Genomic DNA, 112999 nt, shown 5'->3' on the forward strand with positions numbered 1-112999 from the left:
CTTGCGCGACTGCCGGCGTGAGCGGATGCGCAGGCGCCGCAGCGCCGCCTTCAATGGCCGTGGCGCCGCGATCTTCTCGCCACTGGACAGCGTGGCCGCGCTGGTCACGCCCAGGTCGACGCCGGTGACGGCGTCACCTGTGCGAGGCCGCCGGGCCAGGTGGTCCGGCACGTCGACCTGAACCGCCAGGTACCAGTGACCGGCTTCGCGCGAGACACTCGCGCCCATGATCTTGCCGGCCCAGCGCAGCGCTTCGCACAGCGCGACGCGGCCCACCTTCGGCAGCACGGCGCTGCGTCCCTCGAGGCGGAACTTGTCATTTGCGATGTAAAAACTCTCGGCCGAGCGACCCTTTTTCTTGAAGCGCGGCGCGTGCGCCGGCTGGCCGGCGCGGCGCTGCTCGACGTAACGGCTCCACGCCTTTGCGAGGTTGGCGAACGGCTGGGCGTGCGCGTCGCGGTGGATCGTGCGCAGCCACGGCTTGCCGTCGGCGTCGAGCCAGTCGGGATCCGAATATTTGATGCGATTGAACACCTTCTTGAGCTCCATCGCGTTTGGCCGCAGGCCGCGGGCCGCCTGACGGTTCCACTCGGCGAGGGCCCAGTTCCAGACCCGGCGGGCGGTGCCGGCCGCGCGCGCAAAATAGTCGCGCTGGGGCGCTGTCGCGTCAATCCTGATCCGGTGTGCCAGCAGCATGGCTGCTCTCCGGGGGCGCGCGCAGCTGGCGGCGGTAGTTGTGCAGGCCGCACGGCCTGCTTGAAAAGCAATGCACGTCGCGGCGCCGGGCGTTGGTGGTGCGGACGGCCGGGACAAACCGGTCGTGGCGCTCGCACCGCTGCAGCGAATTGACCGTGATTCCCAGCAGCTTGGCAGCCCCGCCTGTGCCCATTGTGTTTTCCATGATCACGATTGGACACGCTCACTCATGTTTAGTTCGACTTGAGTCGTATTCGGTGTCGATGACGCCAGCTTACGCCGATGTGCGCCGGTCGGGGCGACTCTTCACTTCGACCCGGTGCACGCCCGGGATGGCGCGCAGGCGGTCGAGCAATGCGTTGAATTCCGACTCGGACAGGCGCGAGAACGCGATGAGGACGTCATCGAGGTTTCCCGTTTCCTCGCTCTGCTGGACGATGAACGTGCCGATGCGGTTCGTCACCGGACCGAGTTCCTTCTCCAGCACGGGCAGCGTGAGCCGGCCCCGCTCGGCCGACAGCACCAGTTCGCGTTTTTGCCTGGACGAGAAATAGCGTTGTTCCAGCGGTTTCATCGCGGCCAGGATGAACAGGATGATGGCCGTGCCCGCCACCGCCGCCACGTACAGGCCACCGCCCACCGCCAGGCCGACGGCCGCCACCGACCACAGGCTGGCCGCCGTCGTCAGGCCGCGCACGACGTCGCCGCGCAGCAGGATCGATCCCGCGCCCAGGAAGCCGATGCCGGACACCACCTGGGCCGCCACGCGCGACGGGTCGAGTGAAATATGCTCGTGGTTCAATACGTCGTTGAAGCCATAGGCCGAAACGATCATGATCAGGCAGGAACTGACGCAGACCAGCATGTGGGTCCGCAACCCCGCTGCCCAGGACAGGCGCTCGCGCTCGAACCCGATGGCCCCGCCCAGCAGGGCCGCAAGGCACAGGCGCGCGACGAGTTCGGCTTCCGGCAGCATGATGGATGTGTTGATGAGCTCCAAAAAGCCATCTTAGCACCGGGCCCGGCTGGCCGGCGCACACTGTCACGGCAGGCAGTGCGCGGCAATGCCCGGACCGCCGGGACCGGCGTTTGCGATGTCGGCGGGCGGATAGCCATTGCCCAGTGCCAGTGTCTGTCCGCCTTCGTAGCGCAGGCGTAACTGGTCGCCGGAATAGTCGGGCAGCGCGCGCGGCACGTAGATGGCGAAGCGGTAATGCAGCTGGGCGTAATAGCCGTGCCGGAAGACCTGGCTCGAAGGCCCGCGCTGGAGTTCGGCCGCGATCGCATCCGCGAGGACGCCGGTGTCGAAGCGGCTGTTGATGTCGGCCGTGTCTTCCAGCCGCAGCGTGTAGGGCCGCAGTGGCCCGTAGCGCTGGTCGCCGTATTGCACGCGCAGGCGGTCGGCGTCGAAATAAAAACTCGGAATGTTGGCACCCGTGACGTCCAGGGCGCACAGCAGGAACACGGCCCAGAATCCGTGCGAATCCAGCGGCAGCACGAACTGGACGGGCGCGCGGTTCGGCAGCGCGACGGGATTGGAGAAATCGATCCGGTGGACGTTGGCGACGTGCTGGTAATGCAACACGACGGTGTTGCGCAGGCCGGTGTCCACGCTGCTGCAGCCTGCTGCCGTCAGCAGGCCCGCAACGAGCACATACTTGATCAGCTTGCGCATCGCCCTCTCCTTTGCCGGCATCAAGCTTGGGCCGAACAGGACCTCGGCGTTTGCGGGAAGTCAGCGGTGCGCGGGGAACGTCAGGCGTAGCGACGTATGCAGTTTGTTGGCGTTACGCGTGGGCGGGGGCCGCCCACCCTACGATTTCAACGATTTTTGTAGCAGCGCATGTAAGGAGGCAAAATCCGGCTCGCCCAGGTAGCGCTTGAGGATCTTGCCATCCTTGCCGATGACGAAGGTGGTCGGCGTCATGTTGACGTCACCAAACTGCTTGGCCAGGTCGCCGCCGGAATCGAGGGCCACCTTGAACGGCAGCTTGCGCGTCTCGGCGTAGTTCAAGACATAGTTCGGCGGATCGTAGCTCATCGCCACGGCGACGAATTCCAGGCCGTCCTGCTTGAACTTGTTGTACGTCTCGACCATCTGCGGCATTTCTTTCACGCAGGTGGCGCACGACGTTGCCCAGAAATTGACCATGACGACCTTGCCGCGCAAGTCCTGCGAGCTGATCTTCTGGCCGGCGATGGTGATGAACGTGACGTCGGGCGCCTGCTGCTGCTGGCTGAACGTGGCGTAACCGATCCCGGCGATCGCCAGCACGGCCGCGCCGATGGCGGCCGGCTTGATCCAGGTGCGTTGTGAGGTGGTCATGGTCTCATCCCCATCATCCGGTGTGTTACGACGTGCCCCGCGGCTCGGGTTGCTGCTGTTGCGGTGGCGACATCGAGCGCAGGTCTTCTTCGCTGATGTACTCGAACATTTTAACCACGCGCATGACGCCCGACACGCCCTGGGCAACATCGGCGGCGATATTGCCTTCGCGCTGGGTCACGAGACCCATCAGGTACACGGTGCCGCCTTCCGTCACGACCTGGAACGAGGTGGCCGACACGGTCTTCTTGTCCGCGAGGCTGAGCTTGACCTTGCTGGTGATGAGGGCATCGCTGGCGCGCGACGTGTAGCTGGACGGGCCGGCGATCTGCAGTTCGTTGATGACGTTATCGACATTGGTGATGCCGCGCACTTCGTTCTCGACCGCACGCTTCATCGCCTCGTCCTTCACCTCGCCGGTCAGCAGCACCTTGCGGTTGTAGCTGTTGATGTTGACGTGGCCGGCATCGCCGACGATGTTGCCCATCCGGGCAGCGGCTTTCAGTTCGATGCCCTTGTCCTCGGTCTGCGCGCCCAGCGTGCGGCGGTCGGCCGTCGCGACGGCACCGCCGACGGCGCCGGCAGCCACGACGGCGACGCAGCCTTGCAGGGACGACAGCAGGGCCACGCACAGCACGGCCTTCGACAGGGGACGCAGCACGGCGTCGGCGTTAATTTGCATCTTCTTCTCCGAACAGGGCGACGTCGAGACCGTCGCAGATACTGTGGATCGCGACCAGGTGCACTTCCTGGATGCGGGCGGTGCGGGAATGCGGCACGTTGATGTGGACGTCGGCGTCGGTCAGCATTTGCGCGATCTTGCCGCCGTCCTTGCCGGTCAGGGCGACGACGCGCATCTCGCGTTCCAGCGCGGCCTCGACGGCGGCCAGCACGTTGCCCGAATTGCCCGACGTGGAAATCGCCAGCAGGATGTCGCCGGCCTGGCCGAACGCCTGTACCTGCTTGCTGAAGATTTCGTTGAAACTGTAGTCGTTGCCGACGGCCGTGATGATCGACGTATCGGTGGTGAGCGCGATCGCCGGCAGCGGGAAGCGCTCGCGCTCGAAGCGGCCGACCAGTTCGGCGGCGAAGTGCTGCGAGTCGCCGGCCGAGCCGCCGTTGCCGCAAGAGAGGATTTTGTTGCCGTTGGAAAGCGCATTGAACATCAGCTCAATCGCTTGAGAAATCGGTTGTGCAAGGAGATTCGCCGACTTCATCTTGAGTTCGGCGCTTTCCTGGAAGTGGGCGAGGATGCGTTGAGTATTCATGGTCAAAGATTATAGTGCAGTGGCAATGCCCGGCGATCAAGGCCAGCAAAAAATGCTTACACTTCCAGGCCTTTCAAAACCGTCGCGAGCGGCAGCAGGTTTTTAAACGCTTGTCTCAACGGCGTTCCTTATCCATTCGACATGGTTGCCATCGATGGCGACGACGTCGATGCGGCAGGGCGGCAGGCGATTGAAGCGTTGTAGATAAAACTGGGCAGCGCGGATGATGCGGCGGATTTTCGCCGGACTGATGCTTTCCGCCGCGCTGACCGGGGCCCCGGCCGCGCGCTGGCGCACTTCGACGAACACGAGCGTGGCACCGTCGCGCAGGATCAGGTCGATTTCTCCCAGCTTGCACTGGAAATTCGCTTCCACCAGCACGAGGCCGTGGCGTTCGAGATGGGCCAGGGCCACGTTTTCCCACGCGCGTCCCTGCTCCTGCTTGCGCGACAGCCGGGTCGGCCACATGTCAGCGGCCCTTGACGGGGTCGAATGCGCCGCCGCGGACGACGACGGCCGCCTCGACCCGCTGCAGCTGCAATTGCCCGCCGGGGCCGGCGACCACGTCGAGCCGACCCGTGACGCCATCGATGTTGAACGGCGCGCCGTCCCGCAGTGCCAGTTCGCGCGCGACGCGGAAGGCGTCGATGCCGAGGGCATATAAACGGTCCATGTCGAGCGGCTGTTCCGTATCCAGCGGGCGCGGGTAGACCATCACGGCCGGGTGGTCGGGCAGCACGATCCACGGCAGGTCGAGGAGGCGTACGCCGTCGAGGCCCGGCGCATCCGGCACCGTCGACCGCCCCGGATTCGCCGGGCCGCCGCCATAGCAGGGGATCGCGGCGGCCAGCGCGCGCACGGGGCGCAGCGCCGCGCTGTCGAGTGCGGCGAACAGCAGGTCGGGCGGGTCGATCTCCAGTTTCTGCTTCAGTTCCCCGATGGCCGCCTTGCCTCCTTCGCCGGACGGCACCGCGAAGCGCTGGTTCGTGTGGCCCAGCTGGGCCCAGCGCGCCTCGAACGCGCCGGCCGCCCGCTGCGCCCAGGCCGCGCCGCCCGTAAGGATCAGCGCGCGGCCGTGCGGATGCTCGCGCGCGGCCCATTCCGCCACCTGGCGCGCCTCGTCCTCGATCGACAGCCCTGCCACGAGCATCCCGCGCGGCACACTCGTCCGGCCTTCCGGCACGCTCAGCACGACGGTCGGCCGCGGGACGGCATCGCTGTCGGCCAGTGCCGCCACGGCGGAACGCGCGAGCGGACCGACGATGATGTCGCTGGCCACCGCCGCGCGCGCGTACGCGTCGAGCACGTCGCGCGGCGCATCGCCCGTCGAGACGACCTCGGCCTTGAAGCCGGTGCCGTCCCGTTCCATGCTCGCCATGAAGCCGGCGCGAACCGCCTCGGCGGCCGTTGCCAGCGTGCTGGATCGCATCGGCAGCAGCAGGGCGATGCGGATGGGCGGGCTTGATGCCGGCGGCGGCGGCGCCGGTTCGTTCGGTGGCGGCCGGGCAGGGCGCGGCTGGATGGCGGGATCCAGCATCGCGAGAAGGGGCGCGTGCGCACTTGTGTTAGTGTCCACGGACGCGCACAATCGCTGCGGCCCGGCACATGGCGTGCCGGCAAGAGCGTGGCCACCGACACTCATCATGATGAGCAGCCAGGCCAGCCGGGCGCACAGTGCCTCGAGAATCTTCATCCGTATCCCCAACATGACAGAAACCCAGTCCAGCCAGATCGCCCAACTGCCCGTCATGGGCGAGGCCGCCCAGCAGTCCTATCCTACCGCAACGCTTTACGTGGTGGCCACACCCATCGGCAACGTCACCGACATCACGCTGCGCGCGCTGCACGTGCTGCTGCTGGCCGACGTCGTCGCCTGCGAGGACACGCGCAAGACCGGCGCATTGCTCACGCGCTTCGGCCTGAACAAGCCGATGATCGCCGCGCACCAGCACAACGAACGCGAGGTCGCCGAGAAGATCGCCACGCGCCTGCGCGCGGGCGAGCGCGTGGCGCTCGTGTCGGATGCGGGCACGCCGGCCGTGTCCGACCCGGGCGCGCGCATCGTCGACGCGGTGCGCGACGCCGGCCTGCACGTCGTGCCCGTGCCCGGCCCGTCGGCGGCCATCGCGGCGCTGTCGGCGAGTGGCCTCGTGAACGACCGCTTCTATTTTGTCGGCTTCCTGCCCGCGAAGACGAAGCAGCGCGAAGCGGAACTGGCCACGCTCAAGGCCGTGCCGGCGACGCTCGTGTTCTATGAGGCACCGCATCGCATCACGGACTGTGTGGAATCTCTCGTCGCCGCATTCGAGCCGACGCGCCAGGTGGTCTTTGCACGCGAGCTGACGAAATTGTTCGAGGAAATCCACCGCTGCCCGCTGAGCGAGGCACTCGCGTGGGTGAAGGCCGACGCGAACCGCGAGCGCGGCGAATTCGTCGTGCTGGTCGAAGGTGCGCAGACGGAGGACGATGAAGGCGACGCCGAAGCGGAGCGCGTGCTGCGCATCCTGCTGGAAGAGTGTTCGGTGAAACAGGCGGCCGCGCTGGCGGCGCAGATTACCGGAAAGAAGAAGAACGCGTTGTACGAGCGGGCGTTGCAGATCAAGGGCTAACAAACGTCGTTCCCGAGAAAGCGGGAACCCATGCGGACTATCCGAAGTCAGACTTCAAAGATGCCGCAGTAATTTCAACGTCACGGCTTTGGTGGTTCAGTATGGATTCCCGCCTGCGCGGGAATGACGTGCCTGGTTTAGCGATGCTGTCACTTGTGCGGTTCGCCTACCATTTACACCCACTATCCTTCTTGTCCATCGCCAGGAAGATCGGCGCCAGCAAGCCCCCGGGCACGCCATCCTTGCAATCCGGCCGCTTGGCCTGCTTGATCGCCCGTTCGAACTTGCTTTCCGTTTGCAGCGCCGGTTTCGGCAGGCGTTCGAGCGCCGTGCCCACCTTGTCCGGATCGGGTTCGTTGGCCAGCTTCGTGGCCATGCCGCGCGCCAGGCTGCGCGCCGCGTCGATGTCGAAATGCCGCGTCGTCGTCGCGGGTTCCGGTTGCGGCGCGGGCGTGTCCGGTGCCGGTTTCACGGCATAGGTTTCCTCGGTCGACTGGCGTTTTTCCACCGGCACGGCGATCACAGGGCGGGTTTTCCTTGCGGGCGGCTGCGCGCGCGGGATCGGTTTCGGCGGCTCCTCGGCCGGTTTCACTTGCACGGGCGGTGGCGGTGGCGCGGCTTGCAGGCGGATCGTGAGCCGTTCCGGCGGCGTGGCGGGCAAGGTCGTGGCAGGCTGGCGATAGAACGCGAGCAGCAGCGCGTGCGCGAGTACCGACAGCGCAATGCCGGCCGCGACGCGGTTGACCTGTTTGCGGTCGGGGAGGGCGCCGTCGATGTTGTCGATTGCAAACGTCACGTCTTCACCTGTACGGAAAACCACGGATTCACGGGCTTTCCTTGACCTGGACAGTACCCGGACGGTATGATGGCTGTCTTCGGAGTGTAGCGCAGCCCGGTAGCGCATCTGGTTTGGGACCAGAGGGTCCAAGGTTCGAATCCTTGTACTCCGACCAGTATAGCAAGAGGCCGACGAGAGATCGTCGGCCTTTTTCATTTGTTACAAGGTTCTCTTCGCCAACAATGCATTGCCGGCCCGGCTCGCGCCCTTGCGGCCGAGATGCTGCGAAATGAACGCGCCCGCCTCCACGACGACATCGAGGGCTATGCCCGTCTCGATCCCCAGCCCGTTCAGCATGTAGACCACGTCCTCGGTCGCCACGTTGCCCGTCGCGCCCTTCGCATACGGGCAGCCGCCCAGGCCCGACACGGACGAGTGGAAGATCGTGACGCCCAGTTCCAGGCTGGCATAGATGTTGGCGAGCGCCTGGCCGTAGGTGTCGTGGAAGTGGCCGGAGATGCGGTCCAGCGCGAAGGCGCGCGCCGCCGTCTCCATCACGGCCTGTGTCTTGCGCGGGGTCGAGACGCCGATCGTGTCGGCGATGTCGATCTCGTCGCAGCCCAGGTCGCGCATGCGGCCCACGACGTCCGCGACCGCATCCAGCGGCACTTCTCCCTGGTACGGGCAGCCGAACGCGCAGCTGATGCTGCCGCGCAGGCGCAGGCCGTTGTCCTTCGCCGCCTTGGCGACAGGCTCGAAGCGCGCGATGGATTCCGCGATCGAGCAGTTGATGTTCCGCTGCGAGAACGCTTCCGACGCGGAACCGAAGATCACGACTTCGTCGGCCTGCGCCGCCAGCGCTGCCTCGAAGCCCTGCATGTTCGGCGTCAGCGCGGAATACAGCGTGCCGGGACGGCGCGCGATGCCGGCCATGACCTCGGCACTCGTCGCCATCTGCGGCACCCACTTGGGCGAGACGAACGACGCCGCCTCGATATTGGCGAAACCGGCGCGCGACAGGCGGTCGACCAGTTCGATCTTGACCGCGGCGGACACCGCTTCCTTTTCGTTCTGCAGCCCGTCGCGCGGGCCGACTTCGACGATCTTGACGTGCTTCGGCAGTTGGTTGTGCATGGTGGTTTCCTAATAGCCGCGGGCGCGGTCGACGATGTCGTCGATGGCCTCGCCCCGTTCCAGCTTGCCGATCTTGGCGGCGATCTGGCGTACGGCTTCTTCGCGCAGGGTGAGCGCGGAGATGTGCGGCGTGATGGTGATGCGCGGTTCGTTCCAGAACGGATGCGGGGCCGGCAGCGGTTCGTTGCGGAACACGTCCAGCGTGGCGCCCGCGATGTGGCCGGCGCGGATCAGCGCCAGCAGGTCCGGCTCGGCCAGCAGCGCGCCGCGCGCCACGTTGATCACGTAGGCGCCTTCGGGCAGTTGCGACAGGTGCGCGCGGTCGAGCAGGTTCGTCGTCTCGGGCGTGAGCGGCAGCATGCAGACGAGGACCTGCGTGCCGGACAGGAAGTCGCCCAGTTCGTCCATGCCGGCAAAGCATGGCACGCCCGGCACGTCCTTCGGCGACCGGCTCCAGCCGCGCACGGGAAAGCCGAGCTGGCGCAAGGTGCGCAGCACGGGCATCCCGAGCTTGCCGAGGCCCAGTACGCCGACCGTGAAGTCGGCCTTGCGGCGGCGCGTTTCCAGCGGGTTCCAGATGCCCTGGCGCGCCTGCTGTTCGTAGTCGTCGAAGCGGCGGAAGTAGCGCAAGGTTGCATACGCGACGTACTCCGCCATCTGCTCGGCCATGCCCGCATCGCCGAGGCGGACGATGGGGACGTGCGGCAGCGCGTCGCCGAACTTCAGCAGCGCGTCCACGCCGGCACCCATCAGGAAGATCGCCTTGACGTGGGCCAGCTGGTCGAGCAGCTGCGGCGTCGGCGCCCACACGACGGCGTAGTCGCAAGGCGGTTGCGACGCCAGCGACATGTTCTCGCGCCACACGACGGTCTCCGCGTGTGGCAATGCATCGGCAAAATCACGGGCCCACGGTTCGATGACGCCGTCGCCCCGGTACAGCAGTATCCGCATGTCTTGTCTCCTGATAATTGTTATGGATTGCGTTTGCTGTCTCGTTGGTCGTTGGTACATGGTGGGCACGGGGTGCCCACCCTACGGTCGTGCTGCCGTAGGGTGGGCGGCCTCCGCCCACCAAAACGTCACGCTGCCGCTTTAAACGCCAGCAGCGGTGCCCCATCCGCGACCTGGTCGCCGACCTGGTACAGCACTTCCTCGACCAGGCCGTCGCTCGGTGCGGCAATCGTGTGTTCCATCTTCATCGCTTCCATGATCACGAGCGGCTCGCCCTTCTTGACGAGCTGTCCGCTGGACGCGATCACGGCCACCACCTTGCCCGGCATCGGCGCCGTGAGGCGGCCGTCCGCCGTCTCGTGCTCGCCGGCATGCGCGAGCGGGTCGTGCCAATCCAGCACGTGGTGCAGGCCGCCCGTGAACACGTGCAGCGTTTCGCCGTCGCGCCGCACCGTGCCCTGGATGGCCTGGCCGTCCAGGCGGATCGCGTAGCGGCCGTCATGCTGCGAGACAAGCGCCAGCGGATGGGCCTTGCCGTCCGCTTCGAGCGTCCAGCCATGCGCATGATAGGCCATGTCGATGGCATAGACCTTGGCCTGGGTCGTGGCCGCGTACTCGTCGCCGAACGCCAGCCGGCGGCGATACGTGCCGTTCATGCGCCAGCCGTGGGTGCTGGTCCACGGGTCGGCCGGGTTGCCGTTCGTCGATGTTTCCGCCGCGACGAGGGCCACGGCCGCCAGCGCCAGCGCGGACAACGGCGCCGGTCCCGCCGGCGGGAACAGCGTCGCCGTGTTTCGCTCGATTAGGCCCGTGTCCAGGTCGGCGTGCGCAAAGGCATCGCCTTCGACGAGGCGTTTCAGGAAGGCGATATTGGTCGCGAGGCCGACGATGTGGAATTCGGACAGCGCCCGCGCCATGCGCGCCAGCGCCTGCGCGCGGTCCGCGCCCCACACGATCAGCTTCGCGATCATCGGATCGTAGAACGGAGAGATGGCATCGCCCGCGCGCACGCCGGAATCGATGCGCACGTCGCCCAGTTCGAACGCGACGTGGCCTGGGGTGTCCATGCAGAGGAGTGTCCCAATCGAGGGCAGGAAGCCCTTTTCCGGATTCTCCGCGTACACGCGCGCCTCGATCGCGTGGCCGTGGATCGCGAGCTCATGCTGCTGCTTCGGCAGCGGCTGGCCGGCGGCCACGCGCAGCTGCCATTCGACGAGGTCCGTCCCCGTGATCATCTCGGTGACGGGGTGCTCGACCTGCAGGCGCGTGTTCATCTCCATGAAGTAGAACGAGCCGTCCTGGTTGGCGATGAATTCGACGGTGCCCGCGCCCACATAGCCCACGGCACGTGCCGCCGCGACGGCTGCTTCGCCCATCGCGGCGCGGCGCTCGGGCGGCATGCCAGGCGCCGGCGCTTCTTCCAGCACCTTCTGGTGACGCCGCTGCACGGAGCAGTCGCGCTCGTGCAGATAGACGCAGTTGCCGTGCGTGTCCGCGAACACCTGGATCTCGATGTGGCGCGGGCGCGTAAGGTATTTTTCGACGAGCACCTTGTCGTCGCCGAACGACGAAATGGCTTCGCGCTTGCACGACGCGAGCGCGGCCTGGAAATCCTCCGACCGTTCGACGACGCGCATGCCCTTGCCGCCGCCGCCCGCGCTGGCTTTCAGCAGCACCGGGTAGCCGATGCGGTTCGCTTCCGATTGCAGCAGTTCCGGGTCCTGCGCATCGCCGTGGTAGCCCGGCACGAGCGGCACGCCCGCGCCTTCCATCAACTGCTTGGCGGCGGATTTCGATCCCATCGCGCGCATCGACGATCCCGGCGGGCCGATGAACACGAGACCCGCTGCCGCGCAGGCTTCCGCGAATTCGGCGTTCTCGGACAGGAAGCCGTAGCCCGGGTGGATCGCCTGCGCGCCGGTGGCCAGCGCCGCGGCGATGATCTTGTCGCCGCGCAGATAGCTGTCCCTGGCGGCGGCGGGGCCGAGCAGGATCGCTTCATCGCAGACCGCCACGTGTTTCGCGCCGGCGTCGGCCTCCGAATAGACGGCAACGGTCTTGATGCCGAGGCGGCGCGCGGTGGCGGCGACCCGGCAGGCGATTTCGCCACGGTTGGCGATGAGGATCTTCGTGAACATGGTGTCTCGTCTGTTTTATGTGTTGTGGGATCGGCTTGTGGCCGGATTACGTTCGATAAAACCTGGCTCGTGGCCGACAGCGTTTGCGGGGGGTGGGCACGGGGTGCCCACCCTACGAATTCGGCGCGTACGTAGGGTAGGCACCCCCCGTGCCCACGCGGAAGCTTCAGCAACCGCAGCTTTCCTTCTGCACCGATTCCAGCATCGCCGAGCGCGTTTTCAGGCCCAGCTTTTCCAGCAGCTTGCGGTCGTCGTCCGCTTCCGGATTGTCCGTGGTGAGCAGCTTGTCGCCGTAGAAGATCGAGTTCGCACCGGACATGAAGCACATCGCCTGCACGGCTTCGCCCAGCTCGCGCCGGCCGGCCGACAGACGCACGCGCGCCTTCGGCATCGTGATGCGCGCGACGGCGATCGTGCGCACGAATTCGATCGGGTCCAGCGGCGGCAGCCCGTGCATCGGCGTGCCTTCCACCTGCACCAGGTGGTTGATGGGCACCGATTCCGGATACGGGTTCATGTTGGCCAGCTGCGCGATCAGGCCCGCGCGCTGGGCACGCGTCTCGCCCATGCCCACGATGCCGCCGCAGCAGATCTTCAAACCGGCCGTGCGGACGCGGCCCAGCGTGTCGAGGCGGTCGCGGTATTCGCGCGTGGAGATCACGTCGCCGTAGAAGTCCGGCGAGGTGTCGATGTTGTGGTTGTAGTAGTCCAGGCCCGCCTGCTTCAGTTGCTCGGCCTGGCCTTCTTCCAGCATGCCGAGGGTCGCGCAGGTTTCCATGCCCAGCGCTTTCACGCCGCGCACCATGGCTTCCACTTTCTCCATGTCGCGCTCTTTCGGGCTGCGCCACGCGGCGCCCATGCAGAAACGGGTCGCGCCCTTGGCCTTCGCTTCACGCGCGGCGTCCAGCACGGTGTCGAGGTCGAGGATCTTCTTCGCCTCGACGCCGGTGTCGTAGCGCGCGGCCTGCGGGCAGTAGCCGCAGTCTTCCTCGCAGCCGCCGGTCTTGATCGACAGCAGGGTCGCGAGTTCGACGTCGCCGTCGGGGAAGTTGGCGCGGTGCGCCTGCTGCGCGCGGAACATCAGTTCCGGCAGCGGCAGTTCGAACAGCGCGAGCACGTCGGCGAGCGGCCAGGTGGCATCTTTCGGCAGGGAGGCCGGCGTGACCGGCGGGTGGAGAGTAACGACTTGGGTCATTTCGGATTCCTTGTTTTGGTCAGGCTCGCTTGGCCGGCCATCCGGGCAGGCTCGCGAGTTCGAGGTAAGTGGAGGCCTTGGCGGCCGTCGGTTCGTCCAGGCGCGGCACGTGGCCGAGCAGCGGGGCGGGCAGGCGGCGTTCGAGCTCCGCGATGTTGTCGATCGCGAAGCGCATGTCCGGGTCCACCTGGTTGGCGACCCAGCCCGCGAGCACGAGGCCGCGCGCGACGATCGCCTCGGCCGTCAGTAAAGCATGATTGATGCAGCCCAGGCGCATGCCGACGACGAGAACGACGGGCAGCCCCAATTGTACGGCCAGATCGGCGCTGTCGAAGTCTTCCGAGAACGGCACGCAGAAACCGCCCACGCCTTCGACGACGGTCGCGTCGGACGCGCCCAGGATTTCGGCATACGCCGTCAGGATGGGCACCGGTTCGATGGTCACGCCTTCCAGCGCGGCCGCGATGTGCGGGGCGCACGGTTCGCGCAGCATGTAGGGCGTCGTGATCGACTGCGGCAGCTGCACGTTGCCGGCCGCGCGCAGCATGGCCGCGTCGTCGTTGTGCAGTTCGCCGTCGCGTTCCTCGGCACCGGCCGCGATGGGCTTCATGCCGCACGCACGCACGCCATGGCGCACGAGTTTATGGAGGATGGCGCTGGAGATCAGCGTCTTGCCGATCTCCGTGTCGGTGCCCGTCACGAAGCAGGCGAAGCGCGTCGGCACGCCTTCCGCGGCCAGTGGCGCGGGGACGGCGATCGGCATCGCGGCCGGTTCGGCCATGCCGACGGATTGTTCGGGCTCGTTCAGACTCATGCCGAGGTCCTTTCCAGCTGGTTGAGCGCAGTAATCAACTGCGCGACGTCTTGTTCGGTATGCGCGGCGGACAGCGTGACGCGCAGGCGCGCCGTCCCCACCGCCACGGTCGGCGGACGGATCGCCGGCACCCACAGCCCCTGCTCGTGCAGGCGGGCCGCGGCGGCCATCGCCTCGTCGTTGGCGCCGATGATGATGGGCTGGATCGCCGTCGTCGAGACGGGGCGCTGCCAGCGCTCCAGGCGCAGGCCGGCGTCCAGTTGCGCGATGCGCGCACGCAGGCCGGCGCGGCGTTGTTCGCCTTCATCGCCCTCGATGATATCCACGCTCGCGAGCAGCGCGTGCGCGAGCGCGGGCGCGGCGGCCGTCGTGTAGATGTACGGGCGCGCGCGCTGGATCATCAGCTCGATCACGTCTTCGTGCGCGGCGATGAACGCGCCGCCGACGCCAGCCGCCTTGCCCAGCGTGCCGATGTAGACGAGGTGCGGCGAACGCAGGCCAAAATGCTCCAGCGCGCCGCGGCCGTTATCTCCCAGCACGCCGAAGCCGTGCGCATCGTCGACGACGAGCCACGCGCCGTGGCGCTCGCACAGCGCGAGCAGTTGCGGCAGCGGGGCGAGATCGCCGTCCATGCTGAACACGCTGTCCGTCACGACGATTTTAACGGACGCTGCGCTCGCCGCCAGTTTCTCTCCCAGCACGGCCACGTCACCGTGCGGGTACACGGTCACGCCCGCGCGCGCGAGGCGGGCGCCGTCGATCAGCGAGGCGTGGTTCAGCGCTTCCGAAAAGATCATCGCATCGGGCGTGCTGCCGAGCCCCGTCAGCACGGCGAGGTTCGCCATGTAGCCGGTGCAGAAATACAGCGCGCGCGCGGATTCCAGATGCGGCGCTTCGAACGCGGCGAGTCGCTCTTCCAGCAGCGCGTGCGCGCGGCTGTGGCCCGATACGAGGTGCGACGCGCCGCTGCCGGCGCCATACAGGCGCGCGCCCTCGCGCAGCGCTTCCACGACGCGCGGGTGCGCGGCGAGGCCCAGGTAATCGTTGCTGCAGAACGCGAGCATGTCCCGGCCGTCGACGACCTGGCGCGGCGCGCAGGGCGTCTCCGCCGTGCGCCGGTGGCGGGTCAGGCTGCGGCTTGCCAGCTCGTCCAGTTGGGCGCGGACGTTGTCGATCAGGTTCGTCATCATTCCGCGATCACTTCTTCGAACACCTTGCGCGTGCGCGCGGCGAGGCCCACGATTTCTTCTTCGTCCAGCACGTACGGCGGCATCAGGTACACGGTGCGGCCGATGGGACGCAATAAAAGCTCGTTTTCCACGGCGCTCGTGAAGAAGCGGCGCGCGAAGGTCGACGCGCGCTGCGTGTCCGGCTCGACCGCATCGAACGCGAGGATCATGCCGCGCTGGCGGAAGTTCGTCACGCGCTTGTGGTCCAGCAGCGGCGCCAGTTCCAGCATCAGGCGCGTGGCCGTTTCGCGGTTCTTGTTCAACACATCGTCGTCCTGGAAGATCTGCAGCGTGGCCAGCGCGGCGCGGCAGGCCAGTGCGTTGCCCGTGTACGAGTGCGAGTGCAGGAAGCCGCGCGTGATGTCCTCGCTGTAGAACGCCTCATAGACCTTGTCGGTGGTGAGGACGAGCGACAGCGGCAGATAGCCGCCGCTGATGCCCTTCGACAGGCACATGAAGTCCGGCCAGATCGCCGCCTGTTCGCATGCGAAGAACGTGCCGGTGCGGCCGCAGCCGACCGCGATTTCGTCGGCGATCAGGTGCACGTGGTACTTGTCGCACAGCTCGCGCAGGCGCTGCAAATACAGCGGATCGTGCATCGCCATGCCGGTCGCGCACTGCACGAGCGGTTCGACGATGATGGCGGCGATGTGGTCGGCCCGTTCCGCGAACAGCGCCTCGACATCCTTCGCCGCACGCAGCGCGACGTCCTGCGCGGACTCGCCGTCGACGGCGTTGCGCGCATCGGGCGACGACACGGTCCGCGCGGCGCGCAGCAGCGGGCCGTACGCATCCTTGAACAGCGCGACGTCCGTCACGCCCAGTGCGCCGACGGTCTCGCCGTGGTAGGAGCCCTGCAGGCAGACGAATTCCTGCTTGTCCACATAGCCCGCGTTGCGCCAGTAATGGAAGCTCATTTTCAGCGCGATCTCGACGGCCGATGCGCCATCGGATGCGTAGAACGCGTGACCCAGCTGCTGGCCCGTCAGTGCGGCCAGTTGTTCGGACAGCTCGATCACCGGTTCATGCGTAAAGCCTGCGAGCATCGCGTGTTCCAGCTTGTCCAGCTGGTCCTTCAACGCGGCGTTGATGCGCGGGTTGGCGTGGCCGAACAGGTTGACCCACCACGAACTGATGCCGTCCAGGTAGCGCCGGCCTTCATGGTCGACCAGCCACGGCCCCTTGGCGTGGCTGACGGCGATCAGCGGCACCTCTTCGTGGTGCTGCATTTGCGTGCATGGATGCCAGACGCTGCGCAGGCTGCGCGCGATCCAGTCGGAGGAGGTGGTGGTGGGTTTCAATCTACGTCCTGTTTGGTCTAGCTAGTCCAGCCATGAAGGCCGGCGTTTTTCGAGAAATGAGGCGACGCCCTCGCGCCCTTCGAGCGACGCGCGGATGCCCGCGATGCGGTTCGCCGTGTCTTCCAGCAGCGCTTCCGTGACCGGTTCGCCCGCGATCTCGCGCACGAGCGTCTTCGCTTCGCGCACGGCGTTCGGGCTGTTGTTGGCCAGTGCCTGCACGATGCCGGCCACCTTCGTGTCGAGGTCCGCGGCGGGGACGATCTCGTGCACGAAGCCGATGCGGTGGGCTTCCTTCGCATCGAAGCGTTCGGCGGTGAGGAAGTAACGGCGTGCGGCCTGCTCGCCCATCGCCTTGATCACGTACGGCGAGATCGTCGCCGGGATCAGTCCGAGTTTGACTTCGGACAGGCAGAAATTGGCCGTGTCGACGCTGATGGCGATATCGCACGCGGCCACGAGGCCCATGCCGCCGGCGTAGCAATCGCCCTGGACTTTCGCCACGACGGGCTTCGGGCAGACATAAATGGTGCGCAGCATGTCGGCGAGGCGCATGGCGTCGGCGCGGTTTTCGCTGTCCGAATAACCGGCCATCTTCTTCATCCAGTTCAGGTCCGCGCCGGCGCAGAACGCGGCGCCGGTCGCGCCGAGCACGATGGCGCGCACGAGCTCATTGCGGCCCAGCTCGTCGAACGCGAGGGCCAGCTCCGCGATGCTTTGTTCGTTGAACGCGTTGCGCAGGTCGGGGCGGTTCAGCGTGACGTGGCCGATGCGGTCGGTAATGGTGACGGTGAGGGTCTGGTAGTCCATGTCTCGTCTCCTCACATGCGGAACACGCCGAACTTCGTGTCCGGGATCGGCGCGTTCAGCGCGCTTGACAAGCCCAGGCCCAGCACCATGCGTGTATCGGCCGGGTCGATCACGCCGTCGTCCCACAGGCGCGCGGTGGCGTAATACGGGTGGCCCTGGTGCTCGTACTGTTCCTTGATCGGCTGCTTGAACGCGGCTTCCTCGTCCGCACTCCACTGCCCGCCGCGGGCCTCGATGCCGTCGCGCTTGACGGTCGCCAGCACCGATGCCGCCTGGTCGCCGCCCATCACGGAAATGCGCGCATTGGGCCACATCCACAGGAAGCGCGGCGAGAACGCGCGGCCGCACATGCCGTAGTTGCCGGCGCCGAACGAGCCGCCGATGATCACGGTGAACTTGGGCACCGACGCCGTCGCGACCGCGGTGACCATCTTCGCGCCGTTGCGGGCAATGCCTTCGTTTTCGTATTTGCGGCCGACCATGAAGCCGGTGATGTTCTGCAGGAAGACGAGCGGGATTTTTCTCTGGCAGCACAGCTCGATGAAGTGCGTGCCCTTCAGTGCGGATTCCGAGAACAGGATGCCGTTGTTGGCGATGATCCCGACCTTCATGCCGAAGATGTGGGCGAAGCCGCAGACGAGCGTCGTGCCGTAGCGGGCCTTGAATTCGTCGAACTCGCTACCGTCGACGATGCGCGCGATGACTTCGCGCACGTCGAACGGTTTACGGGTGTCGACAGGAATGACGCCGTACAGCTCTTCCGGCGCGTACTTGGGCTCCGCCGCTTCGCGCAGCGCGCCCTGCTGGGGCTTGGTGCGGTTCAGGTTCGAGACGATCGTGCGCGCGAGCGCCAGCGCGTGCGTGTCGTCCTGCGCGAGGTGGTCGGCCACGCCGGACAAACGCGTGTGCACGTCGCCGCCGCCGAGGTCCTCGGCCGTGACGACTTCACCCGTCGCCGCCTTCACGAGCGGCGGGCCGCCCAGGAAGATCGTGCCCTGTTCCTTGACGATGATGGATTCGTCGCTCATCGCCGGCACGTACGCGCCGCCCGCCGTGCAGGAGCCCATCACGACGGCGATCTGCGGGATGCCTTTCGCGGACAGGTTGGCCTGGTTATAGAAGATGCGGCCGAAGTGGTCGCGGTCGGGGAACACGTCGTCCTGGTTCGGCAGGTTGGCGCCGCCCGAGTCGACGAGGTAGATGCAGGGCAGGTTGTTCTGCTCGGCGATCTCCTGCGCGCGCAGGTGTTTTTTGACCGTCATCGGGTAGTACGTGCCGCCCTTGACGGTGGCGTCGTTACAGACGATCACGCATTCCTGGCCCGCCACGCGGCCGATGCCCGTGATGATGCCGGCGGCGGGCGCCGCATCGTCGTACATGGCGTACGCGGCCATCTGGGAGAATTCGAGGAACGGGGTGCCCGGATCGAGCAGCATCTGCACGCGCTCGCGCGGCAGCAGCTTGCCGCGCGCGACATGCTTGGCGCACGCGGCCTCGCCGCCCCCCTTGGCGACCTGCGCCACCTTGGCGCGCAAGTCGTCGACGAGGGTTTGCATGGCGGCGGCGTTGGCTTTGAAATCTTCGCTGCGCGGGTTGAGTTTCGTGTCGATCTGGGGCATCGGATCCTGTCTCCTGCTGGGTCGCGGCTTGTGGCGCGGTTTTATTCAGGGAAACTGCCGTCCACATAGAACCACCGCATCTTGCCACCCACGGCAGGGTCCGGCTCGCGCAGGAACCGGCTGACTTCATGCAACCGGTGGGCGCGGCCATGGACCTTGAAGCGGGCGACGAATTCGACGGTGTCTTCGTTGGGTTGTTCCGGCAGGTCTGCTTTACGTTGACGTAAACGTAAAGCAGATTTTATCTCAAGTCCGAGCCACTGCACCTTCTGGTTTTGGTCGATGATGGGTTCCGCCGGCAACGTGCTGGGGTGCCAGGTCGCGCGCAGGTAGGCTTCGTCCCGCATGACGAAGGCCGTGTAGCGGGAACGCATCAACGCCTCGGCCGTCGGCGGCAGTTCCGCGCCGGCGATGAAGGGGCCGCAGCAGCGCATGATCGATGGGCCGCCGCAAGGACAGGGGAGAGGCTTCGCAGGAGTAGGCATGGCGGCAATTATCCGCCATTTCCGCGGGCTGGGTGAGCCGCGCTTTTATGCGGGATAACAGCAGATGCGTGGGCGTTAAAGCATCTGTGCAGATCTTTTGCCGAAAATAAATGAACTGCTCATTAAATGGGCGGAGAAATTTTTTGTTTCTTCTTGGCTCCGATGGCTGTTCAACAAGTTTTCCCTGCGATCGGGTCGAAAACTGATGCAAGAATGGCACAATGTGGACGAACGTTTATATATTTACAATGTTCTGATGCTAACCGAGATGCGCCTGTGGACGTCAAGCCAAGTAAATGGATCGCCGTTAAGGTCGCGCGGGCGTGAAAATTTGTGAATATTCGAAAAATATTGTTACTAAAAGACACGTTTCTTTCTGAAAGTATTAAGCGAAAGGGTATCATTGTCGACCATGTGTTAACGCATTGAGCAGGAGTGGGGGCGGATCCGATGAGTGAAATCAATCAGCTGACAGGTGCCTTGTTTGGGAAAATTGGTCAGGAAAGACGGCTGCTGAAGCTGGACACTTCACTTGGATCGGATACCTTGCTGCCACAGCGAGCACATGGGATCGACCGCATCAGCGAAGGATTCGACTACACGGTTGACCTGTGCTCGCTGGAGGCCGACATCGAACTCAAGCAGTTGATCGCTCAAGAAGTCACCCTCTGGATACTGCAGACCGACGCCAGTTATTTACCCGTACATGGATATGTACACACGGCCAAAAAATTGGGCAGTGATGGGGAACTGACTGCGTATCAAATCGGATTTGCGGGCTGCATTCACTTTCTTAAATTCCGCAAGGACGCGCGCATTTGGCAGGACAAAAATGCCGAGGACATCATCGCCGACGTCTTGAATGGCCATCCTCAGTGCCAAGGCCGATTCCGGTTCGAACTGACCCAGCCGCCGCGCCCCCATTCTTATTGCACGCAGTATGAAACCGACTGGCACTTCGTCATGCGCATGATGGAGAGCGAAGGCTGGTATGCGTACGCCGAGCAGGCGTCTGACGGTAGTGGCCACCAATGGGTTATCACCGATTCCGTGGGAAATCTGAAGCCGCGCCAGCCTGAAGAGATGGCCTTCCATCGCGCCGGTCCGACCGACGAAATCGACAAAATTGTTCAGTGGGGCACGACCCGAACGCTGCTGAACAGCCAGCTTTTAACGAAAACCTTCGATTACAAGGCGCCGCGCAACATCAGCGAAACCGGCATGCAGATTCTCCCGGATCAAGGAGGCATTCCATCGCAGTTGGAAGTCTATGAATATACCGGCGCCTATACGAACTCGGGTGTCGAGCATGGGACTGACCAGTCCCGCGTGCGCGTGCAGGAATGGGAGTCGCGCGCCAAGCGGTTTTTCGGCACATCAGGCGTTCGCCATTTGCCGGTGGGGCGCTGGTTCACGCTCACCGACCACCCGGCCCACGATGAGGTCGCCGATGAAGCGCGTCAGTTCGTTGTCCTGAACGTCGAATGGGCTATCGAAAACAATCTGCCTCTCTCGAAAACACAGAAAGCGTTTTCGGGCAGCCTGAAAGGCCAGTTGCTCAAGTTTGCGGCAGATGCGGGGCTGCCTGGCCCCGAGGACGACGGCATTGCAGAAAATAGCCGCACCGGCCACTGTTTCAATCGTTTCGAGGTGCAACGGCGCACCGTCGAATACCGTAGTCCTTTTGCCCACGCCAAGCCGTCGATGCACGCGCAGACGGCGACCGTCGTCGGTCCAGCCGATGAAGAAATTTATACCGATAACCTGAACCGGGTGAAAGTTCGCTTTCACTGGGACCGACTCAATCCCGGTGATGAAAAGGCATCCTGCTGGGTACGTGTCAGTTATCCCAACGCGGGTGAAGGGTGGGGCGCCGTCCACGTTCCGCGCATCGGCCAGGAAGTGATCATTACCTTTCTTGATGGCGACGCAGACCGGCCGATCATCACGGGGCGTATCTATAACGGCGAGCAGACACCGCACTGGCATAGCGACGGTCGCTTGTCCGGCTACAAATCCAAGGAATACAAAGGCGCCGGCTTCAATCAGCTGGTCATGGATGACACATCCGAACAAAACCGGGTTCAGCTGTTCAGTAGCAGCACGAATGCGCAGCTCAGTCTCGGCTATCTGATCGGTCAACAGGGGAACAACCGTGCTGGTTTTTATGGCTCCGGTTTTGCGCTCAATTCGGACGCCTATGGCGCTATTACGGCACAACAGGGCCTGTACATCAGCACGTACGGCCGGCCAGGTCCAAAAGGTTCGCAACTGGACGTCCGCGAGGCGCGCGACCAGCTGAAAGAAGCGCAGGAGCTGACGAAGCATTTGTCGGACGTCGCCGGGAAGTCCAGTGCCGAGGCGCTGCCAGGACAAGAGGCACTCCAGGAATTTGTCGACGCCACCCAGGCGCAGTACAGTGGGCCGGGCCAAGAGGAGGCCAACCGGTTTGCCGATCCTCTGCTGCTGATCGCCTCTCCCGCCGGCATCGGGTTAAGTACGCCTAAAAGCACGCATATCCACAGCAGCGACCAGATGACGATGTCGTCCGGTGCCGACACCAATCTGGCCGTAGGTAAGAGTCTGATCGCCAGCATCAAGGAAAAAATCAGCCTGTTCGCCTACAACGCCGGTATCAAGCTGTTTGCAGCCAAGGGAAAAGTCGAAGTGCAAGCCCAGAACGGCGACATCGACATCATTGCGGAGAAGGTGTTACGGCTGTTGTCGGCCAACGATCGGATCGAAATCTTCGCCAAGAAAGAGGTGGTGATCGGCGCCGACGGCTCCGCGATCAAGATCAATGGTTCGGGAATCACCGACATGACGAGTGGCAAGCGCATCATCCACACGTCCGACCTTTCCGTACCGGGCCCGCAGACGACGGCGTATTCGCTGCCCACACTTCCCAAGGAAGTCTGTCTTGAATGCCTGAAGAAACGCGCGAAGCAGCGTAGCGCGTTCGTGAACAAAGGAGCGCAGCAATGAAGATTGCTCCATTGGAAGTCTCCACTTTCGAATCGAACCTGGCGAGTGCTTTCGATAACCAGAACCTTACCTGCTACGCGATCATCGACAAGGCACAGGACAAGACGCTGCTTGAGAAGTTCGAAAAAGGTGGGATCGGTGTGAGTAGCAAGTGCATGCTGCCGGCAGCGCTGGATTCTGAAGCAGAAGACTATGCGCCGCATCTGCTGGAACTGTCCCCGCTTGCAGCGGATTCGGAAATCTGGCCTTCCATTCTTCGCGCAGGCGCTGAGCATCCAGCAAGCTTTACCTTACTGGCGAGCCGATTTTCCTTCGATACGCTGTGGGACCACCTCGCTGCGTTTACCGAAATCCTGCTGCCCGACGATACCGACATGATCTTCGCGTTCTGGGATCCTGCCGTGCTCGGAACCTTGACCGGACAGGCAAGCGATCTCACTTTGCATGTCCCCGCACCGGTGCTGAGCGAGCGCCAGCGCGCGCGTCTTCTGCAGGGCATCTCGGCGTGGTGGTATTGGGACCGGGACGGAAATCCTCAACAGATTCTGCCGAAGACCAATGCCGAGGCTGCTGCTGCACATCTGGTCAGTTTGCCGCTCAAGCTTACTCAGGTGCAGGTGGACATGCTGGTGGAGGCTGGCGTGCCTGATCAGTTGTTATCTATGGTCAAAGAAAATCAGCCGCAGCTGCTTTTAGATATTCCGTCTTCATCGCATTACATAACGATCAGGAAGCATCTTCTCGAAGCCAGGAAACTTAAGCTATTTGGGATGCGGGACATTTTGAACTACACATGCGCGGCTCTGATTTATAGGGACGCGCTCTACATCGATGCATCCATCGTTGCGGTGTTAGAACAAGTCAAGTCAGGGAAAATCAGTTTTGATGACGCGATGGAAAAATTTCCATAGAAAGAGCGGACTTGAATAAGCAGTACGAGTTATCAGGAATGGCAATAAGACATATTCGTGAGTGACTAAGGAAAATATTGTTATGAAGACCGAAGTGATTCGATCAACTCGTAGGCGCAGTATATTGGGCTTGGCTGGCTTTGGGTTGTTGATACCGCTTTCGGCGTGCGGTCAAGGAGGGAAGATTATGAATAATTATATTGTGTTAAATGTTGAGATGTTCTCAAATCTTGATCGATCCATTGGTGACATAATGTTCAACGGCGAAGATCTTGGAGTTATGAACAAATATGGTGCTACTGGACTAATAACGGGTGTGCGTATTCCTTTTGGCGTTCAGAGTTTAACTTGGATGTTAGATGGCCCTCCAGGTACTCCGCGCAATGGCGAGCACGTAAAAATTAAGAATGAGCTAGTAATTTTACCTGAGCAGATCCCGCCTGGAACTAAGTATTTGGGCCTCCACCTTTATCCAGATTTTACGGCCGAGGTCACGTTTTCTGAATCGTTGCCGGAGAGGACCTCTCGTGGGAAAAAAATAAAGGCGGAAGCCAGAAAATAAAATGGCAAATGGTGACAAACTGATAGCCGCGCAGAGCGCTAATCGCGACGTGGCCAATGCGAAACCTGCTCCTAAGCAAAACTGTGCGGATGTAGTTAATATTAGTATTTTCTTCGATGGCACAGGAAACAACAAATCCGTTGACGAGCCGTTGAAAAAATGGAGTAATCCTGCCCGCTTGTGGCGCTCAGCACAGTATCTCGTCGATGATGACGATACTTCGAACTATGCCATTTATGTTTCTGGCGTCGGCACACCTTTTAATGGTACGGCAACAGATTGGATAGATCAGGAATTAATCGAGTTTCAGGACGGGAGCAAACCAGGAGGTGGGCTGGGTGCTGGTGGAACTCGGCGAATAGATTATGGCGAGGCTAGTGTCAACGACCGTCTGCGTGCGGTACTGATACAAAGCGCTGCGAAGTTAAACCTTTCATTAGCCCCTTACATCGAGAAAGGAAAGCCTGCCAACATTAGGGAGTTGGCTAGCGCGCTCGAGGCACATGGTCTCATTACTATAATCAACCTTTCGATTTTTGGTTTCTCTCGAGGAGCTGCGCTGGCTCGAGCATTCAGTAATGAAATGCTGAGGCAAACTGTACGTGGGCCGGATGGGGTTCGGCGTTATAACGGTGTGCCCATTCGCTTTAATTTCATGGGATTGTTCGACACGGTTGCTTCGTTTGGTGTGCCGTCAAAAAATGTCGATATACCATTCGACGAAAAAAATTTGGTCGTTTCTCCAGTTGTAGAGCGCTGTGTGCACTATATCGCTGGGCAAGAATTGCGTTTTTCCTTTCCCGTTGATCTTATCCGAAAAGAGGGAAAGCTCATGCCAAATTGGGTGGAAAAAGTTTATCCTGGAGCCCACTCTGATGTAGGTGGGGGATACGAGCCTATGGCACAGGGTATCTCAAACAATTATGCTCGCGTACCTATGCGAAATATGATGCGAGAAGCTGTCAAAAGCGGAGTTCGTCTTGTCGACTATGATGACCTCATAGGATTTGGGGAATCTGTGTTCAAAATGGTTTTTGAAATCCATCCGGAAACGCTTGCGGCTTATGAAAAATATGTAGGAGCGATCGGGTCCCATGAAACCGTTGAGCAAGCTGTGACGGCTCATATGAAGGCGCTATATTCTGCATGGGGTACGATGACTCGGCGGAAGATAAAAACACCAGATCTTATGCAGAGGCAAAGTGAGGATGCCGAACATAAAAATTCTGGGCATCCAGGTATAGCTTTCGAAGCTGCACTTCATATGGCCCAAGAGCGAGACGTCAAACCAGGTGATCCCCAACTTGCCCCAGACAGTCCATGTCGAGCAGTTATCATAAAGGGAAAAATATATGGCATTCAGGTGCGTCCCGCAAAATGGCGACTTGATGCTTGGAATGCGACTGCGCCAGAGCCAGTACTCAATTTTATACAACATAACATACATGATTCGAAAGCTGGATTTTTACATGCTTTCGAGCCATTTAGCTATTTTACTGCACGTGGTATGGCGGAATCCTCACGAAACATATTGGCGCGCGGATTAGACTGGATGGATAATGCTATTACTTATGTTAAAAATGGCGTGATTAAAGTATATCAGCGTGCCGAGGGTGTTGTAGTCGAGACTTGGGAGGAGGGTAAGCTGATTGCTACACATACTTATCGGGTTGGCGAGAAGTTTGTCGTCGATACCGTTCGTGCCGGCGTCAATTACACGGTTGAGGTTTATCAGACCAGCAAGCAGGTAATCATTTCAACAGTCAAGCGGGGCCAGCAAATGGTGATCACGTCGATCGACATGGCCAAGAAACAGGCCAGTGCTGCAGCAGATGCGACTCAGAAAAAAGCGGCCGAGTTGGCGGATGCCACCCAGCGGAAGGTTGGGGAGTTTGCCGATGCAACGCAAAAAATCGCCAACGAAGTCGGTAATCAGATACACAACGGCGCGGCGGGAGCAGCCAAAAGCGTGGGACAGGCTGTAGATACGGGCATGCAAGCAGTTGAAGAAGGCTGGCATTCCGTCCGTTCGGCGATTGGTATCTAGAATGGCGTTTGCAATTGTCCGGCTTGGAGACAAGACGACACATGGCGGTGTTGTGATTACCGCATCGCCGGTGCATACGTTGCGCGGTATTGGCATCGCTCGCAAGGGAGACATGGTTTCGTGTCCGCTACCGGGGCACGGGATAAACGAGATCGTAGAAGGTTGTCTTGTGTTCAGTGTCGGTGGCCGCAGCGTGGCGCTGCACGGCCACAAAACCGCGTGCGGCTGCTCGCTGATTGCCAGCGCTATCGATGCAACCCAAGGGTAATGTAGCGTTTTCCGTGCTCCAGTCGGCCAACGTGGCGTCCCGGTATAAATCGCTGAGCATGCCGTGAAAAACAGGTTTCCCTTGGTGATAAATCTATGCTCCTCTACCAAGTCATGTGGTTGGCCGTTCCACTTCTCTGGGGGCTGCTGCTGTTGTCATATTTCAGTCGCAAGGTGTATTACCGGGACCGATCGATGATCTTTGAGGCTTCGATTTCCCTGTTGTCTTCATTGATGCTGTTTTTCGCCTGGTGGCTGATACTTCCGATCCTGGTGCTATTGCCGCTATCGCTCTATTTCGCGTTCCGCTGCTATAGAAAGACCGTCGCACGCTTTCACGGTTTCCCCATTCTTGCGCGTGTCGCGGGCTTGCTACCGATGGCGGTGGCACTTGCGACTTTGCCAGCAATAAATTACTTCTTTGCAGATTCGTATCGGGCATAACCGCCTGCGTTTCGGCATGCTAGCCCAGCATCAACCCATCCAACCCAAACGGCGGCGCCTTCCCGCGCATGAGATCCGCCAGCAAACTCGCCGTCCCACAAGCAAACGTGAACCCAAGCGGCCCGTGCCCCACGTTCAGCCATAGGTTCGAATACGGGGTGGCCCCGATGATCGGCGCACTGTTCGGCGTCGCCGGCCGCAGCCCGGCCCACGGCGTGATCCGCGTATAGTCCGCCGCACGCGGCATCGTTTCCTTCACCTGGCGCGTGAGACTGTCCAGCCGATGAGCGTTCAGGCTCAGGTCTTCACCGACCATGTCGACCATCGCCGCCACCCGAAGTTTGTCGCCAATGCGTGCATACAGCACCTTGCGTTCGAAGTCGGTGACGCTGATCTCGGGCGCCACGTCGTCCTGGCGGATCGGCGCCGTCAGGCTGTAGCCCTTCAGCGGGTAGATCGGCAACGACAGACCCGCCGATTCCCCAAGCATGCGGCTCTGCATGCCGGCCGCCAGCACGTACGCGTCGGCCGACAGCACCCCGGCCGACGTCTGCACGCCGGCGATCCGGCCGCCGCCAGTGACGAAGCGCAAAGCCTCGCCATGCACGAAGCCCGAGAAGCGCGGATGTGCGCCGATGCGTTCAGCCAGCGCCACGCAGAACGCGTAGCAGTCGGCCACCGCTTCGCCACTGTTGTAGATGCCGCCCGCGAGCTTGTTTTCCATCGCGGCCAGCGCGGGTTCGTGCGCCACGCATTCGGAAGCATCCCACACGGCGCCGGCATTCGGCTTCGCGGCCGCCGCGTCGAACGCGGCGCGCGTGCGGTAGACGACCAGCTTGCCCGCGTCGCGCCATTCGAATGCGTCCAGCGGCACGACCGGTTCCAGAGATGCCATCGCGCGGCGCGACAGCTCGCCCAGTTGCAACAGCTTGTTCGTCGTCTTGCGGTTCAGGTCGGCACGGCAGTTGGCGAGGAAGGCGGCCAGCCAGCGCCACTGGTGCGCGTCGAATTGCGGGCGGAAGCGCAGCGGGCCATGTTCCTGGAACAGCCACTTCAGGGCCTTCAGCGGCACGCCCGCGTCCGCCAGCGGCGACACGTAGCGGTAGCTCAGTTGCCCGCCATTGCTGTAGCTCGTGCCCGTGCCCACGCCCGGTGCGCGTTCCAGCAGCGTGACCCGGTAGCCGGCTTCGAGAAGCCACCACGCCGAGGTCAGGCCGACGACGCCGCCGCCGATGACGATTACTTGTTGCATCCGTGCACGCTTTTGATCATGGACATGCGAAGAAGCTTAGGGGCTGGCCCTGCGCTCGGCTAATGAATGTAGAGCGGCCGGGCATAACCGGGGTTCATGTTACCGCGTGTTGATATAACGCCGTCAGGATGCGCTCCTGGAACCGCGCCAGCGACGAATACTTGCCCTTGTTGGCGGGCGCGAACGGATCCGTCGACGTGCCGCCCACCAGCACGATCATCCCGTTCCGGCGCTTCGGATCGAATGCGAACACGGACATCAGCCCATACGCATCGCCCAGGTGCCCGACGGCCGGGAAGCCGCCGCCCTCGACCAGCCGGCTCCCCGTTTCGTCCGGGAACTGTTCATTGCCGAGACCCCAGCAGTGAAACAGCCCGTCCGATGTGTCGCCGTTGCGGCCGTCATACGTCCATTGCCGGCTGAACATCAGCGACAGCGTGGCTGGCTTCAACAGCTGCGGGCCTTGCCCCATCAGCATGCGCATCACGACCCCCATGTCGCGCGCGCTGATGCGCAGGCCGCCGGTCGGACTGAACGGCGTCGCGTTCGTGCCGATGACATAACGGTCGACGGCAACAGGCGGTTTGACGCTGTAGTCGTCGGCCTGGGCGATCCATGGGCCGGCCGGATCCCACACCTCCGTGTCGACCGTGCGCTTGCGGTACAGCGTGGCCAGATTGGCCAGCACATTTGGCGGCAGTTCTGAGGGGAGATAGCCCGCCTGCAAGCCCAGCGGCTCGATCAGCAGGCGCCGCATCAGGCGATCGAAGCGTTCGCCGGTCACGCGTTCCATCACCGTACCGATCACGCCCCACCCGAGGTTGCAGTACGTGAAGTAGGCGCCCGGACCCGCGTTGGCCGCGAACATCCGGGCGTCGATGACATCCTTCAGCGCGACGTCCGTACCCCACGAATAGCCGGCATCGTCGCGCAATGAGGACGTGTGCGTGAGCAGGTGGCGCAGGGAAATTGACTGGTCAGGGAAATGCGGATTGCGCAACGTAAAACCGAGGTAGCCGGAAACGTCGGCGTCGAGGTCGACCTTGCCGCTCTCATACAGACGCATCAGCCCGAGCGTCGTCATCATCTTCGAGATCGACGCGATGCGGAACAGCGTATCCGGCCCGACGGGCTTGTCCGGCAGACCATCGTGTCCGATGAAGCGCCGGCCGAATTGATACGAATAGCTGACCTGCCCGGCACGGACCGTCAGCACGGACAGGCTCGCCAGCTCGCAGGCCGGATCCGCGGCGATGGCGGCGAGTTCCCTGTCCAGCCGGCGGGGCGGCGCGGCCAGCAACGGTCCGGCCGCCCCCAGCAACGCCATGCCCAGCATATTCCGTCGCGCTCTGTTCATCGTCATCCCCATATGATGGCCATGCAGGCGAGAATACGGACTGATCCCGCGCCGGGCAAATACAGCGATGTCAATCCCGCATAACTTTTCGGAATGACAACGGCCGATCCTTTCATGACAGCCCCGGCGGCATCGGTATTACACTGGTCATGTCCGCACATCCAGGTCGAACAACAACGCGATGCTGAACACCGAAACCCCCGCCCCGCAACACGCGTCCCTCGATCAATATCCCACCGCCGAGCTGGTCAACGTGCTCGTCGACGACCAGTTCAAGGCCGTCGAGGCCGTACGTGCCGCCGCGCCGCGCATCGCCGCGGCCGTCACCGCCGCGCTGCCCCGGATGGAGCGGGGCGGGCGTCTCGTCTACGTGGGCGCCGGGACGTCCGGCCGGCTGGGCGTGCTGGACAGCGTCGAGCTGTACCCGACGTTCTCCTGGCCGCACGACCGGGCCGTCGCGCTGCTGGCCGGCGGGACGGATGCGATGTTCGTCGCCGTCGAAGGTGCCGAGGACGATGTGGACCAGGGCGCGACCGATATCCGCAACGCGAACGTGGGGCCGGACGACGTCGTGCTGGCCATCGCCGCATCGGGCGCGACGCCGTACGTGCTGGGCGCCCTGCGGGCCGCGCGGGCCGCCGGGGCGCTGACGATCGGTTTCGCGAACAATCCGGAGGCGCCCGTCGCCGGCGAAGCCGAGATCGGCGTCACCCTGGACACGGGGCCGGAAGCCATCTCCGGCAGCACGCGTTTAAAAGCGGGCACGTCGCAGAAGATCGCGCTGAATACCTTCTCAAGCGCTTTGATGGTGCGTTTGAACAAGGTTTATGGCAACCTGATGGTAGACTTGAAGGCGACCAATGCCAAGCTGGTCCGCCGTGCCATCCGCCTGACGTCGTTCGCGACCGGGGCCGACGAGGCGGCGGCCCGCGCGGTGCTGGCGCAGTGCGACTTCCATGTCAAGGTCGCGATCGTGGCCTTGTCCAAGAACATCCCTGTCGAGCAGGCGCGTGCCCTGCTGGAGAGCGCGCGCGGCAGCGTGCGCGCCGCCCTGGCCGGCTGACGCGGCGCGGGGGCCCCAGCAACGCCCGCCGGCCGACGACGAAAGAACATGCAGACTACGCAATCCAAGAACCCGTGGCTGTGGGTGCCCTCGTTGTATTTCGGCCAGGCCATCCCCTACATCGTCGCCAACAGCCTGTCCGTCATCATGTACAAGGACATGGGGCTGTCCAACACCGACATCGCCTTTTATACGAGCCTGCTGTACCTGCCCTGGGTGATCAAGCCGCTGTGGTCGCCGGTGGTCGACCTGTTCGGCACCAAGCGCGGCTGGACGGTGTCTCTGCAACTGGTGCTGGCCGCCGCGCTGGGGGCCGTCGGCGGGACACTCCACTTGCCGTCGTTCTTCATGATCAGCCTGGCGGTCATGTGGGTGATGGCCTTCGCGTCCGCCACGCACGACATTTCCGCCGACGGCTTTTATATGCTGGGCCTGCGCCAGCAGCAGCAGGCCGCCTATGTCGGCGTGCGCTCCACGTTTTATCGGCTTGCGACGCTGGCCGCGCAGGGACCGCTCGTGATCCTGGCCGGCCATCTCTCGACATCGTTGGGCGACGTGCACCAGGCGTGGAGCATCGTGTTCTTCGTGCTGTGCGGGCTGTTCTTCGCCTTGTGCGCGTGGCACCAGGCCGTGCTGCCGCGACCCGACACCGACCACCGGGCGACCGAGGGCAAGGAGGGAATCACTAAGCCCCTTGCCAGCTTCTTCGCCACCTTCGCCAGCTTTTTCCGCAAGCGCGACATCTGGCTGATCCTCGGTTTTATTTTGACGTTCCGCCTGGGCGAGTCGCAGCTGCTGAAGCTCGTGGCGCCATTTTTGAAAGATCCGGTCAGCGCGGGCGGGCTGGGTCTCACGACCGAGCAGTACGGCACCGCCTACGGCACCATCGGCATCATCGCGCTGACCATCGGCGGCCTGTTCGGCGGTTACCTGATCTCGCGCCTGGGCCTGAAACGCTGCCTGTGGCTGATGGTCCTGGCCGTGCACCTGCCCGACCTCGTGTTCGTGTACCTGTCGTCCGCGCAGCCGCAGAATTTCGGCGTCATCTGCGGCTTCCTCGCGATCGAGCAGTTCGGTTACGGCTTCGGTTTCACCGCCATGATGATGTACATGATCATGGTGTCGGAAGGCCCGTACAAGACGGCCCATTACGCGATCTGCACGGGCCTGATGGCGCTCGGCATGATGGTGCCCGGCATGTGGAGCGGCAAGCTGCAGGAGATGATCGGCTACCAGCATTTCTTCGTCTGGACGTGCCTCGCGACGATCCCCGCCTTCGCGATGGCGGCATTGGTAAAAATCGATCCGGAGTTCGGGAAGAAGTGAACAATAACCGCCTCGTGTCGCTCGACGCCTTCCGCGGTTTTACCATTGCCGCGATGGTGCTGGTCAATAATCCGGGCGACTGGGGCCATCTGTACGGACCGCTGGAACACGCCAGGTGGAACGGCTGGACTTTTACGGACTGCATCTTCCCGTTCTTCCTGTTCATCGGCGGCGTGGCAATGGCCTTGTCGCTGGGACGCCTCGCCGCGGCCGGTGCCGACAGGCCCCGTTTGCTCGCCAAGCTGGCGAAGCGCGCGCTGCTGATCTTCCTGATCGGCTTCCTGCTGAACTTCATGCCGTATTTCAATATCGACAAAGTGCGCATCCCCGGCGTGTTGCAGCGGATTGCGCTGTGCACGTTGCTGGCCGCGCCCATCGTCGTGTATTGCGGCTGGCGCGCGCAACTGGCCGTCATCGCGGGCGTGCTGGCGCTGTACAGCGTGCTGATGCTGTACGTGCCCGTGCCCGGCATCGGCGCCGGCGTGCTGGAGCCCGGGCAGGACTTCGGCGCGTGGGTCGACCGCACGCTGCTGGGCAATCACCTGTGGGTGCAATCGAAAACGTGGGATCCCGAAGGCATCGTGTCCACGTTGCCCGCGCTGTGCAGCCAGCTGTTCGGCGTGCTGGCCGGCCGCTGGCTCGCGTCGAGCGTGGACCGCACGCGGCAGGTGGTCGGACTGGTGGTCGCCGGCATCGCGTGCGTCGCGATTGGGATGTTTCTCGATATCATTCTCATGCCGATCAACAAGAGCCTGTGGACACCGTCGTACTGCTTCCTGATGACCGGCTTGGCCTGCCTGGCATTTTCCGCATTCTATTGGCCGCTGGACGTGAGCCCCTCTTCCCGCGTACGTACGCTGGCGGCGCGCTGGACTCTTCCGTTCATTATCTACGGCATGAACGCATTGTTCATCTTTGCGTTTTCCGGATTTGTCGCGAAAATGCTGGGCTATGTAAAATTCGCGCAGCCGGACGGCAGCCCGCATACGCTGGGGCAGGTGTTGTACGCGCCCATCGCCGCGTTGCCGGTCGGTGCCGTCAATACGTCGCTGCTGCATGCCGTGTTGTTCGATGCGTGCATGTTCCTCGTCGCGTGGGGCATGTGGCGCAAACGGTGGTTCGTCAAAGTCTAGGAGTTGGTGTTGCAACCTGATCAAAAACGACGCGCATTCGCGTTCGCGGGAGTCGCCGGTGCGCTGGCGATGGGCGGCCTCATGTCGGGCTGCAGTTCGACGCCTCCGCTGGTGAGCAACGTCCCCGCCGGCGACGAGCCGCCGCCCGCCCCGCGTGAATTCCGGGCCGCCTGGGTGTCGACCGTCGCCAACATCGACTGGCCCAGCAAGCCGAACCTCTCCGCCGACAGGCAGCAGGCCGAAGCCATCGCCATCCTCGACCGCGCCAAGGCGCTGAACCTGAATGCCATCGTGCTGCAGGTGCGCCCATCCGCAGACGCCATCTATCCGTCCAGGCTGGAACCGTGGTCGGAATACCTGACGGGCCTGCAGGGCCAGGCGCCGCAGCCATGGTACGACCCGCTGAAATTCTGGGTCACGCAGGCGCACGCGCGCGGGCTCGAGCTGCACGCGTGGTTCAACCCGTACCGCGCCCGCCACAACGGCGCCCGCTCGCCGGCCGCGCCGAACCACATCACGCGCACGAATCCGTCCGCCGTCAAGACCTACGGCAAATACCAGTGGATGGATCCGGGCGAGGAAGCCGCCGTCAAGCAGACGCTGGACGTCGTGCTGGACGTCGTGCGCCGCTACGACATCGACGGCGTCCACATCGACGATTATTTTTATCCGTACCCGATCGAGGCCCCGACGGCGACCGGTGCGGAAGGCGCGGCGCTGGAAGGCCGCACCGCGAAGGCTGAGCTGGATTTTCCCGACGAACCCGCGTGGCAGCGCTACGTGGCCGGCGGCGGGCGGCTCGATCGCGCGTCGTGGCGGCGCCAGAACGTCAACCGCCTGATCGAGGCGATGTACGAGGGCATCCACCGCGAGAAGAGCTGGGTGCGCTTCGGCATCAGCCCGTTCGGCCTGGGTCGGCCGGACCGGCGGCCGCGCGGCATCGTCGGCTTTTCGCAGTACGACAAGCTGTATGCGGACGCCGAGACGTGGCTTCAAAATGGCTGGCTCGATTATTTCTCGCCGCAGCTGTACTGGGGCATCCGCCAGCCGGGCCAGGCGTACGACGTGCTGCTCGATTACTGGCTGACGCAGAACCCGAAAGGCCGTCACGTGTGGCCGGGCCTGTTCACGAGCCGCGTCGGCGCGCCGACGAAGGAGTATCCACCGCAGGAAATCCTCGACCAGATCGACCACACGCGGGCGCGTCCGAACGCGAACGGCCACTTGCACTTCAGCATGGCGCCGCTGATGGAAAACCGCAAGGGCATCAGCGACCAGCTGCGCACCGTGTCGTATCCTGGTCCCGCACTCGTGCCCGCGACGCCGTGGCTCGGCAACGAAGCGCCCGGCGCGCCGTCCGTCGCGGCCGTGCGCAAGGGCCCGTCCGTGTATTTGAAACTCGTGGCCGGCAAGGCCAATGCGATGTACGCGATCTGGTCGCGCTTCGGCAACCAGTGGCGCTTCGCCGTGGCGCCCGCATCGCGCGTGGACTGGGCCGTGCCCGACGATGCGAAGCTGGGCGCGGCGGATGCCATCGTCGTCAGTGCCGTCGACCGTCTCGGCAACGAAAGCCCCAGGATCGAAGCCTGGCGCAAGGCATAACCTTGGGTCATGCATTGCACGCCACCATTCATTCGCCCGTTGAGCGCCTGACGGCGTACACTGGCGGGTGATCATGATCGATTCGCAACCCGAACCTATACCGCCGAGCCCGGCTGGCAGCCTGGGGCTCGGCATCGACGCCGGCGGCACCGAGACGCGTTGGGCTCTTGCAGCGCCCGGCGGCGCCATCGTGGCCGAGGGCCGCGTCGCCGGCCTGTCGGCACTGCAGATGGGCACGCCGCACGGCCGCGACGCCGTCCGCGCCACCTTCGCCGAACTGGCAACGCAAGCTCTCGTGCACGGCGTGCCGGGCCGGGTGGAAGCGGGCCTGACGGGCTTCGGCGGCGACAGCGAACTGCTGCAGCGCTGGCTCGCGGAAGAACTGCATCTCGACCCGGGCCGCATCCACTTCTGCAGCGACATGGAAATTGCCTACCGCGCCAGCTTCGCGCCGGGCGAAGGCTATCTCGTGTACGCGGGCACGGGCTCCATCGGCGCTTTCGTCGACGCGCACGGCCAGTTCCACCGCGCGGGCGGACGCGGCGTCGTGCTGGACGATGGCGGCGGCGGCTTCTGGATCGCGAAGGAGGCGCTGCGCCACATCTGGCGCCTCGAAGACGAGCGGCCCGGCAGCTGGGAACAATCGCCGCTGGCGCAAGCCGTGTTCGACTACGTCGGCGGCGCCGACTGGGCATATTCGCGCCAGTTCATCTATGGCCAGGAACGGGGCGCCGTCGGCAAGCTGGCGCTCGCGGTGGCGGCGACGGCCGATAAGGATCCCGTCGCGGCCGACATCCTGCGCGCGGCCGGCCGCGAACTCGCGCGCCTCGCGCTGGCGCTGACGGGGCGCTTCGGACCGCGTCCGGTCGCCGTGTCCGGGCGGGCGGCGGAGCTGCATCCGCTGATCGTCGACACGATGCGGACAAGCGTGCCCGGCATCGCCTTGACGCAGACACCGGGCCAGGCCCATCACGCGGCGGCGCGCATGGCGCTCGCCGCCGATCCATCCAACACCACGACATCGACATGAAGACACTCGTCGCGACCCTGCTCCTCGCCCTGCTGGCCGGCTGCGCCACGCCGCCGCCCACCGGACCGCAATACGACCACACGTACACGGCCCGCGGCCAGAGCAGCCGCGCGCGCTTCCTCGTGCTGCACTACACCGTCAGCAACCGTGCGGATTCGATCAAGATCCTGACCCAGCAGGAAGTCAGCGCGCATTACCTCGTCACGGACGATCCCGTCCCCGTCATCTACAACCTCGTCGACGAAAAGAACGCGGCCTGGCATGCCGGTAACTCGAGCTGGAAGAATTTCACGCAGCTGAACAACAGCTCGATCGGCATCGAGATCGTCAACCCGGGCTGGCAGGACACGCCGGGTGGCCGCGTCTACGCGCCGTTCCCGCAAGCGCAGATCGACGCGCTGATCCCGCTCGTGCGCGACATCGTCACGCGCCACCACATCGCGCCGGAAAACGTGCTGGGCCACTCCGACATCGCCCCGCTGCGCAAGCAGGACCCGGGCCCGATGTTCCCCTGGCGCCAGCTGGCGGCTGCGGGCCTCGTCGCGTGGCCGGATGCGAACCGCGTCGCGATGCTCGTGCCGATCTTCCAGGTCCAGCTGCCGGACATCGCCTGGTACCAGAAGAAACTGGCGACGTGGGGCTATGGCCTCGTCCAGTCGGGCGTGCTCGACGAGCAGACGCGCACCGTACTGTCGGCATTCCAGATGAAATACCGTCCGGCCAACATCGACGGCAATCCGGACGTCGAGACGGCCGCGCTGCTGGAAGCGCTGACGAACCCGACCGGTCCGTTGCCGCAGCCGTTGCCGGCGCCGGTCATCACGGCGCCTGTCATCATTCCGGATGCGACGCCGATGCCGCCGCAGCCTCCTGTCCCGCCTGAGCCGCCGGTGCCGCCTGCACCGCCTGAGCCGCCGCAGCCGCCGGTGCCGCCGGTGCCGCCGGTGCCGCCTGCACCGCCTGAGCCGCCGCAGCCGCCGGTGCCGCCGGTGCCGCCGGCGCCGCCGGTCCCCGTGCAGCAGTGACCGGGAACTGAGCGATGCGCCTGCGCCATATCGAAGTCTTCCACGCCATCATGCAGGTCGGTACCATCAGCGGCGCCGCGCAGGTCCTGCACATCTCGCAGCCGGCCGTGACGAAAGTCCTGCAGCACGCCGAACTGCAACTGGGCATGCCGCTGTTCGAGCGCGTGCGCGGCAAGCTGATTCCGAAGCCGGAGGCGCACCGCCTGTTCGCCGAGACGGAAAAGCTGAACCGCGACCTGCAAGGTATCCGCCGCCTGGCCGCGAGCCTGAAAAACCGCGCCGAGGAAACCGTGCGGCTCGTCTCCACGCCGACGATCGCCGTTTCCGTGCTGCCCGCCGCGCTGACCGTGTGGCGCCGCGACTTCGCGCAGACCCGCTGCGAACTTGCGACGTTCCACACGAACGAGATCGTGAACGCGTTGCGCCTCGGCGAGGCCGACCTGGCGCTGTCGCTGCAGGACCCGCGCCACCCCGGCATCGAAGCGGAGCCGATCGCGCAGGGCGCGCTGATGGTGATGGCGCCGGCCGGCACGTGGACCGCCGCGGAGTGCGCGCAACCGATCACGCCGTCCGGCCTCAGCGGCGAGTTGATCGGCCTGGCCGACCGCGACCCGCTCGGCGAAATGGTCGTGGCCGCATGCGAGGCGCAGGACGTGCACCCGGTGTTTCGCACCGTCGTGCAGACGTACCAGATCGCGAGATCTCTCGTCGAGGCGGGTGCGGGCACGGCGGTGCTCGATCCGTTCACGGCCGCGTCCGCAGCACCGGGCAAGGTGCAGTGCCGCCCGTGGGCGCCGACGATCCCCGTCCAGCTGTACCTGCTGACGGCCAGCCACGCGCCGCTGTCGCACGGCGCGCGCGAACTGGCCATGTGCATCGGCGCCACGGCGCGCAATTTGTTGGGTCAAGGATGTGCATGAATACCATCGCCAGCGAGCACATCGCCGGCCACCCCGAGTTCCGCCATCTGTCGACCATCGCCGGCATCGCCGTCGACCTGCGCTACGCGACCCCGGACAATTTCGTCGGCCGCGATTTGTACTCTCCCTACGATTGCGCCTGGCTGCACCGCGACGCGGCGTTTGCGCTGGAGCGCGTCGTCGCGTGGCTGAAGGCCCGACGTCCCGGCTGCACGCCGCTCGTCCTCGATGCGCTGCGTCCGCAGCGCGTGCAGCAGCAACTGTGGGATGCGCTGGCCGGTACCGATCTGCAGATGTATCTCGCGCATCCGCAGCGGGGTTCGATCCACTCGTTCGGGATGGCGCTGGACATCACGATCCTCGATGAGCGGGGCCGCGAGCTCGACATGGGCACGGGCTTCGACGACATGACGGAACTGTCCCATCCCGCGCTGGAAGCCCGCTTCCTGGCCAGCGGTGAACTGTCGGCGGAGCAGGTGGCCAACCGGCAATTGCTGCGCGACGCCATGTGCCAGGCCGGTTTCGTCGGCATCAACACGGAGTGGTGGCATTTCGATTGCGGCGACCGCAACCTCGTGCGCCAGACTTTCCGCCGCGTGCTCTGACCCCGTCGCACGGTGCTGTCGCGCCACGCTGACGGCACCCGTGCACGCTTGAGCAAGCTCATTCTCCTGAATTTCTCCGCCGGGACAATCAGTCCACTGACCCACGCCCACGCGAAGGAGAAAGAGATGAAGAGCTCGTTGTTGTCCGGTTTTATCCTGCTGATCATGACCGCGCTGGCCGGTTGCGGCACCGACGCCGGCAGCCGGTTCGCCGCGCGCGACACGACGGTCGAGTACTACCGCGTATTCGACATCAAGACCGACGCCGCACGCGAGGCCGTGGCCGGGGCGGCCACCGCAGGCCTCAACCGCAATGTGAAGGAAGCCTCCATCGCGACGCCGGCCGCGGAGGCCACCGAGCTGCCGGGCCACTTCAGGATGGCCGACCCGACGAGCGCGGCGCCCGGCACCGCCGTCGACAAGAGCCCGAGCTGCGAAGGCGCCGCCTGGACCGCGAAGGCCGCCCCGCAAATACGCGGCGGCGACAACATGAACATGGTCGCCTGCCTGTTCCCGTACAAGAACGGCTACCACCTCGACATGTACGCCGTGTTCACGAAGCCCGAAGGCGGCTGGCTGTCGTGGCCGCGCCGGGTCGGCGGCATGATGCTCGGCACACCGGAAAAATTCACCGAGACCACGATGCTGGACATCGTGCGCTCGATCCGCGCGAACACGAAGGCGCAAGTGTCGCTGGTGGAAGCGAAACCCAATCTGCCGGGAACGCCGTGGCTGGAGGGTGGTGACGCGCCGCTCGCCGCAGCCGGACAGGTCAGCAAGCCGTAGGGTGGGCGGCTATACCCGGTGGCGGGCACCGCGTTGGCGTCACCGCCGCCCACGCGGTGATACGCGACGGCGGCTCCGTCGAGACCGCGAGCGGCACCATTCACGCGACGGCGGCTCCGTCGAGACCGCGAGCGGCACCATTACGGTGTAGCGGTACCGTTCGCAACACCCGTCGCCGACGGTGTCCCATCCAGCCGCGCGACCCAATCGACGAGCGCATCGAGCACGGCCCGGCCGCGCCCGTTGCCGACCCGGTCGCTGTTGACGAAGGCGACGAGCACACACTGCCTGCCGTCCGCATCCGGCACGTAGCCGGCCAGCGCGACGACATTGGACAGCGTGCCCGTCTTCAGGCGCGCGCGGCTGGCGGCGGGGCTGTCGTGCAGGCGGCGGCGCATCGTGCCGTCCACGGCCGCGATCGGCATGCTGGCCTGGAGTTCCGGCGCCCAGTTGCTGCGCAGGCCCGCTTGCAGCAGGCCCGCCATCTGGATGGGCGTGATGCGTTCGATGCGCGACAGGCCCGAGCCGTTTTCCACGACGAAGCCGGTGTCGTCGATGCCGTGCGTGCGCATCCAGGCGCGCACGACGGCCTCGCTGCGGGCAAGCGTCGTCAGGGTCGTGCCGGATGTGTTGGGCTGCGGATGGCTGCCCAGCACGGGGTCCGGTTCGAGCGCGCCCAGGCTCAGGAAGAGCAGGCGGGCGAGGGTGTTGTCGGAGGGCTTGTTGATGTCGCGGATGACTTCCGGCAGCGGGCGCGACACGTGTTCGGCCAACAGGCGCGCACCCGGCGGCGTGGCGCCCTCGACGGCCGTGCCCGTGATGGTGCCGCCCAGCGTCTTCCACTGGCGGCGCACGAGGCGGGCGACGTATTCCTGGCGGTCGATCACGTTGATCGACTCGCTGGCCACGCAGTTTTTCGGGAAGGTGCCGTGCAGCACGACCTTGATGCCGCCGCCCGGACGCGGCACGGCATCCGGCAGCTTCCACCCGTGTTCCCAGGTGGCGCAGTCGGCATCGATGAGCTTCATGTCCGTGTCGACGGTGACGCCGTCGAGCTCGGGTTGCATCGCGACGCGCACGCGCGTGGCCGGTTTGCCGTCCGGGCGCGGCGTCGAGCGGATGTCCAGTTGCAGCATGTTGCGGTTGACGAACAGCGCGTCCGGGATGGCGTTGTAATAGGCCTCCGGCGATTCGTCGAACGGCGGCACGCCGACGTCCGCGCGGGCCGGATTGAACAGCGTGCGGTCGACGACCAGGTTGCCGTCGATCCGGCGGATGCCCTGGTAGCGCAGGGCGCGCAGCATGGTCGTCAACGTCTCGGTGGACAGGTCGACGTCGGCGCCGCCGCGCAGCACCAGGTCGCCATGCAGCACGCCGCCCTTGACCTCGCCCGTCGTGCGCATTTCGGTGCGGCCGCGGAACACGGGGCCCAGTTGCTCGAGGGCGACCAGGGTCGTGACGAGTTTCATCGTCGATGCAGGGTGCAGCGGATGGTCGGCCAGGTGCGACAGCACCGTCTTGTCGCCGCGCAGGACGAGCGCGCTCACGGCATCCTCGGGAATCCCCGCCGTGCGCAGGGCGTCCGTGACGGGGATCGGCAGCGGCGTCGTCATCGACGCCGGCGGTGACGGTTGCAGCTGGGCCGCGGCCGGCATGCCGATGCCCAGCAGCGCGGCGGAGAGAAGAGTCAGTGCGTGACGACGAAGCATGCCTGTCCTTTTTGTTGTTGCTATAGCCATTATCCGAAGAACACGTAAGCCACGGAGATGGCCGCGATGATGCCGGCAAAGTCGGCGATCAGCCCGCAGGAAATCGCATAGCGCGTCTTGCGTACGCCGACGGAGCCGAAGTACAGCGCGACGATGTAGAACGTGGTATCCGCCGAGCCCTGGAAGATGCACGCGAGGCGGCCGACGAACGAATCGACACCATACGTCTTCATGGCGTCGATCATCAGCGCGCGCGACCCGCTGCCGGAAAGCGGCTTCATCAGTGCGGTGGGCAGCGCGGGGGTGAACGCGGTGTCGAGGCCGGCCATGCGGATGAGCCATTCCAGGCCCTGCACGACGAAGCCGAGCACGCCGGCATTGCGGATCACGGAGATGGCGACGAGCATGCCGACGAGGTAGGGGATGATCGTGAGCGACGTCTGGATGCCGCCCTTGGCGCCCTCGATGAACGCCTCGTACACGTTCACGCGCCGAATCATCGCGCCGACGATGAACACGACGATGATGGAGAACAGGATCAAATTGCTCGCGACCTTGGAGACGGTCTCGATTTCCGGCTTCGTCAGGTATTGCGTGAAATACCAGATCAGCGTGGCGATGGCGGCCGTCATGCCGCCCAGCCAGCCCAGCACGACGCCGTTCAGCAGATTGATGCGCTGGCGGATCGACACGGCGATGATGCCGGCGACCGTGGCGACATAGGTCGCGATCATGCATGGGATGAAGATGTCGGACGGGTCTTTCGCACCGAGGATCGCGCGCTGCGCCATGATCGCGAGCGGGATCAGGGTGAGGCCCGACGTGTGCAGCACGAGGAACATGATCTGCGCGTTGCTGGCCGTGTCCTTGTTCGGATTCAGCGTCTGCAGGCTTTCCATCGCCTTCAGGCCGAACGGCGTCGCGGCATTGTCCAGGCCGAGCAGGTTCGCGGAAAAATTCATCACCATGTGGCCCGTGGCCGGGTGGTCCTTCGGCACTTCCGGGAAGATGCGCGAAAAGAAGGGAGAAATGATGTTCGCCAGCCAGCCGACGGCGCCGGCCTTCTCGCCGATGTTCATGATGCCGAGCCATAAGGTCATCACGCCGGCCAGCGGCAGGGCGATGTCCATCACGCCCATCTTGGCCGCGTCGAAGGTGCCGTCGATGATGCGCTTGAAAATCTCGGTATCCCCGAGAAAGATCCATTGGGCCAAAGCCGCGACGAAGCCGACGAGGAAGAAGCCGATCCAAATGTAATTTAATGCCATGGTGTCGTAGATGCAGGCAATGCCGGGCCGCGTAGGCCTGAGCTCGATTGTGCAGCGGAGAGTATAGGCGCTGAGCAAGCTGCACTGATGAAAGTATGGGCCGGGGATATGTAAAAAAGTTATGCGCCGCTGGGAAGCTTGGCGTTCTGTCATCACGTACTGTATTGCTTGCGCCCAAGGCCTGAGCCTATGATACGCAACGCTTCCAGGATCCCGCCATGCCGACTCGCCGCACCATCCTCGCTTCCCTGCTGTTCACCGCGCTCGCCCCATTCGCCGCCGCGCAAGGCCCGGCACCCAAGGTCATGCACATGTTCCTGTCGACGAGCGAGACGGGCATGGACCCGGCCGTCGCCTCCGACATCGCCACGTTGTCCCTGCTGGAAAACCTGTTCGATCCGCTGCTGCGCTACGACTACCTCGCGCGCCCCGTCAAACTGCAGGGCAATGGCGCGAAGGACCTGCCCGAGATCTCGGCCGACGGCCTGACGTACACCTTCCACATCCGCCCCGGCATGCGGTTCACGCCCGACCCGGCCTTCAAAGGTCCGCCGCGCGAGGTGACGGCGGCCGACTACGTCTACAGCATCCAGCGCCTGTATGACCCGACGTTGAAATCGCCGTGGTCGTTCATGTTCGAGGGAAAACTGCTGGGCGACGCGGCGTGGAAGGACCGCTTCAGCTACGCGACGAGCATCCCCGGCCTGCAGGCCGTCGACCGGTACACGCTGCGCATCCGTCTTTCCGAGCCGGATAACAATTTCCTGTTTTACCTTGCCACGCCGGCGACCGGTGTCGTCGCGCGCGAAGTGATCGAGGCGTATCCGGGCCAGGCCGGCAATCACCCTGTCGGCACGGGGCCGTTCATGCTGGGGGACTGGAAGCGCAGCGACCGGATCGTCCTCGTGGCGAATCCGACGTCGACGTCCGTGTTTCACTCCAGCGTGGCAACGGACCCGGCGGCCGATCCCGGCGACCGCGCCATCGCGCGTGCGCTCGAAGGGCAAAAGCTGCCGCGCGTGGACAAGGTCGACATCAAGATCGCGGAAGAATTCCAGGGCCGCATGCTGGGCTTCCTGAACGGCGAATATGACTACCTGGAGCAGGTGCCGGAATCGATGACGGACATGGTCATCAAAAACGGCAAGCTGAAACCCGAGCTCACCGCGCGCGGCATGCAGCTGTATCGCTTCCCCGTGCTGCAGACCTACTACATGTGGATGAACATGGAGGATCCGGTGCTGGGGGGCTATTCGAAGGAAAGGGTGGCGCTGCGCCGTGCGATCTCGCTCAGCTACAACAGCGCCGAGGACATCGCGCTGCTGAAACAAGGGTTCGCGATCAAGGCCGAATCGCCGCTGCCGCCCGGCGTGCTGGGCTATGACCCGAACTACCGCAGCCCCGTCCCGTACGATCCGGCGATGGCGAATGCCTTACTCGATCGCTTCGGCTACGACAAGCGCGACTCCGACGGGTTCAGACGGCAGCCGAAGCCGAACGGCGGCGGCACCGAGCCATTGACGCTGCAGATGAGCAGCGAAGCCACGGTCGGCGGCCGCCTGCGCGACGAACTGTGGCGCAAATGCCTGAATGCCGTCGGCCTGCGCGTCGTGTTCAAGTCCGATAAAAAGACGGAGATCATCAAGGCGTCGCGCCTCGGCAAGGTGCAGATGTTCGAGAGTAACTGGATCGCCGACTTCCCCGACGGCGACAATTTTTACCAGCTGCTGTACGGCCCCAACGCCGGCCGCGCCAACTACGCCCGTTTCAACCTGCCCGCCTACAACGAACGCTACGAGCAGGCGCACGCGCTCAAGGATGGTCCCGAGCGCCAGAAGCTGTATTTCGAGATGAACCAGCTGATCCACGCCTATAACCCGTGGGTGCCGCTGACGCATGTACTCTCGGCAGATATCCGACAACCGTGGCTCAAAAACTACAAACGCCACCCCGTCGAATTCACGCAATGGCGTTATCTGGATGTCGATGTTGCGGAAAGGACACGTGCTGCAAGAGGGAAGTGATACTTTTTGCTAGATTGACTGTGTGAAATATTCCCTGCAGTTATAGTCAGCGCCGGAATTTTCATTGGCTGGGCGCGCGTCAGTGCGCTTACCTTTGAATCAACAATTCATGCCAACGTCATCGTGCATCAAGGAGAGCCACGTGAAGTTAAAGAAGCTAGCGACCATGATCGCCGTGATCGGTACCGCAGCCCCGGCCGTCGCGCAGCAAGCGCAAACGGACAAGCCGATCGCGCGCGTCGAGATCACGGGTTCCAGCATCAAGCGCATCGCCACCGAAGGCGCGCTGCCGGTGCAGACGATCACGATGGACCAGCTGGACAAGCAGGGCGTCACGAACGCGGAACAGCTGATGCGCCTGATTTCGGCCAACGGCACGGGCGCGGACAATATGACTTCAGGTAATAACGTGTTCGGTGCGGATGCCGACCGCGTCAGCGGCGGCGGCTCGTTCGCATCGCTGCGCGGCCTGGGCCCGACCGGCACCCTCGTGCTGATCAACGGCCGCCGCATTTCCGGCTACGGCCTGTCCGGCAAGGCGGTCGACCTGAACACGATCCCGCTGGCGGCCGTCGCCCGTATCGAAGTGCTGAAGGATGGTGCGTCCGCGATCTATGGCACGGACGCCGTCGGCGGCGTCATCAACTTCATCCTCAAGACGAATTTCGAAGGCCTGCAGGCGAATGCCACCGGCAACTGGACGGAGCACGGCGGCGGCGCCACCCGCCGGCTGCAGGTCGTGGCCGGTCACGGCAACCTGGACACCGACCGCTTCAACGTCATGGTGGCCGTCGGCTACGACCGGAACAACGAACTCGATTCGCACCAGCGCTCGTTCGCCAACGGCTACCAGCCGGCGCGCGGCCTGTCGCCGGACACCACCGGCACCCCGGTCGCCAACCAGCTGACGGGCGCCGGCACCGCGCTGGGCTCGAACTTCCAGATGCCGGGCGATCCGAACAAATACCTGCAGGCGGGTCTCCTCTCCCTGCAGGGCAAGTGCGACAGCGTGCAGGGCATGAACCAGTACGCGACGGCGCTGTGGAAGGACGTGACGTCGCCGCTGCGCTCGACCTATTCCTGCGCCTACGACTACGGCGGCGACTACGTGATGCAGTTGCCGACGGAGCGCACGAACGGCGTCGCCCGCGCCACGTTCCAGGTCAACCCGGACCACCGCGTGTTCGCCGAAGCCGTCGCCGCGCATACGAATTCGCTGGCGATCCTGACGCCGGCGCAGATCTCCACGTCGCTCGCGAACGGCAACGCGTATCCGGTGGGGGGGCCGTACTACCAGGACCTGTCGCCGTACATCGCTTCGTTCGACAAGACCAAGCCGATCATCTACAAATGGCGCGCCTGGCCGCTGGGTAACCGCACGCAGAACTACACGACCGACACCGTGCGCCTGATGACGGGCGCCGAGGGTCTCCTGGCCGGCAAGTGGGACTACAAGATCGACTTGTCGCACAGCGAGAGCCACACCAAGACGGACCTCGTCGACGGCTATGCCTACACGAGCGCGCTGTACCAAGTGCTGGGCAGCGGCGTCGTGAACCCGTTCGCCGCGCCGTCGCAGGGCCAGAGCGCCGCCGCGATGCAGGCGCTGGAAGGCACCAAATTCTACGGCCGCCTCCAGCACGGCAAGACGACGCTCACGCAGTTCAACGCCTCCATCTCGGGCGAGATCTGGCAACTGCCGGCCGGCCCGCTGCAGGGCGCGATCGGCACCGACCTGCGCCGCGAGGGCTATGGCTTCGCGCAGGACGTCGACGCGACCAAGATCCTGCTGGCGCCGGGTAACGCGAACCAGGACACGGTCAACCGCAACGTCAAGGCGATCTACACCGAGCTCGTGGTTCCGGTCATGAAGAACCTGGAACTGCAGCTGGCGCTGCGCCGCGACGACTACAGCCTGATCGGCGCAACGACGAATCCGAAGATCGCGTTCAGCTACCGCCCCACGAGCTGGCTGATGCTGCGCGGTTCGGCCAACAAGGGTTTCCTGGCGCCGAGCTTCGCCCAGCTGTATTCGGGCCGCCTGGACCAGGAACTGCCGAACGGCGTGTCCGACCCGGTCGGCTGCGCGTCCCACCAGGGCGACCCGCGCTACTGCGCGATCGAGCGCCTGAACTACTTCAGCGGCGGCAACCCGAACCTGCGTCCGGAGACGTCCAAGCAGGGCACCCTGGGCTTCATCGTCGAGCCGAACGCGAACTTCTCGATGTCAGTTGACTACTGGGCGATCAACGTCAAGGACCGCATCCTGAACCGCACGCCGCAAGTGGTGCTGGCCAATGCGGCTGCGCTGGGCGAGTACATCCACCGCAATGCGGACGGTACCATCGATTACGTCGACGCGGGCTGGATCAACGCGGCCGGCCTCAAGACGCGCGGCGCCGACGTGGGCCTGCGCGGCCGCGGCAACCTGCCGGACGGCTGGCGCTGGAACGCGACCCTCGACGGCACCTGGACGCAGAGCTACCAGTTCGCCGAGTTCGAAGGCCAGCCGTACGTCGAATACGTCGGCAATTTTTATACGCGCGACATTTACCTGCGCTGGAAGCACAACGCCACGTTCAGCGTGAACAAGGGCGCATGGAGCTTCCTGCTCAGTAACCTGTACCGCGACGGCTACAAGGACCAGGTGCCGAACGGCGGCAAGGGCACGCCGCCGGCGGGCTTCAATCCGCACGTCGCCAGCTACACGACGTGGGGCCTGTCCACGACGTACACGGGCTTGAAAAACACGACGATCACCGTCGGCATCCAGAACCTGTTCGACCGCGACCCGCCGTTCACGGCGCACAACGTGGACGAAGTCGTGGGCGCCGGCTGGGATCCGCGCGTGGCCGACCCGCGCGGCCGCTCGCTGAGCTTCGACGTCAAGTACCGCTTCTTCTAACCGGTAGCGCCAGTATCCTTGGCACGACCTGCGGCCCGCGACCATGGAAGCCACAAGCTTCCGCGGCGCGGGCCGTTTTACTTGAACCCACCATGAACGGCAGGCGCAGATTCAACCAGATGATGGCGGCGGCATTGTTGCTGCGCTTCACGTCTCTTCCTGCGCCTGCGTGGTCCGCATCGAAAACCATGACACCACTGATCAAACCACCGCGCCTGCGCCGCGGCGACGTCGTCGGCCTCGTCGCGCCGGGCGGCTACACGAGCGACGCCGCCATCGAGAAGGCGGTCCAGCACATTGAGGCGCTGGGCTTCCGCGTCAAGCTGGGCACGTACCTGCGCGACGTGTGGGGCAATTACGGCGGCACGGTCGCGGCGCGCATCGCCGACCTGCACGCGATGTTCCGCGATTCCGACGTGAAAGCCATCTGGGCGATCCGCGGCGGGTCCGGCTGCATCTCGCTGCTGCGGCACCTGGACTACCGCCTGATCCGCACCCATCCGAAGGTCCTGCTGGGCTACTCCGATATCACCGCGCTGCACCTCGCCATCCACCGCCACGCGGGCCTCGTGACGTTCCACGGCCCGGTCGCATCGAGCACGCCGTCGGCCTATTCGACGGAGCACCTGCTGGCCGTGCTGACGGAGCCGAGAGACGCCTACACGATCCCGATGTCGGCGGAGAACGACCGCCGCGCGCTGGAAGAGCCGTGGTATGCGACGCGCACCGTGCACGAAGGCGTCGCCGAGGGCCCGCTCATCGGGGGCAATCTGTCGCTCGCGAGCGCGCTCGCGGGCACGCCGTACGCGGCGGATTTCACGGGCGGCCTGCTGTTCCTCGAAGAGGTGAACGAGGAGCCGTACCGCATCGACCGCTGGATGACGCAGCTCGACCTCGCCGTCGGTTTTGATAAAGCTGCCGGCGTCATGATCGGCATCTGCGAGAACTGCGGACCGCAGGGCGACGGGCCGTCGCTGACCTTGGACGAGACCCTCGACGTGCACCTGCAGCCGCTGCGCGTGCCGGCGGTGACGGGGTATTCGTTCGGGCATATCCGCAACCAGTTCACGATGCCGGTCGGGATCCGGGGCCGGCTGGATACGGAGGCGCGGACGGTGACGTTGCTGGAGGCAGCCGTTAGCTGAAGCCCGTCGCCCCGCGGAGGCGGGGGCCCAATCTTGTATGCGTTATCGCAGCGCCAGCAACTTGGGTTCCCGCCTTCGCGGGAACGACGTTTCAACGTAGCGGCTCGTGCTTACCACCGCCACGCCTCCTGCAACCGCTCCTTCAGATACTCCACGAACACCCGCACCCTTGGCGCCAGATTCCGCTGGTGCGGATACACCGCATGCAGCGGCGCCGCCGCCATCGCGTGGTTCGGAAGCACACGCCGCAAACGCCCGGCTGCCAGGTCATCCCCCACGTCCCAGATCGATTTCAGCGCGATGCCGCTGCCGGCCAGCGCCAGCTGCTGCGCGGCGCCGCCGTCGTTCGTGAGGAAGGCGGCATCCACGCGCACGGGCGCCGTCTCGTCGCCGTCGAATTTCCAGTCCGTGCGGCGTTGATCGCCGATCACGATGCAGCGGTGGCCCGCCAGTTCGGCCGGCGTGCGCGGTTCGCCGTGGCGCTGCAGGTACGCCGGCGACGCGCACAGCACGCGGTAGTTCGGCGCCAGCGCGCGCGCGACGAGCGAGGATGCTTCCAGCGCGCCGTAGCGGATGCCGAGGTCATGACCGCTGTCCAGCAGGTCGACGACGGCGTCAGTCAGCTCGAGCTGGATGGTCACCTGTGGATGCAGCTCCTGGAACGCGGCCGCGATCGGCGCCAGCCAGCGCCGCCCGAATTCGCCCGGCGCCGTGATGCGCAACAGGCCGTGCACGCCGTCGCGGCGCTGCGCGAGCAGGGCTTCGGCCTGCTCGACTTCGTCCAGGATGCGCAGCACGCGCGCGTGGAACAGCCGACCTTCGTCCGTCAGCGTCTGGCGCCGCGTCGTGCGCTGCAGGAGGCGCGTGCCCAGGCTCGCTTCCAGCAAGGACAGGCGCTTGCTGACGACGGACACGGGCACGTCCAGCTCGCGCGCGGCGGCGGACAGGCTGCCGGCCGAGACGATTCGCGCGAATGCGACGAGGGCAGGGAAGTTGTTGGCGAGCGTGTCCATCTTGCGCTTTTTGGAAACAATGATTTCGTATTCTGCCGCTATTTTTCGATCAGCGTGAAATCTATGATGGGCTCATCGACACCAGGAGCATCACCATGAAAGCTTTTACTATCCTCGCCGCCGTGCTGGTGGCGCTGCCGGCCTGCGCGGACGAACAACTCGTCAGCGCCCGGCAAGTCATCGTCGACCGGTCGCTGCCGCCGGCGCAGCGTGACGCGGACATGCGGGCGGCGCGCCATTACGCCACGTTCTGGCACACTGGCGACGAACGCTTTGCCCGCGCCGCGCTCGCAGCCGATTTCACGGACCGCACGCTGCCGCCGGGCCGCGCGCAAGGCGTGCCGGGGCCGCTGGCCGCCTCCAGGTTCGTGCGCACGGCGATACCCGATCTGCAGGCCGACCTGCTACAACTGATCGTTGCGGGCGACCGCGTCACCGTGCACTATCGCTTCCACGGCCATTTCACGGGACGGTGGGCTGACAGACAGGGGCAGGGGCAAGCGATCGACTTCATTGCCACCGACATCTATCGCATCGCGGACGGGAAGATCGCCGACAACTGGCACATCGAAGACAACCTCACACTGATGCAGCAACTGGGCCTCGTCGCCCGTTGAAAGGGACCATCATGCACATCGATTTGACCGGCAAGACCGCACTCGTTTCCGCCTCCACCGCAGGCATCGGCCTGGCGACCGCCATCGGGCTCGCCGACGCGGGCGCCACCGTCATCCTCAATGGGCGCTCCGTGGATGCGCTCGAACGTGCCCGCGCGGCCGTGCTGGCGCGGGTGCCGGGCGCGCAATTGCGTGGCGTCGCCGCCGACCTTGCGACGGCGGAAGGCGCCGCGGCGCTATTCAACGCCGAGCCGCACGTGGACATCCTCGTCAACAACGCGGGCACGTACGGGCCGCAGGATTTCTTCGAGATCGACGACGCCACGTGGGAGCATTTTTTCCAGCTGAACGTGATGTCGGGCGTGCGCCTCGCGCGGCACTACCTGAAGGGGATGCTGGAACGGGACTGGGGCCGCGTCGTGTTCATCTCGTCGGAATCGGGGCTGAACATCCCGGCCGACATGATTCACTACGGGATGACGAAGACGGCGCAGCTGGCGATATCGCGCGGGCTGGCGAAGCTGGCGGCCGGCAGCGGCGTCACCGTCAACGCGGTGCTGCCGGGGCCGACCCTGTCGGAAGGCGTGCGCGCCATGCTGGAAGGGGCGGCGAAAGAAGCCGATACGTCGGTCGAGCAGGCGGCGACGGACTTCGTGCGCACGCACCGCCCCAGCTCCATCCTGCGCCGCGCGGCGAGCGTGGACGAGGTGGCGAACATGATCGTCTACGTGTGCTCGCCGCAGGCCTCGGCCACGACGGGCGCGGCGCTGCGGGTGGATGGCGGGGTGGTCGACACGATCGCTTAGTCTCGCGCCCCGACCTTTACGCGACCACGTCGTCGATCTGCGTGGCGACTTCGTCGAAGGCGGCGCTGGCGCGGTCCTCGCCCATGTTCACGCCTTCGGCGTAGATGAACTCGACGTCCGTCATGCCCATCAGGCCCAGCACGCCCTTCAGGTACGGCACCTGCGAGTCGCGCTCCGTATCGCGGTAGATGCCGCCTCTGGCCAGGCCCACGTAGACCTTCTTGCCGGTGACAAGGCCTTCCGGACCGTTCGCCGTGTAGCGGAAGGTCTGGCCGGCGCGGGCAACGGCGTCGATCCACGATTTAATTTGCACGGACACGCTGAAGTTATACATCGGCACGCCCAGCACGATCACGTCGGCGTTTTTCAGCTGTGCGATCAGCGCATCGTCCAGCGCCACGCGGGCGCTTTGCTCCGGCGTGCGTTGTTCGGCGGGCGTGAACAGCGCGGACAGCGCGGCTTCGTCCAGCACGGGGTGCGGGTCGCGCGCCAGGTCGCGCAGCTCGACCGTCGCTTCCGGATGACGTGCTTTCAGGCGCGCCGTGATCGCGTCGGCGACGCGGGTGGAGTTCGAACCGTTGACACGGGCGCTACCGTTGATTTGCAGGATGTTCATCGTGTTCTCCAGAAGTGTTGGGTCGATGGAGAACATTCTATTGAGACTCTTCGACGGGATTAAGCCGGGTTTCCGGATATCATTGTTCCATTTATGGGACGGGAGTCTGGGCCATGGTGGATGCAAACGATCTGATCCTGTTCGTGCGGGTCGTCGACGCGGGCAGTTTTTCGCAGGCGGCCGAACGGGCCGACCTGCCGAAGTCGACGCTGTCGCGCCGCCTGACCCTGCTGGAAGAAGCGCTGGGCGAAAAGCTGTTCGTGCGCAGCACGCGGCGCGTGGCGATCACGGCGTTCGGCGAGCGCATCCTGGAGCATGCGCGCCGCCTCGTCGACGAAACGGAAGAAGTCGCGGCGCTGGCCCAGCACCGGCAGGAAACGCCGCGCGGCGAATTGCGCGTGTCGATGCCGGCCGACCTCATCGAATCCGACTTCGCCGCCTTCTGCCAGGCGTTCCAGGCGCGCTATCCGGACGTCCGGCTGCGCATCGACCTGTCCCCGCGCCGCGTGGACCTCCTGAGCGAACGTTTCGACGTGGCCGTGCGCGCCGCCCAGCACCTGCCCGACGATGCGACGCTCGTCGCGCGCAAGCTGTTCGACGTGGGCCAGGGTTTGTTTGCCAGCCCGGATTACCTGGCCGAACACGGCACACCGGCGACGCCCGATGACCTTGTCGAGCATGCCTGTCTTGCCTACACCGGACACGACGGTACGACGCTGCCGTGGGTGCTGGCGCGCGGCGACGAGCGCTGGGAGCAGGTCGTGCAGGGACCGCTGGTATGCAATTCGCCCCGGTTGCAACGCGAAATGGCGTACCGCGGCGCGGGCATCGCCGCGCTGCCGGCCGACGCCGCCCTGCGCGACTGGATCGGCAACGGCCGCCTGCGCCGCGTCCTGCCCGACTGGTCGCTGCCGACGGCCAGCCTCTGGTGCGTGATGCCGGGACGGCGCCTGATGCCGGCGCGCACGCGTGTGTTCGTCGACATGCTGAAGGCGCACATGGATGCCGTCATGAGCGGATAATTTTTGAAAACGCTTGACACATGTGCGTACGCACATAACACTATGACCATGACTGCTTCCGAACGACTCATTGCCTGCAACTGCTTCGCCTCCCGCAAGGCGGCGCGTCTGGTGACGAAGATGTATGAAGACCACCTGTCGCGCGTGAACCTGACGAGCACGCAGTTCTCGATCCTGGTCTACATCGACGAGGTCAAAGAGGGCTCGATGAAGGATCTCGCCGAGGCGATGGTAATGGAGCGTACGAGCGTGATCCGCGCGCTGCAGCCTTTGGCCCGCGACGGCCTCGTGGCCATCGGACCGCATGAGGACGACGCGCGCCGCAACGTCGTGCGCCTCACCGATGCGGGCCGCGCCAGGCTGGCGCAAGCGATGCCCGTGTGGCAGACGGCGCAGGCGGAGTTCGAGAGCAAGTTCGGCGCAGGGCCGGCCGGGGAATTGCGTCAATCGCTGTCGACGCTGGCACCGTAGCAAAACATTTTGCACCGATATGTGCGTATGCTCGCCGCTGATCCGACCCGCGACGCCGTCGAGAAATCGACGGCATGAATCGTAGGGTGGGGTATGTGAGGCCGGGGGCCTCGCATACGAACGTGCCCACGCGGACGCCGGCATGGCGCACACGTCACGCGCGGGCACGGCGAGCCCACCCTACCGGGCTTCGAATACCAAACAGGTCGTCGTCGCATGCGCATACAGCCGGCCCTGCGCATCGACGATCCGCCCTTCTGCCGTCGCGAGCTGGCGGCCGCAATGGAGCACCGTGCCGATCGCGCGCAGCGGCCCGCCGTCGAGCCGCGCGCCGCGCACGAGGTTCACGCTCAGTTCCGCTGTCGTGTAGGCGTATCCCGGTTCGAGCGCGGTCTGCACGGCGCAGCCGACGGCCGAGTCGAGCAGGGTCGCGTACCAGCCACCGTGCACGGTCCCCATCGGATTCAGGTGTTTTGCCTGCGGCGTGCCCTGGAACGTGGCCTTGCCCTTCTCGACCTCGACGAGGAAGAAGTCGAGCGTCTCGGCGATGTGCGCATACGGGAAGCGGCCGTCGAGCAGCGCTTCCATGATGGCCAGGCCCGTCATCCCGCGCGCTTCCTGCGCCGGCACCACGCCGGGACGTCCGCCGCCCTGCTCGATGCGCGCACGCACCGCGCGCAGCTGTTCTTCCCATTGTTGTGCCACCGTCGGCTGCGTCTCCATGCGATCCTCCTGTCGTGTGATTGGGTGTATATGCAAGGCTCCGGTGGATTATGCACGGGTTCCGGCGTCCCCGGGGTTATACTCGCTAGAGGGACGGCACTAACGCCATCCCGGCAATGGAATACCGTACATGACATCGAACGACCCCCTGTGCAACTGCCTCGCCCTGCGCCAGGCGTCGCGTTACATCACCGGCGTGTACGACCAGGTGCTGAGCGAGGCCGGCCTGCGCGTCACGCAGTTCTCCATCCTGTACAAGCTGCTGGGGCTCGGGCCGATGACGGTCAACCAGATGTCCGCCGAACTGGTCATGGACCGCACGACCCTCACCCGCAACCTCAAGCCGCTCGAGCGCGATGCCCTCGTGACGACCGGTCCCAGCGAGCACGACAAGCGTGAGCGCGTGATCGTCCTCACGCCGGCCGGCAAGGCCAAGGTGAAAGCCGTGCTGCCGCTGTGGCGCCGCGCCCAGCAGACCTTCGAACAGAACTTCGGCAGCGAACGCGCACTCGAACTGCGCATGCTGCTGCGCGCCGTCGTCGAGACGGGCATACACGAGCCCGAAGTCAAATAAATCCGCTCGCCGGCAGGCCGCGCGTCATGCGCCTTTCAAAATACGTGTATATACTCCTATTTGCACGATCCCGCCATCCAACCCGAAAGGAGTCATCATGTCTGCCCGCGACATCGTCCTGTGTGCCCCCGTGCGTACCGCCATCGGCGCGTTCAACGGTTCCCTGAAATCCATCCCCGCCGTCGAACTGGGCGCGGCCGCCGTGCGCGCCGCCGTCGAGCGCGCGGGCATCGCTCCGGACGCCATCGACGCCGTCCTGATGGGCAACGTGGTCCAGGCGGGCAACCGCATGAACCCGGCGCGCCAGGCCGCAGTCCACGGCGGCATTCCCGTGAGCGTGCCCGCGATGACGCTGAACCGCGTGTGCGGCTCGGGTGCGCAGGCCATCGCGTCGGCCGCGCACGAGATCCTGGCCGGCGAATCCAGCGTCGTGCTGGCCGGCGGCATGGAAAACATGGACCAGGCGCCGTACCTGATGCCGCAGGCCCGCTGGGGCGCGCGCATGGGCCATGCGCAGATCTACGACAGCCTGCTGCACGACGGCCTGAACGACGCGTTCTCCGCCCAGCACTCGGGCTGGCACACGGAGGATCTCGTGAAGGACGTGGACCTCACCCGCGCCGCGCAGGACCGCTGGGCCGAGCGTTCGCAGCGCCGCTTCTCGGAAGCCCAGGCGGCCGGTGCGTTCAAGGATGAAATCGTGGCGATCGAGATCGCGGGCAAGCGCGGCGTGCAGCTGTTCGACACGGACGAAGCGAACCGCCCGGACACCACCTTGGAGACGCTGGCGAAACTGAAGCCGGCGTTCCGCCCGAACGGCACGATCACGGCCGGTAACGCGCCGGGCCTGAACAGCGGCGCGGCCGCCGTCATCGTCGCCAACCGCGCGACGGCCGAGCGCCTGGGCCTGCAGCCTATCGCGCGCCTCGTCGCCTCGGGCGTGGCGGCCGTGGAGCCGGGCATGTTCGGCCTCGGTCCCGTACCGGCCGTGCAGAAAGCCCTTGCGCGCGCGGGGTGGAACGTCGGCGACGTCGACCGCTACGAAATCAACGAGGCGTTCGCCGCCGTGCCGCTGGCGGTGGCGAGAAAGCTGTCGCTGGCGGAAGACGTCATCAATGTCGAAGGGGGCGCGGTGGCGCACGGTCACCCGATCGGCGCAACGGGGGCCGTGCTGACGGTGCGGCTGCTGCATGCGATGCGGCGCGGGCTGGCGCGGCGTGGCGTCGTCACGCTGTGCATCGGGGGCGGGCAGGGGATTGCGCTGGCGCTGGAGCAGATCGCATGAACACGCGGACGCTAAACAATACGCGAACGTAAAACGACGTCGTCCCCGCGCAGGCGGGGATCCAATTTTCAAGCGTTACGTTGACGCATGCAGAACCTGGGCCCCCGCCCGCGCGGGGGCGACGGATTACGCCGCCACCATCTCCCGCATCCGCTCCACCAGAAACTCCCTGAGCACCCTGACGGCCGGCGACACCTGCCGCCGGTTCGCCAGCACCATGTACAGCGGCTGGTTGTTGCCCTCCCAGTCCGCGCACACGGTATGTAGCGCACCGCTTGCGAGATCGGCCTGCACGTCGATGCGCGAGCGGTAGCACAGCCCCAGGCCAGCCAGTGCCCAGCGCCGCACGATCTCGGAATCGTCGGCCACGCGGTCGCCGCGCACCGTCACCTCGATCTCGGCACCGTCCTTGTAGAAGCGCCAGCGGTCGTTGACCGACTCCTCCAGCATGAAGCACAGGCAGTTGTGCGCGGATAGGTCATGCGGCGACGCCGGCGCGCCGTGCCGCGCCAGATATGCAGGCGACGCGCACAGCACGCGGCGGTTCGTTTCCAGCAGCGGCAGCGCCACCATGCTGGACTCTCTCGGCTTGCCGAAGCGGAGCGCGATGTCGACGGGCTCGCGATAAATATCGGCCAGCCGGTCCGTCAGCTGCAGCCGCAGGCGCACGGCCGGATGCCGTTCCTGGAACGCGTTCAGCCACGGCAGCACGACGTGGCGGCCGAGGTCGGACGGCATCGAGATCTGCAATTGTCCCTCGATCGTGTTTTCTCCCGCACGTACCTCCGCCTCGGCGTCGCGCAGGCCGTCGAGCAGCGGGCGGCAGCGGGCCAGCAGGCGTTCGCCGGCCACCGTCAGGCGCATGCTGCGCGTCGTGCGCACGAACAGCGCCATACCGAGATCCGCCTCCAGCCGCTTCAGGCTCGCGCTGGCGACGGCAGGCGATACATCCAGCACGCGCGCGGCCGCGGAGAGGCCGCCTTGCTCGGCCGTGGTGACGAACAGTTCGAGGTCGCGCAGATTCATTTTTCAAACAAACTTTGAAAGTGATTTCTTGATTGCGCAGTTTATCAAAAAGATCGAAGCGCCCAGAATGACAACCATCGATCACCAAGGAGCCACCATGAAAGCCATTGCCTACCAGGACAACCTGCCCATCGCTCACGCCGATGCCCTCGTCGACATCACCCTGCCGGACCCGGTCGCGGCCGGCCACGACCTGCTCGTCGAGGTGCGGGCCGTGTCCGTGAACCCCGTCGACGTGAAGGTGCGCGCCGGCGCCAAACCGGCCGACGGCGAGTGGAAAGTGCTGGGCTGGGATGCCGCCGGCATCGTGAAGGCCGTCGGGCCGGACGTGACGCTGTTCCGTCCGGGCGACCGCGTCTGGTACGCCGGCTCCATCGCCCGCGCCGGCAGCAACAGCGAGCTGCAACTGGTCGATGAGCGCATCGCCGGCAGGATGCCGCAGTCGCTGGACTTCGGCGCCGCCGCCGCGCTGCCGCTGACGAGCCTCACGGCGTGGGAGCTGCTGTTCGACCGTCTCGACGTGCCGACCGACGAGCGCGGCGAAGGCAAGACGTTATTGGTGATCGGCGCGGCGGGCGGCGTCGGCTCGATCCTCGTGCAGCTGGCGCGCCAGCTGACCCGCCTGACGGTCGTCGGCACGGCATCGCGTGCGGAGACGCGCGACTGGGTGCTGAAGCACGGCGCCCACCACGTGATCGACCACGGCAGGCCGCTCACCGACGAGATCCAGCGTGCGGGCCTGGGCGCGCCGGACTACGTGATCAGCCTCACGCACACGGAGCAGCACTTCGACCAGATCGTCGAGATTATCGCGCCGCAGGGCAAATTCGGGCTGATCGACGACCCGGCCCCGATCGACGTCCGCAAGTTCAAGCGCAAGGCCGTGTCGCTGCACTGGGAACTGATGTTTACGCGCGCGCTGTTCTCGACGCCGGACATGATCCGCCAGCACGAGATTTTGAATCGCGTGGCGGACCTGATCGACGCGGGCACGATCCACTCGACGGCCAACGAGAATTTTGGACGCATCGATGCGGCGAACCTCAAGCGGGCGCACGCGCTGATCGAGTCGAACCGCGCGCAGGGCAAGATCGTGCTGGCGGGATTCTGATTACAAGCGCCGCGTAAATTCCATCGAAATCGGATAGACCATCTCGCACGGCTGCCCGTGGCACACGGCGGGCTTGTAGCGCATGGCCATCGCGGCGCTGGCGATGTAGCGGATCACGTCGTCGTCGAAGCTGCCCACCTTGCGCACCTCCTTCGCCTTGCCGTCCGCGCCGACCAGCACGTGCAGGCGCAGCAGGCCGCGGGCGCCGTACTTGCCGGCGACGGCCACCGCGAGCCGGTTGAATTCGACGGTGCCGTTCAGCGGATACGGCGGATCGTCGCCAGGTTCCAGCGCCGGATAACCATTGCGGACGATATCCTTCTGTTCGGGAGTGAGGCCATCCCAGCCGACGTTGGTCGGCAGCGGCGAGCGCACGTCCGTCTTCGCCAGAAGCGTGCCCGTGTCCGGCTCGGCCTGGTGCTGCTGGAACGTGTTCTCGGGCTTGGGACGGGCCAGCGCCCCGTTGCGGGCGCCAACATCGAGCGTGCCGACGCGGCCGCTGCCCGCATACGTGATGCGGTCGCCATCGACTGGACGGCCGTCGCGGAACTCGCCTTCGACCATGCCGCCGAGCGCGTACGTGAGACGCCCCTGGCCGTTCGGCCGGTCGGCGTGGAATTCGCCCTGGTAGGTATCGCCGTTCGGATAGATCTGCACGCCCTTGCCCTCGCGCCGCATCATCTTGAGGCCGCCTTCGTAGCGCAGCTCGCTGGCAAAGTGCAGGTAACCCTCGCCATCCGGCACGCCGTCGGTCAGCGAGCCGATGTATGTGAATTTGTCGCCTGCCTTCAGCTTCGCTTCGCCGCTGACGGCGCCGTGTGCGAGCGTGCCTTCGATGCGGCGCGTGGTGCCGTCCTTCGTCGTCCATTCGAGCACGCCCTTGCCTTCCGCATAGCCGTTGTTGCAGGGGCCCGTCCAGTGTACGGACTGGTCGTTGGGTGCCGGGAGAAGTTTGCCGACCTGGCAGTCGTCGGCGTGGGCCGCCTGTGCAAGGCAGGCAGCCAGGAGGAGAGGCAGGGCGGTTTTCATTTAGGCAAGAGTTGTTTCAGTAAATACATGCAGCTCTAGCATGCGGATTCGGATCGCATGCTCACCGATTCTCACCGCTGGCGCAGCCTGAGCGACATGTAGCTCAAGTCATGGCCGACCCCCGCGATCCGGAGCATGTCCGCCACGCGCGCGACGGTCGTGAAGCCGGCGCGCGCATACAGTTCGACCGCCGGCCGGTTGTCGGACAGGACCTCGAGATCGATCCACTCGATGTCCGTTTCGGCCCGCGCCCAGGCGGCCGCCGTTTCGAGCAGGCGTCGCCCGAGTCCGCGCCGCCGCCATACGCGGTGCACGCCCATGCCGAGCATGGCGCGGTGCGTCGCGGCCGGTTCGGGGCGGCCGCGCAGGTCGATGTGGCCGGCGATGTCGCCGTAGGCGTCGATGGCGAGCCACAGGCGGCGCCAGCCCGGCTGGCCGGCGGGGATGTCGATACCCTTGATGAATGCGATGCGCAGCCCGGCCGGCAGGCGCGGCTGGCCCGGCGCGATGGGCTGGAACAGCGGCGTGCCGTCGGCGCCGTTGTCGCGCAGGTGGTCGTCCAGGTAGGCGAAGAATGGCGCCAGGTCGGCTTCATTGGCCGGGCGGATCGTCAACGCCTCCGTGTTGTCCATCAATGCGGTCACAAAGCCCTTGCAATCAAAATCTTCTGGATGTCGCTCGTGCCTTCGTAGATCTGGCACACGCGCACGTCGCGGTAGATGCGTTCGACGGGGAAGTCGGCCACGTAGCCGTAGCCGCCGAACACCTGCATCGCCGACGATACCACGCGCTCGGCCATTTCGGATGCGAACAGCTTGGCCATCGCGGCTTCCATCAGGCAGGGCAGGCCCGCATCCTTCATCGCCGCGGCGTGCAGGATCAGCTGGCGCGCGGCCTCGATCTGCATCGCCATCTCGGCCAGGCGGAACTGCACCGCCTGGTGGTCGAAGATCGGAGAACCGAAACTTTCGCGTTCCTTCGCATACGCCAGCGCGGCCTCGAACGCGGCGCGCGCCATGCCCACCGATTGCGACGCGATGCCGATGCGTCCGCCCTCCAGGCCCGACAGCGCGATCTTGTAGCCTTGTCCTTCTTCGCCGATCAGGTTTTCAACCGGGACGCGGCAGTTGTCGAACACGATCTGCGCCGTGTCCGACGAATGCTGGCCCATCTTCTGTTCGATGCCGGCGACGATGTAGCCGGGCGTATCGGTCGGCACCCAGAACGCGCTGATGCCCTTCTTGCCGGCCGCCTTGCTTGTCACGGCCATGACGATCGCGACGTCGCCGTTCTTGCCGCTCGTGATGAACTGCTTGGTGCCGTTCAGGACGTAGTGGTCGCCGTCGCGCACGGCCGTCGTGCGCAGGGCGGCGGCGTCGCTGCCCGTGTGCGGTTCCGTCAGCGCGAAGGCGCCCAGCAAATCGCCCTGCGCGAGCGGGCGCAGCCAGCGTTCCTTCTGCGCCGCGTTCGCGTACGTCATCGCGATCGAGCACACGGGGCAGTTATTGACCGAAATGATGGTGGAGGTGCCGCCATCGCCGGCCGCGATCTCTTCCAGCACCAGCGCCAGCGCGACGTAGTCGAGGCCCGCGCCGCCGTACTGCTCGGGCACGGCCACGCCGAACGCGCCCAGCTGGGCCAGTTCCTTCAGCTCGTCCTTCGGAAAATGGTGCTCGCGGTCCCAGCGTGCCGCATTGGGCGCCAGGCGTTCCTGCGCGAAGGTGCGCAGGGCGTCGCGGATCATCTGGTGTTCTTCGGTCAGTATCATTTTTGGGTGGGGCCTTCCCAAACCTACTGCGCGTTGCCGCTCGCTACGGTTTGGGAAGGCCCTTTAGCATGAGTGGGTGATTAAAAAAATCTCTTACCACGGGATAGGTGTCCCGTCGTAATTGAGGAAGGCGCCGTTCTGCGCCGGCGTCGCGTTGGCCAGGGTGGCGCGTAGCCCGGCCGCGCTCTGCTCGACGGTGAGCGTGGCGCTCGCGCCGCCCATGTCGGTCTGCACCCAGCCCGGATGGAACGTCAGGCACGTCGCGCCCTGCGGGCCGTACGTCAGCGCGGCGTCGGCCAGCACGGAATTCAGCGCGGCCTTGCTGGCGCGGTACAGCGAGCCCTGGTTGCTCGTGCGCGCGCCGATGGAACCCATGCGCGACGAGATCACGGCCACCTTGCCGCGCGTGGCAGTCACCAGCGGCGCGACGATCGGCAGCAGGCGCATCGCGGCCAGCACGTTCGTGTGCATGACGTCGTCGAACTCCTTCTCCGTCGGGAAGCCGGCGTGATCGGGGCCGTACACGCCCGCGACGAGCCAGGCGGCGTCGACCTTTTCGTCGTCCAGCTTCCAGCCCAGGCCACCGATCGATTCGGCATTCGTGACGTCGACCTGGTGCGCTTCCGCGCCCAGCCGGCGCAGCGCATCGCAATCCGCGGGCTTGCGCGCGGTGGCGATGACGCGCCAGCCGTCGGCGCGGTATTGACGGGCCAGTTCGAGGCCGATGCCGCGCGAGGCGCCGATGATGAGGGCTGTGGACATGGGGTCTCCTGAAGGGGCCTCGCAAACCTACTGCGCGTTGCAGGTTCGGCCTGCGATGCTCGCTGTACCGTAAGTACAGCTGCGCTTCTCGGCCAAACCTGCGGCCGCTCGCTACGGTTTTCGAGGCCCCGGTAAGCTAACAGTTGATCGGAAATTCGTTAGCCTAACGTCAAAAGCACAGGTGCGTCGGACGAGAGGCGACGGCAATTTATACCATCTCGATCGCCATCGCGGTCGCTTCGCCGCCGCCGATGCACAGCGACGCCACGCCGCGCTTGCCGCCCGTCTTCTTCAGCGCGCCCAGCAGGGTGACGATGATGCGCGCGCCCGACGCGCCGATCGGGTGGCCCAGCGCGCACGCGCCGCCGTGGACGTTGACCTTGCTGTGCGGGATGTCCAGCTCGTGCATCGCGGCCATCGGCACGGCGGCGAACGCTTCGTTGATCTCGAAGAGGTCGACGTCTTTCGGCGTCCAGCCAGTCTTCTTGAACAGCTTCCGCAGCGAGCCGATCGGCGCGGTCGAGAACTGGTCCGGTTCCTGCGCGTGCGTCGTGTGCGCGACGATGCGGGCGAGCGGCGTCACGCCCAGTTCCTTCGCCGTCGATTCGCGCATCATGACGAGGGCCGCGGCGCCGTCGTTGATCGACGACGAAGACGCCGCCGTGATCACGCCATCCTTCTTGAACGCCGGGCGCAGCGTCGGGATCTTGTCGACCTTCGCCTTGACGGGGCCTTCGTCCTTCTCGACGATCGTTTCGCCCAGGCGGTTCGCGACGGTCACCGGTGCGATCTCCCACTGGAAATCGCCGGACTCGGTGGCGTTCTGCGCGCGCTTGACGGATTCGATCGCGAACGCATCCAGCTGCTCGCGCGAAAAACCGTACCTGGCCACGCACTCCTCGGCGAACGTGCCCATCGAGCGGCCTTCGCCCGTCTTCTCGTTGCGCGAATACGCGTCTTCCAGGCCGTCCATCATCATGTGGTCGAACATGACGCCATGGCCGAGGCGGTAGCCGCCGCGCGCCTTCGGGATCAGGTACGGGGCATTGGTCATCGACTCCATGCCGCCCGCCACGACGACGTCCGCGCTGCCGGCCTTGAGCACGTCGTGCGCGAAGATCGCGGCCTGCATCGCGGAGCCGCACATCTTCGACAGCGTGACGGCGCCGGTCGACAGCGGCAGGCCCGCCTTGATCAGCGCCTGGCGCGCCGGCGCCTGGCCCTGGCCGGCCATCAGGCAGTTGCCGAAGTAGACGTGTTCGACGAGGCTCGCGTCGACGCCGGCGCGCTCGACGGCCGCCTTGATCGCCACGGCGCCCAGGTCGCTCGCGGATTTCGAAGAGAAGTCGCCCTGGAAGGCGCCCATCGGGGTACGGGCGGCGCCGACGATAACGATTGGATCATTCATTGTGTAAGGTCTCCAAGTAATGGGGTTGCGGCGACGGTGTCGCCGGGTTCGTTGGGTCCGCGAGATGGAACCGGATGTGCTGCGGATACGGAAAAATGTCTTCGAGCTCGCCTGCGAGGATGCGGTCCTTGTGAGACTGCCACCAGACGCGCGTCAATAGTGCGGCATGGTGTTTCATGAACGCGGCGCGTATCTTTGGGTTCGCGAGCAGGAAGCGCGCGAATTGTTCGGGAAAGACGTCGTGCTTGCCGATGGGATACCAGGGCTCGGCGGCCATCTCGTCTTCCTCGTTCCGCGGCTGCGGGATGTCGCGGAAGTTGCAATCGGTGAGGTACTCGATCTCGTCGTAGTCGTAGAACACGACGCGGCCATGTCGGGTCACGCCGAAGTTCTTGTACAGCATATCGCCCGGAAAAATATTCGCGGCGACGAGGTCGCGGATCGCATTGCCGTACTCGAACACGCCATGTTCGATGAGGTCGTCGTCGTCGCTGCGCTGTGCACGGTCCAGGTAGATATTCAGTGGCACCATGCGCCGCTCGATGTACAGGTGCTTGATGACGATGTGGTCGCCTTCGATGTCGACGAGCGAAGGGGCGAACCGGCGCAGTTCGGCCAGCAGTTCCTCGTCGAAGCGGGACAGCGGAAAGGCCACGTCCGAGTACTCCAGCGTGTCCGCCATGCGGCCCACGCGGTCGTGGTGTTTCACCAGCAGGTATTTTTCCTTGATGCGGGCCCGCGTCGTCTCTTTCGGCGGCGGATAGAAATCCTTGATCACCTTGAACACGTACGGAAAGGAGGGCAGTTCGAACACGAGCATCACGAGTCCGCGGATGCCGGGCGCGATACGGAAGGCGTCGGAGCTGTGCTTCAGGTGCTGCAGGAAGTCGCGGTAGAACAGCGTCTTGCCCTGCTTTTGCAGGCCGAGGATCGTGTAGATTTCGCTGCGCGGCTTTTTCGGCATCAGGCTGCGCAGGAATTGCACGAACGCCGACGGCACCTCCATGTCGACCATGAAATAGGCGCGCGTGAACGAGAACAGCAGGATCACCTGCTCGGGGTCGGTCAGCACCGCATCGAGGACGAGCCGGCCGGCGCGGTCGTGCAGGATCGGCACGACGAACGGATGCTCGCGGGCGCCGTTGATGACGCGGCCGACGATGTAAGCGGCCTTGTTGCGGAAGAACAGGCTCGACAGCACGTGCAGCTGCTGGTTCGGCTCGCGCTCGTGCAGGCCGAAATGCTCGACCATGCGTGCCTCCACGAGCGCGATGTCGCGGTCGAGGTCGGCGAACGGACAGTCGAGCTGGAAATTCGTCACCATGCGCCGCAACGAGAAGCGCAGGCCGTCCGCCGCCGGGTAGTACACGCGGTAGGTCGGGGCCGGCTCGTCCGTCTCGATGTATTCCGTCGAAACGGCCGGGCGCACGAAGATGAAATCGTTGCGGTAATAGCTGCGGTGCAGGATGTGGCAGCAGACGGAATTGAAGAAGCTCTCCGCCAGTTCCGGGCGCTTGTGGTCCGTCAGCAGGCCGATGTAATGCAGCTTGGTCTCGCGCCAGGTGTCGTCGTCGAGGTCTTCCGGCGCGTATTCGTCTTCCAGCGCATGTACGCATTCCTGCACGCGCTTGTCGTAGAAATCGATGCGCTTGCGCGCGGCCTGCTGGGCCGTCGTCCAGTCGGCACGCTCGAACCAGGTCTTGGCCGTCTTGCTGGCCTGGCGGAACAGCGTGTAGTGGCGGTCGAAGCCGTCCAGGATGGTGCGGGCGATGTCGAAGGCGATCTGGGACGACAGCAGCTTGGGGAAAGTGGCCTGGGTCATCGGGCGGCTCGCGCGGTGGGAACGTTATTGTTATTGTATTACCCGATCCGTCGTTCCCGCCTGGGGGGCGGGAGCGACGTTCGTGGCTTTCGGGCTACGTGGAGTTGTTGTTCAGCCGGCTCTTGCCGATCTTCTTGTTCGCCCGGTCTCCTCTTCTCCACAAACTTACATCGTCTCGCCGAACAGCTCGCGCCCGATCAGCATGCGACGGATTTCGCTCGTACCGGCGCCGATCTCGTACAGCTTGGCGTCGCGCCACAGACGGCCCACCGGATATTCGTTGATATAGCCATTGCCGCCCAGCGTCTGGATCGCCTCGCCGGCCATCCACGTCGCCTTTTCCGCGCTGTACAGGATGGCGCCAGCCGCGTCCTTGCGCAGGGCGCGGACCTGTTCCGGCGACTGTGCACGGTCGCAGGCTTGACCTACCGCATAAACATACGCGCGACAAGCCATCATCGTCGAATACATATCGGCCACTTTGCCCTGCATCAATTGAAACTCACCAATTGCTTGACCGAACTGCTTGCGCTCGTGGATATAAGGCACTACCGCGTCCATACACGCCGACATGATGCCCAGCGGGCCGCCGGAGAGCACGGTGCGTTCGAAATCCAGGCCCGACATCAGCACGTTTACGCCTCTGCCCACGCCGCCCAGCACGTTTTCGACGGGCACTTCGCAATCCTGGAACACCAGCTCGCCCGTGTGCGAACCGCGCATGCCCAGCTTGTCCAGTTTTTGGGCGATCGAGAAACCTTTAAAACCCTTCTCGATGAGGAAGGCGGTCATGCCGCGCGGGCCGGCCTCGATGTCGGTCTTGGCGTAGACGACGAGCGTGTCGGCGTCCGGACCGTTCGTGATCCACATCTTGGTGCCGTTCAGCACGTAGCGGTCGCCCTTCAGCTCGGCGCGCAGCTTCATGCTGACGACGTCGGAGCCGGCGTTCGGCTCGGACATGGCCAATGCACCGACGTGCTCGCCCGAGATCAGCTTCGGCAGGTATTTGCGCATCTGCTCTTCGTTGCCGTTGCGCTTGATCTGGTTCACGCACAGATTCGAGTGGGCACCGTACGACAGGCCCACGGAGGCCGAGGCGCGCGAAATTTCTTCCATGGCGACGATGTGCGCCAGGTACCCCATATTGGCGCCGCCGTATTCCTCGCCGACGGTGATGCCGAGCAGGCCCAGTTCGCCCATCTTTTTCCACAGGTCCATCGGGAACTGGTCGGTGCGGTCGATCTCGGCCGCGCGGGGGGCGATTTCGCTCGCGGCGAACTGTTGTACAGCTTCGCGCAGGGCGGCGATGTCTTCGCCGTGGTCAAAGGTCAAGCCAGGGAGATGCAGCATGTCGTCCTCGTTCTCGTCGTCTAGTGGATGGCTGGTGGCCAGGCTAGATGATAGCGCGGAGTGACGTTAACGTAAACGTCAAGCGACTGCCCGTACTCAGCGGCGGCGCCTGCGCCACATCCTGCGTACCGCCCAGGCCGCGAGCAGGATGATGAACAGCCACGGCAGCAGATATGCGATGCCCGACACGGCGAACGCGATTCCCTGCGACAGGTTGCTGCCGAACTGTTCCAGTGAACGGCGGATCGGCGCCCAGAACGGCCGTTGCCGGTCCGAGCGGATGGACACGTTCAGGATGTCGGTGTCGACGCGCTGGGCGAGCTGGGCGCGCTTGCCGTCCGCCGTTTCATACTTCGACTGGATCTCGGCCAGTTCGCGGTTGACCTTGATCAGTGCGTCGACGTCGTTGCCGGCGCGGTTACGCAAGGCTTCGAGACGGCTGCGATAGTCGTCCAGCATGGCCAGTTCGCGTGCCGTATCCGTGATCGGGCCGGACAGGTCTTCGACGTGCGTCGACTGGCGGGCAAGCTTGGCTTGTTTCCCCATTGCCGCGATCAGTGCCGGGACGACGTCCGGCCTGGCACGGAATTTCAGCGATGCCGCGGCGTCGGGCTCGCTGTCGATGCGCGACTCCAGCAGGGTGCACGCGGCGGCGGCTGCACGGCAGGCGCGCAGGCCGTCCGCATACAGGGTTGCCACCTTGTCCGGTGCAGCGTCGACGTCGACGAAGTGCTCGTAGGCGAGTTGCCGCGCCGCGTTTGCGCGGTCATGTTGTGCGATGGCCGCCTGCTCGCGCATCGGCATCTGCTGCACCTTCGAGCAGCCGGCGAGCGTGGCAAGCAGCAGCGCGAGGGATAGGTAGGAAAAGAAATTACGATGCATGCCTGATTGCTTCCTGGATTGGTTCGTCTGGAACCCCAAGATAGCAAATCGCCCCCCGGAAAAAGACGCGCTTTATATCAGGCTGCGTCCTTCTCGCCGGCATCCTCGTCCAGCAGTATGCCGGCAGCACCCGATTCCGCCAGCAGCCGCCGGCATTCTTCTTCGTGAACAGAAATTTCCGCCAGCGACATCTCGATATCCGCCCGCTGCTGCTCCAGCGTCTCGCGCTGGTGCGCCAGCACGCCCAGGAAACGGTTGATCTGGGCCACGGTGTCCTTCGGCGTCTCGTACATGTCGATGATGCTTTTGATCTCGGACAAGGTCAGGCCCAGGCGCTTGCCGCGCAGCGTCAGTTTCAGCCGGGTGCGGTCGCGCGGCGTGTAGACACGGTTGCGTCCGCCCTGGCCCTCGCGCATCGGGCTCAGCAGCCCCTGGTCTTCGTAGAAGCGGATCGCACGCGCGGTGATGTCGAATTCGCGTGCCAGTTCGGCGATGGTATAGGTGGTGGCCATGGTGTTCTGCGGGTCAAAAGTGGCGCGGTCCGGAATCGCTTAGAATCACAGCCTGCGCCTTCCGTTTACGTTTACGTCAAAGCGTTTGCGGCATTGTAACGCGCCTGCGCCCTGCATCCCTACGAAAGTCCATTGCATGAATCCCCTCGAAGCCCAGCTCAGCTATCCATTCGGCGATGTCATTCCCCCTCTCGGCACGGTCACGGACGTGGCGCCCGGCCTGTCGTGGCTGCGCATGCCGCTGCCGTTCGCCCTCGACCATATCAATCTGTGGCTGCTCGACGATGCTGCGGAAGGCAAGCGCGGCTGGTCCCTCGTCGACTGCGGCGCCGGCACCGATGCGACCCGGGCCGCCTGGGAACAGCTGTTCACGGACGCGATGGAAAACCGGCCGTTGCTGCGCGTGTTCGCCACGCACTGTCACCCCGACCACGTCGGTTTGTCCGGCTGGCTGTGCGACCGGTTCGACGCCCCGTTCTGGATCAGTACGGGCGAGTTCGGCTTCGCGCGCATGATGGCCGCCGCGCTGCCGGGCGTGGACGGCCCGTCGGCGATCCCGCATTTCCAGCGTCACGGCCTCGTCGACCCTGGCATGCTCGAGCAGATGCAGAGCCGCAAGAATTACTACCCGTCGCTCGTGCCGGCCGTGCCGGCGGCATACACCCGCCTGCAGGATGGCCAACGGGTCGTCATTGGCGCGCGGGAATGGCGCCTGATCACCGGTTTCGGTCACTCGCCGGAACACGTCTCCCTGTACGACGAACAAGACCGCATCCTGATCTCGGGCGACATGGTGCTGCCGCGCATTTCGACGAATGTTTCCGTGTTTGCCGTCGAGCCGGAAGGCAATCCACTGCAACTGTACCTGGATTCGCTGGACAAGTTTGCCGACCTGCCCGACGACACCCTCGTCCTGCCCGCGCACGGCAAACCGTTCCGCGGCTTGCACACCCGCATCGCGCAGTTGCGCGCGCACCATGCGGCACGGCTGGACGAAGTCCGCGCCGTCTGCGCCGAGCCGAAATCCGCAGTTGACATTGTCCCGTTGATGTTCAAGCGACAACTCGATGCGCACCAGCTCAGTTTTGCGATCGGCGAGGCCTTGGCCCATCTTCATTATCTTTGGTACAACGGTAACCTCGTGCGTGTAACCGGCGACGATGGCATCGTCCGTTTTAAGTTGACTTAAAACAACATATCAAGGCTAACGGGTGTCGCAAAAATCACGACAATCTAACCGGACTTCTCATCACTTTGTTGACTCTTGGCATCATTTGTCGTGCTAAAAGGAAGAAATGTTCCAATTTTCAGTAAGAAATTGAACGAGCAAACGTTTTCCTTTTCCTGTAGGATATTTTTCACACATATCTCACAGAATGCTGGATACAACGGGAATTGCTGGACAGCACTGTGAGAATTGATCAATACTCACTTGTTTGTTACCTACAGCCTCTCCTGCCGTCACAGACGGTCTGGTCAACGGAGCGACCTAATGACGGCTTTGCATGAACCCTTAGTGCCACCCATGAATTCGACTAACGAACGGGAGAGCTTCAGCGAGCGCCTGCAGCAAGCCCTGAAAAACGCCCATTATTCTCCGGACAGTCCCACCCGGCTCGCGCGGGAATTTAACATTCGCTTCGAGGGCCGTCCGATTACGGTCCACGCGGCACGTAAATGGCTGGTCGGAGAGGCGATCCCGACCCAGGAAAAACTGCGCATGATCGCGCAGTGGCTGGGTGTGCCGGCCGACTGGCTGCGCTTCGGCGGTTCGGAAAATGCCGCCGCCAATGGCGACGGCGCCGACGGCAGCACCCGGTTCGAATCGGCCGACGTCAAGCTGATCGCGGACCTGCAACGCCTGGACGAGCACCACAAGCAGCTGGCGCGCGAATTCATCCGCATGCTCGTGCGCATGAATCACCAGCAGCAGAAATAATCCTTCCTGATCGCCATCAGATTCACGATGGCCGAATCTCATGATGCGGCGTCCGCAACTTCCGGGCGCCGCGTCACGCACTTCTGTACTGCAATTTTTTTCTGCGATTAGTCCGCACAAACCGCCGAGTCTCGCGCATAATCGGTAACGCTAACGGAACGTCGCAACCGTCGAGTTCGCGTTCCTGCCTGGCGCCCGCCAGCGGCACTTCGAAAAACCGTCGGCGGTTTATCGACCTGCCTTAGTGTTATCGGTCATATAAGGATGCAGTCGCCTCATGATTAATAACTACAGCAACACCGCGCAGTTGAAGGATCTCATGACAGCACCGCCGATGACGGCGGCCCAGCACGCAGAAATCATGCGCAAGCGTAACGAGCAGCGCAGAAAAATCGAAGACGCAAGAGAACAGAGACGGGCCGAACGCGACCCGTACGGCGACAACGCCTGATCAGGGCGTCGCGTCGTTCATGCCGCCCCAGCGCGGGGCGAGATCGTTCGTCACGCCCAGCAGGTCCATGACGCGCGCCACCGTGTGGTCGACCATCTCGTCGATCGTGGCGGGGCGGTGATAAAAGCTCGGCAGCGGCGGGAAGACGATGCCGCCCATTTCCGTGACCGCCGTCATGTTGCGCAGGTGCGCCAGGTTGAACGGCGTCTCGCGCACCATCAGGATCAGGCGCCGGCGTTCTTTTAAAACGACGTCAGCGGCGCGCGCGATCAGGTTGTCCGACAAGCCATGCGCGACCGCGGCCAGCGTCTTCATCGAACAGGGCGCGATCACCATGCCGGCCGTCTGGAACGAGCCGCTGGCGATCGAGGCGCCGATCTCGCGGTTGCGGTGCACCACATGGGCGAGCGCTTCCACGTCGCGCCGTTGCAGGCCGACTTCCTGGTGCAGGGTGAGGGTGGCGGCGTCGGAAATGACGAGGTGCGTCTCGACGCCGGGTACGGCGGCCAGCCGCCGCAGCAGCTGCACGCCATAGATCGCGCCGGTCGCGCCGGTGATGGCGACGACGATCCGGCGCGGGCCGGGATCAGCCATTCTTCTTGAGCAGGGCCTGCAGTTCGCCGGACTCGTACATTTCCGTCATGATGTCCGAACCGCCGACGAATTCGCCGTTCACGTACAGCTGCGGAATGGTCGGCCAGTTCGAGTATTCCTTGATGCCCTGGCGGACTTCCGCGTCTTCCAGCACGTTGACGGTGGCGATGTTGTCGACGCCGCAAGCCTTCAGGATTTGGATCGCGCGGCCCGAAAAACCGCATTGCGGGAACTGGGCGGTGCCCTTCATGAACAGCACGACAGGCGTGGCGGTCACGGTCTCTTTGATCCAGGTTTGTACGTCGCTCATTTGGTTCTGCCTTTGGTGAGAATTAGATAGATGACGGCATTTTATAAGAAAACCGGGACGGGCGTCCCGGCCGTCGCTTCAACGCTTCAACTTGGCAAACGCCGCCGCCATCGCGCCGCCGCCTGGCGCCGAACGCTCCTGTTTCTGGTGCTTATTCTGGTGATCCGCCATGCGCTTGCGGTCATCGCGATCCGCACGCTGCTGGGGTTGCGACCCCGCCTGCGGCGCGCTGTCCGACAAACGCATCGTGAGCGCGATGCGCTTGCGCTTGACGTCCACTTCCAGCACTTTCACCTTCACGACCTGGCCCGCCTTGACGACCGTGTGCGGATCCTTTACGAACGTGTTCGACAGCGCCGAGATGTGCACGAGGCCGTCCTGGTGCACGCCGATGTCGACGAATGCGCCGAACGCCGCCACGTTGGTCACGACGCCTTCCAGGATCATGTCCGGACGCAGGTCCGAGATCTCCTCGACGCCTTCCTTGAACGTGGCCGTCGTGAATTCCGGACGCGGATCGCGGCCCGGCTTTTCCAGCTCCTTCAAGATATCGGTCACGGTCGGCACGCCGAATTTGTCATCCGCATACTTCGCCGGATTCAGGCGTTTGACCAGTGCGCTGTCGCCGATCACCGATTTGATGTCCTTCTGGATATCGGCCAGGATCTTCTCGACGACCGGATACGATTCCGGGTGCACGGCCGACGCGTCCAGCGGATTGTCGCCGTTCACGATGCGGAGAAAACCCGCCGCCAGTTCGAACGTCTTGTCGCCCAGGCGCGGCACCTTCTTCAGCGCGGCGCGCGACGCGAACGCGCCTTGCTGGTCGCGGTAGTTGACGATGCTCTGCGCGACGCTGCTCGACAGGCCCGACACGCGCGCGAGCAGCGGCGCCGATGCCGTGTTGACGTCCACGCCGACCGCGTTCACGCAATCCTCGACGACGGCGTCGAGCTGGCGCGCGAGCTGCGTCTGCGACACGTCGTGCTGGTACTGGCCCACGCCGATCGATTTCGGATCGATCTTCACCAGTTCCGCGAGCGGATCCTGCAGGCGGCGCGCGATCGAGACGGCGCCGCGCAGCGACACGTCCAGTTCCGGCAGTTCGCGCGACGCGAATTCCGACGCCGAGTACACCGACGCGCCGGCTTCCGACACGACGATCTTCGTCAGCTTCAGCTCCGGGTTCTGCTTGATCAGGTCCTGCGCGAGTTTATCGGTCTCGCGCGATGCCGTGCCGTTGCCGATCGAGATCAGGGACACGTTGTGCTTCGCGGCGAGCCTGGCCAGCGTGTGCAGCGAACCGTCCCAGTCGTTGCGCGGCGCGTGCGGGTAGATGGTCGACGTGTCGACCACCTTGCCGGTCGCGTCGACGACGGCGACTTTTACGCCCGTGCGCAGGCCCGGGTCGAGGCCCATCGTCGCGCGCGGGCCCGCGGGTGCCGCGAGCAGCAGGTCCTTCAGGTTGCGCGCGAAGACCTGGATCGCATCGCCTTCCGCCTTTTCGCGCAGAAGCCCCATCAGCTCCGTCTCGATGTACATGAAGCTTTTTACACGCCACGTCCAGCGCGCCGTGTCGAGCAGCCATTTGTCGGCCGGACGGCCCGCGCCCTTGATGCCGAAGCGCGCGGCGATGCGGCTTTCGCACGGGTTGTGCGGCGCGTCCCATTTTGGTTTTTCCGGCTCGGAATCGAGGCGCAAGGTCACGTCCAATATACCCTCGCGGCGGCCGCGCATCAGCGCCAGCGCGCGGTGCGACGGCACGGTCGCCAGCGTTTCCGAGTAATCGAAATAGTCGGCGAATTTCTCGCCTTCTTCCTGCTTGCCGTCGACGACCTTCGATTCGACGACGCCGTGTTCCTGCACGTATTCGCGCAGCGATTGCAGCAGTTCCGCGTCTTCCGCGAAGCGCTCCATCAGGATCTGGCGCGCGCCGTCCAGCGCGGCCTTCGTGTCGGCCACGCCGGGGTTCGCGACGCCGTCCGCGTTGGTGAATCCTTCACGCAGGTATTTCGCGGCTTCGGCTTCCGGATCGCGCGCCGGGTCGTCGAGGAGGTCGTCGGCCAGCGGCTTCAGGCCGGCCTCGATCGCGATCTGGGCCTTCGTGCGGCGCTTCTGCTTGTACGGCAGGTACAGGTCTTCCAGCCGCGTCTTGTCTTCCGCGAGCGAGATCGCCTGCAGCAGCTCCGGCGTCATCTTGTTCTGTTCCGTGATGGACGAGATGATCGCGGCGCGGCGGTCTTCCAGTTCGCGCAGGTAGCGCAGGCGTTCTTCCAGCAGGCGCAGCTGGATGTCGTCGAGGCCGCCCGTGGCTTCCTTGCGGTAGCGGGCGATGAAGGGGACGGTCGCGCCTTCGTCGAGCAGGGCGATGGCGGCGGCCACCTGTGCCGGTTTGGCGGACAGTTCTTGAGCGAGGCGTTGTTCGATCGAAGGGAGCATAGATGAGTACGGTGGTCGGTGAATCGAACGACTTGTAACAGTTCGTTCGGAATTTTGCGCATTTTGTGCGATCTTACGTAACACAGCAAGTTCGTTCTGATCGGTACAGACACCAAAGCTCTCGGTGCCTCGACCAATACCAGGGATAAGAATGCACAATGTTCGTAGCACACCGCATCAGGTTGGACCCAAACAACGTACAGGCGACCTACTTTGCGCGCGCGGCCGGCACGGCCCGTTTTGCTTATAACTGGGCGCTGACGGAGTGGCAGAAGAGGTACGAAGCCTGCAAAACCGATCCGACGCTACCTAAGCCGTCCGAAGCGGCGTTGCGGCGCCTGCTCAACAGCATTAAACGCGAACAATTTCCTTGGATGTTGGCGGTCACCAAGAGCGCGCCGCAGATGGCTCTCATGCAGCTCGGACGAGCCTTCGGGAATTTCTTTGCCGGGCGCACTCGTTATCCGCGGTTTCGAAGAAAGGGGCAGGACGACCGCTTCACCTTGACCAACGATCAGATCAGGGTCGATGGCCGGCGAATTCGCATCCCGAAGCTGGGGTGGGTTCGCATGCGCGAGACGTTGCGCTTTATGGGCCGGATCGTCTCCGCTTCAGTCGCGCGTGTCGCCAACCACTGGTATGCCAGCATCACCGTCGAGACCTCCGATCTCCCCGCGCCGCCAGCCGAGAACCAAGGCACGGTCGGGGTGGATCTGGGTGTCAAGGCACTGGTCACCTTGTCGACCGGCGAATCTTTTGAAGGTCCAAAAGCGCTGCGTACCTTACTGATGCGCCTGCGACGACTGTCGCGTGCCCTGTCCCGTAAAGTCAAAGGGTCGCACAATCGCGCCAAGGAGAGGTTGAAACTGGCGGAGCTGCACGCGCGCATCGCCAATATCCGCCGCGAAAGCCTGCACCGGCTGAGCACAAGCATCACGCGCCGCTTTCACACGATCGGTATCGAGAACCTCAACGTCAAGGGCATGCTGGGCAACCGGCATTTGGCGCGAGCCATCGCCGACATGGGTTTTCGTGAGCTGCGTCGCCAGCTCGAGTACAAGGCCGCCTGGCGCGGCGGGCAGATCGTGCTGGCCGATCGCTGGTTCCCAAGCAGCAAGCTGTGCTCAGGCTGTGGATACCGGCTGGGCGAGCTCGGCCTCGATGTGCGTCGCTGGACCTGCCCGGGTTGCGGGGCGTCCCACAACCGCGACGTCAACGCCGCAACCAATCTAAGAAACATGGCGGTAAGTTCTACCGCATCGGCCTGTGGAGAGGAAGGCTCTGGCCCTGCGCGCGAGCGCAAGGTGTAACCGGCCTCGACGAAGCAGGAATCCAACGGCAAAATTAACTATGGTTAGCTTTGCGTAAGTTTGGAAGAACGGATGATACGCAATCGCGCCGTGAAAAAGCGTGCATTTTCCAAGAACGGATGCTGGTACCCTCAGCGTCATGAAAAAATTCTTACCGACCGCGTTTGGCGTCGCGCTGGGCACGCTGGTCTACACGCGCTGGCTGGACAGCGCCCACGTCTTCGACTGGGGGCGTGCCATCTTCGTGGGCGTCGTGTGCGGGATCGGCGCCGCCGTCTGGCCGGACAAGCGTGCCGGCAAGGCCGGCGGCGACGGACGATAGCCGGTCAAGCATCAGATCTGCGCCTGGCCACCATCGACGAACAGCTCGGCGCCGTTGACGAAGCTGGCGTCGTCGGACGCGAGGAATACGGCGGCTTTCGCGATCTCGTCCGGCTCGCCGACGCGGCCCAGCGGGATCTGCGCGGCCAGGTAGTCGACGAGGCCCTGTTGCGCGGCGGCGTCGTTGCCGGCCAGTTCGACGAGGCCGGGGGTGCGGGTGGCGCCCGGGCTGATCGTGTTGACGCGGATGCCGCGGTCCTTCAGGTCCAGGATCCAGTTGCGGGCGAAAGCGCGCACGGCGGCCTTGCTGGCGGCATAGACGCTGAACGCCGGGGTGCCGGAGCTGCCGGCCGTCGAGCCGGTCAGGATCACCGAGGCGCCTTTCGACAGCAGCGGCAGCGCTTTCTGCACGGTGAACAGCGTGCCTTTCACGTTGCGGCCGAAGGTGTCGTCGAACTGTTCTTCCGTGATTTCACCCAGCGGGAGCATCGAGCCGCCGCCGGCATTGGCGTACAGGACGTCCAGGCGGCCGAAGCGGGCGCGGATCTCTTCATACAGGCCATCCAGCGCGGTCAGGTCGCTGGAGTCGACGCGTAATCCGATCGCGTCGTGGCCGATGCTGTTTACCGCGGCGTCCAGTTCGGCCTGGCGGCGGCCGGTGACGATCACCTGCGCGCCTTCGAGGGCGAAGCGTCGGGCGGTGGCCAGGCCGATGCCGCTGGTGGCGCCGGTGACGAGAGCGATTTTGTTGGCGAGTTTGGCAGTCATGATGTTCTCCGTTCGGTTGATGTCGAAGTCGACGGAAACCATCGTACCGAGGTAAACTCCACATTAAAATAGCACTGATCGCAAACTATCTTTGCATTTTTGTCGTGCATACTTCGGAAGGCCGATAGGCACCGGCGCCGGGATGCCGTAACATGTCGGGTTCGATAACTCATCGGTTCCCCGCCGACGACGAACGATGTCCCTGTTGCCCGATTTCGAAGGTCTCGCGATGTTCGCCAAGGTGGCCGAGGAACGCTCGTTCGCCGGCGCCGCGCGTGCGCTCGGGGTGTCGGTGGCGACCGTGTCGCGGGCCGTCGCGCGGCTCGAGGAGCGGCTCGGTGCGCGGCTGTTGAACCGGACGTCGCGCCAGCTGGCGCTGACGGAATTCGGCCGCACCATCGCGGACAGCGCATTGAAGATTTATCGCGAAGCCGAAGAGGCGGAACATGCCGCGCGCGAGATGTCGGCGCGGCCGCGCGGGCTCGTGCGGCTGGCCGTGCCGATGTCGTTCGGGGTGCGCTGGGTCGCGCCGCTGATGCCCGCGTTCTTCCGTGAATACCCCGACGTGCAGATCGACCTGCACCTGTCCGACGCCACCGTCGACCTCGTGGGGCAGGGCTTCGATGCCGCCTTGCGCATCGCCGTGCTGCCCGATTCGTCGCTGGTGGCGCGCAAGCTGTGTCCGGTGGCGCAGGTCATCGTCGCCTCGCCCGAGTATCTGGCAACGCGGGGAACGCCGCGGCATCCGTCCGAACTCGTGGACCATCCTTGCCTCGGCTATACCTATCGCGCGCGCGTCGACGTGTGGCGCTTCACCAACGAGGCCGGGGAGGAAGTCGCCATCAAGCCGGAGGGGCCGCTGCGGGTGACGAATTCGGACGCGCTCCTGCCCACCGTATTGGAGGGCCTGGCGATTGCCGAGTTCCCAGAATTTATTGCGGCAGATCATGTGCGCGCCGGGCGGCTTGTCCCCATACTGGAGGGCTGGCAGATGGCGCGCGGTGGCCTGTACTTTGTCACGCCATCTGCACGCACACGGCCGGCCAAGGTGGAAGCCCTGGCCGAGTTCTTCATGAAGCACCTGAGTGCGCCGGACTGGCGCCTCGTGTCATGACGCACCCGCAAAAAAATGCGTGATGGGGGCTGGCAAAGCGAGGCGCCAGAGTGTAACTTCTACTCTTTTCGTCTCGTAAAGTTTTACCTGCTACGTGCGATCCTTAACAAAGCTGTTCGGGTCGCATGACGGATAATAGGAATTGTTGTTTTTTCAAATTAAAGACTCGTGAGACCCATGCACACAGTTGATTTTCATCGCGACGACACCAGCGACGCACCGCCGGCTCGAGCACCTGCACGCGCTCCGGCCCTGCCCGCACCGGTGTTAAGCTGGCTGCAAAGGGTCGAGGCGGCAGCACATCCCCAGCCGAAGCTGACCGCGGAAGTCACTGACCCCAAGGCCGTCCAGTACAAATTCGTTTATGTCATGGCCCCGACCAGCGGCGGCCGTCACGTCGCGGTCTGCCTGTGCAAGGCGCGCCTGCGTCCGAACGGCGACGTGGCCGCGGCCAGCCCGGTGAGCGAAGTGTTCTCGCTGCTGTCGGCGCCGCCCGCGTACCTCGAAGGCGAGGACGAGGACCTGGTGCGTTTCTTCATCGCCATGCGCAGCGGCTCCAACCAGAGCACGAGCGCGACCGAGCCCAAGGGCAAGGTCGGCGCCATCCTGCTGCAGCAATTGCTCGCGCAAGGGAAACTGTTGTGGGCGAACTCGTGGTCCGACATGACCAATGGCCTGCTGTATCCGCTGCAGGCGGGGCCTGTGCGCAAGGCCAATCTCACGTGGCGCGACGAAGGCCGCGCGGCCAAGCTCGGCTGGTCGGTGGAGCCGGCCAAGGGCGCGACGCATCCCGGCGCCGACCTCGTCGACTACATGCTGCCGACGGATCCGCCGTGGTACATCGACAACCTGTCGTGCGGCCCGCTGGACCTGAACCGCGGCGGCATCGACATCTCGCTGGCCGACCTGCAGGCACTCGTGTCGCAGGCGCCGGCGCTGGCCGGCAACGACAAGAAACGCGTGTCGCAACTGCTGCTGGCGCATGGCCTGCAACAGCTGATGCCGCTGCCGCAGCCGCTCACGCAGCGCATCCGCACCGATGTGAAACCGCAGCCGCACCTGCTGCTGGACGCCATCCCGCAGGCCGAGGGTAACGGCCAGCGCTGGCAGGACTTCGCCGTGCTGTCGTTCGACTACGACGGCCAGCGCATCTCGTTCGACCCGGCCCAGCGCGTCGTGCGCCAGATCGGCGACGTCACCGAAGTCATCGAGCGCGACGAAGTGCTGGAAGCGGCCGCACTGGACACCCTGAACAAGCTGGGCTTCCGCAAGCCGGCCACGCCGCCGCTGTCGGCCCTGTCCGGCGCGCTGCTGCTGGATGGCCAGGCGCACTGGCTGCGCTTTGCCGAAAGCGACCTCGACGCGCTGTCCGACCTCGGGTGGCACGTGCAGAAGTCGCCGAAATACCGTTACGACGTCGTGCCGGTCGAAGAGTGGTATGCCGACATCGACGAGCCGCCCGAGGCCGGCAACGCGTGGTTCGAGCTGGAGCTGGGCATCGTTGTCAACCGCAAGCGCGTGCCGCTGCTGCCCGTGCTGGTGCAACTCATTCGCACGGCGCCGCTGGACTTCAATCCGGACGTGCTGGCCGCGCACGCGGAAGCCGACCAGATGCTGGCGACCCTGCCCGATGGCGTGCGCGTGGCGCTGCCGTGGGGCCGCGTGAAGCCCATCCTGTCGACCCTGGGCGAGCTGTATTTCAACGACAAGATCAAGAACAAGGTTCGCCTGTCGACGCTCGATGCGGCGCGCCTGGAAGAACTCGCCAAAGGCACCGAACTGACCTGGACGGGCGGCGAGCGCCTGCGCGAAACGGGCCGCAAGCTGAGCCAGTTCGGCAAGGTCAAAAAAGTCGATGCGCCGAAGGGCCTGCAGGCCACGCTGCGCGATTACCAGCTGGACGGCCTCGCGTGGATGCAATTCCTGCGCGAATACGACCTGGGCGGCATTCTCGCCGACGACATGGGTCTCGGTAAAACCGTGCAGACGATCGCCCACATCCTGACGGAAAAGGAAGCGGGCCGTCTCACGAACCCGGCGCTGGTCATCGCGCCGACGAGCCTCATGACGAACTGGATGGAAGAAGCCGCGCGCTTCGCGCCGGACCTGAAGGTGCTGCTGTTGCAGGGCAAGGAGCGCATGGATCTGTTCGACCAGATCGATGGCGCCGACATCGTGCTGACGACGTACGCGCTGCTGCCGCGCGACGAGGAAAAGCTGCGCGAGCACGAGTACCACCTCGTGATCCTGGACGAATCGCACTACATCAAGAACACGCGCTCGAAGGCGGCGCAGACGGCCGGCTCGCTGAACGCGCGCCACCGCCTGTGCCTGTCCGGCACGCCGCTGGAAAACCACCTGGGCGAGCTGTGGTCGCAATTCCACTTCCTGCTGCCGGGCCTGCTCGGCGACGAGAAGACGTTCAACACGCAATTCCGTCACCCGATCGAGCGCCAGGACGACCCGGTGCGCCGCATGCTGCTGAACCGCCGCATCAAGCCGTTCCTGCTGCGCCGCACGAAGGACCACGTGGCGAAAGAGCTGCCGGAAAAGACGGAGATGATCCGCCGCATCGAGATCACGGGCCCGCAGCGCGACCTGTACGAGACCGTGCGCCTGGCGATGGACAAGAAGGTGCGCGAGGAGATCGACCGCAAGGGCGTGGCGCGCAGCCAGATCGTCATCCTGGAGGCGCTGCTGAAACTGCGCCAGGTCTGCTGCGACCCGCGCCTGGTGAAGGCGATGCCGGGCAAGAAGAACACGGCGGCCGTGTCGGCCAAGCTGACGGACCTGATGCAGATGGTCGACGACCTGCTGGGAGAAGGCCGCAAGATCCTCGTGTTCTCGCAGTTCACGAGCATGCTGGGCCTCATCGAAGAGGAACTCGATGCGCGCAAGATCCCGTACGCGATTCTGACCGGCGAGACGCGCGACCGTTCCGCGCAGGTGGCGGCATTCCAGCAGGGCGCCGTGCCGATCTTCCTGATCAGCCTCAAGGCCGGCGGCGTCGGCCTGAACCTGACCGCGGCCGACACGGTCATCCACTACGACCCGTGGTGGAACCCGGCGGCCGAGAACCAGGCGACGGACCGTGCATGGCGCATCGGGCAGGACAAACCCGTGTTCGTCTACAAGCTCATCGCGAAGGGCACGCTGGAAGAAAAGATCCAGCTGCTGCAGCAAAAGAAATCGGAGCTGGCGGCGTCGATCCTGGCCGAAGGCGAATCGCAGAAGATGGCGCTCACGCAGGAAGACCTGCAGGCGATCTTCGCGCCGCTGGACGAGTAAGCGCGGCAGCGTCGTGGTCAAGAGGGCAAGCCAGGGCGGCTTGCCCTTTTTATTTGCGTATGCATATATTCAATATGCGTGTTCGACGCAACGGCCGGGGTCGGTTATCTATGCAAAGCGATATATCGGGCACTATACTTATTGTCCGGAATCATTCTTATTAAGGCCATCATGACGCGCAGCGCATCCGTCTCGGCGGACATCCCCACGGCGGACGCCTTTCGCACGATCGCCGAACTGGGCGGTGACCTGGCCTTCATCCTCGATTGCGCCACCGGCCTGCCGGCGTATGTCAGCCCGGGCGTCGACGACATGCTCGGCTATTCCCTCGCCGACATCCGCGCGCAGATGGACAAGGGCGGCGACGGCCCGCTGGCGGCCTTGTGCGCCGGCCTGCCGGAGCGGCTGCGCCGGTTTGCCGCCGGCGACGGGTCGCGCCTGCGCGTGATGCGCGAGTTCGACCTGCGCCGGCCGGATGGGAGCGAGGTGGCCGTCGAGGTGATTTCGACCCTGGCGCTGGACGCCGCCGGCCAGCCGCGGGCCCTGCTGGGCCTCGTGCGCGACGTGTCCGCGCGGCGCGAGCGGGAGCGCGAGAGAAAACGGTTTGCCAGCATGCTGAACCATGAATTCCGCACGCCGCTGTCGACGATCGACGGCGCGATCCAGCGGCTGGAGTCCCTGGGCACGAAGGCCGACGAGGCGACGCGCGAGCGCTACCGCAAGATCGCGACCGCGACCGACCGCCTGATCGCGATGCTGGACGACTACCTGTCCCCCGAGCGCATGGCCGCACTCGGCAGCCAGCGCCGCGAGAACAAGGTGGGGCCGAAGCTGCTGCTGGAAGAACTGGTGGCGCAGGCGCGCGCGGCCGGACGTCCCGTGACCCTGGAAGCCAGCGACCTGCCGGCCGCGCTGCGGGGCGAACCATCCGGCCTGCGCCTGGCGCTCAAGGTGTTATTGGACAATGCCCTGCGCTATACGCCGGCCGGCACCGCGCTGCACGTGGCGGGACGGCGGGTCGACGGCGGCGTCGAACTGGCGCTGCGCGACGAGGGCCATGGCGTGCTGGCGGACGACGTCGCGCGCATCTTCGACAAGGGCTATCGCGGCGCGAATGCCGAGGGTATCGCGGGCAGCGGGCTCGGGCTGTACATGGCGCGCTCCGTGGTGGAAGTGCACGGCGGTAGTTTGACATATGCATGTCCTCCAGAGGGCGGCGCCGAGTTCAGGCTATGGCTGCCGGCACAGGCGAGCGGGGCAAAAAGTCTTGCTTCCGGAATGACCAGCAGTGATAATCGGCATGGCGACCGGGGTTAGCCGCCCGACAACGAAGCCGGGAATACGAAACAAGGAATTGGCAAAACCCATGACGCAAATATTGATTGTTGAAGACAATGGCGAATACGCAGGCGATATGGCCGATTTCCTCAAGGAACTCGGCCATGAGGTCACGATCGCGACCACCGCCAGCGATATGTGGGCCGCGCTGACGCGCACGCCGGCGGCCGTGGTCGTGCTCGACCTGGGCCTGCCCGACGAGGACGGCTTCAACGTGATTCCACGAATGCGCCAGCTGTATCCCGAGATCGGGCTGCTGGTGCTGACGGGCCGCGTGGCCTTCGACAACCGCATCCTCGGCCTGCGCCTCGGCGCCGACCACTATCTCACCAAGCCGATCAAGTTCCCGGAACTGGCTGCCCACATCGAGGCGCTGGACCGCCGCGTGCGGCCGTCGTCCGAGCCGGCGCCCGCGCCGAGCAAGTGGACCCTGCGCGTCTCGGCCCGCCAGCTCGAGCTGATGGGCAAGGTAATCGACCTGACGGAAAAAGAGTGCAACTTCCTGCACCTGCTGACCATCAACACCCGGCCCGTCCCGCGCCAGGTGATCGTGGCCGGCATGGGTGGGGACGATCCGGATGCCAGCCGCCGCGTCGACATGCTCGTCTACCGTCTGCGCAAGAAGGCCCGCACCGGCCTCGGCCAGGATCTGCCGCTGCGCAGCGCCTATGGCGAGGGCTACAGCCTGTCCGCCGGTTTCACGCTGGCGTAATTAATCGGGGACAGAGCGAGGCGGTCGCGTTAGAATGACGCCATGGCCCGCCAACCCCGACTCATCCTGCCGCACGAGCCGCACCTGATCATCCAGCGCGGCAACGACAACCAGCTGATCTTCCGCGACGACGAAGACCACCGCCGCTTCCTGGAATGGCTGCGCGAGAGCGCGAAGTTCTACCGCGTGGCCATCCACGCGTACGTCCTGATGCCGAACCACCTGCATGTGCTGGCGACGCCGTCCGACGAGGACGGCTTGGCGGCCATGATGCAGAAAGTGGGGCGGTTATATGTTCCCTGGTTTAACAACAAGTACGGCCGCTCCGGCACCTTGTTCCAGGGACGTTTCCGCACGTCCGTGATCGACCCGGACGCGTATTTTCTTGCCTGCATCCGCTACATCGAACTGAATCCACTGCGCAGCCAGCTCGCGTTCGAGCCGCTCGACTACCCGTGGTCGAGCTACGCGCATCACGCCGGCGTGCGGCCGGATCCGCTGATCACCGACCACGCCAAGTACTGGGAACTCGGCAACACGCCGTTCCAGCGCGAGGCGGCCTTCATCGAGCTGGCGCAGCAGGGGATGTCGGGGCAGGAACTGGATACGATCAATGCGGCGGTGCTGAAGGGGGCGCCGCTGGGATCGCATGAATTCAAGGTCGCGCTGGAGCACAAGACGAGGCGCCAGATTTTGCCGGCCAAGCGGGGGAGACCGTTCAAGGTGAAGGCTGCGGAATAGATTTGTGCGCGGCGTCATTGCAACAAATGAATGATAAGGAGGCTTCGGCCTCCTTTTTTATTGCCCGTCGCCCCTGCGATGGCGGGGGCTTAAGTTTGTTGGCGGGCACGCGGAATTTGGGTTCCCGCGTGCGCGGGAACGACGGTTTTGCGCATAACTATATGATTTTATTGATGTGGTAGGCGAAATGCAGCACCTCTTCTACTGTGTCCCCATTTAATTTACGACTAAAAAACTCGGCATTTAATTCGACTCCGACCCTAATTATTGCTATTGATGTTTACCGAAGTCTGCTCTATCCTCGGCCTTCAATATCTTCAAAATGCTGCGGAGCCCCCATGATTGCCCAAGGTTTGTACGATCCCGCCAATGAACACGACGCCTGCGGCGTCGGTTTCGTCGCCCATATCAAGGGCAACAAGAGCCACTCCATTATTGAACAGGGTCTGCTGATCCTGAAGAACCTGGACCACCGGGGCGCCGTCGGTGCCGATGCCCTGATGGGCGACGGTGCGGGTATCCTGATCCAGATCCCCGACCAGTTCTACCGCGACGAGATGGCCAAGCAGGGCATCGAACTGCCGCCGCCGGGCGAATATGGCGTCGGCATGATCTTCCTGCCGAAGGAACACGCTTCGCGCATCGCCTGCGAACAGGAAATCGAGCGCGCCGTGCGCGCCGAAGGCCAGGTCGTGCTGGGCTGGCGCAACGTGCCGGTGGACGACACGATGCCGATGTCGCCGACCGTCCGCGCGAAAGAGCCGGTCATCCGCCAGATCTTCATCGGCCGCGGCCCGGACGTGATGGTCACCGACGCGCTCGAGCGCAAGCTGTACGTCATCCGCAAATCGTCGGGCCACGCGATCCAGGCCCTGAAACTCATCCACGGCAAGGAATTCTTCGTGCCGTCGATGTCGGCCCGTACCGTGGTCTACAAGGGCCTGCTGCTGGCGGACCAGGTCGGCGTGTACTACAAGGACCTGCAGGATCCGCGCTGCGTCTCCGCGCTGGCCATGGTGCACCAGCGCTTCTCGACGAACACGTTCCCGGAGTGGCCGCTGGCCCACCCGTACCGCCTGCTGGCGCACAACGGCGAGATCAACACCGTCAAGGGCAACTTCAACTGGACCCGCGCCCGCGAAGGCGTCATGAAGTCGGCCGTGCTGGGCGACGACCTGCAGAAACTGTTCCCGCTGATCTATGAAGGCCAGTCGGACACCGCCTGCTTCGACAACGCGCTCGAACTGCTGGTCATGGCCGGCTACCCGATCGCCCAGGCGATGATGATGATGATCCCGGAAGCCTGGGAAAACCACGCGACGATGGACGAGAACCGCCGCGCGTTCTACGAATACCACGCCGCGATGATGGAACCGTGGGACGGCCCGGCCGCCATGGCCTTCACCGACGGCCGCCACATCGGCGGTACGCTGGACCGCAACGGCCTGCGTCCGGCCCGCTACATCGTCACGGACGACGACCTGGTCGTCATGGCCTCGGAATCGGGCACGCTGCCGATCCCCGAATCGCGCATCGTCAAGAAATGGCGTCTGCAGCCGGGCAAGATGTTCCTCATCGACCTGGAAGCCGGCCGCATCATCGACGACAAGGAATTGAAAGACACCTACTCGAACGCCAAGCCGTACAAGGCATGGATCAAGTCGGTGCGCATCAAGCTGAACGAAATCAAGCTGTCGGAAAGCCAGCTGTCGCAGAACCGTGCGAAAGACGCGCAGGGCGAGAAAGCCGCCATTTCCCTGCTGGACCGCCAGCAGGCATTCGGCTACACCCAGGAAGACCTGAAGTTCCTGATGGCCCCGATGGCCGTGCTGGGCGAAGAAGCCACCGGCTCGATGGGCAACGACTCGCCGCTGGCCGTCATGTCGAACAAGCTGAAGCCGCTGTACTCGTACTTCAAGCAGCTGTTCGCCCAGGTCACGAACCCGCCGATCGACCCGATCCGCGAAGCGATGGTGATGTCGCTCGTGTCGTTCATCGGTCCGAAGCCGAACCTGCTGGACACGAACAACGTCAACCCGCCGATGCGCCTCGAAGTGTCGCAGCCGGTCATCGGTTTCGACGACATGGCCCGCCTGCGCAACATCAGCCTGCACACGGGCGGCAAGTTCAAGTCGTATGAACTGAACATCTGCTACCCGGTCTCGTGGGGCAAGGAAGGCATCGAAGCGTCGCTGGCCTCGCTGTGCGCGGAAGCCGTCGATGCCGTCAAGTCGGGCCACAACATCCTGATCGTCTCGGACCGCAACGTGAACGCCGACCAGGTCGCGATCCCGGCGCTGCTGGCGACGTCCGCGATCCACCAGCACCTCGTCCAGCGCGGCCTGCGCGCATCGACGGGCCTCGTCGTGGAAACCGGCTCGTGCCGCGAGACGCACCACTTCGCCCTGCTGGCCGGCTACGGCGCGGAAGCCGTGCACCCGTACCTGGCGCTGGAAACGCTGGTCGACCTGGCGCACACGCTGCCGCACGAGATGGCCGCCGACAAGGCGATGTACAACTACACCAAGGCGGTCGGCAAGGGCCTCATGAAGGTCATGTCGAAGATGGGCATCTCGACCTACATGTCGTACTGCGGCGCCCAGATCTTCGAAGCCATCGGCCTGAACAAGTCGCTGGTCGACAAGTACTTCCGCGGCACGTCGTCGACGGTGGAAGGCATCGGCCTGTTCGAAGTGGCCGAGGAAGCCCTGCGCCTGCACGGCCTGGCCTTCGGCAAGGATCCGCTGCTGGCCAATGCGCTGGACGTCGGCGGCGAATACGCCTACCGCGTGCGCGGCGAAGACCACCTGTGGACGCCGGACGCCATCGCCAAGCTGCAGCACTCGACCCGTGCCAACAACTTCAGCACCTATAAAGAGTACGCGCAGCTCATCAACGACCAGAGCCGCCGTCACCTGACGCTGCGCGGCCTGTTCGAATTCAAGATCGATCCGACCAAGGCGATCCCGCTGGACGAAGTCGAGCCGGCCAAGGAAATCGTCAAGCGCTTCGCCACCGGCGCGATGTCGCTGGGCTCGATCTCGACCGAAGCCCACGCCACGCTGGCCATCGCCATGAACCGTATCGGCGGCAAGTCGAACACGGGTGAAGGCGGTGAAGACCCGGCCCGCTACATGGGCGAGTTCAAGGGCATCAAGATCGCCAAGGGCGAAAGCCTGGCCTCGATCCTGGGCAAGGACCGCGTCGTCGCCGACATCCCGCTGCTGGAAGGCGATTCGCTGCGTTCGAAGATCAAGCAGGTGGCATCGGGCCGCTTCGGTGTGACCGCCGAATACCTCGCGTCCGCCGACCAGATCCAGATCAAGATGGCGCAGGGCGCCAAGCCGGGCGAAGGCGGCCAGCTGCCGGGCCACAAAGTGTCCGAGTACATCGCGTCGCTGCGCTTCTCGGTGCCGGGCGTGGGCCTGATCTCGCCGCCGCCGCACCACGACATCTACTCGATCGAAGACCTGGCGCAGCTGATCCACGACCTGAAGAACGTGAACCCGCACGCGTCGATCTCCGTGAAGCTGGTGTCGGAAGTCGGTATCGGTACGGTCGCCGCCGGTGTGTCGAAGGCGAAGGCCGACCACGTCGTCGTCGCCGGCCATGACGGCGGTACGGGCGCATCGCCGCTGTCGTCGGTCAAGCACGCCGGCACGCCGTGGGAACTGGGCCTCGCCGAGACCCAGCAGACCCTCGTGCTGAACGGCTTGCGCAGCCGTATCCGCGTCCAGGCCGACGGCCAGATGCGTACCGGCCGCGACGTCGTCATCGCCGCCCTGCTGGGCGCGGACGAAGTGGGCTTCGCGACGGCACCGCTGGTCGTCGAAGGCTGCATCATGATGCGTAAGTGCCACCTGAACACCTGCCCGGTGGGCGTGGCCACCCAGGATCCGGAACTGCGCGCCAAGTTCTCGGGCAAGCCGGAACACGTCGTGAACTACTTCTTCTTCGTCGCCGAAGAAGCGCGCCAGATCATGGCCCAGCTGGGCATCCGCACGTTCGACGAGCTGATCGGCCGTTCGGACCTGCTGGACAAGTCGAAGGCCGTCGGCCACTGGAAGGCGCAGGGCCTGGACTTCAGCAACATCTTCTACCAGCCGAAGGTCGACGACAAACGCCAGCTGCTGCACACGGACGGCCAGGACCACGGCCTGGACAAGGCCCTGGACCACAAGCTGATCGCGCAGGCCAAGGCCGCGCTGGAGAAGGGCGAGCGCGTCTCGTTCATCTCGCCGGTGAAGAACGTCAACCGCACGGTCGGCGCGATGCTGTCGGGCGAAGTCGCCAAGCGCTACGGCCATGCCGGCCTGCCGGACGACACGATCCACATCCAGCTGCAGGGCACCGCGGGCCAGTCGGCCGGCGCGTTCCTGGCACACGGCATCACGCTGGACCTGGTCGGCGAAGGCAACGACTATGTCGGTAAGGGCCTGTCGGGCGGCCGCATCATCGTGCGTCCGAACACGGAGTTCCGCGGCTGGGCCGTCGACAACATCATCGTCGGCAACACGGTGCTGTACGGCGCGATCGCCGGCGAAGCGTTCCTGAACGGCGTGGCCGGCGAGCGTTTCGCGGTGCGTAACTCGGGTGCGACGGCCATCGTCGAAGGCGTGGGCGACCACGGCTGCGAATACATGACCGGCGGTACCGTCGTCGTGCTGGGCGACACCGGCCGCAACTTCGCGGCGGGCATGTCGGGCGGCGTGGCGTATGTCTACGATCCGAAGGGCGACTTCGAGCAGAAGTGCAACACCGCGATGGTCGCACTGGAGAGCGTGCTGTCGACCAAGGAGCAGAGCGACAAGGCCAGCTGGCACGCACAGACCCGCAACGGCGAGCGCGAGTCGGACGAAGCGATCCTGAAGCGCCTGATCGAGCGTCACTTCAAGCACACCGGTTCGACCCGTGCGCGCAACCTGCTGGACGACTGGGCCAACAGCCGCAGCAAGTTCGTCAAGGTCTTCCCGACCGAGTACAAGCGCGCACTGGAAGAGATGCACAACAGCAGCATGGAAGAAGCCAACGACAAGATCGAACTGGCTGCCTGATGCTCACCGGCGGGCGCCCGACGCGCCCGCCGCATCTCTCTAGACTGAACCGAATACGATAGGAATACAAATGGGTAAGATCACCGGCTTCATGGAATTTCAGCGCCAGGAAGAAGACCACCTGGAACCCGCTGCCCGCCTCAAGAACTACAAGGAATTTTCGATCACCCTGACCGACGCGCAAGCGAAGGTGCAAGGTGCGCGTTGCATGGATTGCGGCATCCCGTTCTGCAACACCGGCTGCCCCGTCAACAACCAGATCCCCGACTGGAACGACCTGGTCTACCACGGCAACTACCGCTACGCCGTCGACAACCTGCATTCGACGAACAACTTCCCGGAATTCACGGGCCGCATCTGCCCGGCACCGTGCGAAGCCGCCTGCACGCTGGGCATCAACAATGAGCCGGTCGGCATCAAGTCGATCGAGCGCAAGATCGCCGACGCCGGCTGGGAACACGGCTGGATCGTCCCGCAACCGGCTGCCGTCAAAACGGGCAAGAAGGTCGCGATCATCGGTTCCGGCCCCGCAGGCCTGGCCGCCGCCCAGCAACTGGGCCGCGCCGGTCACGACGTGACGGTGTTCGAGAAGAACGACCGCATCGGCGGCCTGCTGCGCTACGGCATCCCCGACTTCAAGATGGAGAAGGACCTGATCGACCGCAGGGTTGAGCAAATGCGCGAAGAAGGCGTGAAGTTCCGCACCTCGACCCTGGTCGGCAAGGATTTCCCGGCCACCGTCAGCAACATGGCGCGCGAAACCATCTTCCCGGAAGACCTGGTCAAGGATTACGACGCCGTCGTCATGGCGGGTGGTGCGGAAGCACCGCGTGACCTGCCGGTCCCGGGCCGCGACCTGAAGGGCGTGCACTTCGCGATGGACTTCCTGCCGCAGCAGAACCGCGTCAACGCCGGCGACAAAGTCAAAGACCAGATCAAGGCCACGGGCAAGCACGTGATCGTGATCGGCGGCGGCGATACCGGCTCCGACTGCGTGGGCACGTCGAACCGCCACGGCGCCGCATCGGTGACCCAGTTCGAACTGATGCCGATGCCGCCGGAACAGGAAAACAAGCCGCTCGTGTGGCCGTACTGGCCGACCAAGCTGCGCACCTCGTCGTCGCACGAAGAAGGCTGCGAGCGCGACTTCGCCGTCGCCACCAAGCGCTTCGAAGGCAAGGGCGGTAAAGTGGAAAAAGTCATCGCCTGCCGCGTCGAGTGGAAAGACGGCAAGATGACGGAAGTGGCCAACTCGGAATTCGAACTGAAGGCCGACCTCGTGCTGCTGGCCATGGGCTTCGTCTCGCCGGTGCAGCAGGTGCTGGACGCGTTCGGCGTGCAAAAGGATGCCCGCGGCAACGCACGCGCCACGACCGATGGCGACGTCTGCTACCAGACGTCGGTGCCGAAGGTGTTCACCGCCGGCGATATGCGCCGCGGCCAGTCCCTGGTCGTGTGGGCGATCCGCGAAGGCCGCCAGTGCGCGCGCGCCGTGGATGAATTCCTGATGGGTTCGTCGGTACTGCCGCGCTGATCGACGCCAGGCTTGCCTGATCCCAGACACCCTGCAATGCTATGGCTTGCAGGGTGTTTTCATTTGGAGATCCGATCGAAGAATGCTCTCCGACGACGGTGCGATCCTCGGCATCGACGGCATGCATGGCGCGCAAGCGCTTTGCGCCGGTCAGGCTGGCGGCCGGTGTCCGGAATTTCCGGATGCGCTACTTCCAGGGATTACGCGAGCACATCGCACTCGTGCTGGGCTGGAAAAGGCCGGTCTACGAAGCTGATCACTCGTGCGGCGTGGCGGCCTCCGGTTCGATGACGAGCAGGTCGCCGTCCAGCCGCGCCGTCGTGCCGAGATCGCGGCACAGCGCCTGCATGCGCGTATAAATCCACGTGCGTTGCGTGTGGTCGGCAGGTAGCACGCGGCCGTGGTGGATGAACACCGGGTGCAGCACGATGCGGCGCAGGGTGTCCTCGCCCAGGTGCACTTCGAACAGCAGTTGATGGTCGTTGCGCAGGTCCGCGTCGACGGCGTAGTCGTCGACGAGGTCGCCGGTCGCGTACAGGATCGGCCAGCCGCGGTACAGCTCGATGCCGTGGAAGATGTGCGCGCTGTGGCCGTAGACGATCTTCCAGCCGACGTCGATCGCGGCGTGTGCGAGGCGGCGCAGGTGCGGTGCGGGCGCCGTCACCCTGTTCGGACCCCAGTGCAGCGACAACACCGGCCAGCGCACGCCGGCCGCGCGCAGGGGCGCGAGCGCGCGTGCGAAGGCGTCGGTGGCGGCCGTTTCGTCGTGCAGGCCGAGCCAGGCGATGCCGGGGTGATCGTCCGTCGCGGCGAAATCGGCCTGGTGGTCGCAGAATGCCGCCATCCCGACCAGCACCTCGCCGCACGCCACGACGGCCGGGGACAGCGCCCATGCGAGGTCCGCACCGGCGCCGGTGTGGGCGATGCCGTGCGCGTCGAGGATGCGCAGCGTATCGGCCAGCCCTTGCACGTCGTAGTCGAGACTGTGGTTGTTGGCGAGGCTGACCATGCGGATGCCGGCGTCAAGCAGCGCCTGGCCGGCCGCGGAGGGTGCCGCGAAGTAATACGCCTTGGGCACGCCGTGCCAGCGCCCGGTACTGTCAGTGAGCGCGCACTCCAGGTTCACGATGGCGACATCGGCCGCGCGCAGCAGCGGCGAGATCGCTTCCAGCGGCGCGTGGGCGCCGTCGCGCAGCATGACGTCGCGCACGTGGCGGCCCAGCATGACGTCGCCGCCGAACACGAGGCGCAGAGGGCGCAGATCAGGGCTCATGGACGAACCAGCTCGTGAACCAGTCCGCCGCCAGCCGCGCCACCTCTTCCAGCGTGCCAGGTTCCTCGAACAAATGCGTCGCACCGGGCACGAGCGCCATCCGTTTTACGCAGCCCAGCTCGGCATAGGCTTGCCGGTTCAGCGCGATGACGGGTTCGTCGGCACCGCCCACGATGAGGAGTGTCGGCGCCTCGACGGCGCGCAGGGCGTCGCTGCCGGCGAGATCCGGCCGCCCGCCGCGCGACACGACGGCCGCGATGGGCACCGCCGGGTCGGCCGCCAGCTGCAACGCGGCGGCCGCGCCCGTGCTGGCGCCGAACAGGCCCAGCGGCAACGGGGCCGTCGCGTCCTGCGCGCCCAGCCAGCTTGCTGCCGCGCGCAGGCGGCCCGTCAGCAGGGAGATATCGAATCGGTTATGGTATTGACGGTCTTCGTGCGGCGTGAGCAGGTCCAGCAGCAGCGTACCGATGCCGGCGTCGCGCAGCACGTGCGCCACGTGGTTGTTGCGCGGGCTCAAACGGCTGCTGCCGCTGCCGTGCGCGAACAGCACGATGCCGGAGGGAGTGTCGGGCAGCTCGAGCATGCCTTCCATCGTCGCCGCGCCGCTGTCGATGTGGACCAGGGCTTTTGTCATGATCGTTAGACCATCTGGCAGGGGCAAAGATTCGGCATCCGATTGTTAAATGGGGAGTGACCGAAAGCCCGGTATTTGCCCGTTCCCGACGTCCGGGACAGGACGCCGGATCGCGATGTAGTGGATCTTCAGGATGTCCCCGCAAAAGGGTTTCTTTCAGGCATTTGTAAAGATTGTTTACTAATGTGAAACAATGTGTTGTATGCATAAGTTATTAAAAACAAGCACTTATGTCGCAAAATATCTGACTCTTCGTTTAGTAATGTTGTAATATCACGTCGATAACATCCCCGGAATCGGGCCGTGTCCTGCAGGCCTTGCCGTTTCTGCACTACAATACGGGATTCTCCAAATACCAATATCCACTGTGTCCAACCTCGTCGAAATTCGCGATCTGCATTTTTCGTATGGCGATCGCCCGATCCTGCAGAACCTGAGCATGGACTTCCCGCGCGGCAAACTGATTGCCGTGATGGGCGGCTCCGGCTCGGGCAAGACGACGGTCCTGCGCCTGATCGGCGGCCAGATCAAGCCGCAGCGCGGCACCGTCGCCGTGAATGGCGAGGTGGTGAACCAGCTCGACACCGAAGGCCTGTACAGGTTGCGGCGCAAGATGGGCATGCTGTTCCAGTTCGGCGCGCTGTTCACCGACCTGACCGTGTTCGAGAACGTGGCCTTTCCGCTGCGCGAGCACACGGAACTGCCGGAAGAACTGATCCGCGACCTGGTGCTGATGCGCCTGAATGCCGTCGGCCTGCGCAATGCCGCGGACCTGAAGCCGAACGAGATCTCGGGCGGCATGGCGCGCCGCGTGGCGCTCGCCCGTGCCGTCGCGCTCGACCCGGCGCTGATCATGTACGACGAACCGTTCGCCGGCCTCGACCCGATCTCGATGGGCGTGACCGCCAACCTGATCCGCAACCTGAACGACGCGCTCGGCTCGACGTCGATCCTCGTCTCGCACGACGTGAACGAAACTTTCTTGATCGCCGATTACGTGTATTTCCTGTCCGCGGGCCGGATCGTCGCTTCGGGCACGCCGGACGAGATGCGCCGCTCGACCGATCCGTACGTCAAACAATTCGTGAACGCCGAGCCGGACGGCCCCGTGCCGTTCCACTATCCCGGCAAATCGCTGGCCGAGGATCTGGGCCTGGGAGGCAAGCGATGACCAATCCTCTCGCACTCATCGGGGGCTTCGTCCTCGACACTTTCGCCCGCGTCGGCTTCGTCACGCGTTCGTTCGGCGGCCTGCTCGGCAAGGCGCCGGGCGCGCTGCGCCGTCCGACCCTGATCTCGGAACAGGTCCACTTCATCGGCAATTACTCCTTGCTGATCATCACCGTGTCCGGCCTGTTCGTCGGCATGGTGCTGGGCCTGCAGGGCTATTACACGCTGAGCCAGTTCGGCGCCGAGGAAAAGCTGGGCCAGCTCGTGGCGCTGTCGCTGCTGCGCGAACTGGGGCCGGTCGTGACGGCGCTGCTGTTCGCGGGCCGCGCCGGCACGTCCCTCACGGCGGAAATCGGCCTCATGAAGGCCGGCGAGCAACTGACCGCGATGGAAATGATGGCCGTCAACCCAATCCAGCGCGTGCTGGCGCCCCGGTTCTGGGCGGGCCTGATCGCCATGCCGGTGCTGGCCGCCGTGTTCTCCGCCATCGGCGTGGTCGGCGGCTACCTCGTCGGCGTGCAGCTGATCGGCGTGGACGAGGGCGCGTTCTGGTCGCAGATGCAGGCGAACATCGACGTGCGCCGCGACATCATGAACGGCGTCATCAAGAGCTTTGTATTCGGCATGGCCGTGACGTTCACGGCCCTGTTCCAGGGCTATGAAGCGCAGCCGACGCCGGAAGGCGTGTCGCGCGCCACCACGCGCACCGTCGTGATCGCGTCGCTGATGGTGCTGGCGCTGGACTTCGTCATGACTGCCTTGATGTTCAACAAGTAATCTGAAGAGTTGGGAAAAACTTATGCATCGTAAATCCATTGACGTCTGGGTCGGCCTTTTTGTCCTGTTGGGTGCGTTATCGCTCCTTTTCCTGGCCCTCAAGGCCGGTAACATGAGCACGATCTCGTTCAGCAAGACCTATTCGATCACGGGTAAGTTCGACAACATCGGCGGCCTGAAGCCGCAGTCGGCCGTCAAGAGCGCGGGCGTGGTCGTGGGCCGCGTGGGCGACATCTCGTTCGACGATAAAAGCTTCCAGGCGATCGTCCGCCTCGATTTGAATCCTGCTTACAAGTTCCCGAAGGACAGCTCCCTGAAGATCCTGACCTCGGGCCTGCTCGGTGAGCAATACATCGGCATCGAGGCCGGTGGCGACACGAACAATCTCGTCGAAGGCGACCGCATCACCCGTACGCAATCGGCCGCAGTGCTCGAAGACTTGATTAATCAATTTATCTATAGCAAGGCAGCCGAAGGAAAGGACAGTAGCAAATGACGAACCGCAATGACTCCGCCTCGCCGCGTATCCGCACTGGCCTGGCGCTGGCACTCGGTGCAGCCGTATTGCTGAGTGGCTGTGCGACGACCGCCAACCCGAAAGACCCGTTCGAGAAGTTCAACCGGGCCATGTTCAGCTTCAACGACACGGTCGACCGCGTCGCCCTGAAGCCGGCCGCCACCGCCTACAAGAACGTCACGCCGACCTTCGTGCAAACCGGCGTGAACAATTTCTTCGGTAACTTGACCGATTTGTGGAGCTCGCTGAACAATTTTGCCCAGCTGAAAGGGCAAGACGGCTTGAACGATTTCATGCGTTTTGCCGTGAACTCCACGCTGGGTCTCGCCGGCGTGCTGGACATCGCCACCCCGGCCGGCATGCGCAAGCATAACGAGGACTTCGGCCAGACCCTCGGATATTGGGGCGTGCCGAGCGGTCCCTACTTGATGTTGCCGCTGCTGGGCCCATCTACGATCCGTGACACCGCGACCTTGCCCGCCGACTGGTGGGGCGATGCGTGGACCCACGTGAACGATGTGCCGTGGCGCACCGGCGGCATCGTCCTGCGCGCGGTCGACCAGCGTGCCAGCGTGCTGGACGCGTCGAACCTGCTGGAAGACGCCGCCCTCGACCGTTACGAATTCATCCGTGACGGCTACATGCAGCGCCGCAACAGCAAGGTGCTCGACACGGACAAGGCGCAGGAACGCGCCGACAAGGTCCACGAAAAACTGGAAAAGGTCCAGGAAAAGGTCGAATCGAAGCTGGGCGTGAAACTGGGCCCGAAACCGGTGCCCGAAGATGGTGCGGAAGAGCCCGCAGCGGCGCCCGTGTCATCCGAACCGGCCAGCAAATAGTTAACGACGGTACAGCCAGGCCGTCCGCGCAGCACGCGGGACCGCTTGGCCAGACCCAACCAAATTAAAGGAAGCGTATGAAACCCATCGCAAAACTGATCGTGACCGCCGCCGCCGTGGCCATGTCCACCGCCGTTCTCGTCGCACCGGCCCGTGCCGCCGTCGAGGCACCGGATGCCCTCGTGAAACGCGTCTCCACCGACGTCATCGAGAGCGTCAAGGCCGACAAGGACATCCAGGCCGGCAACAACAAGAAAATCATGGATCTGGTCAACAGCAAGATCCTGCCGTACGTCGATTCGGACAAGATGACGGCCCAGGCCGCCGGACGCTTCTGGCGCCAGGCGACGCCGGAGCAGCAAAAGCAGCTGGCGGCCGAGTTCCGCACGCTGCTCGTGTACACCTACGCCGGTGCGCTGTCGCAGATCAAGAACGAAACCATCGAGTTCAAGCCGTTCCGCGCCGACCCGGCCGACACGGAAGTCGAGGTGAAATCGCAGGTCAACCTGACCCGCGGCGAGCCGATCACCCTGAACTACCGCCTGGCCAAGGGCCCGCAGGGCTGGAAGATCTTCGACCTGAACGTGCTGGGCGCGTGGCTGGTGGAAACCTACAAGAGCACCTTCGCGTCGGAAATCGGCAAGAACGGCATCGACGGCCTGATCAAGAAGCTGCACGACCGCAACGAGCAGCTGGCCAACAAGCCGCTGACCAAATCCGCGCAGAAGTAAGCATGGCGGAAGCGAATCCCATGCTCTCGCTGGAAGCCCTGACGTTCGACAACGCGCAAGCGGCGTTGGCGCAGGGCTGTGCGGCCGTGTCCGCCGGCGAAACCGAGTTCGACCTCGGCGGCGTCAAGGCCGCCGACTCCTCGGCCCTGGCCCTGATGCTGGCCTGGCAGCGCCGCGCGCAGGGACAGGGGCGCAGCCTGAAGTTCATCAATGTGCCGGCCAACGTCGATGCGTTGGCAAAGTTGTACGGCGTCGACGGCTTGTTGGGCCGCGCGTAACCGCACCGCCGAAAACGCCACGGCCCGGAACGCCGTGGCGTTTTCTTCTATAATGGCTCGTTTCACCCGCACGGTTCCGGTCCTTCGGATCCCCAACGCATGACAGCAGCCATCCAGATCGACAGCGTCGAGAAAAGCTACAAGGGCTTCAAGGCCCTCAAGGGCGTTTCACTGAACATCGAACAAGGCGAATTCTTCGGCCTACTCGGCCCGAACGGCGCCGGCAAGACGACCCTGATTTCGACCATCGCCGGCCTCATTCGTCCGGACGTCGGCAGCGTGCGCATCCACGGCCACGACGTCGTGAAGGATTTTCGCGACGCGCGCATGAAGCTGGGCGTCGTGCCGCAGGAACTCGTGTTCGACCCGTTCTTCACCGTGCGCGAGACCCTGCGCCTGCAATCGGGCTATTTCGGCCTGAAGAACAACGATCCATGGATCGACGAGGTCATGGAAAACCTCGACCTCACGCCCAAGGCGGACGTCAACATGCGCGCGCTGTCCGGCGGCATGAAGCGCCGCGTGCTCGTCGCCCAGGCCCTCGTCCATAAACCGCCCGTGATCGTGCTGGACGAACCGACGGCCGGCGTCGACGTCGAACTGCGCCAGACGCTGTGGAAGTTCATCGCGCGCCTGAACCGCGAGGGTCATACGGTCGTCCTGACGACGCACTACCTGGAAGAAGCGCAGGCCATGTGCCAGCGCGTGGCCATGCTCAAGACGGGCAACGTCGTCGCGCTGGACACCATGTCGCAGCTGCTGCGCCGCGTGTCCGGCTCGTCGCTTGTCGTGCACCTGAAGCACGGCGGCCTGCCGGAAGGCCTGCGCCACCTCGTCGCCCATGACGAACATAACGGCGGCAACAAATACACCCTGCGCGTGAACGAGTACAGCGAAGTGGAAGGCATCCTCGCGCGCCTGCGCGAATCCGGCGCCGAGATCGACGAGATGCAACTGCAGCAGGCCGACCTGGAAGACATTTTTATCCAGATCATGGAAGGGAGCCCGGTACGATGAACGCGTTTTCCGTGGGTTTCCGCACCCTGTTTTATAAAGAAATCCTGCGCTTCTGGAAGGTCGCGACGCAGACGATCGCCGCGCCCGTCGTCAGCGCGATGCTGTATCTGCTGATCTTCGGCCACGTGCTCGACGGCCGCGTCGAGATGCTCGATGGCGTCAGCTACACGTCGTTCCTCGTCCCCGGCCTCGTGATGATGAGCGTGCTGCAGAACGCGTTCGCGAACTCGTCGTCGTCGCTGATCCAGTCGAAAATCACGGGCAACCTCGTGTTCATCCTGCTGCCGCCGCTGTCGCACGTGGAGATCCTGTCCGCATACGTGACGGCGTCCGTCGTGCGCGGGCTGGCCGTCGGCCTGGGCGTGTTCATGATCACGGCGTGGTTCGCGCACCTGTCGTTCGTCGCGCCGCTGTGGATCATCGTGTTCGCGCTGCTGGGCGCCGGCATCCTGGGCACGCTGGGCGTCATCGCCGGCATCTGGGCGGAAAAATTCGACCAGCTGGCCGCATTCCAGAACTTTTTGATCACGCCTGCAACATTTTTGGCCGGGGTGTTCTATTCCATTAAGAAACTTCCGCCGTTCTGGCTTGCAGTCTCGCATTTCAACCCGTTCTTTTATATGATTGACGGGTTCCGCTATGGTTTCTTTGGCCAGTCCGACGTGTCGCCCTGGACCAGCCTGGCAATCGTCGCCGTCTTCTTCGTGGCCTTGGCCGCTATCGCAATCAATCTGCTTCGCCGCGGCTACAAGCTGCGTCACTGAAAAAACATGGTTACTACACCCGAACTCATCCACGGCTACATCCAAAAGGGCCTGGAATGCACCCACCTGGAAGTGGAGGGCGATGGCCAGCATTTCAGCGCCGTCATCGTCTCGCCCGCGTTCGCCGGCAAGAGCCGCATCCAGCGCCACCAGATCGTCTACGCCGCCCTGGGCGACCGCATGCGTGAGGAAATCCACGCGCTGTCGATGAAGACGCTGACTCCCGAAGAGTACCAAGGATAATCGATGGACAAGCTCCAGATCGTCGGCGGCAAGCGCCTGAACGGTGACATCCCCATCTCGGGCGCCAAGAACGCGGCGCTCCCGATCCTGTGCGCGGGCCTGCTGACGGCCGGCGACCTCGCGCTGTCGAACGTGCCGCGCCTGCACGACGTGCGCACGATGCTGCGCCTGCTCGAGCAGACCGGCCTGAAGGTCACGCAGGACGACGAGAACGTCGTGCTGAACGGCTCCGCCATCAACACCCTCGTCGCACCTTATGAACTGGTGAAGACGATGCGCGCGTCGATCCTCGTGCTGGGCCCGATGCTGGCGCGCTTCGGCGAAGCCAAGGTGTCGCTGCCGGGCGGCTGCGCGATCGGTTCGCGCCCCGTCGACCAGCACATCAAGGGCCTCCGCCAGATGGGCGCCGACATCACGATCGAGGGCGGCTACATCTACGCGAAGGCATCGCGCCTGAAGGGCGCCCGCATCCACACGGACATGATCACCGTGACGGGCACGGAGAACCTGCTGATGGCCGCCACGCTGGCCGACGGCGAGACGATCCTGGAAAACGCCGCGCGCGAACCGGAAGTGACGGACCTCGCGAACATGCTCGTGGCGATGGGCGCGAAGATCGACGGCATCGGCACCGACCGCCTCGTGGTCCAGGGCGTCGACAGCCTGCACGGCACCGAACACGGCGTCATTTCCGACCGCATCGAAGCGGCGACGTTCCTGTGCGCCGTCGCGGCGACGGGCGGCGACATCCGCATCACCCGCACCCGCACCGACATCTTCGACGTGGCCATCGACAAGCTGCGCGAGATGGGCGTCCAGCTGACCGTGGAAGGCGACAGCATCCGCGCGCGCATGGACGGCCGTCCGCAACCGGTGTCGTTCCGTACCACGGAATACCCGGGCTTCCCGACCGACATGCAGGCCCAGTTCATGGCCGTGAACACGATCGCGAACGGCTCGAGCCGCGTCACCGAAACCATCTTCGAAAACCGCTTCATGCACGTGCAGGAAATGAACCGCCTGGGCGCGCAGATCTCCACCGAGGGCAACACGGCCTTCATCAAGGGCGTCGACCGCCTCGTGGGCGCGCCCGTGATGGCGACCGACCTGCGCGCCTCGGCCTCCCTCGTGATCGCCGGCCTGGCCGCCGAGGGCACGACCCTCGTCGACCGCATCTATCACCTCGATCGCGGGTATGACCGGATGGAGGCGAAGTTGTCGGCGGTGGGCGCGGATATCGTCCGTATTAAATAAAACAACGTCGTCCCCGCGCAGGCGGGGACGACGGAAACGAACGCAGTCACATGAACGACACTTCTCGGGACAGCTCGCAGCTGATCCTCGCCCTCTCGAAGGGCCGCATCTTCGAAGACACGCTGCCGCTGCTGTCCGCGGCCGGCATCGAGGTGCTAGAAAATCCGGAAACCTCGCGCAAGCTGATCCTCGCCACCAACGATCCCGGCATCCGCGTGCTGATCGTGCGCGCCAGCGACGTGCCGACCTATGTCCAGCATGGCGCCGCCGACTTCGGCGTGGCCGGCAAGGACGTGCTGCTCGAGCACGGCGGCGAAGGACTGTACCAGCCGATCGACCTGCGCATCGCCTGCTGCCGCATGTCCGTGGCCGCCAACGCCGGCTTCGACTACGACAACGCCGTGCGCCAGGGCGCGCGCCTGCGCGTGGCCACCAAGTTCGTGCACACGGCGCGCGAGCACTTCGCCAAGAAGGGCGTGCATGTCGACCTCATCAAACTGTATGGCTCGATGGAGCTGGCGCCGCTGGTCGGCCTGTCCGACGCCATCGTCGACGTCGTGTCGACGGGCGGCACGCTGCGCGCCAACAATCTCGTTGAAGTCGAAAAGATCATGGAGATCTCGTCGCGCCTCGTCGTCAACCAGGCCGCGCTGAAACTGAAGCGCGAGCGCCTGCAACCGATCATCGACGCGTTCGACCGCGCGTCCAAGCAGCAGCAATGCTAACGACCATGTCCATCACGATCCGCAAACTCGATTCCACCGCCGCCGATTTCCAGCAGACTCTCAGCAACCTGCTCGCGTTCGAAGCGGAGACCGACGACGCCATCGAAACCGCCGTGGCGAAGATCCTCGCCGACGTGAAGGCGCGCGGCGACGCCGCCGTGCTGGAATACACGAACAGGTTCGATCGCATCCCGAATGGCGGCGCCACGAGCATGGCTGCCCTCGATATCGGCCAGTCCGAATTGGATGAAGCCCTGGCGTCGCTGCCGGAATCGCAACGTGCGGCACTGCGCACGGCCGCGGAGCGCATCCGCGTGTTCCACGAGCGCCAGAAGCAGGAACTGAACGGTTTTACGTACACCGAGCCTGACGGCACGGTGCTGGGCCAGCGCGTCACGCCGCTGGACCGCGTGGGCATCTACGTCCCGGGTGGCAAGGCCGCGTATCCGTCGTCCGTGCTGATGAACGCGATCCCTGCCAGGGTCGCGGGCGTGAAGGAAATCGTGATGGTCGTGCCGACGCCGGACGGCGTCAAGAACCGCATGGTACTCGCGGCCGCCGCCATCGCCGGCGTGACGCGCGTGATCACGATCGGCGGCGCCCAGGCCGTCGGCGCACTGGCTTACGGCACGGCGACCATTCCGCCGGTGGATAAAATCGTCGGCCCGGGCAATGCGTACGTCGCCGCCGCCAAGCGCCGCGTGTTCGGCACGGTGGGCATCGACATGATCGCGGGCCCGTCGGAAATCCTCGTGCTGTGCGACGGCACGACGGACCCGGACTGGGTCGCGATGGACCTGTTCTCGCAGGCCGAGCACGACGAGCTGGCGCAGGCGATCCTGCTGTGCCCCGACGCCGGCTACATCGCGCAAGTCGAAGCGAGCATTCATAAACTGCTGCCGACGATGCCGCGCAAGGACACCATCGCCACGTCGATGACGGACCGCGGCGCGCTGATCAAGGTGCGCGACATGGATGAAGCGTGCGCGATCGCGAACGCCATCGCGGCCGAGCACCTGGAGATCTCCGCCGAGGAGCCGCAGCAGTGGGCCGATAAAATCCGTCACGCCGGCGCGATGTTCCTGGGCCGCTTCTCGTCCGAATCGCTGGGCGATTATTGCTGCGGCCCGAACCACGTGCTGCCGACGTCGCGCACGGCGCGCTTCTCGTCGCCGCTGGGCGTGTACGATTTCCAGAAGCGCTCGTCGATCCTGTTCGTGTCGCAGGCCGGCGCGCAAACATTGGGCCGTGTCGCGGCCGAACTCGCGTACGGCGAGGGCCTGCAGGCGCATGCGCGCAGCGCAGAGCTCAGGATCCAATCGGAATCATGACGGCCTGGCTCGATCAGGTCTTCTGCGAGGATGCGCTGGCCGGCATGGCGCGCATCCCCGACGGCAGCATCGACCTGATCCTGACGGACCCGCCTTATAATCTCGGCAAGGATTACGGCAACGGCTCGGACCAGCAGAGCGTGGAGGATTACCTCGCGTGGACCGAGCGCTGGATCGATTGTGCGCTGCCGAAACTGAAAGACAACGGCAGCCTGTACATCTTTCTCACGTGGCGCTTCGCGCCCGAGATCTTCGTCATGCTCAAGCGGCGCATGACGATGATGAACGAGATCATCTGGGACCGCCGCGTCCCCTCGATGGGGGGCAGCACCAGGAGCTTCAGCTCGGTGCACGACACCATCGGCTTCTTCGTGAAGCGCAAGGATTATTATTTCGACTTGGACTCCGTGCGTATCCCGTACGACGCCGAGACGAAGAAGGCGCGATCGCGCTCGATCTTCGTGGGCGCCAAGTGGCTGGAAGTGGGTTACAACCCGAAGGACCTGTGGAGCGTGTCGCGCCTGCATCGCGAACATGCGGAACGGGTCGACCATCCGACCCAGAAACCGCTCGAGATCATCGAGCGCATGGTCAAGGCGTCGTGCCCGCCGGGCGGCGTCGTGCTCGACCCGTTCATGGGCAGCGGCACGACGGCACTGGCTGCCAAACGCCTCGGCCGGCATTTCACCGGTTTCGAGCTGAACCCCGCCTACTGCGCGACCATCGCGGAACGTTTGTCCGCCCCCGCGCAGCCGGCCACCAGGAAACAACGCAAGGGCGTCCGTTTGGACGCCGCCACCGAAGGAGTGAACGAAGAATGACCAGCATCGACAAGCTCATCGCCAACACGATCCGCGAGGACGTCCGTGCCGGCCATATCTACAACGTGCCGGATTCGAGCGGCTACATCAAGCTGGACGCGATGGAAAACCCGTACCAGTTGCCGGATGCGCTGCGCGCCGAGCTGGCCCAGCGCCTGGCGGACGCCGTCCTGAACCGCTATCCGGTGCCGTCGTACGCGGGCATCAAGGAACGCATCCGCGCCAGGCTGGGCGTGCCGGCCGGGTTCGACGTCATCCTCGGCAACGGCTCCGACGAGATCATTTCGATCCTGTGCACGGCGACCGCGCGGCAAGATAAACGCGCCGTCGTGCTGGCCCCGATCCCCGCGTTCGTGATGTTCCAGCGCTCCGCCCAGTTCGCGGGCATGGACTTCGTCGGCGTGCCGTTGAAGGCCGACTTCTCGCTGGACCGCGCCGCCATGCTGGCCGCGATCGCCGAGCACAAGCCGAGCCTTGTGTTCCTGGCTTACCCGAACAACCCGACCGGCAACCTGTACGATGAAGCCGACGTGGTCGCGATCATCGACGCGCTGGGCGAGAACGGCATCGTCGTGGCCGACGAGGCGTATCACCCGTTCGCCCGCACGAGCTTCATGGACAAGCTGCCGCAGTATCCGAACCTGGTCGTGATGCGCACGCTGTCGAAGCTGGGCCTGGCCGGCATCCGCCTGGGCTACCTCGCTGCCGCACCGGCGCTGCTGGAACAGTTCGACAAGGTGCGGCCGCCGTACAACGTCAACGTATTGACGCAGGTGGCCGCCGAATTCGCGCTCGACCACGTCGAGGTGCTGGACGAGCAGGCCGCCCGTTTGAACGAGGCGCGCACGGAACTGGCCGCCGCCATGGCCGCGCTGCCGGGCGTGACCGTGTTCCCGTCGAGTGCCAATTTCATCACCTTGCGCGTACCCGACGCTGAAAAGACGTGCGCTAAACTGTTCTCAGAACGGGTACTGATTAAAAATTTGAGTAGAATGCATGAATTGCTGGCCAATTGCATCCGTGTTACGGTCAGCACCCCGGAAGAAAACTCCGTATTCCTGAATGCCCTGAAGGCTTCGCTGCAAGCCTGAACACCGCCGAGCACCTAGCAATGACCCGCACCGCAGAAATCACGCGCAACACCAGCGAGACGCAGATCCGCGTCGCGCTCAACCTGGACGGCACCGGCCGCCAGAAACTCAATACCGGGGTGCCGTTCCTCGACCACATGCTGGACCAGATCGCGCGCCACGGCCTGATCGACCTCGAAGTCGAGGCCGTCGGCGACCTGCACATCGACGACCACCACACGGTCGAGGACACGGGCATCACGCTGGGCATGGCGGTCGCCAAGGCCATCGGCGACAAGAAGGGCATCCGCCGCTACGGCCATGCATACGTCCCGCTGGACGAAGCGTTGTCGCGCGTCGTGATCGACTTTTCCGGCCGCCCGGGCCTGGAATGGCACGTGCCGTTCACCCGCGCGACCATCGGCCGCTTCGACGTCGATCTCACCATCGAGTTCTTCCGCGGCTTCGTCAACCATGCGGGCGTGACGCTGCACGTGGATAACCTGCGCGGCGTGAACGCGCACCACCAGTGCGAGACCGTCTTCAAAGCGTTCGGCCGCGCGCTGCGCATGGCGTCCGAGCTGGATGCGCGCGCCGCGGGCACGATCCCGTCCACCAAGGGCAGCCTGTAAAGAGAATCATGAACAAGATTGTTGTTGTCGACTACGGCATGGGCAACCTGCGTTCGGTTGCGCAGGCCCTGCGCGCCGTCGCGCCCGAAGCCGACGTCCAGATTTCCGGCGACGCGGCCGCCATCGACGCGGCCGATCGCATCGTCCTGCCCGGCCAGGGTGCCATGCGCGACTGCATGCGCAGCCTGCGCGAATCGGGCGTCGAGGACGCCCTGCTGCGCGCGGCGAAAACCCGTCCGATGATGGGCGTGTGCGTGGGCGAGCAGATGCTGTTCGATTCGAGCGACGAGAATGGCGGCGTGCCCGGCCTGGGCCTGTTGCCGGGCAAGGTCGTGCGTTTCGAACTCGACGGCAAGCTGCAGGCCGACGGCTCGCGCTTCAAGGTGCCGCAGATGGGCTGGAACCGCGTGCACCAGAAGCGTGCCCACCCGCTGTGGGACGGCGTCGCCCCGGACAGCTATTTTTATTTCGTGCACAGCTATTACGCGCAGCCCGCCGAGGCGCAGGACGCCATCGGCGAGACCGACTACGGCGGACAATTCTGCTGCGCGGTCGCGCGCGACAACATCGTCGCCACCCAGTTCCACCCCGAGAAAAGCGCGGCCGCCGGCCTGCGCCTGTATCGCAATTTCGTCCACTGGAATCCCTGAGTTACCTAATCAACCGACTACGACCATGCTGCTGATCCCCGCCATCGACCTGAAAGACGGTCACTGCGTTCGCCTGAAACAGGGCGACATGGAACTCGCCACCGTGTTCTCCGAAGATCCCGCCGAGATGGCGCTGCACTGGCTCAAGAAGGGTGCGCGCCGTCTGCACCTGGTCGACCTGAACGGTGCGTTCGCGGGCAAACCGAAGAACGAAGAGGCGATCAAATCGATCCTGCAAGTCGTGCAGGAGTACGCCGAAGACAACGACCTGGACGAGATCCCGGTCCAGCTGGGTGGCGGCATCCGCGACCTGGACACCATCGAGCGCTACCTGGACGACGGCATCACCTACATCATCGTGGGCACCGCGGCCGTCAAGAACCCGGGCTTCCTGCACGACGCCTGCGGCGCCTTCCCGGGCAGCATCATCGTCGGCCTGGATGCCAAGGACGGCAAGGTCGCGACCGACGGCTGGAGCAAGATGTCCGGCCACGAAGTCATCGACCTGGCCCAGAAATTCGAAGGCTACGGCGTGGAATCGATCATCTACACCGACATCGGCCGCGACGGCATGATGGGCGGCGTGAACATCGAAGCGACCGTGCGCCTGGCGCAGGCCGTCAGGATCCCGATCATCGCTTCGGGCGGCCTGCACAACCTGGCCGACGTGGAAGCCCTGTGCGCCGTGCAGGACGAGGGCATCGAAGGCGTGATCTGCGGCCGCTCGATCTACGAAGGCACGCTCGACCTGGCCAGCGCGCAGGAACGCGCGGATGAACTCACCGAGGGCGCGCAGGCCTGAACGCATGAACCGTCGTCCCCGCGGAGGCGGGGATCCAATGTTGCATGCATCTCGATTGCGCATGCAACCTGGGCTCCCGCCTGCGCGGGAGCGACGAGCTAACCTAGTAAATCTTATGCTCGCAAAACGCATCATCCCCTGCCTGGACGTCACCGGCGGCCGCGTGGTCAAGGGCGTCAACTTCACCGAACTGCGCGATGCCGGCGACCCCGTCGAGATCGCACGCCGCTACAACGAGCAGGGTGCCGACGAGATCACCTTCCTCGACATCACCGCCTCGAGCGACGGCCGCGACCTGATCCTGCCGATCATCGAAGCCGTGGCATCGACCGTGTTCATTCCGCTGACCGTGGGCGGCGGCGTGCGCAAGGTCGAGGACGTGCGCCGCCTGCTGAACGCCGGCGCGGACAAGGTGTCGATGAACACCTCGGCCGTCACCAACCCGCAACTCGTGTACGACGCGTCGCAGAAACACGGCGCGCAGTGCATCGTCGTCGCCATCGACGCCAAGCAGGTCGCGCCCGGCAAGTGGGAAGTCTTTACCCACGGCGGCCGCAACGCGACCGGCATCGATGCCATCGAATGGGCCCGCAAGATGGAAAGCCTGGGCGCCGGCGAACTGCTGCTGACCAGCATGGACCGCGACGGCACCAAGTCCGGCTTCGACCTGGGCCTGACGCGCGCCGTGTCGGACGCCGTCGGCATTCCCGTGATCGCCTCGGGCGGCGTGGGCGGCCTGAAGGATCTCGCCGATGGCGTGCAGGAAGGGCATGCCGACGCCGTGCTGGCCGCGAGCATCTTCCACTACGGGCAGCACACGGTCGGCGAAGCCAAGCGCTTCATGGCGGACCGCGGCATCCCGATGCGCCTCGACTGATTGATGGAACCGACGACCATGGTGACCCCGCCCACCCCCGACGATCCCGGCCCAGCCCTGGCTCAAGAAAGTCCAATGGGACGAGCACGGCCTCGTGCCGGTGATCGCCCAGGAAGCCGCCACCGGCGACATCCTGATGTTCGCCTGGATGAACCGCGAAGCCCTGGCCAAGACCGTGGAGCTTGGCGAAGCCGTGTACTGGAGCCGCTCGCGCAAGAAGCTGTGGCACAAGGGCGAAGAGTCCGGCCACGTGCAGAAAGTACTGGAAATCCGCCTCGACTGCGACGAAGACGTGGTGCTGCTGAAGGTCGAGCAGGCCGGCGGCATCGCCTGCCATACCGGCCGCCATTCCTGCTTCTTCCAGAAGTTCGAGGACGGCGACTGGAACAGCGTCGAGCCCGTGCTACAGGACCCGGATACCATCTATACCCACCCAAAGAAGAAATAATGAGCACGCAACTGGAACGCCTCGCGGCCGTCATCGAATCCCGCAAGCCGGCCAACGGCGGCGACCCGACGGCCTCGTACGTCGCGAAACTGTTCGCCAAGGGCGACGACGCCATCCTGAAAAAGATCGGCGAGGAAGCCGTCGAGACCGTGATGGCCGCGAAGGACGTGCGCGCCGGCGCGGATGCGTCGAAGCTGCTGTACGAGACGGCCGACCTGTGGTTCCATTCGATCGTCCTGCTGGCGCAGTTCGGCCTCACGCCGCAGCAGGTGCTGGACGAACTGGCGCGGCGCGAAGGCATTTCCGGCATCGAGGAAAAGGCGTCGCGTCCGAAAGACTGAGCCCGGCTGTCACGCCGGCGTCATCCCGTATCGATAGAATGTGAGAGAACATGGATAACTGCATCTTCTGCAAGATCGTCGCCAAACAGATCCCGGCCAGCGTGGTGTACGAGGACGACGAGCTGCTCGCGTTCAAGGACATCAACCCGGCCGCGCCCGTCCACCTGCTGGTGATCCCGAAGCAGCACGTGGCCAGCCTGTCGGACTGCACCGACGCGCATGCGCCCGTGCTGGGCAAGATGCTGGCGCTGGCGCCGAAGCTGGCGCTTGACCACGGCATCGCGGTGAAAACCGGCCCGGACGGCGAGCGCAGCGGCGGCTACAAGACGCTGTTCAACGTCGGTCCGGACGGCGGGCAGGAGGTGTATCACCTGCACCTGCACGTCTATGGTGGTCCGCGTCCGTGGCGTGGCCTGGGAACGTAATTCCCTAAAGGAAAGAGGGCATTCCGGCCCTAAACCGCTTATACTGGCGTAGCTTTAGCTTACGCTGATCGGGTTATCGCCCGGCAAGGAGAAAACAATGGGTTCGATGAGTCTCTGGCACTGGTTGATCGTGCTGGTCGTGGTGGTGGTGGTGTTCGGTACGGGCAAGCTGCGCAATGCGGGCTCGGACCTGGGCAAGGCCGTCAAGGGTTTCAAGGATGGCATGAAGGGCGATGAAGACGGCAAGACGCCCGCCAGCCAGACGGCGCAACAGACCGCGCAGCAGGTGGCCGACAAGTCGACGATCGACGTCGACGCGCGCGAAAAAACGCGTCACTAAGCGCGCCGCTAAGCCCGCCATTAATCCGATGCCTGACCCCGCATGATCGATCTCGGTCTTACCAAACTCGCCATCATCGGCGCGGTGGCGCTGGTTGTGATTGGCCCCGAGAAACTGCCTAAGGTGGCGCGCATGGCCGGCACCCTGTACGGCCGCGCCCAGCGCTACCTGCACGACGTGAAGTCGGAGGTCTCGCGCGAGATCGAAATGGAAGAATTGCGCAATCTGCACAAGGATATCCAGGACAGCGCGCAAAGCTTCAAGTCCGAGGTCGAGACGTTCAAGTCCGAGGTCGAGAACACCGTCTCGACCCACATGGACGAGGTCGAGTCTGCCTGGCGCGGCGACACGGCCGTAATGCCGACGACGGCCTCGACGGACGACATCGAGCGCAAGGCGCGCGACTTCCGCCGCAAGAAGCTGGCGAAGACGTCGAGCATGCCGGCCTGGTACAAGAACCGCCAGGGCACGCGCCAGCATGTGCTGTCCGGCGCCGCACGCGTGCGCAAGTTCCGTCCCGGCGCCACTTCCAACACCAAATTTTTCTGATGACGGCCGCCGTTGGGCGCCGCCTCCTAGCGCCAGATGACTGAAGACACCGCGGGCGAAGAAACCTTCATCTCCCACCTGGTCGAGCTGCGCGACCGCCTGATCAAGGCGACGTACGGCATCGTCCTCGCCTGTATCGTGCTGATGCTGTGGCCGGGCCCGGCACAGATCTACGATTTCCTCGCCGCCCCGATGCTGGCCGCGCTGCCGGCCGGCTCGAAGATGATCGCCACCGGCGTCGTCTCGCCGTTCCTCGTGCCGATGAAGGTCACCTTGCTGATCGCCTTCATCCTCGCGCTGCCGTGGGTCTTTTATCAGGTGTGGGCGTTCGTCGCACCGGGGCTGTACGCACACGAAAAGCGGCTCGTGCTGCCGCTCGTGATTTCGTCGTCGTTCCTGTTTATCGCGGGCGTCGCGTTCTGCTACTTCTTCGTGTTCGGCCGCGTGTTCCACTTCATCGGCAACTTCTCGCCGACGTCCATCGCCGTGATGCCCGACATCGAGAACTACCTCGACTTCGTGATGTCCATGTGCCTTGCGTTCGGCGCCACGTTCGAGGTGCCGGTGGTCGTCGTGATCCTCGTCCGGATGGGCATCGTCAGCGTCGAGAAGCTGCGTTCGATCCGCCCGTACGCCATCGTCGGCGCGTTCGTCATCGCCGCCATCGTCACGCCGCCGGACGCCGTCAGCCAGCTCGCGCTGGCCATTCCGATGTGCCTGCTGTTCGAGCTCGGGCTGCTGATGGCGCCGATCTTCGTCAAGGCGACGCAGGCGCCGCAGGAACAGTCCTGATCGCCGCTATTTTTTCGCGCTATTTTTTCGATGTTGCGGCCACTTCTTTTTTCAACACCAGCTCGACCGTCAGCTTCGCACTGGCCGGATAACTCGTGCTGGAGATCTTCTTGAAAAAATAGGCGGGGTCGTCCGGATGGCCGTCGTCGCTTTCGGTCAGCCGGTACCAGCGCACCGTGATGGGCGCGGGATCGCCGGGCCTGGTGCTGGCCACGACGAGCTCGATGCCGCCGGCGCGCGGCGCGACGAAGGCCATGCAGGCAGCGAGTACGACGGTTCCAAGAAGTTTGTTCATCGTGAGTCGTTCGTGAAATCGAAAAACTCAGCATGATACAATTCTTTTTGTTGCGACAAGAATATCGAATCGATGCGCAAGACACTGCTGGCCATCGCCGGGACGATCGTGGCGTCATGGCTCGCGTTGTTCGTGAACGCTGTTACGCTGCCGGTCGTCTTCCTGCATTACTCCGCCCAGGCCGTCGCGCCCGTGACCTATTTCTTCAACGAAGACAACGACATCGTCAAGGATCACCTGGCGCCCGGAGCAAGCATCGAGTTCCGTACCGCCCGCCGTCTCCATGCCGACTACTTCATCGACGTGAGCCTGCCACTCGCCAGCCGCGACGGCGTGGAAATCAGACGGCCGTTCAGCCGCGTCGATGTCTATATCGGGCCCGATACGAAGATCGAGCGCACCGTGGTGAAAACCGACTTCCTGGCACGCGTCGCTTTTGAATGAGTGCTTATTCCACCGTGATCGGCAGATCCCGCCCCTCCAGCGCCACCTGTCCCGCGAAATCCGCCGCGTAGATCCGTAACACGTAATCGCCCGGCGCGAGTCCATCCACTTTCCACGTACCGGGCAGCGCGACGCCATCCTGCAGCGTATTGTTGACGGCATAGGCGAACACGGTGGCCTTGCTGCCGTAGACCGTGATGCCGCTGTTCTCCGCGTACAGCAGTTTTACAGCCTCACGCTCGCGCGGCAGGCGGTCGTAGACCTGCGTGATGCGCGGCGTCTCGAATCCGGCGACGGGGCTGCCGTCCGCATGGAGCAGTTGGTAGCCCAGCTTGTACAGGCCGAGGCGGCGGCGCGCCAGGTTGCCGTCCATCTGGTCGTAGGCGGCGGCGACGATGGACACCGCGCCGAGCGTGCGCGCCACGTGCAGCCGCTTGCCCTTCCTGCCCGGCAGGCGCTGGCCGTTCGCATCGTACAGCGCGATGCTCTGGATGCGGGGCGGCACCGTGTCACGCAGGCCGGCGAAGGGCAGGGCCAGCGCGTTGACCGCGCGGCCGCCGGGGTAGTACTCCATGTGCACGTGCGCCATCGGATTGATGGTGCCGAGCGCGTCGCCGACGGCGAACCGCGTGCCGCGCCGTACGCGCACGCGTTCCGGCTTGCCGTTCGCGCCGCGCAGCACCTGGAAGCGCGGATCGAGCGCATTGCCCTTCGTGTCGCGGCCCACGCGCATGTGGATGTACGACAGCGGCCCGATGCTCATGCCTTCGCCCAGATCGTCGAACGCCCAGTTGGGATACGGATCGCTGACCGTCGCCGGCAGGACCGCCAGCACGCGTGCGCCGACGTCGGCGCGGATGTCCAGGCCCGCATGGAAGTGGTCGCGGTTCTCGCCGTCGTAGCTGCCGCGCACCTCGCCCAGCACGCCGACGACTTCGTGCGGTTCCGTTTGCGGGCCCACGGGCCAGGGCATCGATGCCGCCGCGGGCAGCACTTGCGGCCGCGCCTGCGGGGGCGGCGTGCCCGGTTGGGGCGGGGCCAGCACGAACAGCTGCTGCGCCTGGCCGTCGGCCACCACCAGTGCGCCGTCGCGTTTCACGGCGATGCCGCGCGGCGCATACAGGCGCACGTTGCCGTCGCTGGCATAGCTCACGCCCGCGGGACGGTCGGCGTCGGGCAGGGCGTGGTACTGCCCGCTCGGATCGAACTGGAGGATGCGTCCACCCGCGCCGCTCGCGTACAGGTAGCCGTCATGCGTCAGCGCCAGCGCGACGGGGCGCCACAGCAGCGGGCGCCGCTCGTACTCGGGGGCGCGGGCGAACGTCGTCACGGCGCCGGTCTTGTCGATGCGCCGGATCGCGTTGTTGCCGGTGTCGGCGACGAACAGCATGCCGTGCTTGTCGACCGCGATGGCGCTCGGTGTGTCGAATCCGGCCGCGGTGCCCGTGCCGTCCATGTGGCCGGGCGTGCCGCTGCCGGCCACCGTCGTCACCGCGCCGTCCTTGCCGATGCGGCCGATGCGGTCGTTGTAGGTGTCGGCGACATACACGTTGCCGTCGCGGTCGACGGCCACGCCGACCGGCCCGTCGAAGCCTGCGGCGCCGCCCGCCAGCGTGCTCACGCTGCCGTCGGGCGCCACCTTGCGGACCGCGTTGTTGCGCGTGTCGGCGACGTACAGGTTGCCGAGGCGGTCGATCGCCAGCGCCGACGGCGTGTCGAATGCCGCGGCGGCGCCGACGCCGTCCGCGAAGCCCGTGTGCCCACCGGCGAAGAGGGTCACCTGTCCGTCGGGCGCGATGCGGCGGATGCAGCTGCAGTCGCCGCCGTCGGCCACGAACACGTTGCCGTGGCCATCGACGACGGTGCCGAACGGATCGCCGAAGCGGTCCGGCAGCGGCGTCACGCGTGCGGACCAAGAGGGCCTGGTCGGCGCGTCGGCGGGACGCCAGAACGCGCGTCCCGGCGTCGCGTCCTGGCGCGCGTTGAAGACGTACAGGGCCGCGCCGCCGGCCAGCACGGCGACGCCCGCGAGCGCCGCGACGATCGTGATGCGCTTCACGTGTTACTGCATCAGCTGGCCGATGATCTTCACCGGCGCATTCCCGTAACCGAGGAACTGGTCGTGGAATTGCTTGAGGTCGAAGCGCTCGCCCAGCTGTTCCTTGCGGCGCTCACGGAGTTCCATGATGTCGCTGTAGCCGCTGAAATAACTGGAGAGCTGCACGGACGACAGCTGCGCGCGTTTCCACTTCTCGGCCGCTTCCTGCGGGGTCTGGAACGCCTGGCGCACGAGCAGGTCGATCGCCTGTTCGCGCGTCATGCCCAGCACGTGCACGCTGTAGTCGAGGATCGTGTTGGAGACGCTGCGCAGGTTCCACTTGCACCACATCAGCCACAGCTCCGGCGCGTTGTCGCCATAGCCCGATTCCAGCATCATGCGCTCGCCGTACACGGCCCAGCCTTCGACCATGGCGCCGTTGCCGAACAACGCCTTCACCAGCGACGGCGAACGGTTCGCGTTCATCAGCTGCGTGTAGTGGCCGGGGATCGCCTCGTGGATGTTCAGGATTTGCAGCATCCAGTTGTTGTACTCGCGCAGGCTGCTTTCGGCCTGCTCGGGCGTGAGGCCGTCCAGCGGCGTCACGTTGTAATAGGTTTTATCCTTCGGACGATACGGCCCCGGCGCGTCGATGCTGGCGCCGGCCACGCCGCGCTGGTACAGCGGCGTCTCGCGCACGACGAGCGGCTTGCTCGGGTCGATCGTCACGAGATTGTTCTTGATGACGTACTCCTGCAGTTGCGGGATCTGGCGGCGGATCTCGGGCAGGAAGTTGGCGGCCGTCGTGTGCTGCAGCGAGAGCTTGTCGATCACCATGCCGATTTTTTGATAACGGTCCGCGGGCTTCGCGGCGGCGCCCATCGTCTTGTCCCACAACTGGTCGGCGAGGCCGTCCATGCGCGTGAGGAGTTCGTCGCGCGCGGCCAGGGCCTTGCGATACGTCTGCTCGCCCGTGCTGGCGGACTGGATCTCGAACGCGAATTTTTGCTCGTACAAGTCCTTGCCGATGCGGAACGAGCGCGCGTTCTGCATCTGCACCTGCGACTTGTCGAGGTCCGTCAGGAAGTCGACCCACGCCACCACCGCCGTGCCGGCGTTCGCGATGCGCTGCGCGAAGATCGCCTTCTCCTGCGGCGTCAGGATCGATTCCTGCGCGGCCTTGCCGAGGTCCGCCAGCACGACGAGCGTGCCCGGCGCCTGCTGGATCGCGAGCTGCGTGTGTTCGTGCGTCGGGTTGACGATGGACGCTTGCGCGGCCTGGTAGTACGCCGGCACCTCGGCCAGGCGTTTCAGGATCGTGCGCAGGCGCTGGGCCTTCGCGGCGTATTCCGTGGTCAGGATCAGGTCGAACGCCTGCGCCACGTTGTACTCGGCCGGGTTCCATTCGAACTCGCGGAACGTCGTCAGCTGCCAGCGCTCGTAGTTCAGCTTGTTGAGGAGGACGGCGAGGTCGGTGCGCTGGTTCGGCGACAGTTTGTCGGCGTTCAGCTTGCCGAACTTGTCGAGCCACTCGTCGATGAACGCGAGCTTTTTCGCGCGCGTGGCGGCGTCGGGAATCGTCAGCCTCGCCGCGGCGTCGAACTTGCCGACGTAGATGCCGTCTTCCGGATCGATGCGCCACAGCGCGGTCACGAATTGCATGGACAGCGAGTCCATGTAGCGGTCGTTGCGGTTCTGTGGCGTGGCGGCGGCGACGTGCGCGGCGGCCTTTCGTACCGGCTTGGCGGCGGCTTTGGCCTTCGGCTTGCTCTTGGCTTTGGCCGTGCTGGCCGCCTTGTGATGCGTCTTGGGACGCGCACTCGCCGGCGCCAGTGCGACGCTGGTCAGCAGGACGGCCAGTGCGATTTTCGATTTCATCATGTTCTATCTGCCTGGTTCATGGATGGGCCAGATGGGGGGCGCCAGATTAGCATCATTTGGCCCATTTGCGGGCGTCTGAAACAATACGTCACGCGCGCGCCGTGACGTGATCCGCCGCCAACGCACCCGCAACGGCATGCATCCTCACCCGGTTTGCCACTCTCCGACGGACGGCGGACGCGGGTCCGACGACCCTGCGAGCCCCGCCTGCAGCATGGCCAGCATGTCCGCCGGCGACAGGCGCGCGGCGACGTCCGTCCCTTCCAGCAGGCTGTCGGCCAGGTCGCGCTTGTGGCGGTGCAGGTCGACGATGCCTTCCTCGATCGTGTGGCGCGCGACCAGCCGGTAGATCGTGACGGGCCGCTGCTGGCCCATGCGGTGCGCGCGGTCGCTGGCCTGGTCTTCCACGGCCGGATTCCACCACGGGTCCATGTGGATGACGTAATCGGCCGCCGTCAGGTTGATGCCGACGCCGCCCGCCTTCAGCGAGATCAGGAACAGGTCGCCGTCTCCGGCCTGGAACGCATCCACGCGGCGCTTCCGTTCCTGCATGGGCGTCGACCCGTCGAGGTACTGGTAGCGGATGCCGCGTTCGTCGAGATGCTTGCGGATCAA

The 112999-nt window shown here is 64.7% G+C and carries 110 protein-coding genes, 1 tRNA gene and 1 pseudogene (2 of these 112 running past the window's edge); 64 read left to right on the top strand and 48 right to left on the bottom strand.

The window, feature by feature from the left end:
• The 9 genes from ACEN98_RS01840 to ACEN98_RS01880 all read right to left on the bottom strand — a co-directional run.
• A protein-coding gene (locus ACEN98_RS01840; protein WP_413380964.1) for an RNA-guided endonuclease InsQ/TnpB family protein crosses the window boundary here: on the bottom strand, positions 1-696 show its 5' portion. Its footprint begins 657 nt before the window's first position; 696 of the gene's 1353 nt are visible here — the first part of the coding sequence; its start codon is at positions 694-696; its stop codon lies off the left edge, out of view.
• A complete protein-coding gene (locus ACEN98_RS01845; protein ID WP_413380966.1) occupies positions 668-901 on the bottom strand; it encodes a hypothetical protein in 234 nt (77 codons plus the stop codon). The genes ACEN98_RS01840 and ACEN98_RS01845 overlap by 29 nt, the downstream gene beginning before the upstream one ends.
• A gap of 69 nt (positions 902-970) precedes the next feature.
• Complete coding sequence (locus ACEN98_RS01850; RefSeq protein WP_413385937.1) at positions 971-1672, bottom strand: MgtC/SapB family protein; 702 nt, start codon at positions 1670-1672, stop codon at positions 971-973.
• Between the two features lie 66 nt (positions 1673-1738).
• Positions 1739-2371, bottom strand: coding sequence for a hypothetical protein (locus ACEN98_RS01855; protein WP_413380968.1), 633 nt, complete (start codon positions 2369-2371; stop codon positions 1739-1741).
• A gap of 138 nt (positions 2372-2509) precedes the next feature.
• Positions 2510-3022 (bottom strand): peroxiredoxin family protein, encoded by a 513-nt coding sequence (locus tag ACEN98_RS01860; RefSeq protein ID WP_413341360.1) that lies wholly within the window; start codon positions 3020-3022, stop codon positions 2510-2512.
• Between the two features lie 25 nt (positions 3023-3047).
• The gene (locus ACEN98_RS01865; protein ID WP_413341362.1) at positions 3048-3704 is read right to left on the bottom strand and encodes a BON domain-containing protein; all 657 of its coding nucleotides are present in this window, start codon (positions 3702-3704) and stop codon (positions 3048-3050) included.
• Positions 3694-4290: a phosphoheptose isomerase gene (locus tag ACEN98_RS01870; protein ID WP_056125992.1), complete on the bottom strand. Its 597-nt coding sequence runs from the start codon at positions 4288-4290 to the stop codon at positions 3694-3696. The genes ACEN98_RS01865 and ACEN98_RS01870 overlap by 11 nt, the downstream gene beginning before the upstream one ends.
• A gap of 102 nt (positions 4291-4392) precedes the next feature.
• Entirely contained in the window at positions 4393-4758 is a 366-nt protein-coding gene (locus ACEN98_RS01875) for a YraN family protein (RefSeq protein ID WP_413380970.1), read from the bottom strand.
• Between the two features lies 1 nt (position 4759).
• Entirely contained in the window at positions 4760-5983 is a 1224-nt protein-coding gene (locus ACEN98_RS01880; RefSeq protein ID WP_413380972.1) for a penicillin-binding protein activator, read from the bottom strand.
• 13 nt (positions 5984-5996) lie between these two features.
• Here ACEN98_RS01880 and rsmI point away from each other — a divergent pair, with 13 nt between their 5' ends.
• A complete protein-coding gene (gene rsmI, locus ACEN98_RS01885) occupies positions 5997-6899 on the top strand; it encodes a 16S rRNA (cytidine(1402)-2'-O)-methyltransferase (RefSeq protein WP_413380974.1) in 903 nt (300 codons plus the stop codon).
• 166 nt (positions 6900-7065) lie between these two features.
• Here rsmI and ACEN98_RS01890 read toward each other — a convergent pair whose 3' ends face one another.
• Positions 7066-7695 carry a hypothetical protein gene (locus tag ACEN98_RS01890; protein ID WP_413380976.1) on the bottom strand — a complete coding sequence of 210 codons (630 nt, stop codon included), beginning with the start codon at positions 7693-7695 and terminating at the stop codon, positions 7066-7068.
• 80 nt (positions 7696-7775) lie between these two features.
• Here ACEN98_RS01890 and ACEN98_RS01895 point away from each other — a divergent pair.
• Positions 7776-7852: transfer RNA gene (locus ACEN98_RS01895), tRNA-Pro, on the top strand.
• Positions 7853-7896: 44 nt separating this feature from the next.
• Here ACEN98_RS01895 and ACEN98_RS01900 read toward each other — a convergent pair.
• The 10 genes from ACEN98_RS01900 to ACEN98_RS01945 form a co-directional block, all read right to left on the bottom strand.
• The gene (locus ACEN98_RS01900) at positions 7897-8811 is read right to left on the bottom strand and encodes a hydroxymethylglutaryl-CoA lyase (RefSeq protein ID WP_413338490.1); all 915 of its coding nucleotides are present in this window, start codon (positions 8809-8811) and stop codon (positions 7897-7899) included.
• Positions 8812-8820: 9 nt separating this feature from the next.
• Positions 8821-9762 carry a 2-hydroxyacid dehydrogenase gene (locus ACEN98_RS01905; protein ID WP_371763124.1) on the bottom strand — a complete coding sequence of 314 codons (942 nt, stop codon included), beginning with the start codon at positions 9760-9762 and terminating at the stop codon, positions 8821-8823.
• Between the two features lie 128 nt (positions 9763-9890).
• The gene (locus tag ACEN98_RS01910) at positions 9891-11900 is read right to left on the bottom strand and encodes an acetyl-CoA carboxylase biotin carboxylase subunit (RefSeq protein WP_413380978.1); all 2010 of its coding nucleotides are present in this window, start codon (positions 11898-11900) and stop codon (positions 9891-9893) included.
• A 166-nt stretch (positions 11901-12066) separates the two neighbouring features.
• Positions 12067-13095 carry a biotin synthase BioB gene (bioB, locus tag ACEN98_RS01915; protein WP_413380980.1) on the bottom strand — a complete coding sequence of 343 codons (1029 nt, stop codon included), beginning with the start codon at positions 13093-13095 and terminating at the stop codon, positions 12067-12069.
• A gap of 19 nt (positions 13096-13114) precedes the next feature.
• Positions 13115-13909, bottom strand: coding sequence for a dethiobiotin synthase (bioD, locus tag ACEN98_RS01920; RefSeq protein ID WP_413380982.1), 795 nt, complete (start codon positions 13907-13909; stop codon positions 13115-13117).
• Positions 13906-15096 (bottom strand): 8-amino-7-oxononanoate synthase, encoded by a 1191-nt coding sequence (gene bioF, locus ACEN98_RS01925; protein WP_413385938.1) that lies wholly within the window; start codon positions 15094-15096, stop codon positions 13906-13908. The genes bioD and bioF overlap by 4 nt, the downstream gene beginning before the upstream one ends.
• A complete protein-coding gene (gene bioA / locus ACEN98_RS01930; RefSeq protein WP_413380984.1) occupies positions 15096-16439 on the bottom strand; it encodes an adenosylmethionine--8-amino-7-oxononanoate transaminase in 1344 nt (447 codons plus the stop codon). The genes bioF and bioA overlap by 1 nt, the downstream gene beginning before the upstream one ends.
• Positions 16440-16460: 21 nt before the next feature.
• Positions 16461-17246: an enoyl-CoA hydratase/isomerase family protein gene (locus tag ACEN98_RS01935; RefSeq protein WP_413380986.1), complete on the bottom strand. Its 786-nt coding sequence runs from the start codon at positions 17244-17246 to the stop codon at positions 16461-16463.
• An 11-nt stretch (positions 17247-17257) separates the two neighbouring features.
• On the bottom strand, positions 17258-18865 hold the full coding sequence (locus ACEN98_RS01940) for a carboxyl transferase domain-containing protein (RefSeq protein ID WP_413380988.1): 1608 nt from the start codon (positions 18863-18865) through the stop codon (positions 17258-17260).
• Between the two features lie 41 nt (positions 18866-18906).
• Entirely contained in the window at positions 18907-19350 is a 444-nt protein-coding gene (locus tag ACEN98_RS01945) for a YchJ family protein (protein ID WP_413380990.1), read from the bottom strand.
• 450 nt (positions 19351-19800) lie between these two features.
• Here ACEN98_RS01945 and ACEN98_RS01950 point away from each other — a divergent pair, with 450 nt between their 5' ends.
• The 6 genes from ACEN98_RS01950 to ACEN98_RS01975 all read left to right on the top strand — a co-directional run bounded on the left by ACEN98_RS01950 (position 19801) and on the right by ACEN98_RS01975 (position 26566).
• Positions 19801-22335, top strand: coding sequence for a type VI secretion system Vgr family protein (locus tag ACEN98_RS01950; protein ID WP_413380992.1), 2535 nt, complete (start codon positions 19801-19803; stop codon positions 22333-22335).
• Entirely contained in the window at positions 22332-23246 is a 915-nt protein-coding gene (locus ACEN98_RS01955) for a DUF4123 domain-containing protein (protein WP_413380994.1), read from the top strand. The genes ACEN98_RS01950 and ACEN98_RS01955 overlap by 4 nt, the downstream gene beginning before the upstream one ends.
• An 82-nt stretch (positions 23247-23328) precedes the next feature.
• Positions 23329-23808: a hypothetical protein gene (locus ACEN98_RS01960; protein ID WP_413380996.1), complete on the top strand. Its 480-nt coding sequence runs from the start codon at positions 23329-23331 to the stop codon at positions 23806-23808.
• A gap of 1 nt (position 23809) precedes the next feature.
• Positions 23810-25855, top strand: coding sequence for a T6SS phospholipase effector Tle1-like catalytic domain-containing protein (locus ACEN98_RS01965; protein WP_413380998.1), 2046 nt, complete (start codon positions 23810-23812; stop codon positions 25853-25855).
• Position 25856: 1 nt separating this feature from the next.
• Positions 25857-26123: a PAAR domain-containing protein gene (locus ACEN98_RS01970; protein WP_413381000.1), complete on the top strand. Its 267-nt coding sequence runs from the start codon at positions 25857-25859 to the stop codon at positions 26121-26123.
• Positions 26124-26218: 95 nt separating this feature from the next.
• Positions 26219-26566, top strand: coding sequence for a hypothetical protein (locus ACEN98_RS01975; RefSeq protein WP_413381002.1), 348 nt, complete (start codon positions 26219-26221; stop codon positions 26564-26566).
• Positions 26567-26585: 19 nt separating this feature from the next.
• Here the strand turns inward: ACEN98_RS01975 and ACEN98_RS01980 are convergent, their stop codons facing one another.
• Positions 26586-27818, bottom strand: a complete 1233-nt coding sequence (locus tag ACEN98_RS01980) for a D-amino acid dehydrogenase (protein WP_413381004.1) — start codon at positions 27816-27818, stop codon at positions 26586-26588.
• Between the two features lie 94 nt (positions 27819-27912).
• A complete protein-coding gene (locus ACEN98_RS01985; protein WP_413381006.1) occupies positions 27913-29175 on the bottom strand; it encodes a serine hydrolase domain-containing protein in 1263 nt (420 codons plus the stop codon).
• Between the two features lie 181 nt (positions 29176-29356).
• Between ACEN98_RS01985 and murQ the strand changes: the two genes are divergently transcribed.
• The 9 genes and pseudogenes from murQ (at position 29357) to ACEN98_RS02030 (ending at position 38665) form a co-directional block, all read left to right on the top strand.
• Complete coding sequence (gene murQ, locus ACEN98_RS01990) at positions 29357-30238, top strand: N-acetylmuramic acid 6-phosphate etherase (protein WP_413381008.1); 882 nt, start codon at positions 29357-29359, stop codon at positions 30236-30238.
• A 48-nt stretch (positions 30239-30286) separates the two neighbouring features.
• Positions 30287-31564: an MFS transporter gene (locus tag ACEN98_RS01995; protein ID WP_413381010.1), complete on the top strand. Its 1278-nt coding sequence runs from the start codon at positions 30287-30289 to the stop codon at positions 31562-31564.
• Positions 31561-32697, top strand: a complete 1137-nt coding sequence (locus ACEN98_RS02000) for an acyltransferase family protein (RefSeq protein WP_413381012.1) — start codon at positions 31561-31563, stop codon at positions 32695-32697. The genes ACEN98_RS01995 and ACEN98_RS02000 overlap by 4 nt, the downstream gene beginning before the upstream one ends.
• Positions 32698-32706: 9 nt before the next feature.
• Positions 32707-34299, top strand: a complete 1593-nt coding sequence (locus tag ACEN98_RS02005; RefSeq protein WP_413381014.1) for a glycoside hydrolase family 10 protein — start codon at positions 32707-32709, stop codon at positions 34297-34299.
• A gap of 73 nt (positions 34300-34372) precedes the next feature.
• Positions 34373-35329 carry an N-acetylglucosamine kinase gene (locus ACEN98_RS02010; protein ID WP_413381016.1) on the top strand — a complete coding sequence of 319 codons (957 nt, stop codon included), beginning with the start codon at positions 34373-34375 and terminating at the stop codon, positions 35327-35329.
• A pseudogene (locus tag ACEN98_RS02015) lies at positions 35326-36102 on the top strand (N-acetylmuramoyl-L-alanine amidase); the annotation flags it as partial. The gene ACEN98_RS02010 and the pseudogene ACEN98_RS02015, both read left to right, overlap by 4 nt.
• Before the next feature lie 266 nt (positions 36103-36368).
• A complete protein-coding gene (locus tag ACEN98_RS02020; RefSeq protein ID WP_413381018.1) occupies positions 36369-37274 on the top strand; it encodes a LysR family transcriptional regulator in 906 nt (301 codons plus the stop codon).
• Positions 37271-37879, top strand: coding sequence for a M15 family metallopeptidase (locus tag ACEN98_RS02025; RefSeq protein ID WP_413381020.1), 609 nt, complete (start codon positions 37271-37273; stop codon positions 37877-37879). The genes ACEN98_RS02020 and ACEN98_RS02025 overlap by 4 nt, the downstream gene beginning before the upstream one ends.
• A 126-nt stretch (positions 37880-38005) precedes the next feature.
• Complete coding sequence (locus tag ACEN98_RS02030) at positions 38006-38665, top strand: hypothetical protein (protein WP_413381022.1); 660 nt, start codon at positions 38006-38008, stop codon at positions 38663-38665.
• A 140-nt stretch (positions 38666-38805) separates the two neighbouring features.
• On the opposite strand, the gene dacB is transcribed toward ACEN98_RS02030, so the two are convergent.
• Positions 38806-40374 (bottom strand): D-alanyl-D-alanine carboxypeptidase/D-alanyl-D-alanine-endopeptidase, encoded by a 1569-nt coding sequence (gene dacB, locus ACEN98_RS02035; protein ID WP_413381024.1) that lies wholly within the window; start codon positions 40372-40374, stop codon positions 38806-38808.
• 29 nt (positions 40375-40403) lie between these two features.
• Positions 40404-41642, bottom strand: a complete 1239-nt coding sequence (locus tag ACEN98_RS02040) for a nucleoside recognition domain-containing protein (protein ID WP_413381026.1) — start codon at positions 41640-41642, stop codon at positions 40404-40406.
• Between the two features lie 218 nt (positions 41643-41860).
• On the opposite strand from ACEN98_RS02040, the gene ACEN98_RS02045 reads away from it, so the two are divergent.
• On the top strand, positions 41861-43666 hold the full coding sequence (locus ACEN98_RS02045) for an ABC transporter substrate-binding protein (protein ID WP_413381028.1): 1806 nt from the start codon (positions 41861-41863) through the stop codon (positions 43664-43666).
• A 142-nt stretch (positions 43667-43808) separates the two neighbouring features.
• A complete protein-coding gene (locus ACEN98_RS02050) occupies positions 43809-46571 on the top strand; it encodes a TonB-dependent receptor (protein ID WP_413381030.1) in 2763 nt (920 codons plus the stop codon).
• Here ACEN98_RS02050 and ACEN98_RS02055 read toward each other — a convergent pair.
• Positions 46552-46722 carry a hypothetical protein gene (locus tag ACEN98_RS02055; RefSeq protein WP_413381032.1) on the bottom strand — a complete coding sequence of 57 codons (171 nt, stop codon included), beginning with the start codon at positions 46720-46722 and terminating at the stop codon, positions 46552-46554. The genes ACEN98_RS02050 and ACEN98_RS02055 overlap by 20 nt on opposite strands.
• Before the next feature lie 37 nt (positions 46723-46759).
• Between ACEN98_RS02055 and ACEN98_RS02060 the strand changes: the two genes are divergently transcribed.
• Complete coding sequence (locus tag ACEN98_RS02060) at positions 46760-47716, top strand: S66 peptidase family protein (RefSeq protein ID WP_413381034.1); 957 nt, start codon at positions 46760-46762, stop codon at positions 47714-47716.
• A 110-nt stretch (positions 47717-47826) separates the two neighbouring features.
• Here ACEN98_RS02060 and ACEN98_RS02065 read toward each other — a convergent pair whose 3' ends face one another.
• Positions 47827-48729, bottom strand: a complete 903-nt coding sequence (locus ACEN98_RS02065; protein ID WP_413381036.1) for a LysR family transcriptional regulator — start codon at positions 48727-48729, stop codon at positions 47827-47829.
• A gap of 32 nt (positions 48730-48761) precedes the next feature.
• On the opposite strand from ACEN98_RS02065, the gene ACEN98_RS02070 reads away from it, so the two are divergent.
• The gene (locus ACEN98_RS02070) at positions 48762-49346 is read left to right on the top strand and encodes an ester cyclase (protein WP_413385939.1); all 585 of its coding nucleotides are present in this window, start codon (positions 48762-48764) and stop codon (positions 49344-49346) included.
• 11 nt (positions 49347-49357) lie between these two features.
• Positions 49358-50152 (top strand): SDR family NAD(P)-dependent oxidoreductase, encoded by a 795-nt coding sequence (locus ACEN98_RS02075; protein WP_413381038.1) that lies wholly within the window; start codon positions 49358-49360, stop codon positions 50150-50152.
• 16 nt (positions 50153-50168) lie between these two features.
• Here ACEN98_RS02075 and ACEN98_RS02080 read toward each other — a convergent pair whose 3' ends face one another.
• Entirely contained in the window at positions 50169-50768 is a 600-nt protein-coding gene (locus ACEN98_RS02080) for an FMN-dependent NADH-azoreductase (RefSeq protein WP_413381040.1), read from the bottom strand.
• Between the two features lie 113 nt (positions 50769-50881).
• Here ACEN98_RS02080 and ACEN98_RS02085 point away from each other — a divergent pair, with 113 nt between their 5' ends.
• Together ACEN98_RS02085 and ACEN98_RS02090 are read left to right on the top strand one after the other, a co-directional pair.
• Positions 50882-51790 carry a LysR substrate-binding domain-containing protein gene (locus tag ACEN98_RS02085; protein ID WP_413381042.1) on the top strand — a complete coding sequence of 303 codons (909 nt, stop codon included), beginning with the start codon at positions 50882-50884 and terminating at the stop codon, positions 51788-51790.
• Between the two features lie 48 nt (positions 51791-51838).
• Positions 51839-52261, top strand: a complete 423-nt coding sequence (locus tag ACEN98_RS02090) for a MarR family winged helix-turn-helix transcriptional regulator (RefSeq protein WP_413381044.1) — start codon at positions 51839-51841, stop codon at positions 52259-52261.
• Between the two features lie 180 nt (positions 52262-52441).
• On the opposite strand, the gene ACEN98_RS02095 is transcribed toward ACEN98_RS02090, so the two are convergent.
• On the bottom strand, positions 52442-52984 hold the full coding sequence (locus ACEN98_RS02095; RefSeq protein WP_413381046.1) for a PaaI family thioesterase: 543 nt from the start codon (positions 52982-52984) through the stop codon (positions 52442-52444).
• Positions 52985-53114: 130 nt separating this feature from the next.
• Here ACEN98_RS02095 and ACEN98_RS02100 point away from each other — a divergent pair, with 130 nt between their 5' ends.
• On the top strand, positions 53115-53558 hold the full coding sequence (locus ACEN98_RS02100; protein ID WP_036233287.1) for a MarR family winged helix-turn-helix transcriptional regulator: 444 nt from the start codon (positions 53115-53117) through the stop codon (positions 53556-53558).
• 97 nt (positions 53559-53655) lie between these two features.
• A complete protein-coding gene (locus tag ACEN98_RS02105) occupies positions 53656-54843 on the top strand; it encodes a thiolase family protein (RefSeq protein ID WP_413381048.1) in 1188 nt (395 codons plus the stop codon).
• A 126-nt stretch (positions 54844-54969) separates the two neighbouring features.
• Here the strand turns inward: ACEN98_RS02105 and ACEN98_RS02110 are convergent, their stop codons facing one another.
• The gene (locus tag ACEN98_RS02110; protein ID WP_413381050.1) at positions 54970-55869 is read right to left on the bottom strand and encodes a LysR family transcriptional regulator; all 900 of its coding nucleotides are present in this window, start codon (positions 55867-55869) and stop codon (positions 54970-54972) included.
• A gap of 97 nt (positions 55870-55966) precedes the next feature.
• Between ACEN98_RS02110 and ACEN98_RS02115 the strand changes: the two genes are divergently transcribed.
• Positions 55967-56980 (top strand): zinc-binding alcohol dehydrogenase family protein, encoded by a 1014-nt coding sequence (locus ACEN98_RS02115; RefSeq protein ID WP_413381052.1) that lies wholly within the window; start codon positions 55967-55969, stop codon positions 56978-56980.
• Here the strand turns inward: ACEN98_RS02115 and ACEN98_RS02120 are convergent, their stop codons facing one another.
• From ACEN98_RS02120 to ACEN98_RS02160, 9 genes are all read right to left on the bottom strand, one after another.
• Positions 56981-58009, bottom strand: coding sequence for a hypothetical protein (locus ACEN98_RS02120; protein ID WP_413381054.1), 1029 nt, complete (start codon positions 58007-58009; stop codon positions 56981-56983). It lies immediately after the preceding gene.
• Between the two features lie 71 nt (positions 58010-58080).
• Positions 58081-58653 (bottom strand): GNAT family N-acetyltransferase, encoded by a 573-nt coding sequence (locus ACEN98_RS02125; RefSeq protein ID WP_413340634.1) that lies wholly within the window; start codon positions 58651-58653, stop codon positions 58081-58083.
• Entirely contained in the window at positions 58650-59777 is a 1128-nt protein-coding gene (locus tag ACEN98_RS02130) for an acyl-CoA dehydrogenase family protein (RefSeq protein WP_413381056.1), read from the bottom strand. Before ACEN98_RS02130 ends, ACEN98_RS02125 begins: the two co-directional genes overlap by 4 nt.
• A gap of 93 nt (positions 59778-59870) precedes the next feature.
• Positions 59871-60539 carry an SDR family oxidoreductase gene (locus ACEN98_RS02135; protein WP_413381058.1) on the bottom strand — a complete coding sequence of 223 codons (669 nt, stop codon included), beginning with the start codon at positions 60537-60539 and terminating at the stop codon, positions 59871-59873.
• A gap of 208 nt (positions 60540-60747) precedes the next feature.
• Entirely contained in the window at positions 60748-61947 is a 1200-nt protein-coding gene (locus ACEN98_RS02140) for an acetyl-CoA C-acyltransferase (protein WP_413381060.1), read from the bottom strand.
• Positions 61940-63769 carry a bifunctional isocitrate dehydrogenase kinase/phosphatase gene (aceK, locus tag ACEN98_RS02145; protein WP_413381062.1) on the bottom strand — a complete coding sequence of 610 codons (1830 nt, stop codon included), beginning with the start codon at positions 63767-63769 and terminating at the stop codon, positions 61940-61942. Before aceK ends, ACEN98_RS02140 begins: the two co-directional genes overlap by 8 nt.
• A gap of 165 nt (positions 63770-63934) precedes the next feature.
• Entirely contained in the window at positions 63935-65119 is a 1185-nt protein-coding gene (locus ACEN98_RS02150; protein WP_413381064.1) for an isovaleryl-CoA dehydrogenase, read from the bottom strand.
• Positions 65120-65215: 96 nt separating this feature from the next.
• Positions 65216-66001, bottom strand: a complete 786-nt coding sequence (locus ACEN98_RS02155; protein ID WP_413381066.1) for a DUF4349 domain-containing protein — start codon at positions 65999-66001, stop codon at positions 65216-65218.
• Between the two features lie 77 nt (positions 66002-66078).
• Complete coding sequence (locus ACEN98_RS02160) at positions 66079-66513, bottom strand: MerR family transcriptional regulator (protein ID WP_413381068.1); 435 nt, start codon at positions 66511-66513, stop codon at positions 66079-66081.
• A gap of 136 nt (positions 66514-66649) precedes the next feature.
• On the opposite strand from ACEN98_RS02160, the gene ACEN98_RS02165 reads away from it, so the two are divergent.
• From ACEN98_RS02165 to ACEN98_RS02175, 3 genes are all read left to right on the top strand, one after another.
• Positions 66650-67702, top strand: a complete 1053-nt coding sequence (locus ACEN98_RS02165; protein ID WP_413381070.1) for an MBL fold metallo-hydrolase — start codon at positions 66650-66652, stop codon at positions 67700-67702.
• A gap of 336 nt (positions 67703-68038) precedes the next feature.
• On the top strand, positions 68039-68452 hold the full coding sequence (locus ACEN98_RS02170; protein WP_036233319.1) for a transcriptional regulator: 414 nt from the start codon (positions 68039-68041) through the stop codon (positions 68450-68452).
• 277 nt (positions 68453-68729) lie between these two features.
• Complete coding sequence (locus tag ACEN98_RS02175) at positions 68730-68903, top strand: hypothetical protein (RefSeq protein WP_371763166.1); 174 nt, start codon at positions 68730-68732, stop codon at positions 68901-68903.
• Here ACEN98_RS02175 and ACEN98_RS02180 read toward each other — a convergent pair whose 3' ends face one another.
• The 3 genes from ACEN98_RS02180 to ACEN98_RS02190 all read right to left on the bottom strand — a co-directional run bounded on the left by ACEN98_RS02180 (position 68904) and on the right by ACEN98_RS02190 (position 72246).
• Positions 68904-69497 carry a UbiX family flavin prenyltransferase gene (locus ACEN98_RS02180; protein WP_413381072.1) on the bottom strand — a complete coding sequence of 198 codons (594 nt, stop codon included), beginning with the start codon at positions 69495-69497 and terminating at the stop codon, positions 68904-68906. It abuts the gene before it with no gap.
• Positions 69490-69807 (bottom strand): Grx4 family monothiol glutaredoxin, encoded by a 318-nt coding sequence (gene grxD, locus ACEN98_RS02185; protein WP_036233322.1) that lies wholly within the window; start codon positions 69805-69807, stop codon positions 69490-69492. The genes ACEN98_RS02180 and grxD overlap by 8 nt, the downstream gene beginning before the upstream one ends.
• A gap of 78 nt (positions 69808-69885) precedes the next feature.
• The gene (locus ACEN98_RS02190; protein ID WP_413339497.1) at positions 69886-72246 is read right to left on the bottom strand and encodes a Tex family protein; all 2361 of its coding nucleotides are present in this window, start codon (positions 72244-72246) and stop codon (positions 69886-69888) included.
• 158 nt (positions 72247-72404) lie between these two features.
• Here ACEN98_RS02190 and ACEN98_RS02195 point away from each other — a divergent pair, with 158 nt between their 5' ends.
• Together ACEN98_RS02195 and ACEN98_RS02200 are read left to right on the top strand one after the other, a co-directional pair.
• Positions 72405-73556, top strand: coding sequence for an RNA-guided endonuclease InsQ/TnpB family protein (locus ACEN98_RS02195; RefSeq protein ID WP_413381074.1), 1152 nt, complete (start codon positions 72405-72407; stop codon positions 73554-73556).
• A gap of 139 nt (positions 73557-73695) precedes the next feature.
• Positions 73696-73878, top strand: a complete 183-nt coding sequence (locus tag ACEN98_RS02200) for a hypothetical protein (protein WP_413381076.1) — start codon at positions 73696-73698, stop codon at positions 73876-73878.
• Between the two features lie 11 nt (positions 73879-73889).
• On the opposite strand, the gene ACEN98_RS02205 is transcribed toward ACEN98_RS02200, so the two are convergent.
• Complete coding sequence (locus ACEN98_RS02205; RefSeq protein WP_413381078.1) at positions 73890-74645, bottom strand: SDR family oxidoreductase; 756 nt, start codon at positions 74643-74645, stop codon at positions 73890-73892.
• Between the two features lie 196 nt (positions 74646-74841).
• Here ACEN98_RS02205 and ACEN98_RS02210 point away from each other — a divergent pair, with 196 nt between their 5' ends.
• The 7 genes from ACEN98_RS02210 (at position 74842) to ACEN98_RS02240 (ending at position 88426) form a co-directional block, all read left to right on the top strand.
• Positions 74842-75759, top strand: coding sequence for a LysR family transcriptional regulator (locus ACEN98_RS02210; RefSeq protein ID WP_413381080.1), 918 nt, complete (start codon positions 74842-74844; stop codon positions 75757-75759).
• Between the two features lie 177 nt (positions 75760-75936).
• A complete protein-coding gene (locus ACEN98_RS02215) occupies positions 75937-79047 on the top strand; it encodes a DEAD/DEAH box helicase (RefSeq protein WP_413381082.1) in 3111 nt (1036 codons plus the stop codon).
• Positions 79048-79218: 171 nt separating this feature from the next.
• Positions 79219-80364, top strand: coding sequence for an ATP-binding protein (locus ACEN98_RS02220; protein WP_413381084.1), 1146 nt, complete (start codon positions 79219-79221; stop codon positions 80362-80364).
• Between the two features lie 49 nt (positions 80365-80413).
• Positions 80414-81097 carry a response regulator transcription factor gene (locus ACEN98_RS02225; RefSeq protein ID WP_036233341.1) on the top strand — a complete coding sequence of 228 codons (684 nt, stop codon included), beginning with the start codon at positions 80414-80416 and terminating at the stop codon, positions 81095-81097.
• Positions 81098-81139: 42 nt separating this feature from the next.
• Positions 81140-81838 (top strand): transposase, encoded by a 699-nt coding sequence (locus tag ACEN98_RS02230; protein ID WP_413340211.1) that lies wholly within the window; start codon positions 81140-81142, stop codon positions 81836-81838.
• 338 nt (positions 81839-82176) lie between these two features.
• On the top strand, positions 82177-86892 hold the full coding sequence (locus tag ACEN98_RS02235; protein WP_413381086.1) for a glutamate synthase-related protein: 4716 nt from the start codon (positions 82177-82179) through the stop codon (positions 86890-86892).
• A gap of 70 nt (positions 86893-86962) precedes the next feature.
• The gene (locus ACEN98_RS02240) at positions 86963-88426 is read left to right on the top strand and encodes a glutamate synthase subunit beta (protein WP_413340208.1); all 1464 of its coding nucleotides are present in this window, start codon (positions 86963-86965) and stop codon (positions 88424-88426) included.
• Positions 88427-88682: 256 nt separating this feature from the next.
• On the opposite strand, the gene ACEN98_RS02245 is transcribed toward ACEN98_RS02240, so the two are convergent.
• Together ACEN98_RS02245 and ACEN98_RS02250 are read right to left on the bottom strand one after the other, a co-directional pair.
• The gene (locus ACEN98_RS02245; RefSeq protein ID WP_413381088.1) at positions 88683-89699 is read right to left on the bottom strand and encodes a CapA family protein; all 1017 of its coding nucleotides are present in this window, start codon (positions 89697-89699) and stop codon (positions 88683-88685) included.
• On the bottom strand, positions 89689-90333 hold the full coding sequence (locus ACEN98_RS02250; RefSeq protein ID WP_413381090.1) for a dienelactone hydrolase family protein: 645 nt from the start codon (positions 90331-90333) through the stop codon (positions 89689-89691). The genes ACEN98_RS02245 and ACEN98_RS02250 overlap by 11 nt, the downstream gene beginning before the upstream one ends.
• A gap of 367 nt (positions 90334-90700) precedes the next feature.
• Between ACEN98_RS02250 and ACEN98_RS02255 the strand changes: the two genes are divergently transcribed.
• The 24 genes from ACEN98_RS02255 to tatC all read left to right on the top strand — a co-directional run bounded on the left by ACEN98_RS02255 (position 90701) and on the right by tatC (position 107726).
• Positions 90701-91504: an ABC transporter ATP-binding protein gene (locus tag ACEN98_RS02255; RefSeq protein ID WP_413337560.1), complete on the top strand. Its 804-nt coding sequence runs from the start codon at positions 90701-90703 to the stop codon at positions 91502-91504.
• Positions 91501-92280 carry a lipid asymmetry maintenance ABC transporter permease subunit MlaE gene (gene mlaE / locus ACEN98_RS02260; RefSeq protein WP_056126113.1) on the top strand — a complete coding sequence of 260 codons (780 nt, stop codon included), beginning with the start codon at positions 91501-91503 and terminating at the stop codon, positions 92278-92280. Before ACEN98_RS02255 ends, mlaE begins: the two co-directional genes overlap by 4 nt.
• A gap of 22 nt (positions 92281-92302) precedes the next feature.
• Complete coding sequence (gene mlaD / locus ACEN98_RS02265; protein ID WP_413337559.1) at positions 92303-92776, top strand: outer membrane lipid asymmetry maintenance protein MlaD; 474 nt, start codon at positions 92303-92305, stop codon at positions 92774-92776.
• Positions 92773-93636 carry a VacJ family lipoprotein gene (locus ACEN98_RS02270; protein WP_413381093.1) on the top strand — a complete coding sequence of 288 codons (864 nt, stop codon included), beginning with the start codon at positions 92773-92775 and terminating at the stop codon, positions 93634-93636. The genes mlaD and ACEN98_RS02270 overlap by 4 nt, the downstream gene beginning before the upstream one ends.
• A gap of 77 nt (positions 93637-93713) precedes the next feature.
• Entirely contained in the window at positions 93714-94367 is a 654-nt protein-coding gene (locus tag ACEN98_RS02275; protein ID WP_413381095.1) for a phospholipid-binding protein MlaC, read from the top strand.
• A gap of 2 nt (positions 94368-94369) precedes the next feature.
• Positions 94370-94645, top strand: coding sequence for a lipid asymmetry maintenance protein MlaB (locus ACEN98_RS02280; protein WP_371760708.1), 276 nt, complete (start codon positions 94370-94372; stop codon positions 94643-94645).
• Between the two features lie 99 nt (positions 94646-94744).
• Positions 94745-95662 (top strand): ABC transporter ATP-binding protein, encoded by a 918-nt coding sequence (locus ACEN98_RS02285; RefSeq protein WP_413381097.1) that lies wholly within the window; start codon positions 94745-94747, stop codon positions 95660-95662.
• Positions 95659-96426: an ABC transporter permease gene (locus ACEN98_RS02290; RefSeq protein WP_413381099.1), complete on the top strand. Its 768-nt coding sequence runs from the start codon at positions 95659-95661 to the stop codon at positions 96424-96426. Before ACEN98_RS02285 ends, ACEN98_RS02290 begins: the two co-directional genes overlap by 4 nt.
• Positions 96427-96432: 6 nt before the next feature.
• Entirely contained in the window at positions 96433-96669 is a 237-nt protein-coding gene (locus ACEN98_RS02295; protein WP_036233378.1) for a BolA family protein, read from the top strand.
• Positions 96670-96672: 3 nt separating this feature from the next.
• A complete protein-coding gene (gene murA, locus ACEN98_RS02300) occupies positions 96673-97923 on the top strand; it encodes a UDP-N-acetylglucosamine 1-carboxyvinyltransferase (RefSeq protein ID WP_413381102.1) in 1251 nt (416 codons plus the stop codon).
• Between the two features lie 50 nt (positions 97924-97973).
• Positions 97974-98648, top strand: a complete 675-nt coding sequence (gene hisG / locus ACEN98_RS02305; RefSeq protein ID WP_413381104.1) for an ATP phosphoribosyltransferase — start codon at positions 97974-97976, stop codon at positions 98646-98648.
• Between the two features lie 5 nt (positions 98649-98653).
• On the top strand, positions 98654-99979 hold the full coding sequence (gene hisD, locus ACEN98_RS02310) for a histidinol dehydrogenase (protein WP_413381106.1): 1326 nt from the start codon (positions 98654-98656) through the stop codon (positions 99977-99979).
• The gene (locus ACEN98_RS02315) at positions 99976-100800 is read left to right on the top strand and encodes a DNA-methyltransferase (RefSeq protein WP_413381108.1); all 825 of its coding nucleotides are present in this window, start codon (positions 99976-99978) and stop codon (positions 100798-100800) included. The genes hisD and ACEN98_RS02315 overlap by 4 nt, the downstream gene beginning before the upstream one ends.
• Positions 100797-101891, top strand: a complete 1095-nt coding sequence (gene hisC / locus ACEN98_RS02320; protein ID WP_413381110.1) for a histidinol-phosphate transaminase — start codon at positions 100797-100799, stop codon at positions 101889-101891. The genes ACEN98_RS02315 and hisC overlap by 4 nt, the downstream gene beginning before the upstream one ends.
• Positions 101892-101911: 20 nt before the next feature.
• Positions 101912-102502, top strand: coding sequence for an imidazoleglycerol-phosphate dehydratase HisB (hisB, locus tag ACEN98_RS02325; RefSeq protein ID WP_036233394.1), 591 nt, complete (start codon positions 101912-101914; stop codon positions 102500-102502).
• 8 nt (positions 102503-102510) lie between these two features.
• The gene (hisH, locus tag ACEN98_RS02330; protein ID WP_413337549.1) at positions 102511-103152 is read left to right on the top strand and encodes an imidazole glycerol phosphate synthase subunit HisH; all 642 of its coding nucleotides are present in this window, start codon (positions 102511-102513) and stop codon (positions 103150-103152) included.
• Between the two features lie 25 nt (positions 103153-103177).
• Entirely contained in the window at positions 103178-103954 is a 777-nt protein-coding gene (hisA, locus tag ACEN98_RS02335) for a 1-(5-phosphoribosyl)-5-[(5-phosphoribosylamino)methylideneamino]imidazole-4-carboxamide isomerase (protein WP_413381112.1), read from the top strand.
• A gap of 115 nt (positions 103955-104069) precedes the next feature.
• Complete coding sequence (gene hisF, locus ACEN98_RS02340; RefSeq protein ID WP_413337547.1) at positions 104070-104831, top strand: imidazole glycerol phosphate synthase subunit HisF; 762 nt, start codon at positions 104070-104072, stop codon at positions 104829-104831.
• Between the two features lie 43 nt (positions 104832-104874).
• Positions 104875-105279 (top strand): phosphoribosyl-AMP cyclohydrolase, encoded by a 405-nt coding sequence (hisI, locus tag ACEN98_RS02345; protein WP_413385940.1) that lies wholly within the window; start codon positions 104875-104877, stop codon positions 105277-105279.
• A complete protein-coding gene (locus ACEN98_RS02350; protein WP_371763189.1) occupies positions 105279-105620 on the top strand; it encodes a phosphoribosyl-ATP diphosphatase in 342 nt (113 codons plus the stop codon). The genes hisI and ACEN98_RS02350 overlap by 1 nt, the downstream gene beginning before the upstream one ends.
• A gap of 50 nt (positions 105621-105670) precedes the next feature.
• Positions 105671-106045, top strand: a complete 375-nt coding sequence (locus tag ACEN98_RS02355) for a histidine triad nucleotide-binding protein (protein ID WP_413381114.1) — start codon at positions 105671-105673, stop codon at positions 106043-106045.
• 97 nt (positions 106046-106142) lie between these two features.
• On the top strand, positions 106143-106385 hold the full coding sequence (tatA, locus tag ACEN98_RS02360) for a Sec-independent protein translocase subunit TatA (RefSeq protein ID WP_056126149.1): 243 nt from the start codon (positions 106143-106145) through the stop codon (positions 106383-106385).
• Positions 106386-106427: 42 nt separating this feature from the next.
• Positions 106428-106934 carry a Sec-independent protein translocase protein TatB gene (gene tatB, locus ACEN98_RS02365; protein WP_056126151.1) on the top strand — a complete coding sequence of 169 codons (507 nt, stop codon included), beginning with the start codon at positions 106428-106430 and terminating at the stop codon, positions 106932-106934.
• 36 nt (positions 106935-106970) lie between these two features.
• Complete coding sequence (gene tatC / locus ACEN98_RS02370; protein ID WP_413381116.1) at positions 106971-107726, top strand: twin-arginine translocase subunit TatC; 756 nt, start codon at positions 106971-106973, stop codon at positions 107724-107726.
• Between the two features lie 19 nt (positions 107727-107745).
• Here tatC and ACEN98_RS02375 read toward each other — a convergent pair whose 3' ends face one another.
• The gene (locus tag ACEN98_RS02375) at positions 107746-108021 is read right to left on the bottom strand and encodes a hypothetical protein (protein WP_413381118.1); all 276 of its coding nucleotides are present in this window, start codon (positions 108019-108021) and stop codon (positions 107746-107748) included.
• 72 nt (positions 108022-108093) lie between these two features.
• Here ACEN98_RS02375 and ACEN98_RS02380 point away from each other — a divergent pair, with 72 nt between their 5' ends.
• Complete coding sequence (locus ACEN98_RS02380) at positions 108094-108465, top strand: hypothetical protein (protein WP_413381120.1); 372 nt, start codon at positions 108094-108096, stop codon at positions 108463-108465.
• A 4-nt stretch (positions 108466-108469) separates the two neighbouring features.
• Here ACEN98_RS02380 and ACEN98_RS02385 read toward each other — a convergent pair whose 3' ends face one another.
• The 3 genes from ACEN98_RS02385 to ACEN98_RS02395 all read right to left on the bottom strand — a co-directional run.
• On the bottom strand, positions 108470-110524 hold the full coding sequence (locus ACEN98_RS02385; protein WP_413381122.1) for a gluconolaconase: 2055 nt from the start codon (positions 110522-110524) through the stop codon (positions 108470-108472).
• 3 nt (positions 110525-110527) lie between these two features.
• Complete coding sequence (locus ACEN98_RS02390) at positions 110528-112384, bottom strand: DUF885 domain-containing protein (RefSeq protein WP_413381124.1); 1857 nt, start codon at positions 112382-112384, stop codon at positions 110528-110530.
• A gap of 144 nt (positions 112385-112528) precedes the next feature.
• A protein-coding gene (locus ACEN98_RS02395) for an SNF2-related protein (RefSeq protein ID WP_413381126.1) crosses the window boundary here: on the bottom strand, positions 112529-112999 show its 3' portion. 3702 nt of this gene lie beyond the right edge of the window; the window shows 471 of its 4173 coding nt (coding positions 3703-4173); its start codon lies off the right edge, out of view; its stop codon occupies positions 112529-112531.

The organism is Massilia sp. CT11-137 (genome assembly GCF_047302885.1).
Classification (GTDB): domain Bacteria; phylum Pseudomonadota; class Gammaproteobacteria; order Burkholderiales; family Burkholderiaceae_D; genus Telluria; species Telluria orientalis.

What these genes read in the sequence shown, in the direction of transcription:
- ACEN98_RS01845 (WP_413380966.1), bottom strand. Translation starts at nt 901, where the DNA reads ATGGAAAACACAATGGGCACAGGCGGGGCTGCCAAGCTGCTGGGAATC.
- ACEN98_RS01850 (WP_413385937.1), bottom strand. Translation starts at nt 1,672, where the DNA reads ATGCTGCCGGAAGCCGAACTCGTCGCGCGCCTGTGCCTTGCGGCCCTG.
- ACEN98_RS01855 (WP_413380968.1), bottom strand. Translation starts at nt 2,371, where the DNA reads ATGCGCAAGCTGATCAAGTATGTGCTCGTTGCGGGCCTGCTGACGGCA.
- ACEN98_RS01860 (WP_413341360.1), bottom strand. Translation starts at nt 3,022, where the DNA reads ATGACCACCTCACAACGCACCTGGATCAAGCCGGCCGCCATCGGCGCG.
- ACEN98_RS01865 (WP_413341362.1), bottom strand. Translation starts at nt 3,704, where the DNA reads ATGCAAATTAACGCCGACGCCGTGCTGCGTCCCCTGTCGAAGGCCGTG.
- ACEN98_RS01870 (WP_056125992.1), bottom strand. Translation starts at nt 4,290, where the DNA reads ATGAATACTCAACGCATCCTCGCCCACTTCCAGGAAAGCGCCGAACTC.
- ACEN98_RS01875 (WP_413380970.1), bottom strand. Translation starts at nt 4,758, where the DNA reads ATGTGGCCGACCCGGCTGTCGCGCAAGCAGGAGCAGGGACGCGCGTGG.
- ACEN98_RS01880 (WP_413380972.1), bottom strand. Translation starts at nt 5,983, where the DNA reads ATGAAGATTCTCGAGGCACTGTGCGCCCGGCTGGCCTGGCTGCTCATC.
- rsmI (WP_413380974.1), top strand. Translation starts at nt 5,997, where the DNA reads ATGACAGAAACCCAGTCCAGCCAGATCGCCCAACTGCCCGTCATGGGC.
- ACEN98_RS01900 (WP_413338490.1), bottom strand. Translation starts at nt 8,811, where the DNA reads ATGCACAACCAACTGCCGAAGCACGTCAAGATCGTCGAAGTCGGCCCG.
- ACEN98_RS01905 (WP_371763124.1), bottom strand. Translation starts at nt 9,762, where the DNA reads ATGCGGATACTGCTGTACCGGGGCGACGGCGTCATCGAACCGTGGGCC.
- ACEN98_RS01910 (WP_413380978.1), bottom strand. Translation starts at nt 11,900, where the DNA reads ATGTTCACGAAGATCCTCATCGCCAACCGTGGCGAAATCGCCTGCCGG.
- bioB (WP_413380980.1), bottom strand. Translation starts at nt 13,095, where the DNA reads ATGACCCAAGTCGTTACTCTCCACCCGCCGGTCACGCCGGCCTCCCTG.
- bioD (WP_413380982.1), bottom strand. Translation starts at nt 13,909, where the DNA reads ATGAGTCTGAACGAGCCCGAACAATCCGTCGGCATGGCCGAACCGGCC.
- bioF (WP_413385938.1), bottom strand. Translation starts at nt 15,096, where the DNA reads ATGACGAACCTGATCGACAACGTCCGCGCCCAACTGGACGAGCTGGCA.
- ACEN98_RS01935 (WP_413380986.1), bottom strand. Translation starts at nt 17,246, where the DNA reads ATGGACTACCAGACCCTCACCGTCACCATTACCGACCGCATCGGCCAC.
- ACEN98_RS01940 (WP_413380988.1), bottom strand. Translation starts at nt 18,865, where the DNA reads ATGCCCCAGATCGACACGAAACTCAACCCGCGCAGCGAAGATTTCAAA.
- ACEN98_RS01945 (WP_413380990.1), bottom strand. Translation starts at nt 19,350, where the DNA reads ATGCCTACTCCTGCGAAGCCTCTCCCCTGTCCTTGCGGCGGCCCATCG.
- ACEN98_RS01950 (WP_413380992.1), top strand. Translation starts at nt 19,801, where the DNA reads ATGAGTGAAATCAATCAGCTGACAGGTGCCTTGTTTGGGAAAATTGGT.
- ACEN98_RS01955 (WP_413380994.1), top strand. Translation starts at nt 22,332, where the DNA reads ATGAAGATTGCTCCATTGGAAGTCTCCACTTTCGAATCGAACCTGGCG.
- ACEN98_RS01960 (WP_413380996.1), top strand. Translation starts at nt 23,329, where the DNA reads ATGAAGACCGAAGTGATTCGATCAACTCGTAGGCGCAGTATATTGGGC.
- ACEN98_RS01965 (WP_413380998.1), top strand. Translation starts at nt 23,810, where the DNA reads ATGGCAAATGGTGACAAACTGATAGCCGCGCAGAGCGCTAATCGCGAC.
- ACEN98_RS01970 (WP_413381000.1), top strand. Translation starts at nt 25,857, where the DNA reads ATGGCGTTTGCAATTGTCCGGCTTGGAGACAAGACGACACATGGCGGT.
- ACEN98_RS01975 (WP_413381002.1), top strand. Translation starts at nt 26,219, where the DNA reads ATGCTCCTCTACCAAGTCATGTGGTTGGCCGTTCCACTTCTCTGGGGG.
- ACEN98_RS01980 (WP_413381004.1), bottom strand. Translation starts at nt 27,818, where the DNA reads ATGCAACAAGTAATCGTCATCGGCGGCGGCGTCGTCGGCCTGACCTCG.
- ACEN98_RS01985 (WP_413381006.1), bottom strand. Translation starts at nt 29,175, where the DNA reads ATGAACAGAGCGCGACGGAATATGCTGGGCATGGCGTTGCTGGGGGCG.
- murQ (WP_413381008.1), top strand. Translation starts at nt 29,357, where the DNA reads ATGCTGAACACCGAAACCCCCGCCCCGCAACACGCGTCCCTCGATCAA.
- ACEN98_RS01995 (WP_413381010.1), top strand. Translation starts at nt 30,287, where the DNA reads ATGCAGACTACGCAATCCAAGAACCCGTGGCTGTGGGTGCCCTCGTTG.
- ACEN98_RS02010 (WP_413381016.1), top strand. Translation starts at nt 34,373, where the DNA reads ATGATCGATTCGCAACCCGAACCTATACCGCCGAGCCCGGCTGGCAGC.
- ACEN98_RS02020 (WP_413381018.1), top strand. Translation starts at nt 36,369, where the DNA reads ATGCGCCTGCGCCATATCGAAGTCTTCCACGCCATCATGCAGGTCGGT.
- ACEN98_RS02025 (WP_413381020.1), top strand. Translation starts at nt 37,271, where the DNA reads ATGAATACCATCGCCAGCGAGCACATCGCCGGCCACCCCGAGTTCCGC.
- ACEN98_RS02030 (WP_413381022.1), top strand. Translation starts at nt 38,006, where the DNA reads ATGAAGAGCTCGTTGTTGTCCGGTTTTATCCTGCTGATCATGACCGCG.
- dacB (WP_413381024.1), bottom strand. Translation starts at nt 40,374, where the DNA reads ATGCTTCGTCGTCACGCACTGACTCTTCTCTCCGCCGCGCTGCTGGGC.
- ACEN98_RS02040 (WP_413381026.1), bottom strand. Translation starts at nt 41,642, where the DNA reads ATGGCATTAAATTACATTTGGATCGGCTTCTTCCTCGTCGGCTTCGTC.
- ACEN98_RS02045 (WP_413381028.1), top strand. Translation starts at nt 41,861, where the DNA reads ATGCCGACTCGCCGCACCATCCTCGCTTCCCTGCTGTTCACCGCGCTC.
- ACEN98_RS02060 (WP_413381034.1), top strand. Translation starts at nt 46,760, where the DNA reads ATGACACCACTGATCAAACCACCGCGCCTGCGCCGCGGCGACGTCGTC.
- ACEN98_RS02065 (WP_413381036.1), bottom strand. Translation starts at nt 48,729, where the DNA reads ATGGACACGCTCGCCAACAACTTCCCTGCCCTCGTCGCATTCGCGCGA.
- ACEN98_RS02075 (WP_413381038.1), top strand. Translation starts at nt 49,358, where the DNA reads ATGCACATCGATTTGACCGGCAAGACCGCACTCGTTTCCGCCTCCACC.
- ACEN98_RS02080 (WP_413381040.1), bottom strand. Translation starts at nt 50,768, where the DNA reads ATGAACATCCTGCAAATCAACGGTAGCGCCCGTGTCAACGGTTCGAAC.
- ACEN98_RS02085 (WP_413381042.1), top strand. Translation starts at nt 50,882, where the DNA reads ATGGTGGATGCAAACGATCTGATCCTGTTCGTGCGGGTCGTCGACGCG.
- ACEN98_RS02090 (WP_413381044.1), top strand. Translation starts at nt 51,839, where the DNA reads ATGACTGCTTCCGAACGACTCATTGCCTGCAACTGCTTCGCCTCCCGC.
- ACEN98_RS02095 (WP_413381046.1), bottom strand. Translation starts at nt 52,984, where the DNA reads ATGGAGACGCAGCCGACGGTGGCACAACAATGGGAAGAACAGCTGCGC.
- ACEN98_RS02100 (WP_036233287.1), top strand. Translation starts at nt 53,115, where the DNA reads ATGACATCGAACGACCCCCTGTGCAACTGCCTCGCCCTGCGCCAGGCG.
- ACEN98_RS02105 (WP_413381048.1), top strand. Translation starts at nt 53,656, where the DNA reads ATGTCTGCCCGCGACATCGTCCTGTGTGCCCCCGTGCGTACCGCCATC.
- ACEN98_RS02110 (WP_413381050.1), bottom strand. Translation starts at nt 55,869, where the DNA reads ATGAATCTGCGCGACCTCGAACTGTTCGTCACCACGGCCGAGCAAGGC.
- ACEN98_RS02115 (WP_413381052.1), top strand. Translation starts at nt 55,967, where the DNA reads ATGAAAGCCATTGCCTACCAGGACAACCTGCCCATCGCTCACGCCGAT.
- ACEN98_RS02120 (WP_413381054.1), bottom strand. Translation starts at nt 58,009, where the DNA reads ATGAAAACCGCCCTGCCTCTCCTCCTGGCTGCCTGCCTTGCACAGGCG.
- ACEN98_RS02130 (WP_413381056.1), bottom strand. Translation starts at nt 59,777, where the DNA reads ATGATACTGACCGAAGAACACCAGATGATCCGCGACGCCCTGCGCACC.
- ACEN98_RS02135 (WP_413381058.1), bottom strand. Translation starts at nt 60,539, where the DNA reads ATGTCCACAGCCCTCATCATCGGCGCCTCGCGCGGCATCGGCCTCGAA.
- ACEN98_RS02140 (WP_413381060.1), bottom strand. Translation starts at nt 61,947, where the DNA reads ATGAATGATCCAATCGTTATCGTCGGCGCCGCCCGTACCCCGATGGGC.
- aceK (WP_413381062.1), bottom strand. Translation starts at nt 63,769, where the DNA reads ATGACCCAGGCCACTTTCCCCAAGCTGCTGTCGTCCCAGATCGCCTTC.
- ACEN98_RS02150 (WP_413381064.1), bottom strand. Translation starts at nt 65,119, where the DNA reads ATGCTGCATCTCCCTGGCTTGACCTTTGACCACGGCGAAGACATCGCC.
- ACEN98_RS02155 (WP_413381066.1), bottom strand. Translation starts at nt 66,001, where the DNA reads ATGCATCGTAATTTCTTTTCCTACCTATCCCTCGCGCTGCTGCTTGCC.
- ACEN98_RS02160 (WP_413381068.1), bottom strand. Translation starts at nt 66,513, where the DNA reads ATGGCCACCACCTATACCATCGCCGAACTGGCACGCGAATTCGACATC.
- ACEN98_RS02165 (WP_413381070.1), top strand. Translation starts at nt 66,650, where the DNA reads ATGAATCCCCTCGAAGCCCAGCTCAGCTATCCATTCGGCGATGTCATT.
- ACEN98_RS02170 (WP_036233319.1), top strand. Translation starts at nt 68,039, where the DNA reads ATGAATTCGACTAACGAACGGGAGAGCTTCAGCGAGCGCCTGCAGCAA.
- ACEN98_RS02175 (WP_371763166.1), top strand. Translation starts at nt 68,730, where the DNA reads ATGATTAATAACTACAGCAACACCGCGCAGTTGAAGGATCTCATGACA.
- ACEN98_RS02180 (WP_413381072.1), bottom strand. Translation starts at nt 69,497, where the DNA reads ATGGCTGATCCCGGCCCGCGCCGGATCGTCGTCGCCATCACCGGCGCG.
- grxD (WP_036233322.1), bottom strand. Translation starts at nt 69,807, where the DNA reads ATGAGCGACGTACAAACCTGGATCAAAGAGACCGTGACCGCCACGCCT.
- ACEN98_RS02190 (WP_413339497.1), bottom strand. Translation starts at nt 72,246, where the DNA reads ATGCTCCCTTCGATCGAACAACGCCTCGCTCAAGAACTGTCCGCCAAA.
- ACEN98_RS02195 (WP_413381074.1), top strand. Translation starts at nt 72,405, where the DNA reads ATGTTCGTAGCACACCGCATCAGGTTGGACCCAAACAACGTACAGGCG.
- ACEN98_RS02200 (WP_413381076.1), top strand. Translation starts at nt 73,696, where the DNA reads ATGAAAAAATTCTTACCGACCGCGTTTGGCGTCGCGCTGGGCACGCTG.
- ACEN98_RS02205 (WP_413381078.1), bottom strand. Translation starts at nt 74,645, where the DNA reads ATGACTGCCAAACTCGCCAACAAAATCGCTCTCGTCACCGGCGCCACC.
- ACEN98_RS02210 (WP_413381080.1), top strand. Translation starts at nt 74,842, where the DNA reads ATGTCCCTGTTGCCCGATTTCGAAGGTCTCGCGATGTTCGCCAAGGTG.
- ACEN98_RS02215 (WP_413381082.1), top strand. Translation starts at nt 75,937, where the DNA reads ATGCACACAGTTGATTTTCATCGCGACGACACCAGCGACGCACCGCCG.
- ACEN98_RS02220 (WP_413381084.1), top strand. Translation starts at nt 79,219, where the DNA reads ATGACGCGCAGCGCATCCGTCTCGGCGGACATCCCCACGGCGGACGCC.
- ACEN98_RS02225 (WP_036233341.1), top strand. Translation starts at nt 80,414, where the DNA reads ATGACGCAAATATTGATTGTTGAAGACAATGGCGAATACGCAGGCGAT.
- ACEN98_RS02230 (WP_413340211.1), top strand. Translation starts at nt 81,140, where the DNA reads ATGGCCCGCCAACCCCGACTCATCCTGCCGCACGAGCCGCACCTGATC.
- ACEN98_RS02235 (WP_413381086.1), top strand. Translation starts at nt 82,177, where the DNA reads ATGATTGCCCAAGGTTTGTACGATCCCGCCAATGAACACGACGCCTGC.
- ACEN98_RS02240 (WP_413340208.1), top strand. Translation starts at nt 86,963, where the DNA reads ATGGGTAAGATCACCGGCTTCATGGAATTTCAGCGCCAGGAAGAAGAC.
- ACEN98_RS02245 (WP_413381088.1), bottom strand. Translation starts at nt 89,699, where the DNA reads ATGAGCCCTGATCTGCGCCCTCTGCGCCTCGTGTTCGGCGGCGACGTC.
- ACEN98_RS02250 (WP_413381090.1), bottom strand. Translation starts at nt 90,333, where the DNA reads ATGACAAAAGCCCTGGTCCACATCGACAGCGGCGCGGCGACGATGGAA.
- mlaE (WP_056126113.1), top strand. Translation starts at nt 91,501, where the DNA reads ATGACCAATCCTCTCGCACTCATCGGGGGCTTCGTCCTCGACACTTTC.
- mlaD (WP_413337559.1), top strand. Translation starts at nt 92,303, where the DNA reads ATGCATCGTAAATCCATTGACGTCTGGGTCGGCCTTTTTGTCCTGTTG.
- ACEN98_RS02270 (WP_413381093.1), top strand. Translation starts at nt 92,773, where the DNA reads ATGACGAACCGCAATGACTCCGCCTCGCCGCGTATCCGCACTGGCCTG.
- ACEN98_RS02275 (WP_413381095.1), top strand. Translation starts at nt 93,714, where the DNA reads ATGAAACCCATCGCAAAACTGATCGTGACCGCCGCCGCCGTGGCCATG.
- ACEN98_RS02280 (WP_371760708.1), top strand. Translation starts at nt 94,370, where the DNA reads ATGGCGGAAGCGAATCCCATGCTCTCGCTGGAAGCCCTGACGTTCGAC.
- ACEN98_RS02285 (WP_413381097.1), top strand. Translation starts at nt 94,745, where the DNA reads ATGACAGCAGCCATCCAGATCGACAGCGTCGAGAAAAGCTACAAGGGC.
- ACEN98_RS02290 (WP_413381099.1), top strand. Translation starts at nt 95,659, where the DNA reads ATGAACGCGTTTTCCGTGGGTTTCCGCACCCTGTTTTATAAAGAAATC.
- ACEN98_RS02295 (WP_036233378.1), top strand. Translation starts at nt 96,433, where the DNA reads ATGGTTACTACACCCGAACTCATCCACGGCTACATCCAAAAGGGCCTG.
- murA (WP_413381102.1), top strand. Translation starts at nt 96,673, where the DNA reads ATGGACAAGCTCCAGATCGTCGGCGGCAAGCGCCTGAACGGTGACATC.
- hisG (WP_413381104.1), top strand. Translation starts at nt 97,974, where the DNA reads ATGAACGACACTTCTCGGGACAGCTCGCAGCTGATCCTCGCCCTCTCG.
- hisD (WP_413381106.1), top strand. Translation starts at nt 98,654, where the DNA reads ATGTCCATCACGATCCGCAAACTCGATTCCACCGCCGCCGATTTCCAG.
- ACEN98_RS02315 (WP_413381108.1), top strand. Translation starts at nt 99,976, where the DNA reads ATGACGGCCTGGCTCGATCAGGTCTTCTGCGAGGATGCGCTGGCCGGC.
- hisC (WP_413381110.1), top strand. Translation starts at nt 100,797, where the DNA reads ATGACCAGCATCGACAAGCTCATCGCCAACACGATCCGCGAGGACGTC.
- hisB (WP_036233394.1), top strand. Translation starts at nt 101,912, where the DNA reads ATGACCCGCACCGCAGAAATCACGCGCAACACCAGCGAGACGCAGATC.
- hisH (WP_413337549.1), top strand. Translation starts at nt 102,511, where the DNA reads ATGAACAAGATTGTTGTTGTCGACTACGGCATGGGCAACCTGCGTTCG.
- hisA (WP_413381112.1), top strand. Translation starts at nt 103,178, where the DNA reads ATGCTGCTGATCCCCGCCATCGACCTGAAAGACGGTCACTGCGTTCGC.
- hisF (WP_413337547.1), top strand. Translation starts at nt 104,070, where the DNA reads ATGCTCGCAAAACGCATCATCCCCTGCCTGGACGTCACCGGCGGCCGC.
- ACEN98_RS02350 (WP_371763189.1), top strand. Translation starts at nt 105,279, where the DNA reads ATGAGCACGCAACTGGAACGCCTCGCGGCCGTCATCGAATCCCGCAAG.
- ACEN98_RS02355 (WP_413381114.1), top strand. Translation starts at nt 105,671, where the DNA reads ATGGATAACTGCATCTTCTGCAAGATCGTCGCCAAACAGATCCCGGCC.
- tatA (WP_056126149.1), top strand. Translation starts at nt 106,143, where the DNA reads ATGGGTTCGATGAGTCTCTGGCACTGGTTGATCGTGCTGGTCGTGGTG.
- tatB (WP_056126151.1), top strand. Translation starts at nt 106,428, where the DNA reads ATGATCGATCTCGGTCTTACCAAACTCGCCATCATCGGCGCGGTGGCG.
- tatC (WP_413381116.1), top strand. Translation starts at nt 106,971, where the DNA reads ATGACTGAAGACACCGCGGGCGAAGAAACCTTCATCTCCCACCTGGTC.
- ACEN98_RS02375 (WP_413381118.1), bottom strand. Translation starts at nt 108,021, where the DNA reads ATGAACAAACTTCTTGGAACCGTCGTACTCGCTGCCTGCATGGCCTTC.
- ACEN98_RS02380 (WP_413381120.1), top strand. Translation starts at nt 108,094, where the DNA reads ATGCGCAAGACACTGCTGGCCATCGCCGGGACGATCGTGGCGTCATGG.
- ACEN98_RS02390 (WP_413381124.1), bottom strand. Translation starts at nt 112,384, where the DNA reads ATGATGAAATCGAAAATCGCACTGGCCGTCCTGCTGACCAGCGTCGCA.